The organism is Halonotius terrestris, assembly GCF_006861665.1.
Taxonomy (GTDB): domain Archaea; phylum Halobacteriota; class Halobacteria; order Halobacteriales; family Haloferacaceae; genus Halonotius; species Halonotius terrestris.
In genome coordinates, this window is the sequence record NZ_RKLU01000004.1 from 244,864 (window position 1) to 330,199 (window position 85,336).

General features: G+C 63.5%; 80 protein-coding genes, 3 tRNA genes and 6 pseudogenes. 41 read left to right on the top strand and 48 right to left on the bottom strand.

The genetic code is table 11. The features are described 5' to 3' along the window. Positions 1–7 precede the first annotated feature (7 nt). The 11 genes and pseudogenes from EGH24_RS10810 to EGH24_RS10860 form a co-directional block, all read right to left on the bottom strand. Positions 8–406, bottom strand: a pseudogene (locus EGH24_RS10810) (30S ribosomal protein S9). Continuing rightward, a complete protein-coding gene (locus tag EGH24_RS10815; RefSeq protein ID WP_142980151.1) occupies positions 400–837 on the bottom strand; it encodes a 50S ribosomal protein L13 in 438 nt (145 codons plus the stop codon). Before EGH24_RS10815 ends, EGH24_RS10810 begins: the two are co-directional and overlap by 7 nt. Further along, positions 834–1,187 (bottom strand): 50S ribosomal protein L18e, encoded by a 354-nt coding sequence (locus tag EGH24_RS10820; RefSeq protein WP_142980152.1) that lies wholly within the window; start codon positions 1,185–1,187, stop codon positions 834–836. Before EGH24_RS10820 ends, EGH24_RS10815 begins: the two co-directional genes overlap by 4 nt. A gap of 26 nt (positions 1,188–1,213) precedes the next feature. Further along, positions 1,214–1,298, bottom strand: a tRNA-Leu gene (locus EGH24_RS10825). A 161-nt stretch (positions 1,299–1,459) separates the two neighbouring features. Next, a complete protein-coding gene (locus tag EGH24_RS10830; RefSeq protein WP_142980153.1) occupies positions 1,460–2,209 on the bottom strand; it encodes a DNA-directed RNA polymerase subunit D in 750 nt (249 codons plus the stop codon). A 1-nt stretch (position 2,210) separates the two neighbouring features. Next, on the bottom strand, positions 2,211–2,600 hold the full coding sequence (locus EGH24_RS10835) for a 30S ribosomal protein S11 (protein WP_142980154.1): 390 nt from the start codon (positions 2,598–2,600) through the stop codon (positions 2,211–2,213). Between the two features lie 3 nt (positions 2,601–2,603). Continuing rightward, a complete protein-coding gene (locus EGH24_RS10840; protein WP_142980155.1) occupies positions 2,604–3,131 on the bottom strand; it encodes a 30S ribosomal protein S4 in 528 nt (175 codons plus the stop codon). Then, on the bottom strand, positions 3,128–3,679 hold the full coding sequence (locus tag EGH24_RS10845) for a 30S ribosomal protein S13 (protein ID WP_142980156.1): 552 nt from the start codon (positions 3,677–3,679) through the stop codon (positions 3,128–3,130). The genes EGH24_RS10840 and EGH24_RS10845 overlap by 4 nt, the downstream gene beginning before the upstream one ends. Positions 3,680–3,700: 21 nt before the next feature. Then, a tRNA-Ser gene (locus EGH24_RS10850) sits at positions 3,701–3,786 on the bottom strand. Positions 3,787–3,968: 182 nt separating this feature from the next. Next, positions 3,969–4,388: a type II toxin-antitoxin system VapC family toxin gene (locus tag EGH24_RS10855; protein ID WP_142980157.1), complete on the bottom strand. Its 420-nt coding sequence runs from the start codon at positions 4,386–4,388 to the stop codon at positions 3,969–3,971. Positions 4,389–4,390: 2 nt separating this feature from the next. Next, positions 4,391–4,612 carry a DUF7557 family protein gene (locus EGH24_RS10860; protein WP_142980158.1) on the bottom strand — a complete coding sequence of 74 codons (222 nt, stop codon included), beginning with the start codon at positions 4,610–4,612 and terminating at the stop codon, positions 4,391–4,393. Positions 4,613–4,716: 104 nt separating this feature from the next. Here EGH24_RS10860 and EGH24_RS15785 point away from each other — a divergent pair, with 104 nt between their 5' ends. Together EGH24_RS15785 and EGH24_RS10865 are read left to right on the top strand one after the other, a co-directional pair. Further along, the gene (locus tag EGH24_RS15785; RefSeq protein WP_281284938.1) at positions 4,717–4,848 is read left to right on the top strand and encodes a hypothetical protein; all 132 of its coding nucleotides are present in this window, start codon (positions 4,717–4,719) and stop codon (positions 4,846–4,848) included. 73 nt (positions 4,849–4,921) lie between these two features. Continuing rightward, complete coding sequence (locus EGH24_RS10865; protein ID WP_142980159.1) at positions 4,922–5,128, top strand: hypothetical protein; 207 nt, start codon at positions 4,922–4,924, stop codon at positions 5,126–5,128. 19 nt (positions 5,129–5,147) lie between these two features. On the opposite strand, the gene EGH24_RS10870 is transcribed toward EGH24_RS10865, so the two are convergent. From EGH24_RS10870 to EGH24_RS10895, 6 genes are all read right to left on the bottom strand, one after another. Further along, the gene (locus EGH24_RS10870; protein ID WP_142980160.1) at positions 5,148–6,302 is read right to left on the bottom strand and encodes an ABC transporter ATP-binding protein; all 1,155 of its coding nucleotides are present in this window, start codon (positions 6,300–6,302) and stop codon (positions 5,148–5,150) included. A gap of 33 nt (positions 6,303–6,335) precedes the next feature. Then, entirely contained in the window at positions 6,336–7,259 is a 924-nt protein-coding gene (locus EGH24_RS10875; protein WP_142980161.1) for a carbohydrate ABC transporter permease, read from the bottom strand. Then, positions 7,256–8,251 (bottom strand): carbohydrate ABC transporter permease, encoded by a 996-nt coding sequence (locus EGH24_RS10880; RefSeq protein ID WP_142980162.1) that lies wholly within the window; start codon positions 8,249–8,251, stop codon positions 7,256–7,258. The genes EGH24_RS10875 and EGH24_RS10880 overlap by 4 nt, the downstream gene beginning before the upstream one ends. Before the next feature lie 24 nt (positions 8,252–8,275). Continuing rightward, on the bottom strand, positions 8,276–9,577 hold the full coding sequence (locus EGH24_RS10885) for an ABC transporter substrate-binding protein (RefSeq protein WP_142980163.1): 1,302 nt from the start codon (positions 9,575–9,577) through the stop codon (positions 8,276–8,278). A gap of 420 nt (positions 9,578–9,997) precedes the next feature. Beyond that, positions 9,998–11,533, bottom strand: a complete 1,536-nt coding sequence (locus EGH24_RS10890) for a sodium:solute symporter family transporter (RefSeq protein WP_142980164.1) — start codon at positions 11,531–11,533, stop codon at positions 9,998–10,000. A 175-nt stretch (positions 11,534–11,708) separates the two neighbouring features. Continuing rightward, positions 11,709–12,464 (bottom strand): MBL fold metallo-hydrolase, encoded by a 756-nt coding sequence (locus EGH24_RS10895; protein WP_142980165.1) that lies wholly within the window; start codon positions 12,462–12,464, stop codon positions 11,709–11,711. A 291-nt stretch (positions 12,465–12,755) separates the two neighbouring features. Here EGH24_RS10895 and EGH24_RS10900 point away from each other — a divergent pair. The 4 genes and pseudogenes from EGH24_RS10900 to EGH24_RS10915 all read left to right on the top strand — a co-directional run bounded on the left by EGH24_RS10900 (position 12,756) and on the right by EGH24_RS10915 (position 18,555). Beyond that, a pseudogene (locus EGH24_RS10900) lies at positions 12,756–15,527 on the top strand (ATP-dependent helicase). A gap of 203 nt (positions 15,528–15,730) precedes the next feature. Next, entirely contained in the window at positions 15,731–16,384 is a 654-nt protein-coding gene (locus tag EGH24_RS10905; protein WP_142980166.1) for a VOC family protein, read from the top strand. 117 nt (positions 16,385–16,501) lie between these two features. Continuing rightward, on the top strand, positions 16,502–17,650 hold the full coding sequence (locus EGH24_RS10910) for a hypothetical protein (RefSeq protein ID WP_142980167.1): 1,149 nt from the start codon (positions 16,502–16,504) through the stop codon (positions 17,648–17,650). Next, positions 17,647–18,555, top strand: a complete 909-nt coding sequence (locus tag EGH24_RS10915; protein ID WP_142980168.1) for a hypothetical protein — start codon at positions 17,647–17,649, stop codon at positions 18,553–18,555. The genes EGH24_RS10910 and EGH24_RS10915 overlap by 4 nt, the downstream gene beginning before the upstream one ends. Positions 18,556–18,627: 72 nt before the next feature. Here EGH24_RS10915 and EGH24_RS10920 read toward each other — a convergent pair whose 3' ends face one another. From EGH24_RS10920 to EGH24_RS10930, 3 genes are all read right to left on the bottom strand, one after another. Continuing rightward, positions 18,628–19,842 (bottom strand): HEAT repeat domain-containing protein, encoded by a 1,215-nt coding sequence (locus tag EGH24_RS10920; protein WP_142980169.1) that lies wholly within the window; start codon positions 19,840–19,842, stop codon positions 18,628–18,630. A gap of 174 nt (positions 19,843–20,016) precedes the next feature. Next, entirely contained in the window at positions 20,017–22,740 is a 2,724-nt protein-coding gene (locus EGH24_RS10925; RefSeq protein ID WP_142980170.1) for an AAA domain-containing protein, read from the bottom strand. Positions 22,741–22,806: 66 nt separating this feature from the next. Continuing rightward, the gene (locus EGH24_RS10930; protein ID WP_142980171.1) at positions 22,807–23,502 is read right to left on the bottom strand and encodes an SOS response-associated peptidase; all 696 of its coding nucleotides are present in this window, start codon (positions 23,500–23,502) and stop codon (positions 22,807–22,809) included. An 86-nt stretch (positions 23,503–23,588) separates the two neighbouring features. Between EGH24_RS10930 and EGH24_RS10935 the strand changes: the two genes are divergently transcribed. Next, on the top strand, positions 23,589–24,347 hold the full coding sequence (locus EGH24_RS10935) for a ribonuclease H-like domain-containing protein (RefSeq protein WP_142980172.1): 759 nt from the start codon (positions 23,589–23,591) through the stop codon (positions 24,345–24,347). A gap of 8 nt (positions 24,348–24,355) precedes the next feature. Here the strand turns inward: EGH24_RS10935 and EGH24_RS10940 are convergent, their stop codons facing one another. After that, on the bottom strand, positions 24,356–25,582 hold the full coding sequence (locus tag EGH24_RS10940) for a polymer-forming cytoskeletal protein (RefSeq protein WP_449271760.1): 1,227 nt from the start codon (positions 25,580–25,582) through the stop codon (positions 24,356–24,358). Between the two features lie 321 nt (positions 25,583–25,903). Between EGH24_RS10940 and EGH24_RS10945 the strand changes: the two genes are divergently transcribed. Further along, the gene (locus EGH24_RS10945; protein ID WP_142980174.1) at positions 25,904–26,104 is read left to right on the top strand and encodes a DUF5800 family protein; all 201 of its coding nucleotides are present in this window, start codon (positions 25,904–25,906) and stop codon (positions 26,102–26,104) included. Positions 26,105–26,181: 77 nt separating this feature from the next. Further along, on the top strand, positions 26,182–27,363 hold the full coding sequence (locus tag EGH24_RS10950; RefSeq protein WP_142980175.1) for a redox-regulated ATPase YchF: 1,182 nt from the start codon (positions 26,182–26,184) through the stop codon (positions 27,361–27,363). 38 nt (positions 27,364–27,401) lie between these two features. Here the strand turns inward: EGH24_RS10950 and EGH24_RS10955 are convergent, their stop codons facing one another. Genes EGH24_RS10955 through EGH24_RS10970 form a run of 4 tightly spaced genes read right to left on the bottom strand, consistent with a single transcriptional unit; the run spans position 27,402 to position 29,173 of the window. After that, on the bottom strand, positions 27,402–27,875 hold the full coding sequence (locus EGH24_RS10955) for an FKBP-type peptidyl-prolyl cis-trans isomerase (RefSeq protein WP_142980176.1): 474 nt from the start codon (positions 27,873–27,875) through the stop codon (positions 27,402–27,404). A gap of 60 nt (positions 27,876–27,935) precedes the next feature. Beyond that, a complete protein-coding gene (locus tag EGH24_RS10960; protein WP_142980177.1) occupies positions 27,936–28,181 on the bottom strand; it encodes a type II toxin-antitoxin system HicA family toxin in 246 nt (81 codons plus the stop codon). Further along, entirely contained in the window at positions 28,178–28,477 is a 300-nt protein-coding gene (locus EGH24_RS10965) for a type II toxin-antitoxin system HicB family antitoxin (protein WP_142980178.1), read from the bottom strand. Before EGH24_RS10965 ends, EGH24_RS10960 begins: the two co-directional genes overlap by 4 nt. A 60-nt stretch (positions 28,478–28,537) precedes the next feature. Further along, positions 28,538–29,173 (bottom strand): DsbA family oxidoreductase, encoded by a 636-nt coding sequence (locus EGH24_RS10970; RefSeq protein WP_142980179.1) that lies wholly within the window; start codon positions 29,171–29,173, stop codon positions 28,538–28,540. A gap of 111 nt (positions 29,174–29,284) precedes the next feature. Between EGH24_RS10970 and EGH24_RS10975 the strand changes: the two genes are divergently transcribed. Further along, positions 29,285–30,061, top strand: a complete 777-nt coding sequence (locus tag EGH24_RS10975; RefSeq protein ID WP_142980180.1) for a methyltransferase domain-containing protein — start codon at positions 29,285–29,287, stop codon at positions 30,059–30,061. A 13-nt stretch (positions 30,062–30,074) separates the two neighbouring features. On the opposite strand, the gene EGH24_RS10980 is transcribed toward EGH24_RS10975, so the two are convergent. Next, entirely contained in the window at positions 30,075–30,833 is a 759-nt protein-coding gene (locus EGH24_RS10980) for a DUF429 domain-containing protein (protein ID WP_142980181.1), read from the bottom strand. A 98-nt stretch (positions 30,834–30,931) separates the two neighbouring features. Here EGH24_RS10980 and EGH24_RS10985 point away from each other — a divergent pair, with 98 nt between their 5' ends. From EGH24_RS10985 to EGH24_RS11005, 5 genes are all read left to right on the top strand, one after another. Continuing rightward, on the top strand, positions 30,932–31,252 hold the full coding sequence (locus EGH24_RS10985) for a cupin domain-containing protein (RefSeq protein ID WP_142980182.1): 321 nt from the start codon (positions 30,932–30,934) through the stop codon (positions 31,250–31,252). 2 nt (positions 31,253–31,254) lie between these two features. Continuing rightward, positions 31,255–31,845, top strand: coding sequence for a flavin reductase family protein (locus tag EGH24_RS10990; RefSeq protein WP_142980183.1), 591 nt, complete (start codon positions 31,255–31,257; stop codon positions 31,843–31,845). Between the two features lie 87 nt (positions 31,846–31,932). Next, positions 31,933–32,919, top strand: a complete 987-nt coding sequence (locus tag EGH24_RS10995) for an ABC transporter ATP-binding protein (RefSeq protein ID WP_142980184.1) — start codon at positions 31,933–31,935, stop codon at positions 32,917–32,919. Further along, positions 32,916–34,859, top strand: coding sequence for an ABC transporter permease subunit (locus tag EGH24_RS11000; RefSeq protein WP_246057966.1), 1,944 nt, complete (start codon positions 32,916–32,918; stop codon positions 34,857–34,859). Before EGH24_RS10995 ends, EGH24_RS11000 begins: the two co-directional genes overlap by 4 nt. Then, complete coding sequence (locus EGH24_RS11005; RefSeq protein WP_142980185.1) at positions 34,852–35,952, top strand: ABC transporter permease; 1,101 nt, start codon at positions 34,852–34,854, stop codon at positions 35,950–35,952. The genes EGH24_RS11000 and EGH24_RS11005 overlap by 8 nt, the downstream gene beginning before the upstream one ends. Positions 35,953–35,989: 37 nt before the next feature. On the opposite strand, the gene EGH24_RS11010 is transcribed toward EGH24_RS11005, so the two are convergent. Both EGH24_RS11010 and EGH24_RS11015 read right to left on the bottom strand, forming a co-directional pair. Then, positions 35,990–36,880, bottom strand: a complete 891-nt coding sequence (locus EGH24_RS11010) for a mechanosensitive ion channel family protein (protein ID WP_142980186.1) — start codon at positions 36,878–36,880, stop codon at positions 35,990–35,992. Continuing rightward, on the bottom strand, positions 36,880–37,125 hold the full coding sequence (locus tag EGH24_RS11015) for a YhbY family RNA-binding protein (protein ID WP_142980187.1): 246 nt from the start codon (positions 37,123–37,125) through the stop codon (positions 36,880–36,882). The genes EGH24_RS11010 and EGH24_RS11015 overlap by 1 nt, the downstream gene beginning before the upstream one ends. A 204-nt stretch (positions 37,126–37,329) precedes the next feature. Here EGH24_RS11015 and EGH24_RS11020 point away from each other — a divergent pair, with 204 nt between their 5' ends. The 5 genes from EGH24_RS11020 (at position 37,330) to aroC (ending at position 43,486) form a co-directional block, all read left to right on the top strand. After that, positions 37,330–38,502: a tubulin/FtsZ family protein gene (locus tag EGH24_RS11020; RefSeq protein WP_142980188.1), complete on the top strand. Its 1,173-nt coding sequence runs from the start codon at positions 37,330–37,332 to the stop codon at positions 38,500–38,502. Between the two features lie 54 nt (positions 38,503–38,556). Beyond that, positions 38,557–40,089: a tubulin/FtsZ family protein gene (locus tag EGH24_RS11025; RefSeq protein ID WP_142980189.1), complete on the top strand. Its 1,533-nt coding sequence runs from the start codon at positions 38,557–38,559 to the stop codon at positions 40,087–40,089. Positions 40,090–40,182: 93 nt separating this feature from the next. Next, on the top strand, positions 40,183–41,514 hold the full coding sequence (gene aroA, locus EGH24_RS11030) for a 3-phosphoshikimate 1-carboxyvinyltransferase (protein ID WP_142980190.1): 1,332 nt from the start codon (positions 40,183–40,185) through the stop codon (positions 41,512–41,514). Positions 41,515–41,574: 60 nt separating this feature from the next. Beyond that, positions 41,575–42,234, top strand: a complete 660-nt coding sequence (locus tag EGH24_RS11035; RefSeq protein ID WP_142980191.1) for a hypothetical protein — start codon at positions 41,575–41,577, stop codon at positions 42,232–42,234. 61 nt (positions 42,235–42,295) lie between these two features. Beyond that, positions 42,296–43,486 carry a chorismate synthase gene (aroC, locus tag EGH24_RS11040; RefSeq protein WP_142980192.1) on the top strand — a complete coding sequence of 397 codons (1,191 nt, stop codon included), beginning with the start codon at positions 42,296–42,298 and terminating at the stop codon, positions 43,484–43,486. A gap of 42 nt (positions 43,487–43,528) precedes the next feature. Here the strand turns inward: aroC and EGH24_RS11045 are convergent, their stop codons facing one another. Then, positions 43,529–43,933 carry a DUF5788 family protein gene (locus EGH24_RS11045; RefSeq protein ID WP_142980193.1) on the bottom strand — a complete coding sequence of 135 codons (405 nt, stop codon included), beginning with the start codon at positions 43,931–43,933 and terminating at the stop codon, positions 43,529–43,531. 285 nt (positions 43,934–44,218) lie between these two features. On the opposite strand from EGH24_RS11045, the gene EGH24_RS11050 reads away from it, so the two are divergent. The 5 genes and pseudogenes from EGH24_RS11050 to EGH24_RS11070 all read left to right on the top strand — a co-directional run bounded on the left by EGH24_RS11050 (position 44,219) and on the right by EGH24_RS11070 (position 48,643). Continuing rightward, the gene (locus EGH24_RS11050; protein WP_142980194.1) at positions 44,219–46,117 is read left to right on the top strand and encodes a 2-oxoacid:acceptor oxidoreductase subunit alpha; all 1,899 of its coding nucleotides are present in this window, start codon (positions 44,219–44,221) and stop codon (positions 46,115–46,117) included. A 2-nt stretch (positions 46,118–46,119) separates the two neighbouring features. Next, a pseudogene (locus EGH24_RS11055) lies at positions 46,120–47,058 on the top strand (thiamine pyrophosphate-dependent enzyme). 92 nt (positions 47,059–47,150) lie between these two features. Beyond that, entirely contained in the window at positions 47,151–47,579 is a 429-nt protein-coding gene (gene lrpA1 / locus EGH24_RS11060; protein WP_142980195.1) for an HTH-type transcriptional regulator LrpA1, read from the top strand. A gap of 330 nt (positions 47,580–47,909) precedes the next feature. Then, positions 47,910–48,278: a hypothetical protein gene (locus tag EGH24_RS11065; protein WP_142980196.1), complete on the top strand. Its 369-nt coding sequence runs from the start codon at positions 47,910–47,912 to the stop codon at positions 48,276–48,278. Beyond that, entirely contained in the window at positions 48,275–48,643 is a 369-nt protein-coding gene (locus EGH24_RS11070) for a hypothetical protein (protein ID WP_142980197.1), read from the top strand. Before EGH24_RS11065 ends, EGH24_RS11070 begins: the two co-directional genes overlap by 4 nt. Positions 48,644–48,720: 77 nt before the next feature. Here the strand turns inward: EGH24_RS11070 and EGH24_RS11075 are convergent, their stop codons facing one another. After that, complete coding sequence (locus EGH24_RS11075) at positions 48,721–51,009, bottom strand: hypothetical protein (RefSeq protein ID WP_142980198.1); 2,289 nt, start codon at positions 51,007–51,009, stop codon at positions 48,721–48,723. A 212-nt stretch (positions 51,010–51,221) separates the two neighbouring features. Here EGH24_RS11075 and EGH24_RS11080 point away from each other — a divergent pair, with 212 nt between their 5' ends. The 3 genes from EGH24_RS11080 to EGH24_RS11090 all read left to right on the top strand — a co-directional run bounded on the left by EGH24_RS11080 (position 51,222) and on the right by EGH24_RS11090 (position 55,405). Then, positions 51,222–51,881: a pentapeptide repeat-containing protein gene (locus EGH24_RS11080; RefSeq protein WP_185903304.1), complete on the top strand. Its 660-nt coding sequence runs from the start codon at positions 51,222–51,224 to the stop codon at positions 51,879–51,881. A gap of 140 nt (positions 51,882–52,021) precedes the next feature. Next, positions 52,022–53,425: a DNA polymerase IV gene (gene dinB, locus EGH24_RS11085; protein ID WP_246057968.1), complete on the top strand. Its 1,404-nt coding sequence runs from the start codon at positions 52,022–52,024 to the stop codon at positions 53,423–53,425. A 78-nt stretch (positions 53,426–53,503) separates the two neighbouring features. Further along, positions 53,504–55,405 carry a helicase HerA domain-containing protein gene (locus EGH24_RS11090; RefSeq protein ID WP_142980200.1) on the top strand — a complete coding sequence of 634 codons (1,902 nt, stop codon included), beginning with the start codon at positions 53,504–53,506 and terminating at the stop codon, positions 55,403–55,405. Positions 55,406–55,417: 12 nt separating this feature from the next. On the opposite strand, the gene tpiA is transcribed toward EGH24_RS11090, so the two are convergent. Beyond that, entirely contained in the window at positions 55,418–56,062 is a 645-nt protein-coding gene (gene tpiA / locus EGH24_RS11095) for a triose-phosphate isomerase (RefSeq protein WP_142980201.1), read from the bottom strand. A 132-nt stretch (positions 56,063–56,194) separates the two neighbouring features. On the opposite strand from tpiA, the gene EGH24_RS11100 reads away from it, so the two are divergent. Beyond that, a complete protein-coding gene (locus tag EGH24_RS11100; RefSeq protein WP_142980202.1) occupies positions 56,195–57,007 on the top strand; it encodes a DICT sensory domain-containing protein in 813 nt (270 codons plus the stop codon). A gap of 39 nt (positions 57,008–57,046) precedes the next feature. On the opposite strand, the gene EGH24_RS11105 is transcribed toward EGH24_RS11100, so the two are convergent. The 8 genes from EGH24_RS11105 to EGH24_RS11140 all read right to left on the bottom strand — a co-directional run bounded on the left by EGH24_RS11105 (position 57,047) and on the right by EGH24_RS11140 (position 62,329). Next, entirely contained in the window at positions 57,047–57,595 is a 549-nt protein-coding gene (locus tag EGH24_RS11105; protein WP_142980203.1) for a multiprotein bridging factor aMBF1, read from the bottom strand. A 73-nt stretch (positions 57,596–57,668) separates the two neighbouring features. Then, positions 57,669–58,271: a CDP-alcohol phosphatidyltransferase family protein gene (locus EGH24_RS11110; protein WP_142980204.1), complete on the bottom strand. Its 603-nt coding sequence runs from the start codon at positions 58,269–58,271 to the stop codon at positions 57,669–57,671. Beyond that, positions 58,268–58,822 (bottom strand): adenylate kinase family protein, encoded by a 555-nt coding sequence (locus tag EGH24_RS11115; RefSeq protein ID WP_142980205.1) that lies wholly within the window; start codon positions 58,820–58,822, stop codon positions 58,268–58,270. The genes EGH24_RS11110 and EGH24_RS11115 overlap by 4 nt, the downstream gene beginning before the upstream one ends. Next, complete coding sequence (hisC, locus tag EGH24_RS11120; protein ID WP_142980206.1) at positions 58,819–59,907, bottom strand: histidinol-phosphate transaminase; 1,089 nt, start codon at positions 59,905–59,907, stop codon at positions 58,819–58,821. The genes EGH24_RS11115 and hisC overlap by 4 nt, the downstream gene beginning before the upstream one ends. Before the next feature lie 65 nt (positions 59,908–59,972). After that, positions 59,973–60,230 (bottom strand): type II toxin-antitoxin system HicA family toxin, encoded by a 258-nt coding sequence (locus EGH24_RS11125; protein ID WP_142980207.1) that lies wholly within the window; start codon positions 60,228–60,230, stop codon positions 59,973–59,975. 2 nt (positions 60,231–60,232) lie between these two features. Next, positions 60,233–60,508, bottom strand: coding sequence for a type II toxin-antitoxin system HicB family antitoxin (locus EGH24_RS11130; protein WP_142980208.1), 276 nt, complete (start codon positions 60,506–60,508; stop codon positions 60,233–60,235). Between the two features lie 57 nt (positions 60,509–60,565). Continuing rightward, on the bottom strand, positions 60,566–61,306 hold the full coding sequence (locus EGH24_RS11135; RefSeq protein ID WP_142980209.1) for a fumarylacetoacetate hydrolase family protein: 741 nt from the start codon (positions 61,304–61,306) through the stop codon (positions 60,566–60,568). Between the two features lie 66 nt (positions 61,307–61,372). Then, positions 61,373–62,329, bottom strand: a complete 957-nt coding sequence (locus EGH24_RS11140) for an AAA family ATPase (protein WP_142980210.1) — start codon at positions 62,327–62,329, stop codon at positions 61,373–61,375. Positions 62,330–62,417: 88 nt separating this feature from the next. Here EGH24_RS11140 and EGH24_RS11145 point away from each other — a divergent pair. Next, positions 62,418–62,488 (top strand) — tRNA-Gly (locus EGH24_RS11145). A gap of 268 nt (positions 62,489–62,756) precedes the next feature. Here the strand turns inward: EGH24_RS11145 and EGH24_RS11150 are convergent. Further along, positions 62,757–64,172 (bottom strand): sensor histidine kinase, encoded by a 1,416-nt coding sequence (locus EGH24_RS11150; protein WP_142980211.1) that lies wholly within the window; start codon positions 64,170–64,172, stop codon positions 62,757–62,759. A 150-nt stretch (positions 64,173–64,322) separates the two neighbouring features. Here EGH24_RS11150 and EGH24_RS11155 point away from each other — a divergent pair, with 150 nt between their 5' ends. Further along, on the top strand, positions 64,323–64,619 hold the full coding sequence (locus EGH24_RS11155; protein ID WP_142980212.1) for a hypothetical protein: 297 nt from the start codon (positions 64,323–64,325) through the stop codon (positions 64,617–64,619). 17 nt (positions 64,620–64,636) lie between these two features. Here EGH24_RS11155 and EGH24_RS11160 read toward each other — a convergent pair whose 3' ends face one another. Then, complete coding sequence (locus EGH24_RS11160; RefSeq protein WP_142980213.1) at positions 64,637–65,410, bottom strand: creatininase family protein; 774 nt, start codon at positions 65,408–65,410, stop codon at positions 64,637–64,639. Positions 65,411–65,494: 84 nt separating this feature from the next. Between EGH24_RS11160 and EGH24_RS11165 the strand changes: the two genes are divergently transcribed. The 5 genes from EGH24_RS11165 (at position 65,495) to EGH24_RS11185 (ending at position 70,853) form a co-directional block, all read left to right on the top strand. Then, a complete protein-coding gene (locus EGH24_RS11165) occupies positions 65,495–66,904 on the top strand; it encodes a carotenoid oxygenase family protein (protein WP_246057969.1) in 1,410 nt (469 codons plus the stop codon). Between the two features lie 129 nt (positions 66,905–67,033). Next, complete coding sequence (locus EGH24_RS11170; RefSeq protein ID WP_142980215.1) at positions 67,034–68,401, top strand: ATP-binding protein; 1,368 nt, start codon at positions 67,034–67,036, stop codon at positions 68,399–68,401. Between the two features lie 125 nt (positions 68,402–68,526). Then, positions 68,527–69,786: a HEAT repeat domain-containing protein gene (locus EGH24_RS11175; protein ID WP_185903305.1), complete on the top strand. Its 1,260-nt coding sequence runs from the start codon at positions 68,527–68,529 to the stop codon at positions 69,784–69,786. A 109-nt stretch (positions 69,787–69,895) separates the two neighbouring features. Then, positions 69,896–70,555 carry an HAD family hydrolase gene (locus tag EGH24_RS11180; protein ID WP_142980217.1) on the top strand — a complete coding sequence of 220 codons (660 nt, stop codon included), beginning with the start codon at positions 69,896–69,898 and terminating at the stop codon, positions 70,553–70,555. Between the two features lie 103 nt (positions 70,556–70,658). Then, entirely contained in the window at positions 70,659–70,853 is a 195-nt protein-coding gene (locus EGH24_RS11185) for a cold-shock protein (RefSeq protein ID WP_142980218.1), read from the top strand. Between the two features lie 140 nt (positions 70,854–70,993). Here the strand turns inward: EGH24_RS11185 and EGH24_RS11190 are convergent, their stop codons facing one another. The 3 genes from EGH24_RS11190 to nasA (EGH24_RS11200) form a co-directional block, all read right to left on the bottom strand. Further along, positions 70,994–71,371, bottom strand: coding sequence for a 6-pyruvoyl trahydropterin synthase family protein (locus tag EGH24_RS11190; protein ID WP_142980219.1), 378 nt, complete (start codon positions 71,369–71,371; stop codon positions 70,994–70,996). A gap of 40 nt (positions 71,372–71,411) precedes the next feature. Further along, the gene (gene nasA, locus EGH24_RS11195; RefSeq protein WP_142980220.1) at positions 71,412–73,511 is read right to left on the bottom strand and encodes an assimilatory nitrate reductase NasA; all 2,100 of its coding nucleotides are present in this window, start codon (positions 73,509–73,511) and stop codon (positions 71,412–71,414) included. 170 nt (positions 73,512–73,681) lie between these two features. Next, positions 73,682–75,790: an assimilatory nitrate reductase NasA gene (gene nasA / locus EGH24_RS11200; RefSeq protein WP_142980221.1), complete on the bottom strand. Its 2,109-nt coding sequence runs from the start codon at positions 75,788–75,790 to the stop codon at positions 73,682–73,684. Between the two features lie 633 nt (positions 75,791–76,423). Between nasA (EGH24_RS11200) and EGH24_RS11205 the strand changes: the two genes are divergently transcribed. After that, positions 76,424–78,187, top strand: coding sequence for a nitrite/sulfite reductase (locus EGH24_RS11205; protein WP_142980222.1), 1,764 nt, complete (start codon positions 76,424–76,426; stop codon positions 78,185–78,187). Between the two features lie 300 nt (positions 78,188–78,487). Further along, positions 78,488–79,516 carry a GTP 3',8-cyclase MoaA gene (moaA, locus tag EGH24_RS11210; RefSeq protein ID WP_142980223.1) on the top strand — a complete coding sequence of 343 codons (1,029 nt, stop codon included), beginning with the start codon at positions 78,488–78,490 and terminating at the stop codon, positions 79,514–79,516. An 8-nt stretch (positions 79,517–79,524) separates the two neighbouring features. Here the strand turns inward: moaA and EGH24_RS11215 are convergent, their stop codons facing one another. Together EGH24_RS11215 and EGH24_RS11220 are read right to left on the bottom strand one after the other, a co-directional pair. Beyond that, positions 79,525–80,589: a glycosyltransferase family 4 protein gene (locus tag EGH24_RS11215; protein ID WP_142980224.1), complete on the bottom strand. Its 1,065-nt coding sequence runs from the start codon at positions 80,587–80,589 to the stop codon at positions 79,525–79,527. 13 nt (positions 80,590–80,602) lie between these two features. Then, entirely contained in the window at positions 80,603–81,475 is an 873-nt protein-coding gene (locus EGH24_RS11220; RefSeq protein ID WP_142980240.1) for a hypothetical protein, read from the bottom strand. 119 nt (positions 81,476–81,594) lie between these two features. Between EGH24_RS11220 and EGH24_RS15950 the strand changes: the two are divergent. After that, positions 81,595–82,707: pseudogene (locus EGH24_RS15950) on the top strand (Gfo/Idh/MocA family protein); the annotation flags it as partial. Here the strand turns inward: EGH24_RS15950 and EGH24_RS15615 are convergent. Both EGH24_RS15615 and EGH24_RS11230 read right to left on the bottom strand, forming a co-directional pair. After that, positions 82,633–83,373, bottom strand: a pseudogene (locus EGH24_RS15615) (zinc-dependent alcohol dehydrogenase); the annotation flags it as partial. The pseudogenes EGH24_RS15950 and EGH24_RS15615 sit on opposite strands and share 75 nt — an antisense overlap. 12 nt (positions 83,374–83,385) lie before the next feature. Continuing rightward, complete coding sequence (locus EGH24_RS11230; protein WP_142980226.1) at positions 83,386–84,162, bottom strand: GTP cyclohydrolase III; 777 nt, start codon at positions 84,160–84,162, stop codon at positions 83,386–83,388. A 115-nt stretch (positions 84,163–84,277) separates the two neighbouring features. Between EGH24_RS11230 and EGH24_RS11235 the strand changes: the two genes are divergently transcribed. Together EGH24_RS11235 and EGH24_RS11240 are read left to right on the top strand one after the other, a co-directional pair. After that, the gene (locus tag EGH24_RS11235; protein ID WP_142980227.1) at positions 84,278–85,081 is read left to right on the top strand and encodes an HAD-IIA family hydrolase; all 804 of its coding nucleotides are present in this window, start codon (positions 84,278–84,280) and stop codon (positions 85,079–85,081) included. A 90-nt stretch (positions 85,082–85,171) separates the two neighbouring features. Beyond that, a pseudogene (locus EGH24_RS11240) lies at positions 85,172–85,336 on the top strand (IS6 family transposase); the annotation flags it as partial.

An 85,336-nucleotide genomic window follows, 5' to 3' on the forward strand; every position in this document is an offset into this window, starting at 1 on the left:
GANCACCTCAGCGGTAGGATTTCTGGTAGCGGGCCCGTGCGCCGGGGCCGCCCCACTTCTTCGGTTCGGACTGGCGCACGTCGTTGACCAGCAGCGAGCGGTCGAACNCNNNGNANGCNTCGCGNAGNTCGGCNTCGTTGNNGTGNTGGACGAGCCCNCGGGCAACNGCNGTNCGGACNGCGTCNGCNTGGCCGNNGNAGCCGCCGCCGTNGACGGNCACGTCGATGTCGACGCNGTCNCNGAGNTCNTCGNCGGCGATGCGGAACGGTTCNAGCATCTTNAGNTNCGCCNGNTCNGGNTCGACCAGCTCGACCGGCTGGGAGTTGATACGGACACGGCCCTCGCCGTCGCGCACGGTTGCGCGGGCGATTGCCGTCTTCTTTTTACCTGATGTGTTGGTTACCATGTAACGTTTGCCCCCAGTTTCTCGGAGATCTCGCCAAGCGAGATGAACTTGATATTCGAGAGCCGATCCAGCGAGGTGCCCTCAAGCACCTCGCCGTCCTCGTCGTACGGGTTGCCGACGTAGACGCGAACGTTCTCGAAGGCTTCCCGCCCGTGGGTTTCCTTGTACGGCAGCATGCCGCGGATCGACCGCTTGAACATGCGGTCCGGTCGTTTCGGGTAGTACGGCCCGCTGTCGGAGCCGAGGTTCGCGCGTTTGCGGTAGGTCTCCATCGTCGACTCCGGATTGCCGGTGATGACGGCGTTCTCGGCGTTGACGACGGCGACGCGCTGGCCGTCGAGGGCCTTCTGGGCGACCTCGCTGGCGACGCGACCGAGGATGCAGTCTCTGGCGTCGACAACGACGTCGACTTCGAACTCTGCAGCGCTCATCGAATCACCCGGACGTTACTGCCCTCGGGATTGTTTTCGAGGGCTTCTTCGAGTGTCACGGCGTCGCCGACCTGCCCGATCTTCGTGCGGGCGGTCGACGAGAAGTCGACGGCGGCGACGGTGACGTCTGTTTCGAGCACACCACTACCCAGAACCTTCCCGGGCACAACAACGGTCTCGTCCTCGCGGGCGTACCGTTCGATGCGTCCCAGATTAACCTCTGCGTGGGTGCGCCGTGGCTTTGCGAGACGGTCGGCGATGTCGCGCCAGACACCGGCGTCTGACTCGCCAGCGACCGTCTGTAGCTCGGCGATGAGACTCTGAAGTCTCGGATTCGTCTTACTGCTCATAAGTTTGCTCCTGGTAGAAAACGGAGTGCAGGGAGCAGGATTTGAACCTGCGGACCCCTATGGGACAGCGCCCTGAACGCTGCGCCGTTGGCCAGACTTGGCTATCCCTGCACGCACTCCGAGGTACCGCACACCACGGCTTACCTGTTTCGATCCAACCGCGCTCAGTCATCGAGCAGCGGCGACGCTCAACGGCCGGCGTCGCGAGTGCTGTGCCGGTCGGGCGAGCGGTCATGTGGATCGAGGTGGTCGTCATGTGCGGTCGTGCAGTGTTATGCGGTTACGGCGTCGTGTAGTTCGTCCGCGCGGGCACCGAGCGATTCGGCGGCGCGAAGCACCAGTTCCTCGACATCGAAGGAGCCGTCCGTCTCGACATGGAACACGTAGGCTCCGGGCACGTCCTCGACGGTCAGCTCCTTGCCGGGATACTTGTTCGTGAGGTCGTGATCGAACTCCTTGGTGAGGACAACGTCGCCGTCCTCGGTTTCGATCGCCCCACGCAGGATCTCCGGCTCCTGCTCGTCGAACTCGCCGATGTCGTCGCCGACGGTGACCGACTGCAGGTGGCGGAAGCCGACAGCCACGCCACCTTGCTGTTTGGCGTGTTCCTTGCCGGTCTCAAGCACGGCATCAGCCTCGAATTCGAGGCGATGGCCCTCTTTGAGTTCGATGATCGGGATGTTCTCGTCGGCCGGCTGGACCAGCTCGTCGCTGGACTCGATATCGCCCGAGTAGGCGGTTGCCGGCCCTTCGACGTCGAGGGCGACGGTGACGGTGTCGCCGATCTCGAAGTCGTCCAGCGGCGTTGTCAACGGGACCAGCCCCAATCGCAGGGCGATCACCTCGTCGAACATGACCGACGTGTTCTCGACGAAGCGCACGGAGTCGATGGAGAACGTCGGCACGTCAGCGATCATCGCCCGGCGGATGCCGTTGGCTAACGCTGGCGTAAGCCCCCGAACGACGAATCGGGCGGCACGGTCGTCGCGTTCGATGAACTGGACGTCGAATTGGCCTGTCATACTAGAGTCGCTTGTTTTTCGGCGCGCGTGTCCCGTCGTGTGGGATCGGNGTCACGTCNTCGATNCGNCCGATCTCGANNCCGGCNCGNGCGAGCGCGCGGATCGTCGCCTGNGCGCCGGGGCCGGGGGATTTGTTGAGGTTCCCGCCGGGACCGCGNACGCGGACGTGCANNCCCNNGATGCCNGCNGCCTTNNNCTNCTCGGCGACGNCTTCGGCCATCTGCATGGCNGCGTACGGNGANGCNTCGTCNCNGTTCTGNTTNACNACNGTCCCACCGGAGGACTTGGCGAGGGTTTCCGCGCCAGTCTGGTCGGTGATCGTGATCAGCGTGTTGTTGAACGAGGAGAACACGTGGGCGATGCCCCACTTGTCGTCTTGTGATTCGCTCATTGGTTACTCCTGGGCCTCCGCCCGTGCTGGATGCAGGTCATCGGCTAGCGGACTGGTCTCGTCGTAGCTGATCGCCGACTCCTCGGCGACCTCGACGGTGCGTGAGGGCGTCGTCGCCCGCGCGCCGTTGACGGTGATGTGACCGTGAGAGATGAACTGCCGGGCCTGCTGTGGCGTGCTGGCCAGTCCATCACGGTAGACAACCGTCTGGAGTCGCCGTTCGAGGATGTCGGTCACTTCGAGCGACAACACGTCGGTGATGGTGTCGTTGTCGCCGAGGATCCCGTAGCGGCGGAGTTTGGCGAGGAACTCGCTGCCGGCGTCGGCAGCGGCCTCGGTGTCACCCTGTGCCTCACCGATGAGGCGTCGGGCCTCCCGTCGGATCGATCGGAGTTCCGACTGGGCGCGCCAGAGTTCCTCTTTGTTCTTCAGGCCGTAGCGTCCGAGCAGCCCGCTCTCTTCGGCGATCCGTTCACCCTGGTAGGGGTGGTTCGGCGTCTCGTAGCCGGTGGTGTTTTGGCCGGTCGTCATTCGTCGTCATCCCCGGCAGCCGCGTCTTCCTCTTCGGCTGCCGCTTCTTCGGCTTGCTCCTCTTTGATGCGTTCGACGTTGACACCGATCGTCCCCTCGGNNCGGCCGGTGGACTTNGTNCGCTGNCCGCGGACCTTCTGNCCNCGCTTGTGTCGAATGCCCTTGTAGGAGTCGATCATCTGCATGCGGTTGATATCCTGTCGACGCTGCTCTTGGACCTCGTTGCCCACGATGTGGCTGGATTCACCGGTGAAGAAGTCGTGTCGCCGGTTGACCATCCACTCCGGAATGTGGTCATCGAGGTTCTCGACGACATCGACGATAGAGTCGATCTCGTCGTCCTCAAGCAGGCCGAAGGTCGCTGTACGGTCGATATCGGCTGCGTCGGTCACGATGCGTGCCGTGCGCTGGCCGATACCCTTCAGGTCTGTGAGACTGCGCTCGACGCTCTTCGTCCCGTCGAGATCGGTTTGGCCGATCCGGACGAAGTAGCGGAGGTCCTCTTGTTCCTCCTCCGTCAAGCCGTCTTCTGTGTCTTCTGCACTCATAGCTAGTATCTGTGCTGCGAGCGTTGCGGCGGGGATTCGAACCCCGGAGGCAGTGACGCCACAGAGTTAGCAACCCTGCGCCTTGGGCCATGCTTGGCTACCGCAACCCGCGGATTTTCGGTCATATTGTCGCCCGTCACGGACTCGGGGCCCGACGCCCCTGCAGTACTACGACTGAGCCAAACGCTGTTGGTTACTTAAGGGTCACGAATACGGGGAGGGATGTGTCGGTGTCGCATGCGGCGTTCATTAGGCCTAACTGGTGGGAATGGGCCGAACAAAATACCGGTCACTCATCGGGCTGAACGGGTTCGATAATATCAATATCGAGCAGTTGACGAACCGGAGCGTTGTCGAAATCAGCCACGTCACACGTCACAAACGTTGCGTTGTTTTCGCGGGCGGTAGCAGCATGGAGGAGATCAGCGAGATCGAGGGTGACTTCTTGAGTAGCAAGCGCGTGTTCCAAATGAATAGCCTCAACCGCGACAGTCCCATTCAGCGGTAGGACACGCTGTATCCGCTGTGTGAGCGCGTGGTGTTGCTGTTGGACAGCCGATTGTGAAGAGTAGTACCGAAGATACTCGAACAGCACGGTGGCTGGAATCGTCCACGGCTGAGAGGCGTTCCGCTGCAGATACGAGACAACGTTTTCATCCGGGTCCGGCCGTGCGAACTTCGCCACGACGCTGTTGTCAAAACATAACATCGTCAGCGGCGGCTGTTCGCGTCAAGCGACTCGGAGAGATCGGTGTGCGTCTCATCCATATGCTCTTCAATTCCTTCGTCAGCAAAGCCAGCCATCGCCACAACATCGTCCGGTGTTCGCGTCACCGCAAGCCGGTCTAATAATTCATCAAACGTTTCGTCGTCTCGTTTCACCGCCTCAAGCTTCCGTTTCGTTTCTTCAGTGATACGGATTGACGTGCTCATAGGAATACATTGTATGCAGAGCATGGTAGCTGTTTCGGCTGACTATCCGAGGCTCCCGGCGTATTCCACAACCACTCAAGCCCCCAGCGGTGGTACAACACCCTATGACATTCAACACGCCCGACGAAAGCGACACTGAGCGGTGGTGGTGTCATCACTGTGAGATCGCCGTCAAGCCTGTCGATACCGAGGACACCCCCGAGTGTCCGTCCTGCGGCCAGACGATATCGAGCTGAACGCTCACGCTGGGGATGCAAACGGAGCTGCCGAAACCGGATCGATTTTACTGTCAGCCGTCAACATCGGGGTATGACTGACACGAGCGACGATCCGGAAATCCCGATCATCTGCGAGGCGTGTGGCACCGAAACGACGGTGCCACTGTCGGATCTCGAAACACAGCTCAATCGGCACAACGAGACGCGACACGACGGCGAGGAACACGCCACCGTTGACCCCGCGCTCAAATCGCAACTACAGGATCTCGTCGCCGAGGATCTCGGGCTGTTAGAATAGGTTGGCAGCAACGGACCGGTCAGGGAACCGGCTCGGTGATTTCCTCCGGATCGAACGACCGATTGTGGAGTGCAACCCCGGAGTCGACATCGAAGAGGTGGATCGACTCCGGCGGGAAGACCGCCGTGACTTCGTCGCCGGCCTCGACCTGTCGCAGGCCGCTGACGGTCGCGGTGAACGTGATCGGGTCGGCCACGTCGCGGTCGAACGTGAGGTGAACCGTGTTCTCGTCGCCGCGGGGTTCGACCACGTCGACGACGACCTGATACTCGTATCGGCGGTCGATGTCGGTCGGCTCGTCGACCTCGATATCCTCCGGCCGGATGCCGAAGACGACGCTGGACTCGCCGGCGACGGCCTCCCGCTGGGCCGGTTTGAGCGGGTACTCGAAGCGATCAGCCGTCAGCGACTTTTCATCGACGTTCATCTCGAAGAAGTTCATCGACGGNTCGCCGATGAAGCCGGCGACGAANNGNTTGTTCGGCGTGTGGTAACACTCCAGCGGCGTGCCGACCTGCTGGAGTACCCCACCGTTGAGCACCGCGATGCGATCACCCATCGTCATCGCCTCGGTCTGGTCGTGGGTGACGTAGACAGTGGTGACGCCGAGCTCGTTTTGGAGCCGCTGGAGCTCGGTTCGCATCGTCGCCCGGAGCTTCGCGTCGAGGTTCGACAGCGGCTCGTCCATCAGGAACGCCTCGGGNNCNCGNACGATGGCNCGGCCNAGNGCGACGCGCTGCTGNTGACCGCCGGAGAGATCGCTTGGCTTGCGGTCCAGCAGTTCTTCGATCTCCATGAGTTCGGCCGTGTCCTCGACCGTCTCCTCGATGTCGTCGTCGCTCATGTCGGTCGATTCTTCGAGGCCGAAGCTCATGTTCTGCCGGACGGTCATATGCGGGTACAGCGCGTAGGACTGAAACACCATAGCGATGTCCCGCTCTGCGGGTGGCTTCTCGTTGATGCGCTGGCCGGCCAGGCGGATCTCGCCGCTGGTGATCGTCTCTAAGCCGGCGATCATCCGCAGGGTCGTCGATTTCCCGCAGCCGGAGGGGCCGACCAACACGAGGAACTCGCCGTCCTCGATGTCGACCGAGACCTCGTCAACCGCGGTGATCTCGTTGCCGTCGTCTTCGGTGAATACCTTCGTTACGTCGTCGAGTGTTAGGTCTGCCATTGGTGAGTTCCTCCTGTCGAATCGATCAACATGCTATGCAGCGACCCCCTTGGCGAACTTGTCGCCGAAGAAGACGTACACCAGCAGCGTCGGCAACGCCGCCAGCAGCGCGGCAGCCATCCGCAGCGGNAAGTTCGTCCCNGACTGNGAGACGCCGATGCCGACNAGNTCCTGNGTGACGACCGNCGCNTCNCCGAACTGNATGATGGTCAACGCGAACAGCAGGTCGTTCCACACCTGTGTGAACTGATAGATGAAGACGACGGCGAACATCGGCACCGAAAGCGGGAGCACGATGCGCCGGTAGATCGTCGACACCGACGCGCCGTCGAGCCGCGCTGCCTCGATCATCTCGCCGGGGAGCTTCTTNTANTGNGCGCGGAACAGNAGCGTNCAGATCGGNANCCCNTAGGCCGTGTGGGTGATGATCAATGCGAGCAGCTTCCAGTGATACGCCTCCACCAGCGGCAACGCCGCCAGCGGCTCGAACAGTTCCCGCAGCGGGACNACGTTGTACCAGAACTGCGTCAGCGGCACGAGNACNGCCTGNTACGGGATNAANATCCCCGCGANGAANAGNNNGTAGANNCCGACNTGGCCGCGCCAGTCGANNNTNGTCAGCCCGAAGGCAGCCATGCTACCGCCGAGCCCCGAGAGGATCGTCGCTGGCACGACGAGGATGATACTGTTGACCAACCCTTGGCCGAGGCCGTCGAAGGCACCCTGCCACGGCTCCAGCGAGAACTGCCCGGTGCCCTGAATCAGCGGCTCCAGCGGCGGGAGGTACGGGAAGTTCCCGGTGTAGGTCTCGGGACTGATGATCGAGGTCATCAACCCAGTCTCGATGGGGATGAGGTAGAACGCGCCCATCCCGACGAGAATCGTGTAGAGGACGATCCGTCGCCACGAGTGGCCGAACAGCGACCGCTCGCCGGCGCGGCCCGTGTCGGTGCTCATAGTTCACCCCGTTTGTACTGCGTGTAGATGTACGGTGTGACGATGGCGAGTGCCATGATGAACAGTAACACCGCGATCGCCGAGCCGNACGCCCAGTTNNNGTTGNNGTANGCNTCNCNCACCATNCGCGTGGCGAGGATGTCGGCCGACGGTCCCGGCTGATAGCCGCCGTACATCGAGAAGAGGAAGTCGAANGCCTTCAGCGNGAANACNGTNANNACGACGAGCGCGCTCACNGTGGCNGTCCNGAGNTGNGGGATGATGANCCGCCAGTACATCCGNAGCGTNNNNGCGCCGTCGACGCGNGCNGCCTCGAAGTGNCTNGNCGGGATNNCGCGCANCNCGGCNAGATANACGATCATCGCGTAGCCGCTGAACTGCCANANNANCGCGAANGCGACNNCNGCNAACTTCAGATCCGGGTTCTGGACGATCTCGACGGGGCCCACGCCAACGGCCCCGAGCAGGATGTTGACGAGNCCNGTNTCNNNGTTGTACATGNANAGCCAGAACTTCGCCGTGACGACGAAAGAGAGGCTCATCGGCAGCAGGTAGATGGTTCGGAACGTGTTCTCGAANCGNANCTCCNGGTCGACGAGNATNGCCANNANNAGTCCNAGGGCGAGACAGACCACCGAGAACGACACCATCAGGACGACGGTGTTCCACGCCGCGTTCCAGATGGGGTCGACGGTCAACGACGACCACGAGGGCGTCCCACCGAAGAACGCGATGACGTAGTTCTCGAAGTCGAGCGCGCTGTAGTTCGGACTTCCCAGCCCCTGAAAATCCGTCAGCGAGAGGACGATGTTCCAGAGGATCGCCCCGTAGATGAACAGGCCGACGAGCAGGAACGGCGGGAGCCAAAACGGGGCCGACCGCACCGAGTCGCGGTCGAGGATCGAGCCGGCCTGTGAGGCGGTGCCGCCGTCGGTACGGACCTCACGGTGCTCGGAGAGGCGTCGTCTGAGTACAGTAAATGGGTTTCGCATAATGCGGGAATGGGGAAATCCCGATCAGTTGAACGCGTTGATCAGCGATTCGGCGGTGCCGGAGACGTTGTAGCTTTCGAGGAAGGCACTGAACGCGCTGCTGATGTTAGTGGAGACGCCGGGCGAGACAGCCAGCCCGTGTTGGATCGATGGCGGCTGATTGTCGGCGTCGTTGAAGTCCTCGAACTGGTCCTGCTGGAAGTCGTTGAGTGCGGAGACATCGGCGTCGCTCCGCGGCGGGATCGACCCCTTCTCGGCGTTGAACAGGACTTGGCCTTCCGCGCTGCCACAGTAGCTAAGGAACTTCCGGGTCGCTTCCGGCGAGGGATTGTTCGCCATGTAGGGGAAGGAGTCCATGTTGAGCAGGTAGTTCCCGCTCGTGCCGGGGTAGGTGACCTGCCCCCAATCCTCACCGTAGTTGAAGTCGTCCGCGTTGCTGTAGGCACCTGCGGCCCAGTCACCCTGATGGATGAACGCGGCATCGCCGTCCATCACCATGGTGTTGGCTTCGGTGAAACTGATCGATGAGGAGTCACTCGGATAGTACTCACGGAGGTCCGCAACGGACTGGAGCGCGCTTTCGACCTGTGCAACGTCGCCGTCGCCGTTGATGAACGCCTCGTAGCCGTCGATGCCGGCCTGTCCGAGCAGGATCGTCTCCCAGAGCTGGACGGTCGACCACGCGCCGCTGGTCTGCTGGGCGAAGGGGACGGCGTCAGTGTTCTCGGCGATGGTCGCGCAGGCGTCGACGACATCGCTTGCCGACGAGAGGCTGGCGGGGTCGACGCCGGCCTCGTCGAGGACGGCCGTGTTGTAAAACAGGTTGTTGATCCGGTGGATGTTGAGCGGGACAGTTACGTAATTGCCGTTGTACTGGGCCTGCTCCTGTGGGCCGGCGAGGTAGTTCTCCTTGAGGTCCTCGTCCCACACGTCGCCCTCGATGTCCTCGTAGGCACCGTCGAACTTTTCGAGGGTTTTGCCCGGCCACGTCTGGAACGTACTCGGCGGGTCGTTTGCCTGCAGTTTGTTCAGGACGACCTGATCGAGATTGCTGCGGGCCGCGCCGTTCACGGGTTCCTCGGCGAACTCGACATCGGGGTTTTCCTCCTGGAACCCCTCGATCAGGGCCGCGATCGCCGCGTTGCCGTCGCCGGACGACCACGCGTGGAGCAGTTCGAGTTCGTTACCGCCGCTACCACCGTCACCGCCATCGTCGCCACCGCTGCCACCGCCGCCACCGCTACAGCCAGCAAGCCCAGCGACTGCGGCAGCACTGGTCGTCGTCAGTACAGTACGGCGCGAGAGGTTGGGTTCGTGTTCAGACATTGGTTGTAGTACCACGGGGACCGTGCGGCCGGTGGCTGCCCGGAACCCACCAGCCTGTAACCACGTCACACGGATCCGCTGTGCTCCAATGAAACACTAAAGCACATTAACAATTATGTAGTAAATAATTTATATACCGTTTCGAAACCGGATACAATACGGATTTTGTTAACTAGTTCCAATTTCGAATTGTGCAGTTTTTGCTACAAAATGGCGGTGGTATAACACCGTCATCCACCAAATCCTCGAAAATTTCGTGGGTGAAACAGCTGAATATCAATCAGTTCCGACGAACAACAGGGAGGAAGACCGCTTGCTACCGGCGAACGCTCACGAGCAGCCAGCCGATGTAGCCGAAGGCAACCAAAACGGCGGCGACCGAGCCCCAGACGATGCCGGCGAACGCCAAACTGCCGGCCATCAGTCCGACACCTCCGAGGCCGCTGCGGCGTCGTCAGTCGATGCCTCAGTTGCGGGAGCATCGAACGAGCGGATCTCCGTCGTCAGCGACTCGAAGGCGAAGGCGTCGCCGCCGACCGCGGCGGCACCAGCGGTCACGGCCGCCGAGACGGCGGTCGCGCCGAGGAACGCCGGCAGGAAGGCCGGTTCAGGGAGCACGCCAGCGATACCGGGGATCGTCGCCACCAACCCACGGAGCATCGGGAAGTAGGCGATGCCGACGACGAGGCCGGCGAAACTCGCCGCCAGCGCGCCGCTCTGTGTGAGCTGTCGGGAGTACAACCCCCAGATCAGCGGGACGAACACCGCCGCCGCGAAGAGGTCCGCCGTCAGGAACAACTGCAGCACGCTGTACCCCTGGGCACCGATGATCACCGCGCCGACGGCGACCGCGGCGGTGAGTCCGCGACCTGTGAGGCGGAGCGACCGGTCGTCATCGACATTGACGAGCCGGGCGAGATCAACGGTCACGAGGCTCGAAATCGCGTTCAGCATCGTATCCGCCGAACTCATCACCAGCAACACGGCCAGCAGGACGACGGCGAAGGCAATCGCGTCCGGCAGTGCCTCGGTGACGACGAGGAAAAACGAGATGCCGGCGGTGTCCGCGGAACTGAGCCCGAGGCCGGCAGCGGCGATGCCGAACAGCCCCGACAGCAACACCATCGGAATCACGGTGAGGCTGGCGACGCCGAAGGCCCGGCCCAGTGTCGCCTCGCTGTCGGCCGCATACACCCGCTGCCACATCCCCTGATTCAGGAAGTTGGCTCCGAGAATAGCGAAGACGACATAGAGGCCGAATTTGAGGCCGGGCAAGTAGCCCGGATCGAGCAGCGACGGATCGGTCGCCATCGCCGTGCGGTAGAGTTCGCCCGTGCCGCCGAGGGAGACGACCGCCGCGGCGAAGCCGACCGCCAAAAGCGGGAGGATCACCAGCGTCTGGATCGTGTCGGTGAAGATGCTGGCGACCAGGCCGCCGTAGGCCGTGTAGAACAGGACGAAGCCGCCGATGACGGTCGCCGTCTGCCACGGCGGGATGCCGGCGATCAGTTCCAGCCCGCCGGTGATCGCGGTCATCTCGGCAGCGAGGAAGATGAACATGTAGAAGACGGAGACGATGAGGACGAAGACATACATCGCGGGGCCGAACCGGACGAGAACGAACTCCGTCAACGAATGGCCCGTCGGCATCAACTCCCGGATTCGCTTGCCGACCGGAATAAAGAGCAACAGCGGGATGGCACTCCCGATAGCGTACCCCATGACCGCCGTAATTCCACCGAAAGCCGCGCCCGCTTCCGCGGGGCTAAACAGGATCCACGCGCCCATCGTCGAGGCGATCAGCGTCGCGGTCGTCATTCCCGTGCCCGTGGAGTTTCGTGCGGTCAGCAGGTCCTCGACGCTGCCGACGCGCCCGCGGGAGTACAATAACCCTGCGACGGTGAAGACCGCCAGCGTCGCCACCGTCAGCCCGAGGCCGAGACTGGTCGAAACCATGCTATGCGCCCTCCAGAGAGTCGAGTCGAGCGTCGTGTCGTCGAGACATTCGGTTCAGAAGAGGAGAGCCGACCGGGACCTATATAATTGACGAATACAACCCTATAATAACCCAGTTATACAACGGTTTAGCGGCTTTTAGACGAAAACTGATGCAGACGGTCGTGCCGCAAAATCAGGAAATCGTAACGCGAAGCCCGTCGCGGGCGACGTGGACCTCGCCATCGAAAGACTCGCCGACGGTCGCACACATCTCCTCGTGGTTGCCCTCGGTGTGCGGATAGAGATGCGTCAGGTAGAGATGTTCGACGTCGCTGTCGGCGAAGGCTGCGCCGAGTTCGCTCGGCGTCGGGTGGCCGTCGACATCGACCGAGTCGGGGAACGAACAGTCGTGAGCGACGACGCGGCAGCCCGCGACGAACCGCGCCATGCCCTCGAATGCCTCGGTGTCACCCGAAAACGCGAACGTCGCGTCGCTGTCGGCGTCGACAGCGAACCTGTAGGCCAGCCCATCGATCGAGTGCCGTGTCTCGCGGCTCTCGACACCGAATCCGGCAACGGTGAGATCCTCGCCGGCGACGATCTCTCGGACTTGGAGGTCGACACGGCCGTCGAGGTAGCCATGCACCGCGATCAATCCGTCGAGCAGTGCTTTGGTGCCAACGGGGCCAACGACTTCCAAGTGTTCCTCGCCGGCGAGCCACCGCGCTTTGAGCAGCGGCAGTAGGTCAGCGACGTGATCAAGATGGAGATGCGTCAGCAGAACGGTACTCACGCCCTCGTAGCCGGCGTCAGTCGACGCAAGCCGGTGGAGGACGCCGCTGCCGCAGTCGACCAACAGCCGGCGGTCCTCGTGAGTCAGGAGGAGTCCGGTCTGCATGCGGTCGCCAGTCGGCATCGCGCTGCCCGTCCCGAGGAACGTGACCTCCATACTCGGCGTGTACGGGTCGGCGTGGAAAGCGGTTGCGACACCTGACGCGGTGGTGCGCAAATACGAACAGGCAAGCAGGTGAGTCGCAGGCCAACCCACCGAATTCCTGGCGGACTGAAAGGGCGAGGCACGCTCGGCGAATCCGGACGACGCAAGCACCGCAACGAGCCCCGGGAGCCGAGCGTGCCGAGGGCTTTCTACCTGCTGTTCGCTGCTTCGACTACTCGTTTCAATCTCACTCAGTATCACCCCACAACCGACTTACGGGCGCACGAACAAGTCGTAGCATCAATGGCGCGATCCGGACGGGATCGGCTGCTCGAACGCGACGCCGACTACGACTTCGATCCCGAAACGGTCGACATTGCTGACGAGGACGTGCTCTCCTTACTCGAACCCGCAGTCGCCGACTGGTGGATCGACCAGTTCGGCGAGTACGTCGCCGGCAACGGCGGCTTCTTCACACCGCCGCAGCGCGGCGCGATCCCGCATATCCACGACGAGCAAAACGCCCTGATCTGTGCGCCGACCGGCTCCGGCAAGACGCTCGCCTCGTTTGCGGCGATCATCAACGAACTCTTCGCCCGCGAGCAGGCCAACGAGGACGGCCTCGATAACTCGGTGTACTGTCTCTACATCTCGCCGCTGAAGTCGCTCGCTAACGACATCCACCGGAATCTCACCGTCCCGCTTGAGGGCATCGCCGACCGCCTCGCTGACGACGGCGTCGAGACCGACATCCGGCATTCGATCCGCCACGGCGACACCAGCAGTAGCGATCGGCAGGCCATGCTGGAGACGACGCCGCACATCCTCAACACGACGCCGGAGACNCTNGCNATNCTGCTCAACNNCCCNAANTTCANGNNNAANCTCGANACNGTCGAGTACGTCNTCGTCGACGAGATTCACNNCCTCGCGGAGAACAAACGCGGCACCCATCTGTCGGTTTCGCTGGAACGGCTGGAAGCGATGGCCGAAACCTCACCGACACGCATTGGCTGTTCGGCGACGGTGGAACCACTGTCGACGGTGGGCGAATTTCTCGTCGGCCGCGAGGAGCCGGGGGGCGAGCCACGCGAGTACGAACTCGTCGACAGCCGGTTCGTCCGCGAGTTCGACATCCAGTTGGAGTGTCCGACAGACGACCTGATCAACACGCCTAGGGAGATCGTCCAGGGTCGATTTTACGACCGGCTGTCGGAACTCGTCGGCGACAACGACCAGACGCTCGTCTTTACCAACACGCGGTCGGGAGCCGAGCGCGTCCTCCAGACCCTCCGGGAGCGGTTTCCCGACGAATACGACGACACGAACTCGGGGTGTCACCACGGCAGCCTCTCGAAGGATCGGCGCAAAGATATCGAAACCGGGCTGAAAGAGGGCGATCTCGACGTGGTGACGACCTCGACGAGTCTCGAACTCGGGATCGACATGCCNCANNTCGANNTNGTCNTNCAGGTCGGCTCGCCGAANTCNGTCGCCGCGCTGCTCCAGCGGGTCGGCCGNGCNGGCCANCNACTCGGNGANACNGTNNNNGGCCGGGTGNTCGCNCTCGACCGCGACGANCTCGTCGAGTGTGCGGTGATGCTNCGNAANGCCGANNAAGGGTTCGTCGACCGNGTGTTNNTTCCCGACAACGCGGCAGACGTTGCCTCCCAACACGTCTACGGCATGGCGATCAACGCGGTGCGGCCCGAGGCCGAAATAAAGTCGATCCTGCGGCGAGCGTATCCCTACCGAAACTTCGACGACACCGAGTGGGAGCGATTGATGCGGTATCTCACGGCCGACTACGCCGGCCTCGAATCGAAGGACGTGTACGCGAAAATCTGGCGGGACACCAACGATCCGCCGGACGGCGAGTACCACTACGACGAGTTCCCCGTCGGCGAGTCGCTGATCGGCAAGCGCGGCCGCCTAGCGCGGGTGATCTACATGACCAACATCGGGACGATTCCCGACTCGTTCAGCTGCGACGTGCTCACCCGCCAGGGCGACGAGTGGGTCGGCAGCCTCGACGAGAACTATCTCGACACGCTCGAACCGGGCGACGTGTTCGTCCTCGGCGGCTCGAACTACGAGTACAGCTACCGCCGCGGGTCGAAAGTCTACGTTGAACCGACGAGCGCGCGGCCGACCGTCCCCTCCTGGTTCTCCGAGCGGTTGCCGCTGTCCTACGATCTCGGCCGCGAGATCGTCGCGTTTCAGGGCGACCTCTGTGAGCGATTCGAGTCCGGCGGCGTCGCCGGCTGTCGAGAGTGGCTGCGGGAGTTCCCGATTGACGAAAACGCCGTCCGCGCGATCAGTCGGCTGTTCGCCGAACAGATCCAGTATCTCGGGGGCGACGCCGTCAGCACGCCCGACCGGATCGTGATCGAGGAGGAGTTGGATCGGGCTGAGTACCAGCGGCGGTTCTACGTCCACTCCAACTACGGCCGGCAGTTCAACGACGGCCTCTCGCGGCTGGTGGCCTACCACTGCGCCCAGCAGGCGACCGCCAACGTGCAGGTCGCCGTCGCCGACAACGGGTTTTCGGTGCAGATGCCGCTCAACCGCAAGGTCGACATCGCGGGTATCATCAGCGAGCTTGAGCCAGGCGACGTGACCACCGACCTGCGGGCCGCCCTCGATGGCACCGACCTCTTACAGCGGTATTTCCGCATCAACGCGACCCGGTCGCTGATGATCCTCAAGCGGTACAAAGGCCACGAGAANTCNGCGGCCCAACAGCAGGTCTCNNNCGAGATGCTGCTCTCCTTTGCGCAGGATCTCGACTCCTTCGCCGTGATCGAGGAGACCTATCGGGAGATTATGGAGGACAAACTCAACGTGAGTGGGATTCGGGAGGTGTTAGAGCGAATCAACCGCGACGAGATCGAGATCGTTGCACACGAGGTCGATTCGCCGAGCCCGCGTGCGTTCGGGCTGGCGACGCTGATGGCCAGCGACGTGGTGCTCGCCGAGGACGAAAGCGCGGTCCTCCAGGAGTTCCACGAGCGCGTGCTGGAATCGATTGATGAGGAATCGCCGTCGACCACCGAGCCCGTCGAAACTGACTGAGCAGCCGCCGCCCTGGCGGACTGAAAGGGCGAGACGCACTCGACGAACCCCGGCGACGCAAGCACCGCAACGAGCGGAGCGAGTGAGGAGCGCAGCGAGCCGCGGGAGTCGAGCGCGTCGAGGGCTTTCTAATTCCACATCTGAACATGGCCGAAAGAGGGACAGCAGTACGTACAAGCGGCTGCCGAGCGAACACCGAGTGAATGCGGTTCGAGCGTGTGTCGATCCCGGCGACTGACCCCGATGCACTGAGCGACTGGTACGGCCGCACGCTCGGCGTCGAGACCGGAACCGCCAGCGTCGAACTCGGCGCGACGACGCTCGACTTCCAGCCAGCAGCCGAGGCGGCACCGCAGCATCTCGCCGTGCGCTCGCTCGCTGATATCGACGCCCTGACCGCGTGGCTCGCCGAGCGGGCGACGATCCACCCGGTCGAGGGTGCCCAATCCCGGCGATTCGACTTTCTCGATGCCGACGCCGTCTATTTCGCCGACGGCGCGGGCAACGTGCTCGAATGCCTCTGTTACGATGCCGACGCAGGCGAGGCGACCCCGGGCGCGGCGGCGATAGCCGGGGTGACCGAAGTCGGGCTGCCGGCTCCCGACGTGCTGGCACTCGTCGAGTGGCTCGAATCGGCCGTCGGGCTGTCGGCGTGGGGCTCGCCGAGCGAGTCGTTCGCGTGGGTCGGCGACCGCGAGGCGCGGTTCGTCGTGCTGCCCGCTGGCAGCGAGTGGTATCCGACCGAGAAGGTGGCCGACAGCGAGCCGATTAGTGTGAGCGTTGTCGATAGCGACGCGACACCGGGGACGTATGAGCATCCGGAGTTGCCGTATGAGATTACAGTCGCAGAGCGGTAGCTTGGGTTCTCTTTTTGTGGAAATAACACTCTAACGTCGTTTTCCAGGCAAAGATATACATCACTTGACGATTGAGCTAAATCAAGAGAGGGAGTGGGGCCCTAGCCCAAATCGAACATGAAAATTGAACCAAGTGATATTCAAGGGCTCGAACATCGTGAGATCGTTCTCAAACTGCTTGACGATGTGACAAAGAGTGGCGACGAAATGGATGAAAAAGAGACGAGAGGAGGTAAATCAAGAGATCTGAAGCTGTATATCGTCGATTCCTCGGAAGATATTCAAGGAGAATTTGACGACGTGGGCATGGATGTAATAGACAATGATCAGTCCAAGAAGGCAGCCAAGGACTTCTTCAAGAGTGTCGTCATCGAAGAGGTGGAACTCAGTGAGGACACAACTCTTCTCAGAGTTCAATATCCACGATACGAAAGGACTGATGAAGCAATCGTCATCGATAGAGGAGACGCATACTGGTTCTTGACGACCGAACTGAAAGATTGGCTGGAGGATACCATCGAGAAGGTCATCAAATACCTCCCGCAGCTAGAACGCGTATATTTGTCTTCAACAGATCTTGAGAATTCTATCCGGGATATCGTCGATTCTGAGATTGCCGGCTTCACCGCGGAGTATCACTCAGAACACAAACAACGAGATGCAACCCTCCAGTTCCACGGCGCAGAGAAAAATGATCTAGCTAAGGCCGAGAATACATTTTCCGCCACACCGACTCGAATCGAATTCAATCAATCGAACAGTCCTGCGACCGCGATTCAGGGTTCTGGTTCGAATGATGGACTCCTCAAAGTCGAAAGTGTGCGGCACGGTTCAGAGGGAAAAGCAGCCGATACTCTGTTGGGGACATCCAAGCAGTTCGTAGCCAGAGATACAGAGTGCTTCCAAGTGAATGCAGATACTGAATGGCGGCTTCTGGAGCCAGGATTTGTAGTTGACGAATTCACGAGTATTGAGTTATACGATCCCGAGCGTGATGAGGCCCCAGAGTTAGTTGAGGAGTTACGGGAGGAAGTATTCTCCAAGAATCGCTATCAGATCGGCAGGTGGGGTGAAGATACAGTATTCATATACGACAAGGAACATCAAGAAGTATTCGAGCTGGGTATCGAGGGAACCGAATTGGTTCTCCATGCCCGTGAAACCACGACGGCACTCAGTTTACGAAGCTTCTGTCGCACAATACTGGATGAATTTGATTCCACCTACTCACTGCGGAAGAAGGAAATGCGGGTGAAGCCTGAATGAGTAGCGGGCGTTCATGGGATCGGCAGAAGGGAGAGCTTGACGCATACAATGCCTTCCTCTCCGCCTATCGATCCCGAAGTAGCTATCACGGCTTTTCAGAACGTGGGTATCGGCTAACGAATTATTTTCCTACGATAGATAACCGTTTCACCGAAACGGCGATCAAACCGGATTTCTCGTTATTCGACAATGAAACACTCATATTAGCTGAAGTTAAGCAGGGAGACAATATCAATCCGGGAGACATCGAACAGGCCGAGCGACTGGCCAGTGTATCAATCGACGCTGCTGAGGAGTACATGAAGAAAATAAATGTTCAGGAGCGGTTCGGATTCGATGACGATGTCTATGCCGTTGAGCCACTGATCTACTACGATGGTATCGATAGCGACTACATCAGACAGTGCCGTAACGACTGGCCGGACTGCCGTGACAAACTGGAACAACTGGAAGCGGCGTGTCCGGTCCTGGGACGGGTGGATGGCCGGCGATTACGATTACTTTCCGGTGAGTTCGATTCTGAAGAACTGACCTCTTGGCTGGATTACGGTATTAAAATGGCCGAAACGCCGCAAGTCATGGTTACGATGACTGACGGATTAGAGATCGAATCGGTCGCAGTCAGCATCTGCACCATTTGGGGACAACGAGCCGTCGCCGAGCCAGTCAAGGTCGATATTAGTCAGCTCCGTCGTCACTTCAATTACCGCAGTCTAGAGCCCGGTCGCGTTGAATCTGCATTTGAATTCATCGATGAGGTGGGAGCCGGCGACCGGATTTCTAAACGCGAGCTTGAGTTCCGGCCCGAACACATGTCCGAATTGTTGGATATCGAATCTCATGCTAGGAACCGTGGCGGTGGCGGTAGTGAAAGCGAGCTTAATGATTTCTCTCAAGACGGATGACTAAAATCGAGACAAACAGTAATCATCAAATAGGCCATCCCATCGGTGGCGACACAAAAACTACAGACTAACTCAATCTAACTCCTGCACGTCGTTTGCGACATCCGATTCGACAAACGACACCAACTCCTTCGCTTTCGAGTCGTCATCGACGGCATCCCGAATCGCCGCGATACACTCCGAGACGAGTTCCGGATCGTGATTCGACAGCGTCGCCGCCGCGATAATGGCGAGCAGATCATCGTCGCTATCGACCACCGTCGATGCCAGCGTCTCGGCAGCCACCTCGCTTTCGTCGTCGATCTGGCCCAACAGCCATGCCGCGTTCCGTTTTTCGGCGGTGTTGTTGGAGTCCTCCATCACCGCGGCGAAATCACCCGACACATCGACCGACACGTCTTCGCTGATCGCCTCGATCGCCTGCTCGCGGACCTCATGCGACTGCTCGAAATCGGACGACACAAACGTCGTCAGGATGCCCGTCGCAGCCGTCTTCCGCACCTCCTCGCTCTCGGGGGAATCCAACTCATCGATCACCCGATCGAGCGTTTCGTTCGAGCCGAATTTGGCGATCTGATCGATCGCGGCGTGTTTGAGATGCGGGTCGTTACTCCGCGTCGCCGACACCAACGCCTCGTAGGCACCGTCAGTGCCGATTTTGACCAACGCCTCGGCAGCGGCCGCCTGGACGCGGTTGATTTTGGACGCGATATACTGGTTCGAGGAAAACGCATCCGCACGGAGATACTGCTGAATGGGCGAAACGAAGTGGATGTCACCGACCTCGCCTCCCTCTTCGATCGCCCGCCGGAGCACATCGATATCCGTCTCCTCGTCGATTCGCATCAACAACTTCTCTCTGGAACTGGCGGTGTCCAACCGACCGAAGCCGACAACAGCCAAATGCCGAAGTTCGGCATGCGGTTTCGAACTCCACGTATCGAGTACGAACGGGAACGACGTGTCAGGCGGCGCGAGATCCGGGTTCAACTCCAACCGGGTGACGATATTGTCCAAGACGGCTTCGCCCTCGATATCCAACAGCACGTCGAGCACGCGCGCTCGAACTTTGTCATCCGGCTCGTTCAGCACAGCGTCAATGAGAAGCGATGTCGTCTCAGCCGACGCGTGCTGCAAAAACGACGGCGACTCGGATAACACACCAGCGGCTCCGTACCGGGCGTTCGAACTCGGGTGTTCGAGAAGGCACGACACGATCGGTTCGTACTCCCCTTGATTAGATAGCGTGTAGAGTTTATCACGCAGCTTCGGGGTGTATTCGCTCACTGTGTGAATATATACCAATACTAGAACTAATATATATCGGTCAGATAGATGCCAAATCAGCGGGTCCTACCGGGGTATGGCACCGCTTTTATCAACACACCAACAATATCACAGGATCACAGGGGTTGTCAGCACGGAAAAACTGCGACCCCGAACTTCGTTGCCAACGCGGCCCTACCGATCCGCCCAGTCAAGCAATCGCTCGTAGAAGGGCTCGCTCGACAGCGCGGCCCGATCACCGACCAACACGAGGGCCTTCTTCGCTCGCGTGAGCGCGACGTTGATCCGGCGGTAGTCCTCGAACAGCGGCCCATCCAACCCGCCGGTGGCGACAAAGGAGACGATGATGACCTCCTTACTTGAGCCCTGAAACCGATCGACGGTGTCGACGGTCACGCCGACCCGACGGCTGATCTCGGCGACCTGCGCCCGGAACGGCGCGATGACACCGATATCCTCGGGATCGACACCCGCAACGAGATACGATTCGACGATTTCGGCGACCCGATCGGCTTCCGTCGGGTTCGTGTTGCCAACGCGCTCGCCGCCAGGGTCGATAAAGGACACCGCATCCCGCAACTCGCCCGGCAGCGACGCGGTATCGGCGATATCAGCGAGCGACTGGCCGGCCACCGCACCGGTCGCCGGGCGCAACGCGCCGTCGTAGAACTCCGCCGACGAGAAGGCCTGAATCCGCTGGCACATGCGGTACTGCCGGGTGAGCATCACGCTCGCCTCGGGATAGGCCTCAATCAGCCGCTCGAACAGCGAGGTCGCAAGCGGGCTCTCGGACTCTGGCTTGTCGGCGACGCCACCCTCGCCCGCGCCACTCTCACCACCGGGCTCGGCCGCCTGCACGACCGGCGGCAGCTGCTCGTGGTCGCCGACGAGCACGAACCGCTCGGCGCGATTGAGCGCGGCCAGAGCGTCCGGCTCGGTGAGCTGGCTGGCCTCATCGACGACCGCCACGTCGAACTCCTGTTCGCGCATCACCCGAGAGCCACAGCTCGCGGTCGTCGCCGCCACTACGGGCGCGTTGTGGAGCGCGCCGGCCAGTTCCTCGGGGTCGCCGGACTTCTCAAGACGCACGTCGAGCATGTCCTCGCGGATGCCGGTCGTCGTCCCGACGCGCTGGATATCCTCGAAGCCCTGCTCGCGGAGGGCTTCCAGTGCGTTGTCGACCGCGCGATTCGTAAACGCCGTCAGCAACACCCGATCCCCGCGGGCGACGAGCGCGCGGATCAGCCGGGCGATGGTGTACGTTTTTCCGGTCCCGGGCGGGCCATGGATCAGCGCGCAGTCCTTGGCGTTGACCGCGAGGTTGACCGCCTGATTTTGCCCCTCGTTGTTGTCGATGAACGTCTCCTCGCCGTCGCTAAATTCGGGATCACGGCGACTGAACAAGATGTCCTTGCGGTCGTCGCTGCCCTTCAGCACCGTATCGTGCAGCGCGGTCAACATCCGGTCGACCGAGAGTTCGGAAGGATACACGTCGAGCCGACGCAACTCGACCGGCTCGTCGGCCGTGACGACGATCTCCTCGTCGAGTTGGGTGATTCGACAGAGTTCGGCATGCCCCGAAACTGGGTCGCCGTCGCTGGCGAGAGCGACGTCACTCTCGCGGAGTTTCGATACTGATTCGGGCGGTTTCCGCGCTCGAAGTTCCCAGCGGTTGCCGTCGATCTCCTCGCGGCCCAGCGGTTCGAGATCGATCAGCGCGCGATCGTCGTCGGCTCGCTCTTGGGCATCCTGCTCCCAGAGTTTGCGGTACTCGGCGTGGACGGCCCGGCGTTCGGCCTCGATAGCGTAGTAAAATCGCTCGAAATAGTCCTGTTCCTCCTCGGGCACCGCCGTCCCGATCTGTCCGGCTTTCGACTCCTGATCGAGCCGCCCGGAGACGACCATGCAGGTGTCCTGTTCGAAGCAGTACTCGCATTTCGCGTCGGCCTCGTAGCCGGTCGGCACCTCGCCGCGGGCCTCCATCGCTGCCAACTCGTTGCGGCTGCGGACGACGAAATCGAGCAGCCCCTTCCCGACCGAGAACTCCTTGGCTGGTGAGAGGTCACCGCTCTCCTCGGTCCGCTCAAGCGTCGTATTTTTCGTATAGAGTAGCGTCCCGGTGTCGGCGTCGATCCCGCGTTCCTCCAGCATCAGCGCGTAGCAGGCGGCCTGAATCTTGTCCTGAAATCTGGGTTCGCGGGTCGTGTTTTTCCCGGTCTTGAGTTCGACCGGCATCCCGCGGCGAAGCGCGTCGGCCCGTCCCTTCAGGCCAAAGGTCGGGCTGATGAGCGTGTACTCCGATCGCCAGTTGTCTTCTTCTGTGAGGGTCCCCTGCTGGAGCCACCCCTCGATGGCGGCGGCGTTCTGTTTGACCTCGCCTTCGACCTCAGCCACGTTGCGGCCGAGCACGCCGAGTTCGAGCCCGGCCTCTTCGACGCGGTCAGCGACGGCAGTATCGAGGTCGCGGCCACGGAGCAAGTCGCCGAAGACTTCGTGGACGATGGTCCCTTTGATAACGGGATAGTTCAGCGGAATCGCGGACAGTTTGTTGAGGTAGTACATCCGCGGGCACTGCACCCACGACCGGATCGAGGTCACGTCGACGATGAAATCGGGTTCGAGGACGACGTAGGAGTCGCCGCCGGTGCTGTAGGTCGTCCGTCCCTGATACTCGCTCGTTTCGGGATCGGTGAGGAGCAGATCCATTCCAGTTTCTGCTTCTTCGGCCGTGTCGGCCCACTTGCCCCACAGCGTTACGTCGACGGCGTCGTCGCCATCGGTCGGCGTGTCGTCGGTCGGTCGCACGCGGAGTTCCGCCAGCCGTCGCTCGCCGTGTTGCGTCTCGACGGTCGTCGGCGCGTTGCAGGCGACGAGTTCCCCGCGAAGGCGATCAGTCACTACCCTCACTCTGCGCGGCGGACTGAAAAACGCTGTCGGTGGCCACGCCGCCAGCGACACCCTCTCTCAGGCGTCGACTGGCTCGATCAGTTCGGGGTCATCGTTCGTTGGGCTGTTGACGCGGTCGGAGACCCGGAAATAGTCGAACTCGTCGGCTGGATACGGATCGAGTAGCTCCGCGACAGCGTCCGAATCACCGTGCAACCACTGGGCTTCCTCATCTGGTTCCAGCACGACCGCCATTCGGTGATGAAGCTTCGAAACGAGGTCGTTCGGCTCCGTCGTCAAGACGGTAAACGTCTCCAGCGGCTCTGGGTCGTCGCTGTCGTCGCTGTCACCGAACGAATCGAGACCGAGTTGCTGGGTCGGCGGCTCCCAGCGTTCCCACAGGCCGGCCATCGCAAACGGGCGGTCATCCTCGAAGGCGACCCGGTAGGGTGCTTTGCCATCGCCGAGATCGGTCCACTCGTAGAAGCCGTCGGCCGGCACGAGACAGCGACGCGATTCGTAGGCGTCGGCGAAGCTCCGCTTTTCGCGGACCGTCTCGGCGCGGGCGTTGATGAGGCCCTGTTTCTCATCGGCCCACGAAGGCGTCAGCCCCCAGGTGAAAAACTGCAGTCGGTCGGGTTCGTCGCCCGTGATGACCGGGAGTTCCTGTCCGGGCGAACAGTTGTACCGCAGTTCGAATGACTCGGGAACCGCGACATCGAACCGCTCGGCGAGGCGTTCCGGCGACGTATGCAGGGTGTACCGACCGCACATGGGTCAGCCTGGGGTCGCGGCGGCTTAGCTGCCGTGATCCGCGGCGAGCCGGAGAATTAAATACCGCCCGTCGCCGGGGTGCATGTGTGCGAATCGAGAACAGTTTTATTCCTGTCAGTGGGGTCGGCGAGAAGACCGAGCGGCAGCTCTGGGCAAACGGCGCGACCGACTGGGACTGCTTCGATCCCTCGCTGGTCGGCCCAACGACAGCCGAAAAGATCGAGTCGTTCATCGACACGGCACGAGATCACCTCGCGGCGGAGAACCCCACGTTCTTTGACCAGACTTTCCCCAGCAGCGAGCGGTGGCGGCTCTACGAGAATTTCCGGGATGACGCCTGTTTCTTCGATATCGAGACGACCGGGCTCGATGAACACCGCGACGTGGTCACGACCGTCAGCTTCCATCAGGCCGGCGAAACGACGACGCTCGTCCGCGACGACGATCTGACTGCTGACAGAATACAGGCGATGGTCGACGACGCCAGCCTGCTGGTCAGCTTCAACGGAATCCGATTCGACCAACCGTTCCTCGAGACATCTTTCAGCGTCGATGTCGAGGTTCCCCATCTCGATCTGATGTACCCTTGCAAATCCGTCGGACTCGACGGCGGACTCAAACAGGTCGAACGCGATATCGGCATCGAGCGCGACCGCCCCGACATCTCCGGCCGCGACGCCGTCCGGCTGTGGCGCGAACACGAATCCGGCGTCGATGGCGCGCTCGACACACTCATTTCCTACAACCGCGAGGACGCAGTCAACCTCAAAACGCTGGCCGACGAGGTGACGACGACGCTCCACGAGCAAGTCTTCGAACAGGCGCGGCAGCAGTCAGTCGAGTAAGCCGCGAGTCAGGAATCCGCAGTCGAATCGGGGTCGGTCCCGTCGCCGTCGCTTTCGAGTTCGATATCGTCGCTTTCGGCGTCGGTGATGATGACCGCGCCGTCGTCGGTGTCGTTGTTCTCGTCGGCCGCGTTGTCACCGTTGTCGCTGTCAGCATCGTCAGAATCAGCCTCGGTAGCGTTAGGTTCGGATTCGGCCGTGTCGTCGGCAGCGTCGCCGTTGCCAGCGAGGTAGTGGCTGCCAACCGTTTGCGCCGTCTCGGTGTCGGGTTCGGCTTCCTCGTCGTCAGTTGCAGTTTCCGGATCGGCGTCCGATTCGCTGTCGACATCGTCACCGACGGTGTAGGCGGCACCGACCGGATCACTGGCTTTTGCAGGAGGCTGCTCGTCGGTGTCGGCAGTTTCGTCAGTGAGGGTGTCGTCGGCCGACTCCTCCTCAGCTGCGTCGTCGCCAGTCGTGTACGCCATCTTGGGCCCTGAATCCGCATCGACTTCGGCGGCTGCGTCCGGGTCTTCCGTGTCCGCGTCCGCTGAATCACCGTCGTCAGCAACATCGCCATCGTCGGCCGCATCCGCCTCGGCGTCATCGCTCGCTTCCTCCTCGGTTCGGCGGATCAGTTTCATCTCGCCGCGAGCCCGGAGCGTGCCGTCGACTTCGGCTCCCTCGTTGACGACGAGGTCCTCGCAGGCGACATCACCGCGGATGTGGGAGCCAGCGGCGAGGGTGATCGTCCCGCCGCGGGTCGTTACGTCGCCGATGACGACCGTATTCTCACCGACCTCGATGTCGTCGCGGGCGCGCAGGCTGCCGAAAACGGTCGTGTTCTCGCCGATGACGATGGATTCGGCGCGGATGTTGCCGTGGAGCCGGCAGTTGTCGCCGATCTGGGCCGGCGTCGAGACGCGCCAAGCGTCGTCGGAGATTTCGGCCCCGCGGGGGACGACGAGCGGTGATCGCTCTTCGATCCCCTCGCCGGCGAGTGCGGAGGCGAACTCGTCGGCTTTGTCGGTATCGCCCATCCGGAGGAACTGCGAGAGGATGATGAAGTAGAAGACGAGGACGGGCACGGGGTTCCGGGTGACGATCCAACCGTTNGCCTCGAANCCCTCCTCGATNNNNACGTCGTCGCCGATGTCGAGNTCNCCNGANACNANCAGCTGGCCGCCGATGTGGACGCGCTCGCCGAGATACGCGTCCTCGCCGACGAGCACGTTGCCGGCCACGTCACACCACATNTCGAGCCGNCAGTCGCCGTCGGCCTCGATNTNGCNNCCGAACNCGACGCGTTCGCCGGCAGCGATGGTCCGACCCCGCAGCCCGAAATCCACGGTGCTGTTGCTCCCGATGAGGATGTCGCCGTCGGTGACGACATCGTGTTCCTCGACGGTCGTCTCGTCGGGAATCTGCAGCTCATCGAGCGGGTTCTGCGGGGGGTTCACAGGCCGATACAGCACGCCGCGACTATTAAACGGTCCGCAAGACAGGTGGCTGACGCTCCGCTCCCTGTCGCCGACAGCCTCGTGTCGTTTTTATCATTCGGGAGCAAGTGTCCGGGTATGACCGCGCTTTCTTTCGATGAAACCGGCGTCGATGTCGTCTACAACGGGACCGAGTTCCGCCTTGAGAAGGATCTCATCGAGGACGCGATCCAGAAGCCTTACCCCGACATTACGGACCACGAAGTGCTGCAGATCGTCGAGGAGACACCCGATCTCTCCGGTGAGCCCCAGCAGATCAGCGACATCATCTACGAGTAGCTGGCAGTCCGGCACTCCACGGCCGCAACCACGGCGTAGACCGAAAGACAGTTTCCAGCCGTCGAGGAAGGAAGGGTATGCTCTCTCTCGCGCTCGCGGGGAAACCCAACGCGGGCAAATCGACGTTCTACACGGCGGCGACGCGCGCGGATGTCGATGTCGCCAACTACCCGTTCACGACCATCGACGCCAACCGCGGCGTCGCCACGGTTCGCACCGACTGCCCCTGTCTCGAACTTGAGGAGCGATGCGAGAACGACCGCTGTCACGACGGGGTTCGCTACGTCCCCATCGAACTCTACGACGTGGCGGGCCTTGTCCCCGGAGCGCACGAGGGCCGCGGCCTCGGCAACCAATTCCTCGATGAGTTGACGAACGCGGATGCGATCCTCAACGTGCTGGATGCCTCCGGCAGCACCGACGAGGAGGGCGAACCCGTCGAGCCCGGGAGCCACGACCCGGTCGAGGACGTGGAGTTCATCGAACAGGAGATGAACCAGTGGCTGACCGGCATCCTCGACCGCAACTGGGAGTCAGTCGAGCGCAAATCCCGTTCGCCCGATTTCGACATCAACGACGCCCTCACCGACCTCTTGACCGGCTTCGGCGCGACGACCGCTGACGTGGCCGCTTGCCTGCGAGATATCGAGTATCCCGAGGACCCGATCCAGTGGGAGGATTCGGACAAAGAGGCCCTCGCCGCGGCGGTTCGCGCCCAGACGAAACCGATCATTCTCGTCGCCAACAAGGTCGATATCGCCGATGACGAAACGCTCGAACGACTCCAGGAGGCCGCCGAGATCGTCATTCCCGCGACGGCCGACGGCGAACTCGCGCTCCGCCGCGGCGTCGAGGCTGGCGTCGTCGACTACAACCCCGGTGACGAGGACTTCGAGATCGTCGGCGATATTAGCGACGAGCAGGCCGCCGGGCTTGAACAGATCCGTGACGTGATGGCCGAGTACGGCGGCACCGGCGTCCAGACCGCGCTCAACGCGGCCGTCTTCGACCTGCTGGACCACATCACTGCCTTCCCGGTCCAAAACGAGACGAAGTGGACCGACGCGCAGGGCAACGTGCTCCCCGACGCGTTCCTGCTACCGGAGGGATCGACGCCGACGGATCTCGCGGCCGCCGTCCACACCGACATCGCAGAGGGCTATCTCCACGCCGTCAACGGAAAAACGAAACGGCGGATCTCGGATAGCTACGAACTCGAAGACGGCGACGTTATCAAGATCGTCAGCACGGCATCGTAGTTGGGAGCCTTCCCCACCAACTGCTCGTCAGCGACGCCTTACCAAGCGTCTATAATCTCGATTTCGAACTCCAACTCTTTCCCGGCGAGTTCGTGGTTGAAGTCGACTTCGACGGTGTCCTCACTGACTGCGGTCACGTCGCCGTGGAAGCCGTTTTGCGCGTGGACGTGCATCCCGACTTCGGGTTCCCTGCCGACCATGCCCTCGAACGTGTCGGGGTCGTACTCACGGACGCGTTCGGGGTCGAACTCGCCGTAGCCCTGCTCCGGCGGGATGGTGATCGTTTCGGTGTCGCCGACGTTCAGCCCGATGACACCCTCTTCGAGCCCCTCGATCACTTCACCCTCGCCGACGTTGAACGATAGCGAGGTGTAGTCGTCTTCCTCGCTCTCTTGGGCCTCCGCGAGGCCGTGTTCCGTGGCGACCTCGTAGCGTGAGGTGTCGAAAACGCTGCCATCCGGGAACCTGCCGATGTACTCGATAACGACGGTGTCGCCCGATTCGATAGCCATACCGGCGGTCGGGCCAGCGGACAAATAAATCCGGTCTTTGGCGTGGCCACCGAGTCTTGGTTAGCTGTTGCGGTCGATCCACGCACAGAACGCGTCGAAATCGAGCGCGCCGCACTGATCGGCAATATTCCGAAGCGTTCCAGTCGCAAGCTCGTCGTGCATCGGGACAGTCACAGTTCGAAGCTCACCCGTCTCCGGGTGTTCATACCGTAACTGGAGATGGCTGCCCGTACGATCAACAGGATAGTAGCCGTTATCGATCAGCACCGCGGCGACGGTCTCGCCGGAAAACTGCCGCCGTGTCATTCCTCGTTGCCGTCGAACCACGGCACATCGGGGACACCCGCTTCGTCGGGCACTGTGTCAGGATCGATCCCTAAGTCGCGGAGGTCGTCGTCGGTGACGGGTTCTCCGATCTCACCCTTGTGGAGACTCACAGCCTCGTCGATCATTTCGAGGGCGTGCTCGCGGGTTTCACCCTGCGTGGTGACGCCCGTCTCCTCGTCGGTGACGATCCACATCTCACCGTCGTCGGACCGCTTCAGTGTGATGTGTGTCGGCGGGGACGGTTGCTCACCTTCTTCGCCCGTCTCCGTGCTCATACAGGATCGTAGCGCGTTATTCGCTAAAAGGGTTCGCCACGGACCATTCGGCGGTACGGCCTACGCCTCGCCTTCGACGAGCCGTTGCAGGTGCTCCGGCGGGACCGCACCGCGGGCGGCGTAGCCGTCGTAGGCGAACGTCGGCACGCCCGTCACGCCGGCCTGCTGGGCGGCGACGAACTCGTCGGTCAGTTCGTCACGAACTGTCTCGTCGTCGAGTGCGGCCGCGATCTCGTCGGCGTCGATCCCAACGTCGTTTGCGAGGTCAACGAGGACCTCCTCGCGCCCAATATCTCGTCCTTCGGTCCACAGCGCAGCGAAGATCGCCTCGTCGAAGGCCAGCCACGTCTCGTAGTCGTAGTGTGCTTTGACGTAGTAGCTGGCGACCTGTGCGTTCAGCGAGTCGACCCCGGTAGCGAGATCCATCGCCATCTCGACATTGTATTTTTCCTGCAGGCGGCGCACCGACTCCTTGGCCTGCTCGAAGTACTCGTCGTCCTTGCCGTCGTCGACCGAGTGGTCGATGCTGCCGTCGGCGTTGCGTTTCCCGCTGCGGAGGTCGAACGGCTGCCAGTCGATTTCGAGGTCGCCATCGCGGTCGGCTTGGTACCGCGAGAGGGATTCCCGACCGAGATAGCAGAACGGACAGACGTAATCGGAGTAGACCGTGATCGTTTCGGCCTGTTGAGTGCTCATATCTTTCCTAGGGGCGTTGGCTACAAAAACAAGCGGGTGGGCTGTCCCGGCGACGCACACCCGGCTGCATCAACACGAAATATAAGCGACTCGGTGACAGCAATAAGACAGATGCCTGACTCGGACCCAACGACCAACGAGTGGGACGGCAGCGACTACGACGCGACCTGTGATTTCGTTCACAACGCCGCCAGCGATCTCGTCGACGTACTCGACCCACAGCCCAGCGAGCGCGTGCTCGACCTCGGCTGCGGCACCGGCCACCTGACCGAAGCGATCCGCGAGCGCGGCGCGACCGCCGTCGGCATCGACAACGCCGAATCGATGATCGCCGAAGCCCGCGAGCAGTATCCAGAGTGTGAGTTCGTCCACGCCGATGCCCGCAGCTATGAGCCCGACGGGTCCTTCGACGCGGTCTTCTCGAACGCCGCGCTCCACTGGATTCCCGACGCCGATCAGGACGCACTGCTCGACACCGTCGCCGACGCGCTGGAGCCGGGCGGCCGGTTCGTCGCCGAATGCGGCGGGATCGGCAACGTCGCGGCGATCAGAGCGGCCGTCGCCGACGCCCTCGCCGAGCGTGGCTACGACAGCGACAACCCATGGTATTTCCCGAGTATCGGCGAGTACGCCAGCCGACTCGAAGCCCACGGCTTCGAGGTCAGAATGGCGGAGCTGTTCGACCGACCGACGACGCTGGAGGGTGGTGACGGCGGGCTTCGCGAGTGGCTCGACATGTTCGGCGACCCTGTCTTTGGCCCGCTCTCGGAAGCCGAACAGAAAGCGGTCGTCAGCGATGTCGAAGACGCGCTCCGTGAGGACCTGTTCCGCGATGGCTCGTGGATCGCCGACTATCGGCGGCTGCGGTTCGTCGCGGTCAAACCCTGATACGAGTCCGTCGCTACCGCTCGGCGAGGGCGACGAACTGCTCCCACGGCGGCTCGATATCGGGGACGACGATCTGTTTTGGTAATCCGGACGCGTCGTGCGGCGGCTCAGCCGGCAACGACGTGAGTGGGTACTGTCCGGCAGCGACCAACACCAGCGCGTCGATGATGTCGTCGCGGGCGACGTGTTTTCGGTAGTAGTCGTCGAGAGCAGCCTCGTAGCAGTCCCGCCAGCCATTGAGTTCGCTATCAAGAACCCCGAATCGTGCGGCTCGACCCTTCGTTGTCGATTTCGGCTGCGCAATCGGATATCCGTCGTTGAGCGCGGCGAAACAGCACTCAGGGTGGCTTTCGACGAATTCGACATCCGGTGAGTTCGCAGTGAAGAACTCATTTACTTCGGCGATTTTTGGTGTGATGTTCCACGCCTGCTTGGAGAGGCCTGAACCAAGCTGCTCGTCTTGGAGTGCGTTCGCACGGTCGTAGCTGGCATCGTCCTCACGGGCGTGCTCAACAACCTTCTGACAAGGTGCGGGGAATACCGACCGTCCACGCGCGCCAAGATATTTGCGTGCTTCAATATCGCACTCACGTGGGTCAGTTTCGGAGAGTCCAATCGGTATATCAACCAATATTCGGTTGGCGGCCGCGTGATCATCAACAAGGTCTTCAAAGCTGTCGTAGCGGTCGCTATTGAGCGTACCTGCATCGGTCGTCCGGACCGCGAACCAACCACCGGTACAACCGTCTACACCGACCACAGACTCACTCATAGTTGTACTTGTTATCCCGACAACAAGATCGTACCGACCGAGGATGAATACAGGAACCGTCGAAGAGTACTTTCCACTCGCCGCCGAATGTCGGATCGATGTCCTACACGAGAGTCGATTACGAGGACGTAGAGCCGGTCGGCGGCGGCCTCCGGTTCCTGCGGGAGCCGCTGGGCTGTGAGCAACTCGGTATCTCAGTGCTGGACTGCGAGCCGGGGTGGAGCGGCAAACTCCACGATCACAGCGACCAACAGCAGGAGGAAGTGTACGTCCTCGTCGAGGGCGCGGCGACGATCACCATTGACGACGAGGCCGTGCCGCTGGAAGCCGGCGAGGCGATCCGCGTCGATCCCGACAGCGAGCGGCAGATCCACAACGGCGACGCGCCGAGCCAGTTCGTCCTCGTCGGCGCGCCGTAGCGATGGCGACGCTCGACGGCGCGCCCGACGACTTCGGCTCGGCCTACCGCCTGCTGTCGACGGCGATCACACCCCGGCCAATCGGCTGGATCTCGACGACGAGTACGGAGGGCATCGACAACCTCGCACCGTACAGTTTCTGTAACGTCGTCGCTATCGAGCCGCCGGTCGTGATGTTCGCGCCGGTCGGCAGCGACGACCTGAAGAATACACCACAGAACGTCGCCGACACCGAGGAGTTCGTCCTCAACACCGTCACCCACGACCTCGTCGAGTCGATGAACGCCACGAGCGCGACGCTGCCGGCCACCGAAAGCGAGTTCGACCACGTCGACATCGACCGCGCCGAGTCGGTCGTCATCGACCCGCCACGCGTCGCGGCCGCGAGAGTTGCCTTAGAATGCGAACTCTACGACTGGATCGAAGTCGGCGGGAGCGTGCTGATCCTCGGTGAGGTCGTCCACGCCCACGTCGACGAGCGCGTTCTCACCGACGACAAAATCGATATCGCGGATCTCGATACGGTCGGTCGGCTCGCCGGTAGCTACTACGCCTCGACACGGGATCGGTTCTCGCTGGACCGGCCATCGTAGCCGATGCAGGAGACGCCGACGAGGCCCCGATATTATCGCTGATAGTTGCAGCCGTGTGTTTTAGTGCGCCGCGGTGGCACACCAAGTATGATCGAAGTGTCGGGGCTGCGGAAGACCTACGGCGATTTCGCCGCCGTCGTCGGCAGCGAGTTCGAGATCGACCGCGGGGAGATCTTCGGCGTCGTCGGCCCGAACGGTGCGGGGAAGACAACGACGCTGAAGATGTTGGCCGGGCTCATTGAACCGACCGCGGGCACTGCGACCGTTGCGGGCTACGACGCCGGCGACCCCGAAATGCGACACCAACTCGGCTTTTTGCCCGAAGAATCGCCGCTCTATGAAGACATGACGGCCCGCTCGTATCTCCGGTTTTTCGCGGACCTCTACGACGTGCCGCGCGACGTGGCGAGCGACCGGATCGAATCGACGCTCGACCGGCTTGAACTCGAATACCGCGACCGCCGGCTCGGCGACGTCTCGAAGGGCATGAAACGCAAGGTCGCCATCGCCCGCTCGCTGGTCAACGATCCCGACGTGCTCATTTACGACGAACCCGCCAGCGGGCTCGATCCGCTGACGACAAACTCGGTACTGGAGTTCACCGAGGAACTCCGCGAGGAGGACAAAACCGTCGTCTTCAGCGCGCACAACCTCTATCACGTCGAGAGCGTCTGTGACCGCGTCGTCATCATGAACGAGGGGCGGATCATCGCCCGCGGCTCCGTCGCCGAAATCCGCGAGGAACACGGCGATACGACCTACCACGTCTACAGCGATATCGACCTCCCTGAAACCGAGCTGACCGCCGACGGCCGGCACCGCGCTGTCGTCGAGACGATGGCCGACGTCGAGGAACTGCAGGACGCCGCGAAAGCCGCAGGCGGCAGCGTTACTGACATCCGGACCGACGAGCCGAGCCTCGAATCCATCTTCCTCGAACTCACGGGCCAACAGATGCCGAGCCCGCGGACGGCGACGGGGACTGACGCAGCGAGTGAGGCAGGCGGTGACGACGCTGAACCGATGCCCGACGCGAGCGAGGAGCCGCCGAGCCAGCCGGAGGGGCCGCAGTGACGCGCCGCGACCGGTTTCGGGCGATCCTTTCGACGGCCGCCCGCCGGCTGCGGCGGATTCGCCGGATCGCCCGCTGGGAGATCGCCCAGAGCACCGCCAGCTACAACCGCCGGACGCTGCTGATCGCAATCGTCCTCGTCGGCGTCGTCGGCGGAGTCGCCGCGGCCGCGCTCTCGCTGGGCGTCGCCTCGCCGTCGCCGAACACCGACATCTACCGGATCGGCATCGACGACGACAGCCCCTACAACCAAGTGATCGAGGACACCCCCGCACTGGTCGCCCGACCGCCCGACGCAAGTGCCCTCGACCGCGGCGAGATCGACCTGCTTGTCGGATTCGTTCAACAGCCGCAAGCCCCAGCGGGTGAGCCACAGCCACCGCCGACGCTTCTCGTCGAGCGCGCGCCGAGCGACAAGGGCAACGCCGCGCTGACGGCGTTTCGGTCGGCCGTCCAGTCCTACAACGACCGCCTGATGACGCAGGAACCTAACGCCACCGCCGCCTATCCCGTCGTCGTCGAACTCCGGTACACGCCGCAGGCGGGCGACGGCGCGGGAAGTTTAGTCGGCAACGATGACGAGCCCGTCGCCGAACTCGGCAACGATACCGATGGAACGGGCGACGGCGATAGCGGTGACGACGGTAGTGGCGATGGCGACGGAAGCGATTCGGATGGTGGCAGCGACGGCGGTGATGGCGATGATGGCGGGAGTGACACGCCAGAGCAGTCGGCTCCAGATATCGATTCCGACGACGGCTCGCTGCTCGACCGCGCGCTGTTCGGCGGCAGCACCAGCGGCTCGCCCGCCGAGATCAGCCCGCCGTTCCCCTTCGCCTCGTTGCTGTTGGCGTTCCTCTTCCTCGTGCCGATGAACTTCATTATTCAAGCCTATGGCAGCAGCATCCTCAACGAGCGGATCAGCCGCCGCGGGGAGCTGTTGTTGGTCGCGCCGGTCGAACGACTGGATATCGTCGCCGGCAAAACGCTGCCGTATATCGCCGTTGCGGTCGCGGTGACCGCCGGGATCGCCGTCGCCATCGGCGGCAGCCTGCTGTCGGTGCTGGCGGTCGTCCCCATCGCGCTGACGTTCCTCGCGGCAACCTTCCTCGGCGCGATGTTCGCCCGGTCGTTCAAGGAGTTGACCTTCGTGACGGTGACGATCACCACGTTCCTGACGACCTACGTGTTCGTCCCCTCGATCTTTACGAACGTCACGCCGATCGCACTCATCTCGCCGCTGACGCTCGTCGTCATGGAGCTACAGGGTGAGGCCGTCGGCCTCGGGAGCTACGTCTTCTCGACCGCGCCGTTCTACCTCAGCTCGGGCGTGCTGTTCATGCTCGGAACGGGCGTCTACCGCGAGGAGGACATGTTCACGCAAAAGCGAGTACCGCTAAAATTCCTCGACGCCCTCGATGCCCGACTCAGCGGCGTCGCCTCCGTCGGCGTGTTGACCGCGCTGTTCCTCCCCTTCGTGTTCGTTGCCGAGTTGCTGGCGATCGCCGTGCTGTTCATCGCGCCGATCGAGCTCTCGATCCCGCTGATCCTCGTCGTCATCGCCGCCGTCGAGGAGGTCGCCAAGAGCATCCACGTCTTCGCTGGCTTCGAGAGCGACCGCTTCGACCGCTCGGCGACAACCGCCCTGCTGCTCGGTGCGGTGTCGGGCGTCGGCTTCTTCATCGCCGAGAAGTTCACCGTTATCGCACAGGTCGTCGGCCTGCCGGACCTTGCGCTCGGCGAAGCGGCGTTGCAGCCGGCGGGCGTGACGCCGTCGACGACGCTGTTGCTGCTGGCAGGGCCGTTGGTGTTGCACACAGTCACCGCCGGTATCTCCGCGCTCGGCGCGCGGCGTGATTTCCGGTGGTATCTCGTCGCGCTGACGGCGGCGACGGTCGTCCACGCGGCGTACAACTTCGGGGTGGTGACGCTCTATGGATGAGCCAGCATGGCTGCAGGAGAGCCGCCACCGACTCGCCGACGCGATCAGCGACCAGCGAGCCACGATTGCGAAACGCGAGTTGTGGGTGCTCGGCCGCGAGAAGACGATCATCCTCGCGCTCGTCATCCAACTCTTCATCGCCGGGTTCTCGGGCTTCCTCGTTGTCGGGCTCGTCTCGCTGTACGATCCCGGCAGCGTTGAAGGCTACCAGATCGACGCGGCGGTGACCGGCGACGCGAGCGACGAGATGTTGGCGGCGATGGACCAGCGAGCCGCCGTCAGCGGCAGCGAATACTCGACGACAGCCGACGCGTTCGAGGACTTTCAGGCTGGCACGGTCGATGCGGTGTTTGAGGCGAATCAGCGGGAGGGCCGGATCGAGGTGGTGATGACCGCCCCCGAGGGCAGCATCGAGACGACGCTGATCGTCTCGGAGAGCCAAGAGACCTTACGCACGCTCGAACGGCAGGTCCGCACCCAGCGGGCCGATGATCTCGTGAACCCGCCGCTCGCGTTGCCGCCCGACACCGGTGGCAACCCGTACTACGATTTCACGTACACGATCCTGCTGCCGCTGTTGGTCTTCCTGCCGGTGTTCATCAGCGGCTCGATCACCGTGGACTCGCTGACCGAGGAGGCCGAACAGGGCACCCTTGAGTTGCTCCGGGTCGCGCCGGTCACGATGGTCGATATCGTCGACGGCAAGGCGGCGGCGATGATTGCCATCGCGCCGCTGCAGGCGATGCTCTGGTTGGCGTTGCTCGCGGTCAACGGCGTCGCCGTCGCCAACGCGGGCTGGCTGTTCGCGCTCGTCACCGCGGTGACGACGATCGTGGTCGCGCTGTCGGTGGCGACAGCCTTGCTCGCGCCGGATCGCCGCTCGGCGCAACTGCTGTTCTCGGTCGGCATTCTGCTGTTCTTCGGCGGGGCGACGCTGCTGCCCGGCGGCCCAGCGAACACGGCCGCGCGGCTGGCGATCGATAGCGCGACAGGGTCGACCCGGCTGGCAGTCGCCGTCTACGGCATCGTCGCCGTCGCCGCCGCGGTCGCCGTCCGGCGGCTGGCGATGCGGATCGATCCGAACACGTTGTAACGGCGCAATCCGTTCAGCGGCCGCCGTCGGTACTGGGTCAATCGGCGTCGGCGATCTCGGGCGGCGCGGCCATTTCGACGCCGCCGGAGAGTTCCCGCTGCGGGAACGGGATGGTGATCCCTTCCTCGTCGAACCGCTGTTTGACCCGTTTCACGTACTCACTGCGCGTCCGGACGAAGTCGGACCGCTTCGGCTGGGCGATCCAGACGCGTGCCCGGAGCCCGACGGCGGAGTCGCCTAATTCGGTGAGCCGTACCGACGGCTCGGGGTCGTCGAGGATGTCAGGGTGGGATTCGGCTTCCTCGACGATGATCTCGCTGGCCCTGTCGATGTCGTCGTCGTAGCCGATCCCGAACAGAAAATTCAGTCGGAGGGTGTCGCCGTCGACCGGGTTCTTGACGACGCCGTCGGTCAACGCCGAGTTCGGGACGGTCAACAGCTCGTTGTCGAAGGTACGGATGCGAGTGACCCGGAAGCTGATGTCCTCGACGATGCCGGAATGCTCGTCCCACTCGATCCAGTCGTCGATCCGGAACGGTCGGTCGGTGAAAATGAAGACGCCCGCAACGAAGTTCTTGATCACGTCCTGTAGCGCGAAGCCGATCGCAAGGGTCGCCGCCGCGGCGATCGTCGCCAGCGACGTGAGGAAGCTGCCGAACCCGGCCGCGCCGAAGGCGACCGCGACAGCGACAAAGACGATGAAGACGCCGACTAGCTTCTTCAGCGGGCGGGCGGCATGTCTTTCGAGACCGCGGCTGGTAAACACACGATCGACCAACGGGACGACAATGAGTCGCCCGGCAAGCAGGACGGCGAGGAAGACGCCGACGAACGTGAGCCCCGAGCCGATGAGATCCGCCGCCGGGACCCCGAACTCCGCGAGGATGTTGCCGATGACGGTATCGGCCGCCTCCGGTGGGGGCAGCATTATCTGAGGACGGCGGTGTTGCCGCGGGTTTCGATCAACTCGGCGTCGACGTTCTCGGCGAGGTCGGCGGCGAGCGTGTCGGTGTCGTCGGTCCCGCGGGCCGCTCGAAGGAACTTGACTTTGACCAGTTCGTTGTCGCCGAGTTGGTCGGCCAACTCGTCGGTGACGGAATCGATGCCGTTCTTACCGACCCAGACGGTCACGTCGAGATTGTGGGCTTGCTTTCGGAGGTCGTCGGAAACCATTATGCGCTGTCTACCGGCCGCCCGGGTTTCAAGCTTTAGATCAGCGGAACGTAGCCGACGATAGCGACCCTGCGTTCCCGGAGGGAGGGATCATATTTTGCCGCTTGTATCGGTTAACCTAACATAGGTTAATAAACCCTGAGTCCCTGAGTGTCAGTAACGTATGGTCTCACTACTACGTGGTAGACTTCAGAGGAGTCACCAATGAAACTCGCAACGATCGGCGTTGGCAACGCAGGCAGCAAAGTCATCGACCGGATGGTGGAGTTCGAGCAGGCGACCGGGCGCGATCTCTGCCGCCACACGCTCGTCATCAACACCGCGCGAACTGACCTCGCCAAGCCGGAACACGTCCCCGAGGACCGGCGACTGCTGATCGGCGAGACACACAAAAAGGCCAAAGGGCACGGCGTCGGCGGCGACGCCGCGATCGGTGCGGAAGTGGCACAGACGGAGATCGACGACATCCGTCGTATCTTCGACGACGTTGAGATCCACGAGGTCGACGCGATCCTCGTCTCAGCCGGGCTCGGCGGCGGTACGGGCAGTGGTGCCGCGCCGGTCGTCATCGAAGAGCTCCAGAAGATGTACGATGAACCGGTCTACGGCCTGGGCCTCCTACCGGGCAAATACGAGGGCGGCCGGCCCGCACTCAACGCCGCACGGTCGCTGCAGTCGTTCGTCAACAAGGTCGACAACTTCGTCGCCTTCGACAATGACGCCTGGCGGTCCCGCGGGCAGACCATCGAAGAAGGCTACGAGGACATGAACCGCGAGCTGGCGACGCGGATCGTCACGCTGCTGGCCGCGGGTGAGGTCGACGACAGCGAGATCGGCGAGAACGCGATGGACTCCAGCGACATCATGCGGACGCTGGAGGTCGGCGGCGTCTCCTCCATCGGCTACGCCTCGACCGGCGTCAACACGCCTGACGACGGCCTACTGTCGCGGTTCAGCGACGAGGAAGTCTCCGAGTTGGAGTCGACCGACGCGGCGAAGATCAAAGGTCTCGTTCGGCGGGCAGTCAACTCCCGGCTGACCGTCCCGTGTGACGTATCGAGTGCCGAGCGCGCGCTGATCGTCTTCGCCGGGCCGCCGTCGGAAATCTCCCGAAAAGGCGTCGAATCCGCCCGCGACTGGCTCGAACAGGAGACCGAAACGGTCGACGTGCTGGCCGGCGACGACCCGCGGCCGAACTCCGATACGCTGGCGGCGGTCGTCCTGCTGTCGAACGTGACCGACACGCCGCGGATCAAGGAGATTCAGGACCAAGCGGTCGACGCACAGAACACGATCCAACAGCAGGAAGCTGTCCGCGAGGAGGAGATCGAGTCGCTGATCACCGACGATGACAATGATCTCGACCCCATCGTCTGATCACGCCGGCCGACGGCGAGCGGCGACCGGCACGCGCTCGTCGGAGGGCAGTGAATGAAGCTGTCGCTGTTCGGGGTCGGCAACGCGGGCACACGGCTGGTCGACCAGCTGTTGCAGGCGGAGGCTGAGACGGGTCGAAACTTCACCGACGGCAACGTGCTGGCGTTCAACACCGCCGCCGAAGCCTTCGGCGAGACCGAGGCCCTCCCCGAGGAGCGACAGATCCTGATCGGCGACACCCATTCGGCGGTCAACCAATACGTCGAGCCGAGCCAAGACGGTCCCGACACCGACGCCGCCAGCGCGACCCAACGGGATTCGGCCGGCGTCGACGGCGACCCCGAACTCGGTGCGACCGTTGCCGACGACGAACTGCCGGAGATCCGCCGCGCGCTCGACCTCGTCGACGACACCGAGGTCGACGCCGCGATGGTCGTCGCCGGCTTCGGCGGCGGCACCGGCTGTGGCGTCAGCAGCGTCCTGCTGGAAGAACTCAAAAGCGTCTACGAAATCCCGGTCTACGTCCTCGGCGCACTGCCGTCGACGCGGGAATCCGATGAGCGCGCGCTCACCGCTGCCCGAGCCGTGCGGACGTTCGTGCCGCTGGCCGACGCCGTCCTGCCCGTCGACAACGACACGTGGGCACGGAGTACGACACCGCTCGACGAGCAGTACGAGGAGATAAACGAGGCGATCGCCACCCGCGTCCTGTCGGTGTTTGCAGCCGGCGAATCCGATCCCGGCGTTGTCTCGGAAATGCGGATCGATCCCGCCGACGTAATGCGAACGCTGGATGTCGGCGGCCTCGCCTCGATCGGTTATTCGACAATCGAGGTCGACAACAGCGATGAGGGGCTGGTCGCTCGGCTGATGCAGCTGTTGGGGCTGGCCGACGAGACGCCGGACAATCAGACCGACGCGGCGACAGTCAAACGACTCGTCCGCAGCGCGTTGGAGTCGAAACTAACCATCCCGTGTGATATCGAATCGACTGACCGCGTCCTCCTCATTCTCTCAGGCCCGCCGAAAGACATCTCCCGGAAAGGGTTCGAAACCGGGCGGTACCTCCTCGAAGAGAAGACCGGCACGGTCGAAGTGCTGGCCGGCGACGAGCCGATGCCGAACGCCTCGGAGATCACGGCGACAGTGCTGTTCTCGAACGTGACCGACGTGCCCCGGATCGACGAACTGCAGGAGCGAGCGGTCACCTACAAACAGGAACAGGACGCCGAGACGGAAGCGATCGACACCACGACCGCTGTCGAGGGAGCCACGGCCCTCGATTCCGATACGTCGGAGTCGGAAGCTGACGACGACGACGAGGAGCAGCCGTTCGAGTTCCACGGCGACGGCGACGAACGGAGCGAGAACGGTGACGCCAGCGGCGGCGACACCGGCACTGAAACGGAGGCGACCGAAGACGAATCCGAGAGCGTCGATCCTGATTCGGCCGAAGACGAGGCTGACACCACCGCAGCCGACACTGATTCTGACGACGACACGACCACTGCGGACGACGACACGACCACTGCGGACGACGACGAAACCGAAAAAGAAGCGGCTGCGACTCCCGACGAGCGCGAGTAGCCGGAGTCACAGCGGCGACAGTTTTTGTGAGCGTTCATCGGCGACGCCGACGCGCTCCGGTATCCTGATAGCCCCCCGCCCGAATGCCGGCGTATGGACGTTCACATCTCTCCCTCCGCACTCGGGGGAACGGCGCGCGCACCACCATCGAAAAGCTACACCCACCGCGCAATTCTCGCGGCCGGCTACAGCGACGGCGCGACGGTCTACGACCCACTCGACAGTGCCGACCCGCGAGCGACTCAGCGGGCGGTCGAGGCCTTCGGTGGCACCGTCGAAGCCGCTGGCGACGACGCCCTCGAAATCACCGGGTTCGACGGCGTGCCCGAGGTGCCGGATAACGTGATCGACTGCGCCAACAGCGGGACGACGATGCGACTCGTCACCGCGACGGCCGCGCTCGCTGACGGTGGAACCGTCCTCACCGGCGACGATTCGTTGCGCTCGCGGCCACAGGGGCCGCTGCTCGACGCGCTCACTGACCTCGGCGTGCGCGCCGAAAGCACCCGCGGCAACGGGCAGGCCCCGCTGGTCATCGAGGGGCCGCTGGCTGGCGGCACGGTCGCCATCCCCGGCGACGTGTCCTCGCAGTACATTTCCGCACTACTCATGGCCGGCGCGGTCACCGAGGAGGGGATCGAACTCGAACTGACGACCGATCTCAAATCCGCGCCCTACGTCGATATCACGCTGGAAGTCCTCGAAGACTTCGGCGTCACCGCCGAACCCGTCGGCGCGACTGGCACGGGCGGCGTTCGCTCGGCCGGCGCGGACGGCTTCGTCGTCGAGGGCAACCAGACCTACGCCCCGGAAGACGGCGAGTACCACGTTCCCGGCGACTTCTCGTCGATGTCCTATCTCTTGGCCGCAGGTGCGGTCGCCGCCGGCGACGGCGAGGAAGTCGTCGTCGAGGGCGCACAGCCGAGCGCGCAGGGCGACAGCGCGATCGTCGAAATCCTCGATTCGATGGGAGCCGATATCGCGTGGGACAAAGACGCCGGCGAGATCACCGTCTCGGGGTCGTCGCTGTCGGGGACGACCGTCGGCGTCGGCGACACGCCGGACCTCCTGCCGACGATTGCGACGCTCGGAGCCGTTGCGGAGGGCGACACCGTCATCGAGAACTGCGAGCACGTCCGGTTCAAGGAGACCGACCGCGTGAGCGCGATGGCGACCGAACTCGAAAAGTTGGGCGCGTCAGTCACCGAAGAGCAGGCGACGCTGACGATCCACGGCAGCGACTCGTCGCTGTCGGGGGCGACCGTCGAGGGCTACCACGATCACCGCGTCATCATGTCGCTGGCGGTCGCCGGCCTCGTCGCCGACGGGACGACGACCGTGACCGGAGCCGATCACGTCGACGTGTCGTTCCCGAACTTCTTCGAGGTGCTGTCGTCGCTCGGTGCGGAACTTAGCCGCGAGTAGTCGGCGACAGCGAGGTGAGATCGACAATACGTTTTTTACTACAACCGCTGTGGTACGGGTATGGTGGGTCACGCGCTGGCGACGGGAGCAGTAACTGCCAGCATCGCGTCGATCCCGGGCAGCGGTATCGACATCGGCACCGTGCCCGGCAGCGGGATCGACCTGCTCTCGGTCGGTGCGGTCGTCTTCGGCATCGTCGCGCTGTTGGGCTACGGGATGCTCACGCTGGTAGTCGGCTGGCTCCTGATCTCGAAGGCCAAGTCGGCAGTACGCGCGATCGACAAACAAGTCCAACGGAAGCCGGTGCGGTCAGCCGGCTTCGGCATCGCCGGGGTGATCGCCGCAGCGGGTGGGTTCCTGCTGACCGGCGTCGTCGTCGGGACGCTCGTCGATATCGGCGCGCCACTACAGGTCAACGGACTGCTGTTGGTGGCGATCCTCGCTGGGTTCCTGCTTGTGGTCGTGACGACTGCCCTCGGCAACATCATCGCCGGCAGTTTCCTCATCCGACAGTTCACCGACGGCCTGCCGAAGCTGTGGCTCGCACTCGTTGGCGGCGCAGTTGTCGTCGGAATCTTGTCGCTGCTTCCGGTGGTGAAGCTCGTCGGGCCGGCGGTGACCATTCTCGCACTCGGCGGCGGGGTCGGGTGGCTGTGGGAGCGATGGGGCAGCGGCTGGTGGACCAACCTCGATATCGACCTCTTCGAGCCCGGCAACTGAGGCAGATCGTTCTCGCGACGTACTGCAAGGTTCAAATGGACCGGGGGTCCATAGGCTGATAATGAACGGCAATCGGTTCGGTCGGCTCTTTCAAGTGACGACCTACGGCGAGAGCCACGGGGAAGCGATGGGCGTGACGATCAGCGGCTGTCCAGCCGGCGTCGATCTCGACACCGAGGCAGTGCAGGCGGAACTCGACCGCCGCAAACCCGGCCAGTCGATGATNACNACNTCCCGCGGCGAACCNGACGANGTNACNATCAACTCCGGNANNCAGGACGGCTACACGACCGGCACTCCGATCGGGATGGTCATCCAGAACAAGGACGCCCGGTCGGGCAAGTACGAGCCGTTCGTGACGGCGCCGCGACCGAGCCACGGCGACTACACCTACTCGGCGAAGTTCGGGACGCGGAACTGGGGCGGTGGCGGTCGCTCCTCNGCNCGNGAGACGGTGAACTGGGTCGCNGCNGGCGCNGTCGCNAANNNGGTNCTCGAACAGAGTGAGTACGACGTACAGGTCAAAGCGCACGTCAGCCAAGTCGGCGATATCAAAGCCCCCGAAGTCAGCTTCGAGGAGATGCTTGAACACACCGAGGACAACGAGGTTCGGTGTGCGCATCCCGAAACCGCCGAGGAGATGCGCGAGGCTATCGACGAGTACCAGCAAGCCGGCGACTCCATCGGCGGCTCGGTGTACTTCGAGTGCCGGGGCGTCCCCCGCGGACTCGGCGCGCCGCGGTTCGACTCCTTCCCCGCCCGACTCGGCCAAGCGATGTTTTCGATTCCAGCGACGAGTGCCTTCCAGTTCGGCGCGGGCCGAGACACCCGAACCATGCGCGGCAGCGAGCGCAACGAGGATTGGGAATTCGATGACGGCGACTCCCACCCCGAAACCGTCAGCGAGGAGGGCGACCCGGTCCCCGTCGGCAACGACCACGGCGGCCTGCAAGGCGGGATCACGACCGGTGAACCGATCTACGGCGAAGCGACGTGGCACGCGCCAACCAGTATTCCGAAAGAACAGACGACCGCCGACTGGGAGACCGGCGAGCGGAAGGACATTCAGGTCGTCGGCCGCCACGACCCGGTGTTGATGCCGCGGGCCGTGCCGGTCGTCGAAGCGATGCTCAACCTGACGATTCTGGACTTCATGCTGCTGGCGGGCCGGATCAACCCCGACCGCCTCGATGCGAATCCCGGTGAGTACGATACCGACTACCATCCGCGCAGTCCGGACAACATGGAGTAAGCGTCGCTGGCGGAAGATTGCTGGCGGAGACGACGAGCAGTTCTATTTCAGCTGGTCAACGAACCCGAGCCAGCGTTTGTAGTCGTCGATGGTTGCCGACTTCGATTGCTCGCCGTAGTCGGGATGGCGGATGGTTTCGAGCGCGTTGAGCGCGCGGTCGATCCCGTTGATCTCGTCAGCCAACGCCTCGGCGGCCGCCTGATCGAGCGGCGCGGTTTCGAGGCGTTCCATTCGGGTGGCGCGCTCGCTTCGGAAGGTGCGTTTTGCTTGCTCCAGAATTTCCTCGGCGTCCGGCGGGAGTTCGTCGATTTCGCGGGTCTCGATGATGAACTCCGCCAACTCGATTGCCTCGTCGTCGATGGTGATCGTCTCGGGAATCGACGCACCGACGGTCGATCCCTGTTTGTTGACACGTCCGATGAGGGCCTCACGCTCGGCGTCGTCCATACGAGCGTGTTGTGCGACCGGCCGCAAAACGTGTTCGACGCCGCCCGCGAGAAGCCGTGTTTGGACTCCGTTTGAGAGGCATGTGGTATCGGTCCCCATAATCTAACTGTCGATAGCGTACCTGGATTATTATTGGTGACATCGCACTACGAGTCGTCGAATACTGGATATCTATCCACAAATCAGAGTCTATCATTATCTTTCCTTGCTAATCCATAGCAAACTCTTTTACCCGCGGCTAGCAACCCTCCTATACTAGTGGCCCAGAGGGGCCGATGCCAACCTATGACTGACAACGAACTCATCTGGCGAATCGCGGGCGGATCCGGCGACGGGATCGCCTCGACGAGCCAGAACTTTGCCAAGGCGCTGATGCGTTCCGGACTGGACGTATTCACACACCGACACTATCCCTCGCGGATCCGCGGCGGCCATACCTACACCGAGATCCGTGCCTCAGCCGACCCCGTGAAATCTCGGGGCGACGGCTACAACTTCCTGCTGGCACTGGGTGACTCCTTCGCTCGCAACCCACAGGAAGACGCCGTCTACGGCAACGAGGAGATCAAACCGCTCGCCGAGAACCTCGACGAACTCCGCGAAGGCGGCGTCATCATCTACGACTCGGGGCTGCTCGATGCGAGCGAGATCGACGACTTCGACGCCCGCGTCGAGGAGAACAACTGGCACGTCTACGATCTCGATCTGCGGACGATGGCCCGCGAACAGGGCCGTGAGGTCATGCGCAACACCGCCGGCGTCGGCGCGACCTGCGCGCTCGCCGGTATCGACCTCGACTGGATCGAGGACCTCATGACCGAAGCGATGCCTGAAAAGATCCTCGAGCCCAACCTCGAAATCCTCCACAATGCCTACGACATGGTACAGGACGAGTACGATGTCGACGCCCACGACGTGAAGGTGCCCGAAGGCAGCCACGACGAGGAGCAGGTCCTCATGTCGGGGTCGGACGCCATCGCATACGGTGCCCTCGACGAGGGCTGCCGATTCATCGCGGGCTACCCGATGACCCCGTGGACCGAGGTCTTCACGATCATGTGTCAGAACCTGCCGAAGGTCGGCGGGATCTCCGAGCAGGTCGAAGACGAGATCGCTGCCGCCGCGCTGGCANTNGGNGCNAGNCACGCNGGCGCGAAGGCNATGTCNGGNTCCTCNGGCGGCGGCTTCGCGCTGATGNNCGANCCGCTCGGNCTCGCGGAGATGACNGANACNCCGNTCGTNCTCNTCGANNCNATGCGAGCCGGNNNCTNNACCGGGATGCCGACGAAACCCGAACAGGCCGACCTCGAACACGTCCTCTATACCTCGCAGGGCGACTCCCAGCGCGTCGTCTTCGCGCCCGGGACCGTCGAGGAGGCGTACACCCAGACCCGCAGTGCCTTCCGGATCGCCTACGAGTACCAGATCCCGACGATCGTCCTGTACGATCAGAAGCTCGGCGGCGAACTCGTCAGTCTTCCCGCCTCACACTTCGATGAGGAGCCGAACCCATCGCTCGGCTCGACGCTCACCGAGGCGGAACTCGAAGAGGCACCCCACGACGAGAGTGGGAAGTACAGCCGGTTCCAGCACGACGTCGAAGACGGCGTCAGCCCGCGGTCGATCCCCGGCCAGAAGGGCGGTCGCTTCCTCGCTACGGGTAACGAACACACGCCCGAAGGCCACATCGAGGAGTCCCCGAAAAACCGCGTTGCCCAGATGAACCGCCGCACCCAGAAGCTTGAGGCCATCGCAGCCGATCTGGCCGCCCAAGACGACGGTCACCAGACCCACTACGGGCCCGACGAAGCCACCTACGGGCTGATGACCTTCGGCAGCCAGCAGGGCACCGTCGAAGAGGCAACGGACGTGCTCAACGACCAGGGCTACTCGGTCAAAGCACTCGGTGTCTCCGATATGGCACCGTACCCGGTCGATGAGGTCAGTGAGTTCATCGAGAGCGTCGACAAGGTGCTCATCGTCGAGATGAACGCAAGCGGGCAGTTCCGCGGCCTCACNCAGAAGGANCTCGGCNNGTACGGNNNGANGCTGTCGAGCCTNCTNAAGTACAACGGCAACCCCTTCGANCCAGCCGAGATCGTCGAGGGCTTCAAAGCCAAGATCGTCGAGGACGGAGAGCTCTCCGGAATTGAAACGAAATTCGTCCCAGCAGCAGGTGATTAAACATGAGTGCATTCTCAGCAATCGGTGACGGACAGCCAACTGATCAGGACGACTACACGCCGGAACTCGAACCGCAGGCCACGTGGTGTCCCGGTTGTGGTGACTTCGGCGTCCTCAAAGCACTGAAAGGTGCCGCCGAGGAACTCGGGAAGTCCCCCGAAGAGATGCTGTTGTGTACCGGGATCGGTTGTTCCGGCAAGCTCAACAGCTACTTCGACAGCTACGGCTTCCACACCATCCACGGTCGNNCGCTNCCGGTCGCNCGNGCNGCNAANCTCGNCAACCCCGNNNTNNNCGTCATCGCNGCGGGCGGTGACGGTGACGGCTACGGGATCGGCGGGAACCACTTCATGCACAGCGCCCGTGAGAACCACGACATGACCTACATCGTCTTCAACAACGAGATCTTCGGGCTCACGAAGGGGCAAACCTCNCCGACGAGNCCGAAAGGTCACAAGTCGAANACNCAGCCNNNGGGNNNCGCGAAGGANCCGCTCCGACCGCTCAGCCTCTCGCTGAACGCCGGGGCCTCGTACGTCGCCCGGACGGCCGCCGTCAACCCGAATCAGGCGAAANANATNNTCGTCGANGCGATNNAACACGACGGCTTCNCNCACGTCGACTTCCTCACGCAGTGTCCCACCTGGAACAAGGACGCGAAGCAGTACGTCCCCTACATCGACNTCNANNAGNNCGACGANTACGACTNCGACANNACCGACCGNCGNGAGGCCGCCGACATGATGGCCGAAACCGAGCAGGCCCTCCACGAAGGGAAGGTCCTCACCGGCCGGTACTACGTCGATTCGGATCGGATGTCCTACACCGAGGAGAAACAGACGATCGGCGAGATGCCGGAGGAACCGCTGGCCGAGCGGTACTTCGACGACTCCTACGAGTGGGAGCGGTCGGCTGACCTGTTCCTCGACAAACACAAATAATCGCCAGCTTCCCCCTCTGGGTGGCGTTTACGTAGCGGAAACCCGTTTTTCGGTTCGCAAGGTATTTTTTCGTCGGACGGAAAGGGTACACTATGAGTACGACATCGACGGAGGACCGTATTCTCTCTGTGTTGGAGGACGACGCCCAAGCCTCCTACTCCGAGATCGCAAACCGGGCCGAGGTCTCGAAGCCGACGGTGCGGAAATACATCCAACAGCTCGAAGAGGAAGGCGTAATCGTGGGTTACTCGGCGGACGTTGACCCGAAGAAACTCTCCTCACAGAGTATTGCGATGGTCGGGGTGGACGTCGCCAGCGAGCAGTACGTGGAGGCGACACGTGATCTCAAAGCGTTGGACGCGATCGAGAAGCTGTATAGCTCTTCCGGCGATCACATGCTGATGGCAGAGGTCCGGGCTCCCGACGGCGACTCGCTGGGCGATGTCATCAGCGAGGATATCCTCGATATCGATGGCGTCACCGCAGCCCATCCGTCCTTCCTGCAGGAACGGCTAAAATAGAATCCACTCGTTATCTCTTCGGATCCCGTCGGTTCATTACTCTATATCACGGGTCCAAATCTCGTTCAGCGTCAGCGGATCAATGTTCGGTGCAGCAACCCGTTTCGTCTCCTCAGTGAGACATCCGCGGAGTGCACGGAACGAATCGTTTGGGTATCTATCCTGAGTCATATGATCGACTACGGTGTAAGACGAGAAAACGTTTCGGCAGCCTGTAGCTCCAATGGATTGGAAGTACCCTCTCGAACGAGGTAACACGAACAGCGTGCCGGCAGCGCATGACGTTCGTCTGACTGAACGTTATAAGCAGGTGGTGAATACTGGTGCAACATGCGCACCAGCGTGTCGCTGAACAATGAACTCGCTTCATACGTCGATGAAGTCACCTCATCAGCCGGTGACAACAACGCCGAAGCGATTCGGGACGCGCTTCGACACGGCCGCGAGCAGGCCGAACGCGCCGACTCACTGGAGAGCGAGGCCGAACGGCTCCGCGAGCGGATCGAAGAGTTGGAGGAAGAACGCGACCGGCTCAAAACCGAGAAACGACGCGTGTTGGAACAGCACGAGGAGACCACGGAACTGCTGCAGTACGTCGAACAGGAACGCGCAGCCGAACAGCAGTGGCGGGAAGCCGGGCTGTTGACCCGCGCGAAATGGCGCGTCGTCGGCATGCCGACACCTGAATCGAACACATGAGCTCTTCACGACGGTCTACCGGCGACACGGCCCTCGTCACGCGACAATCCACCGCTGACGACACGGCAGCCAGCGAGCTGGCAGTCGACGATGACACGACGACCAGCGACGCGACTGTCGAGGATCCAGACGGTGGGTTCGAGTTCGGAAGCGAGCCGAAACACCACGATCCCGTCGTTCGGATCGCCGACGCCTTCGAGCGCGACGAGATCTCGGCAACGGTTTTAGAAAACGCCGACACCGACGCGCTGAAAACGTTCGTCGTCCGCGCCGAAGCCGGCGAGTTCGACGTGCGATCGGAGCCTGCACTCGAAGCCGCGGTCCGGATCGCCCGTCGACTCATCTACGAGGAACACCGCGAATAGGGACGAACCGGGCGAGCAGCCACGTGGTACCGAACCAACAAAACCGTATTGTTCAGGAAATCGAGAACCGGAGCGGCTTACTCTAAGTCGTCGCCCGCGCCGCCCATCAGCGTCGACTGCAGCTTCTCGCGCCACGCCGAGAGGTCCTCAAGATCTTCCTCCAGCGATTCGATGCGCTCGCCGACATCGCCGTCCGCGGAGAGTCGGTCTTCGAGCGTCGACACGCTGTCACCGATCTCGTCGATCTGCGAGGAGAGATCGGATAGCTCGTCTGCGTGGTCGTCGAGTTGGTCGGCCAGCGAGTCGCGGTCGTCGGCCGCCGTCCCGAAGCGGTCGTCGACATCGTCACTGAGTTCGGACAGTTCGTCGGCAACGGAGTCAACGTCGTCGGCGACCTCTGCGATGTCGGCCTCGTTGGTCTCGGCCGTCTCGGAGAGTTCGTCGATCTCCTCGCCGTGGGCAGTCGTCGTCGCGTGGAGGTCGTCGATCTCCGCACCCTGACTGTCGGTCGTCTCCGCGAGGTCGTCCAGTTCCTCGCCGTGGGCGTCTGTCGTCTCGGCTAATTCGTCGATCGACTCGTCGTGGGCATCGAGTTGGGACTGGAGATTCTCCTCGACGGCGCTGATCTCCTCATCGAGGGTGTCAACACGGTCCTGGACCGCGTCGATACCGTCCCGTTGGCTATCGAGGGCGGACTCGATGCTGCTGATGGTTTTGTTGTTGCTCCAGAGATCGTCTTCGAGTTCGTCGATCGAGCCCTCGATGTCATCGAGCGTCGATGCGTGGGCCTCGGTGTCGGCTTGGAGCTCCTTCACGTCGGCCTGCATCGCGCTGATGTCCTCTCGGGCGGCCTCGATGATCTCGGTGCCAGTGCCGTTGTCGCTGAGGAACTCTTCGAGGGCGGAGGTGTAGGCCTGCAGCTTGCTCAACTCGGTTTCCAGCCGGCGGATGCGGGCCTCGTACTGGCCGCCGCCGCTGGCACGCTCCATCGTCTCTTTGATCCCGTTGATGCTGTCGAGGAGTTCCTTGCCGATGTCGCCCTCGGGTGCTGATTCGACGAGTTCGGGCTCCGTGTCGGCGTCCTGTTTGCGACGTTTCCGCCGCTCTTTCTTCTCGCTGGCGGCACTCGCTTCGGCCTCGTCGGCTGCCTCGTCCGCTTCGGCAGCGGCGTCGGCCTCGGCGGTAGTTTCGGCGTCGTCAGCGACGTCTTCGTCGGCGTCGGCTGGCTCTGGCTCCTGTGCGTCCTCGTCGGTTGTCTCGGCTGAGTCCTCAGTCATAGTTTTGGTAAGTGTGTCTTCGATGGTCGATAGCTCTTCTGCAACGTCGCTCATATCGGGGTCCTCGCCCGCCACGGTCGGTTCGGCGTCCGCGTCGGGGTCGGCCGCGGCGGCATCCGCCTCGGCTTCAGGCTCCGGTTCGGATTCGGGTTCCGACTCGTCGTCTGATTCGGATTCTGTATCCGGCTCCGACTCCGGTTCAGGTTCCGATTCGGGCTCGGGCTCGGATTCGGGTTCCGTTTCCGACTCGTCGGCAGCGTCGTCCGGGGCCTGTTCGTCGTCGACGGCTTCGGTTATGAGTTCGCCGTCCTCGACGTAGCGGTTCCGGGTATCCCTGACGAACGCGACCCGCGCACCCATTGCGGCTGCGATCTCCGCGTTCGAGCGGGTCGGGTCCTGGAGCGCGAGTCGAAGGATCTCCGCCTCCGTCTCGGTGAACCGTTCGTCGTCCGGATCTATCGGCGTCGATTCCGCGGCTGGCGCGTCCGACGCCTCGGTATCGGCATCAGCTGCGGCGATCGGATCGTCGGCAGCATCGACAGGCTCCGAATCGGTGTCGGGCTCGTCCGCGACAGCGTCACCAACGTCGTCAGCGGCCGGTTCGGCGGCGGCAGCGTCGTCGACTGCGACCGCGCTGTCATCGGGTTCGTCGGCTGACTCGGTGGTCAGGTCTGCCTCGGCGTCGTCAGCATCCGTCGCTTCGGCGTCGGCGGTCGCTTCGGAGTCAGATTCGGGCTCCGACGGCTCAGCGTCGGCCGGGCGATCCAAGATTTCGATCTCCGGTTCGCCCATCCACTCACTCAGGTTGTTTTTCAACCCATCCGGATAGGTGTAGGCTGTTCTGACCCCATCGGTGTCGATCCGGTGTCTGAAGACCAGTTGGTCGTCCTCGATTGCCCACGCCAACTCGTCGTCGGAGCGCGATTCGACGCGCTCGATGTCGGCGAAGTCCGGGACCGACTCGCGGATGACGACGGTCTTCGGCTCGGCCGACCACAGCCGGATGTAGTACTCGATCCCGGGGTCACCGTCCGGGAAGTCCTTGTAGGACTTCGTTACCGTAATGTCGTCCTTATTTATCGGTTCCATCGCTCATTAGTAGCCGATATCGAACGAGCGTACTTAGTAGTATAGCCTACTGTCTGCTGGGTGGTGATCAACAGCGATCGCGTGTGTGCAGTCTGTCGAATACTGTCGGCTAGACTCATAAGCGCGAAAGCCGATCGAGACACAGCACAAAACCGAACCATCGCCGGCGGCAATAGCAGGATTTTATGCATGCGGCCGCCTGTGGCGGGTATATGGGGGAGTCGCCGACGGGGGTGTGCGGCTACGAATGGCCGTGGGACTGTGACCGCGTGACGATCAGAACCAACAAACCGATCCACCAGTCGTGTTGTTTTCGTCCCACGATGACCCCCGAGGCCGACCGCTGTATCTTCCACGCCGACGCCACGGAAACAGCAAAGCCAGTAGCGGCGTTGGCCGACGCCTGCGAACCGTCGGACGACGAGGCCAGCCACATCAATCGGCTGCTCGACGGGGCCAACCTCGCCGGCTGTGCGCTCGGTCGAACCGTGCCGCTGGCCGATACCGCACTCAGCGGCGCGGACCTCTCGAACGCCGACCTCAGCGGCGCGGATCTGACCAACGCCGAACTGGGCTCGGCGACCCTCGCAGGGGCGGACCTGCGCGGAGCCGTCCTCCACAACGCGGGGCTCAGCGAAGCCGACCTCAGCGGCGCGGATCTCAGCGGCGCGAACCTTACTGACTCCCTCCTCTGGAAAACAGATCTCACAGGTGCCGATCTCAGCGGCGCGGACCTCACTGACGCCTTTCTCTGGGGAGCCGATCTCACTGACGCCGATCTCACCGACGCGGTGCTGGTCGATGCCAGCGTCGAGGACGCCGACCTCACACGGACGAACCTGAACCAAGCGACGCTGTGGGCGAGTCAGTAGCGGGGCGACGGAAACGAGTGCGGCGCGGCGACAGGAGCGAGTGCGGCGCGGCCGGCGGTACCGTCTTGAGGACGCCGCTCAAACGGACACCACAGCCGTATAGACGCGATGACAACACATCCGCATGGAGGCGATTCGGCGTGACGTTCGACGCGTTCACCGAGAGCGACGACGACGCGGCGCGGATCATCCTCCACGTCGATATGGACTGTTTTTATGCGTCGTGTGAACGCCTCCGTGAGCCCGCCCTGCACGGCGAGCCCGTCGTCGTCGGCATGGGCTACGAGGGTGGCGACTCCCACGGCGCGGTCGCCACCGCGAGCTACGAGGCCCGCGAGCACGGGATCGAGAGTGCCCAAGCCATCAGTCAGGCCCTCGATCGCCTGCCACGGGCCGCGGAGACCGATACGGAGCCAGCAGGCCACTACCGTCCCGTCGATCTCGATTTCTACGAGGAGGTCGCCAGCGACGTAAAGGAAATCCTGCAGGAGTGCGCCGATGTCGTCCGTGAGGTAAGCATCGACGAAGCCTACCTCGACGTGACCGAGCGGACGAGTTGGGCAGTCGTCGGCGACGGGCAGGCGGGAAGCGAGCGAACGATCGCGGAGGGCTACGCTCGCCACGTCAAACAGCGGATCAGCCGCGAGGTCGGCGTGCCCGCAAGCGTCGGCGTCGCGCCGAATATGGCGACCGCGAAGGTCGCCAGCGACTTCGACAAACCCGACGGGCTGACGGTCGTCCGCCCCGACGATGTAACGGAGTTCCTCGCGCCGCTGCCGGTCGCGGCGATCCACGGCGTCGGCCCGGTAACGGAACGCGAACTCGCCGACATGGGCATCGAAACCGCCGGCGATCTCGCGGCCGCCGATCCGGCCGCACTCGTCGATCGCTTCGGCGAACGCGGCCGCGACCTCTACGACCGCGCCCGCGGCGATGACGACCGCGAGGTGACGCCGACCGGCCGCCCGAAGAGCCTCTCTCGGGAGTCAGCCTTTACTGAGGCAACCGAGGATACCGAGGCCAAACGCGAACGCGTCTCGGCGTTGGCCGCCGATGTCGCCGCCCGCGCCCGGAGCCGCGATGCGATGTATCAGACCGTCGGGATCAAGGTCGTCACCCCGCCGTTCGAGGTCAACACGCGAGCGTCGTCGCTGTCGGGTCCCGTCGACGACCCCGATCTGGTCGAATCGATCGCGCTCGATCTGTTGGGCGAGTTCGACGACGACCCGGTCCGTAAACTCGGCGTCCGTGTGTCAAAACTCAGCTTCGGCGCGCAGGACCAAGCCCGCCTCGACGGGTTCGAGGGCGAGCCAACGGCCGAAGGCAAGCCAGCGACCGACGGCGAGTCCGACGCTGACCAGGGCGACGACTGGGCGAGCACAGCTGATATCGCTCGCACCGCCGTCGACGACGATGCTCGGCTTACGGACTGGGTCGGCAACGACGGCGGCGATCTCGCGGTCGACGAAGGAGATGATGACGGCCACGATTCAGACGACAATCACGACCCTGAGGGGCAGTCATCGCTCGGCGCGTTCGACTAACGTCCGACGGCTGACTGACGGAGCGACCTGCCCGACAGCAGGAACTATGTGTGCGCACACAGACGTTGGAGTAAGTGAATGAGTAGCGAGGAAACCATCACGGTCGCGGACGTGAGCGCGGGCCCTGGCGGTACCAACGAGATCGACGCCGGCACGTCCATCGATCTCCCGGTCGTCGATCTCCTCACCGGCCGCGGCTTCATCACGGGTAAGAGTGGCAGCGGCAAGTCGAACACAGCCTCAGTAATCCTCGAAAACCTCTTAGATAACAACTTCCCCGTCCTCATCGTCGACAGCGACGGNGAGTANTACGGGCTGAANGAGGNNTACGAGATCCTCCACGTCGGCGCGGACGAGGAGTGCGACNTNCAGGTNNCNGNCGANCACGCCGAGAANNTCGCNTCNCTCGCNCTCGAANAGNNCNTCCCGATCATCCTCGACGTGTCGGGCTATCTCGATGACGACGACGCCGACGAGTTGGTCCTCGAAACGGCGCGACACCTCTTTGCGAAGGAGAAGAAACTCAAAAAGCCGTTCCTGCTCGTCATCGAGGAGTGCCACGAGTACATCCCCGAACAGAGCGGAATGGGCGAAGCGGGCAAAATGCTGATCAAGNTNGGCAANCGCGGNCGGAAACACGGCCTCGGCATCGTCGGCATCNNCCAGCGACCNGCCGACGTGAAGAAGGANTTCATCACNCAGTGNGACTGGCTNNTCTGGCACCGGCTNACGTGGCGCAACGACACCAAAGTCGTCGGCCGCATCCTCGGCTCGGAGTACGCCGATGCCGTCGAAGAACTGGCCGATGGCGAGGGGTTCCTCGTCGCCGACTGGTCGGACAACATCCGGCGCGTCCAGTTCCACCGCAAGGAGACCTTCGACGCGGGGGCGACCCCTGGCCTCGAAGACATCGAACAGCCGGAACTCAAATCCGTCAGCGACGATCTCGTCTCCGAACTCACGGACATTTCCGACGAGAAAGCAAGGCGGGAAAGCGAGTTGGCTGATCTCCGGCAGGAACTCGACAAGAAGGAAGCCCGAATCACGGAACTGGAACGCGAACTCGAAGAGGCCCGTGACCTCAGCCGGATGGCCGACCAGTTCGCCCAAGCGATGCTCCAGCGGTCGGAGGCCCCCTACCGCGGCGGCGACGGCCAGTCGGCCGCACAGGCGAAGCGGGCAGCCGACGAGTCGGCAGCGCGAGAGCAAGCGGCCGAAGCGGCGTCCGACAACACGGGGACGAGAGCGGCCGACCCCACGAGTGCGAACGGACGAACGGCCAGCGGTGGCAGCGAGAGCGACGACGGCGACCGCGAGTTCGATGTCGATCCCGAAGCCGTCGCCGAGGCCGCCATCGAGCAGAGCGACGAACTGGACCTCTCGGGACTCGCAGCCGCCGGTGGCGGCGACAACGGGGACGAGAACGGCGACGGCGACAGCCCCTATGATTCCGCGCCTATCGATCCCGACCCGGTCGATCCCACCGAGGTCACCGGTCCCGAGGCCGACGGCAACGCGAGCGCGACAGGCGGCAGCGATGACGAAGACGAGATCGAAAAGCGGTACGGGACGGTGACGCGCAGCGAAATCGCCGAAGAGGCCATGGAGTTCGCCGAGGCAGTCGAACTCGACACCCGGGACGCCGTCGTCGCCGAACTCAAAAGCCGAATCAAGGACCTGCCGCTGCGGTCGGTCGAGATGTTGGAACACTACCGAGAGGTCGGCAAGAGCGATCCGGTGTCGGCGCATATCGCGGCCGGCGGCGACGACGACCACCAACTCGCCTACAGCCGAAACCGACCCCTCCGGCAGTCGGGGCTGATCCGCCACGTCGGCGAAGGCAAGTACGCGTATGCGATCCCGGATCTGATCCGCGAGGCCTACGCCTACCAGCTCACCGACTCGGCGGTCGACGCGATGGTCCAGTCCGTCGAGGCGAGCTTCCTTGACTCCGTTTCCGATCCGGGCAGCGAAAAATAGCGACGGCTGTGTTTACAGGCCGGCGACGAGGTCTTCGAGTGCGGCCCGCGGATCGTCGGCTTTGGCGACGCCGCTGGCCAGCAGGATGCCCGTCGCGCCGAGGTCTTGGGCGGTAACCACGTCATCACCCGTCGAGATGCCGGCCCCACAGTACACATCGACGCTCTCGTCGACCGCGCCGGCGGCGTCGACGGCGTCGGTGACGATGTCCGGGTCGGCAGTGGCGACCGACACGTCGCCGCCGATGAGTTCCGGCGGCTCGACGGCGACCGAGTCGGGTTTGAGGGCGGCGGCGGCACCGATCTGATCGGGGTTGTTCGCACAGACACAGGTTTCCAGCCCGGCGCGTTCAGCGGCCTTGACCGCGGTGTCGATATCGGCGAGTTTCAGGCGGTTCTCGGAGTGGTTGAGCAGCGTCCCTTCCGCGCCGGCGTCGGCGACGGCTTCGGCGAGCGTGCTGCCCGTGAAGCTGCCGTGGCCGTTCGGCGAGACGTGTTGAGCCCACGTTTCGACGCCGGTGTCGGCGACGGACTCGATCTGAGCCGCCTGCGGGGAGACTGCGATTCTGACGCCGGACTCCTCAGCCACGTCGCGGGCCGCGGTGGCGACTTCGATCGGATCACACGGGTACGCCTTGAGGTTCACCAAGATGAACATAGCTGTGCGTTGACCGCTGGCACCAAATAGCTTCATCTTTCGGCCGGCGGCCGCGTCCTGTTGCTGCGGGCAAACCTATCAAATAGGTTCACAAACCATCATATACCCGGGCCACAGAATCCCGACAAGCGCGTGACGCTCAGAGAACTGATCGCCGATATCGAGGCGCGCGAGATGACGCTGACGGCCATCAACACGCCGGAGCACGTCGTCGAGGATCTCAAAGAGCAGTACAGCGACCGGAACGTCTCGATCACCCAGCGGGAGGTCGACGACGAGCCGACCCGGTTTGCGATCCTGAGCCGGCAGGACAACTTCGTGACCGCGGTGCCGATCACCGACATCTACGCGGGGTCGATCGAGCCACCGGAGGAGGAGCTGACGACGGATGCGGCCAGCGACGCGAGCGACGACGCCGACGACGAGGCGAAGCCGCCGGCGGCCTACCGCGAGCCGATCCTCGATCACCTCGAAGAGACGCTGTTTACCTCGTATTCGATCAAGCAGATGTTCATGGCCTCCCGAGAGATCGAGGATCGAGCCTGGCGCGTCGGCAGCGGCGAACTCCACGCCGGTTTTCAAACGTTGGACGTCCTCGCCGGACAGGCCGACGCCTACAATCAGTTGGGTACTCAAACCGATCTCTCAGTGCACGCCTACGCCGCGCCGGTCAGCGAGACGCCGGTCGTCCCCGACACCGAGGGGTTCACCCTCCACATCGAGCGCGACGACGAGATCAAGAAGACCTGGTTCGTCGTCTACGACGGCGGCGGCGTCGACGAGAACAAGTGCGCACTGCTGGCCGAAGAGCGTGGCAGCCGGGAGTTCTACGGCTTTTGGACCTACGATCCTGAGACGGTCGACTACCTGATCTGCTATCTCAAGAGCACCTACGCCCACGTCGAATCCGGCGACAACGTAGATGGCGATTCCCAGCCGGTCTGAAGCGTTCTCTAACCGGATAAAAACGAGAACCGCGTCGCCTCAGCCGTCTTTTCGTTCGACCACGTCGCCGAGCGTCATCGACCCGCTGGAACTGCCCGACCACTCGGTGTCTTCCACGTCGGCTCCCTCAGTGAGCGAGATGCCGAACTTGGATTCGAGTTTCTTCCGGACTTTATCGCTCGGGAGCACGTCGCCGCGTTCGAGTTTGCGGATGAGACTCGCCTTCTCGTTGAGGTCGTTGGCGAGTTCCTCCTGTGTGAGCCCCTCGCCCTCGCGGGCCTCGCGGATGCGGTCGTCGTAATCGGTGGCGATCTCGTCCATGTCGTCGAACATGTCCTTGCGGCGTTGGGTCGAGGAGCCACCCGAACTCCCTGTCGACCCGCTCGACGTCGAGCCGCCGCTGCTGCCCCCGGAGGAGCCGGAGCTGCTGGACGAGGTTGAATACTTGCTCGACCCCGAGGACGAGGACTCCGTCTGGACTTCCGTGCCGAACTCCGTGCACTCGTCACAGAGGTCCAGTTCTGCCCCCTCGACTTTCGTGGTGGTCAGCGACGACTGCTGGGCACCACACATCTCACATTGGGCCATACCACTCGGTAACGTGTGACCCGGTATAAAGCATGCGCCGCGGCGGAGTCTGCCGATAAAACCCGCCGCCGGCTCAGAGATCGCCCCACGCGCCCCAGAAGCGTTGGAACGCCGTGATGTGGCCGATCACCGCAAAGAACACCAAGAGGAGTTCGATGACGCCGAAGCCGGCGACGAGCGGCGCGCTGTAGCCCGCGGCGACGAAGCCGGCCAGCCCCATCAGTACCAGTCGGTCGGCACGGCCGACGAGGCCGCCGTAGGCCCGCCCGAGGCCGACTGCTTGGATCTGCGTGCCGAGATACGAGGTCATCAGGACGCCGGTCACGGCGAGAAAGCCGAGCGCGAAGCTTTCGACGCCCGCGGCCAGCCCGCCGATGATCGTCAGATCGGCGTAGCGGTCGATCACGTGATCGAGCAGGTCGCCGGCGTCGGAGGCAACGTCCTGCCGGCGAGCGAGCGCGCCGTCGATCAGATCCAGCCAGCCGTTGGCAAACACGAGGACGCCGCCGACAACGTAGAACAGCGGGTCGGCGACGACGAAAGCGGCCGCAGCGGCCACCGCCACGCCAAGCGAGATGACGCTCACGCTGTTCGGCGTCAGCCCGACTTTGTCAGCGGCTGTGACGAACGGGGTGAGCCCTTTTTCGGCGACGGGACGAAGCTTATCGAGGGTCATCCGACGAGGTACTCCGTGAAGTCGACCGCGCCGGCACTGGGTTCGCGGTCACCGTTGCGAACGGCGGCGATCTCGCCCGCGACGGCGTCGGGATCACGGTCGGTCGTATCGATTTCGTAGACTGTCTCCGGGCCGTGCTGCTCGACAGCCTCCGAAAGCACGACATCGAGAGCTTCACTCTCGGCGTTCTCGCGGGCTTTCTCGGCGGAGTCGCCGCGGTCACGCAAGCGTTGTTCCAGCACGCTTGGTTCACACCGGAGGACGACGACGCGGTCGGCGTCGAAGTGATGGGCGAGATGGGATTCGAGGATGCCCGTCCACGCGCCGAGATGCTCCCGAGCGGCGTCGAGATCGGTTACCAGCGAGTCGCGGTCGGCATCGCGCTCGCTGTAGAGGTCGTGCTCGCGGATTTCGTCGTTGAGATGGATGACCGCCGCGTCGGCGTCGCCGTCGGTGCCATCAGCGTCGTCGGCGAGGTGCTCGGTCGCAGTCGTTTTGCCGGTGCCGGGCGTCCCGGTGACGGCCAGTTTCGGTGCCACGCCGTCGGTCACGCCGGCGTCACCTCAGCCAGAATCCCGTTCAGCGTCTCGACGGCGGTTTTCGTCTGCTCGCGGGTGCCACAGGAGATGCGGACACAGCCCGGGAGGCCGAAACTGCTGCAGTCGCGGATGATGACACCGGCTCGCTGGCTCTCCTCGGCGACGCGGCTGGCATCGCCAACGTCGGCCAGCACGAAGTTGGCCGCGCTCTCGAAGGTCGGCGCGTCGAGTTCCTGCTGCATGTACTCGCGGGCCCACTGCGCGGACTCGACGGACTGCTCGATGTGGGCGTCGTCGTCGAGGGCGGCCAGCGCGGCCCGGCAGGCGACCTCGTTGGCCGCGAACGGCGTGTTCACGCGGGCGTAGGCGTCGGCCCACGACTCGGGGATGGCGGCGTAGCCGATCCGCAGGCCGGCCAGCCCGTAGGCCTTCGAGAACGTCCGCATGACGGCGAGGTTGTCGAACTCGTCGAGGAGGCCGATGCTGCTCGGTCGCTCGGAGTACTCGCCGTAGGCCTCGTCAACGACGACGAGCGTCTGGTCATCGACCGCCTCAAGGAGCGTGCGGATTTCTGAGCGTGCCCACTCGGTGCCGGCCGGGTTGTGCGGCGAGGTGACATGGATGATTCGCTCGCCGTCGTAGGCGTCGAGTGCCATCTCGGCCGTCTGCTCGAAGCCGTCAGCCTTCGAGAGGTCGTACTCGCTGACCTCGCCGTGGTGGTGCCGTGCGCTCATCGAGTAGTAGGAGAAGCCGGGCGAGGGGACGAGCACCGACTGGCCGGGCTCAAGCATGGCGCGGGAGAGGTAGTCGATCGCGCCGTCGGCACCGGGCGTGACCCAGATCTGCTCGTCGGCGACGCCCCACTTCGCGGCGAGCTTCTCAGTCAGATCGGTGTGGGCGGCTTTCGGGTAGACATGGAGTCCGTCGTCGGCCTGCTGGTGGACCGCGTCGACGGCCTTCGGGCTGGAGCCGTGGGGGTTCTCGTTGGAGGAGAGTTTGATTAACGCCGCCGGATCGAGACCGAGGTCACGGGCGACTTCCTCGATCCCCCGGCCCGGCACGTACGGGCTGGTCGCAGAGAGGTCCCGTGGTTGCATACCCGAGGAGAGCGGCCCGCGACCCTTAAGCGTGCTTACACGGCGCGGTTTCCCCAGCGCGGCCGTTACCGATGGTCGTCAATCCACTCACAGAACGCCTCGAAATCGTCCGCGCCAGCGTCGTCAGCAATGTCGTGAAGCGTGCCGATACTGATCGAATCGTGGGCCGGAACACTCACCACGCGGGCATCAGTCCGCTCGTGATCTGCCGGCGGCTCCCACCGCAGTATCAGATGGTCGCCTGTCGTGCGGACGTGCCGAAAGCTACCGACGTTGACCAGCACCTTGTACACGTCTTCACCGGAGAAATCCCGCGTTACCATCGTTACTGCAGGACATCGGGGAGGTCGTCGTCCTGAGAGCGAGCGACTTCAGGATCAACACCTAACTCCCGGATTTCCTCGTCAGTTGGGGAGTGCCCACCGTCGCCTTCGACCGCATCGACAACTGCGTCGAGATTGTCGAGTGCGACAGCCCGACTCTCTCCCTGTGCAGTCACGCCGACGCGGAGATCACGAGCCGTCCACTGTCCGTCCGGGTTCTTCACCAGACGGATTTCGCGGGCCGGCGCATCCGCGTCGCCAGAATCGGCTCGTGCCATACGAGTTCATAGCCCGGCATGACTCAAAACGCTTCGGGGGAACCACAACAACAGCGATCAGCCGGCATCAGGAATCTCAACGTCGTGTTCCAGCGTTCCGATTCCCTCGATTTCGACTTCGACATGGTCGCCGTCAGCAAGCGCGCCGACGCCGGCCGGCGTTCCCGTCGAGATCACGTCGCCCGGCTCTAAGGTCATGTACTCGGTGATTTCCGCGATCAACGCCGAGACGGAAAAGTAAAATTGGTCGATCGTCGCGGCCTGTTTCGTCTCGCCGTTGACCCGGAGTTCGATCGCGGCGTCGTCGGGGACTTCGTCGGGCGTCGCCACCACGGGACCGAGCGGCGCGGCGTTGTCGAAGGCCTTCCCGCGCACCCAGTTCTGCTCGCGGTCCTGATCGTCGCGGTTCGAGAGGTCGTTGAGGCAGGTGTAGCCGCGGACGACATCGAGGGCGTCGGCTTCGGCGACGTGGCGGCACTGCTCGTCGATGACGACCGCGAACTCGGCTTCCCAGTCGATCCGCTCTTTGCCCGCCGGCAGCGTGACCGTCGACTCCGGGGCGGCGACGGCGTTCGGCGGTTTGAGGAACAACAGCGGGCGGTCCGGTACGTCCGCGTCGCGCTCGGCGGCGTGGTCGGCGTAGTTGCGCCCGACACAGACGATTTTCGTCGGTTCGCAGGGTGGCAACACGTCGACTGCGTCGCGGTCGTACTGCTGGCCGCCGAATGCGACCGTGTCGTCGTCGAGGGTGCCCTGTCGAACAGTGCCCGAGGGATCGCGGAAACGGATGTGGTGCATACTCGCATTCTGTCGAGTACGGAGAAAACGTTTGTCGGTGGGGATCGACTGCGACGGTAATCAGGACTACAGGTCTTCCATCGCCGGGACTGGAATCGCCTCAAGTGCGTCGTCGACGACGGCGGCTTTCGGCGTGTCACGGACCGACGCTTCGGTCGTCAACACGAGCCGGTGTTCGAACGTCTCGTGGACGCTCGCGGTGATGTCGTCGGGAACGACATACTCCCGGCCGGCCAGCACGGCGCGGGCGCGGCTGATCTCGAACAGTCGCTGGATCCCCCGCGGTGAGATGCCGACCGCGACGCGGTCGTCCTCGCGGGTCGCTCGGGCGAGATCGACGATGTAGGCGCGCAACTCGGGATGGACCGAGACGCCCTCGGGCACTGTCAGGAGTTCGCGGACGGTCGAGAGGTCGGTGACGGGGGTTGCCGCTGGCTCGCTGGTCGCGCGGTTGCCACGGCGGGCCAGTAGTTCGAGTTCACCCTCGCGGTCGGGGTAGCCCATCGCGGTTTTCGTCATGAAGCGGTCGCGTTGGGCCTCCGGCAGTTCGAAGGTGCCCTCCTGTTCGACGGGGTTCTGCGTTGCCATGACGACGAACGGATCGGGCAGTTGGCGTGTCTCCTCGCCGACCGAGACCTGCCCTTCGCCCATCGCTTCCAGCAGCGCTGCCTGCGTTTTCGGCGGCGCGCGGTTGATCTCGTCGGCCAGTACGATGTTGGCGAACAGCGGCCCCTCGCGGAAGCGGAACTCGCCGGTCTCCTGATTGAAGACGTGGGTGCCGGTGATGTCCGCGGGCAGCAGATCCGGCGTGAACTGGATGCGATTGAAATCGAGGTTGAGCGCGGTCGCCAGACTCTGGGCGGTGAGCGTCTTACCCGTGCCCGGCACGTCCTCCAAGAGCACGTGGCCGTCGGCGAGGATCGTCGTCAGCAACGTTGTCAGCAGGTCGTCGTCGGCAATGACCGTCGCCGACACCGTCGAGAGCACCGACTGGCAGGTCTCGGCGGCCGAAGCTGGCTTCATACGCTTCCCGATGGGTGGCTCGGAGTTAAATATCCTGCAGGCAGGCGAACGAAGGGTTTTATCAGCAGCGGCGAATACGACCGGGTGCGCGCCGTTGGTCCAGTGGTAGGACAGAGCCTTCCCAAGGCTCTAGCCCGGGTTCAATTCCCGGACGGCGCACTCCTTCGTCGTGCCCCGTCCGTTGTCCCACTCGCGTTGCTCGCGGGACTCCCGGACGGCGCATTTTCTGTCGTGAGCAAAGCGAACGACGAAATCGCCACGGAATTGAACCCCGTGAGTCGCAGCCCGCACAGCCGAGCGAAGCGAGGGTGATCGTCTGGCTTCGGTTCAATTCCCGGACGGCGCACTCCTTCGTCGTGCCCCGTCCGATGTCCCGCTCGCAGTGCTCGCGGGACTCCCGGACGGCGCGCTCCTTTGTCATCCAGTCTCACACGTCCGGATCGGACAACGGCAGTTCGACGACGAAGACCGCGCCGGTCGGCTCGTTGTCCTCGATCCAGATCTCGCCGTGGTACTGATCGACCAGCTTGTGCGCCAGATAGAGCCCGATCCCGGTGCCGGGGCTCTCGGGGCCTTTGCTCCCTTTGCCGAAGATCTCCTCTTTCTGGCCGTCCGGGACGCCCGGACCGTTGTCGGCGATCCGCAGCGTGAGCGTTGTCTCCGATCGCTCGGTCGTGATCTCGATTGCTGGGGTGTCCGAATCGTTGTGCCGAACGGCGTTGCTGAGGAGATTCCCGACGACGGAAGCCAAGAGTTCGTTGGCACGGACCTCGATGTCGTCTTCGCGGTCGACGGTGACGGAGACAGCGTCGTGATCCGAGCGGAGTTTCTCCACCTCGGTGTCGATGATCGTGGCGAGATCGACGGCATCGAGCTCGACATCGGCATCGCCCTCCAGTGATTCCACGAAATCCTTCGTGATCTCGGTGAGTTCGGCGATATGCGTACTCGTCTCCTCGATGTGGGAAAGCATATCCAGATACTCATCGTCGACACGGTCTTTGAGCACCTCGGCCCACCCCGAGAGGATGTTCACGTCGTTTTTGATGTCGTGGCTGACGATGCGGTTGATGATCGCAAGCTCCTCCTTTTTCCGTTTCAGCTCCTCTTCGTTGTGTTTCTGGAGGGTGATCTCCCGAGTGACGATCTGCACCGACGACTCCTCACCGCCGGTCGCCAGCGGGACGACAATATTATGGAAGTGCCGGAGGCCGATGCTGTCCTGAAACGTCACGACGCTGCCGGCGGTGGTCGCGCGTTGGCCCTGTTTGAGGCGGTTGGCGGCGACGTCCTCCGGCAGAAACGCCGACAGCTGGCTGCCGACCATCTTCGATTCCGAGGTGTTGAACGCCTTGGCCATCTTGTCGTTGGCGGCGAGGATCGTTCCGTCAAGGCGGACCTGACTGATCTCGTCGGGGGAGTTGTCGACGAGCTGTTCGTATTTCCGCTGGGTGCGGCGGCGATCGACGATGTTGTCGATGCGGTTGGCGAGCAGGCCCAGCGACTCCTCCTCGAAGATGTCCTGTTTCAGGATGTACTCGTCGACACCCATTCTGATCGCACGGCTGGCGACCTCCTCGTCGCCCTCGCTGGTCACCAGAATAAAGGGGAGATCAGTCTCGTCGGCGATCGCTTGGTAGAACTCCAAGCCGTCGAGATCCGGCATCTGGTAGTCGCTGACGATGCAGTCGACCGTCTCGAACTCAACGTCGGAAAGCGCGGCGCGGGCGTCGGTAATGGCGGTCGTCACCATGTCGTGGTCCGACTCAAGTGTGTCAGCGACGAGATTCCCGAAGAATTCGCTGTCGTCGACGACGAGAATGGAGAGCGATTCGGTTCGCATGCTGGCTGTCTTCCGTACACTGTGACCCCCGTTGACTTAGTTCTGCGTCTATCGCGCCAGCGGTGCAACGGCGCACGCTGTGCGGTCGCCACCGCGCAGAATCGACATCAAGGAGAAAGATTCAATTCGGATCGACGGCGACACTCCCTCATGACGGCTCCGGATGTGGATCCCGAGGCCTTCGAGTTCGACCCCGACCTCGTGGATCCGGCCGAGGAGTTGGCGGAAGCCTTCATCCTCGAAGAGTTCGACGCAGCCCTCCTCGAAGAACTCGACAAACAGTATCTCGAAGTGCTGGCGAACCAACCGCCGGAGAAGATCCACATCAACGTTGACGACGCGGTGTTGGATGCAGCGATGCAGGTCGCCGAACTGGTCGTCGAACGGTTGGAAGCCGCCGAGAACCGAACGACCGGCCGGCCGTCGCGGATTCCCTCGTTCCGGTAATCACTGCGTACGGAACTCTAGCGGTGGTCCTTCGGCATGAGATCCTCGGCAGGCTGTGCATCGAGCCACTCACAGAGCTCGACGAGTTGCTCGGCGGCGGCCTCAAACAGCTGTTCGCCTTTTTCCGCCGTCGCGTCCGTCTGATCACCGAGGACGCCGTTGTCGGTGTTGTCGACGGCGTCGTAGAACGTGCGGGCTCCGTGAACGCGGACACCGTCTTCGTTCTCCCAGTCCAGCAGGCCCCCGTCCCGTGCATCGGTAAGCCGATCGTCGTGGACGAGGTCGCCGTCGAGATACTGGATCAGCGAGGTTTCCTTCGGGCCACCGTGCGGGCCGGGTTGCTCGAAGACTTCCTCGATAAGCTCAGGAATGCTCTCGTCCCACATCCACTCGATAGCGTACAGCACCTCGTCGTCGCGGAGCCGGCGGCCGACTTCCCGGAGCGGGTCGACGTTGCCGCCGTGGGCGTTGACGTAGATGACGCGGTCGATGCCGTGGTACGCGAGGTTGCGAGTGAGCGATTCGATATACGAGCGGAACGTCTCGGCGTCGACCCACATCGTCCCGTAGAACTGTTTGTGGTGTGGGCTGACGCCGATATTGACCGTCGGCGTGCAGAGGTAGCCCGTGCGATCGGCAGCCTCGCGGGCGAAGGCTTCCGCGATCAGGTGGTCGGTCGCCAGCGGGAGATGCGGGCCGTGTTGTTCGGTCGAGCCGAGCGGCACCAGCGCGAGCGACTCGTCGTCGAAGTAGTCTTCGAGATCCCACCACGTCTCGTCGCCGAGGTACATAGCTCCGCTATGGGAAACAGCGGCTTCAATCCTCGCCATCGAGGTCGCCAAGCATTGATAGTCGTGCCACCCGAACTCGCCGCCGTGACAGGCTCCGAGACCGTCGGCTTTCAGTCGCTCACGACGGAGCGAACCGAGTACAGCCCGCCAGTCGAGGGCTCGATCCCGACGTGGCTGTCGGGGACGCTCATCCGCAACGGGCCGGGGCTGTTCGAGGCCGGCGACCGCCGCGTTAACCACTGGTTCGACGGGTTGGCAATGCTCCGCCGCTACGCGTTCGATGACGGCGACCTCCGATACTCGAATCGATTCCTCCGCAGCGACGCCTACGCGGATGCGATGGCCGGCCAAATCACTGGCCAGTTCGGCACCGACACCCGCGGCTGGCGGCGTGTCCTCGATACAGTCCGCAATCTCGGGCTCCCGGATCCGACCGACAACGCCAACGTCCACGTCGCTCGAATCGACGGCGAGTACGTCGCGCTCACCGAAGCCCCGCGTCGAATTGCCTTCGATCCAGACACGCTGGAGACACACGGCGAGTTCACTTTCGACGACGACCTCCCCGAACACGTCACCGCCGCTCATCTCGTCGACGATCCCCACGCCGAGGAACTGATCGGATTCACGACGCAGTTCGGCCTGACGCCCCAGTATCACGTCTACCGCGTTCCAGCGGGCAGCCGAACCCGAGAACGAATCACGTCGATCGACGCTCGCGGGCCGGCGTACATCCACGACTGCAGCGTCACCGACTCCCACGCTATCCTCGTCGAATCGCCGCTCGTGTTGTCGGTACTGCGCGTGCTCAATCCGTTTTCGGAGGGCGCGATGGACATGCTACAGTGGAAGCCCTCAGAACCAACCCGGCTGCTCGTTGTCGACCGCGCCAGCGGCGACCTCGTCGCCGACCCGACGTTCGAGGCAACCTTCTGTTTCCACCACGTCAACGCCTACTGTGACGACGGCGAGATCGTCTTGGATCTCGTCGAGTTCCCCGACAGCGAGATCGTCGACTCGTTGTCGCTGGCGGCACTCGACGGCGAGGGCTTCCCGGACGTGCCAGCCGGCCGGCTCATGCGGTACCGGATCGACCCCGACGCCAACAGCGTCGAGCGCGGCCAACTGTACCCCGGCGGGATGGAACTACCGCGCGTTCCGCGCCGCTGTACCGGTCGGGAGTATCGCTACGCCTACGGGCAGGCGACCGACCGCGAGGGAGCCAACGGGCTCGTGAAAGTCGATTGCGAGACCGGGCAGGCTCAGGAGTGGTGGGAACAGGGCGTGTACGTCGAGGAGCCGATTCCGGTGCAGCGACCGGACGGAACAGCCGAAGACGATGGGGTTGTGCTGGCGACCGCGCTCGATGTCGAGGCCGAACGAACGTCGCTGCTCGTCTTCGATGCGGCGACGCTGACCGTCGAGGCGCGGGTGACGCTGCCGCACGCTGAACCGTTCGGCTTTCACGGCCGATTTTTCCAGTCGACGGACTGAAATCCGCAGTCGCACGCGGCGGCTGCGAGAACCGCCGGCGACGTGGCCAACAGCGGAAATTATATCCCTTCGATCACAAGTGCGGGCTGAGACGCAGCACGCGGCCGGTCACAGCGTCGATCACCGACCATGAGCCAGACGGATTCACCCGACGACGGGAGCCTCCAGCGGCGGACAGCCGCCCGCACCCGCAACGGGCTCCATGCGGTCAAACTCGGCCTCACGGAGCTGTGGCTGATCGCGTTTGGACTCTTTAGCGCGGTCGGCTACGGCGTCCGCGACGGCTTCGACCGTCGGCCCGCCGTCGGCGTGATCTACACTGCCATCGTCACCCTCGGCTCGTTCGGCATCGTTGCCGGCAGCGGATTCCTACTCGGCATCGACCTCCTGACGCCCGTCGGCGTCGCCATCGCTGCCGGCTTCGTCCTCGCGTCGACGGCCGGCTCGGTCGTGTTGACTGACACCGCCGACCGGGATTACCGCCGTCACGTCGCCCGCCGGATCTCGCTCGTCGATGCCGACGGATCGACGCGCCACTCCGCCGACGAGGGGGCCGAGACGACAGCCGAGGCTGGCGAAGCAACCGAGGCCACCGAGACAGCGGCCGACGCCGAGCAACCACCGGAATCGTCAAGGGGCGAGGATACCGACAGCGACGGCGGCGACGCCGGGGGCAGCGATATCGACCGCGACCGCGGCACCGATAGCGGCGAGAGCGGCGACGACGGCCCGAGCCGGCGGTATGTTACCGAACCACCCGACATCGATTTCGACGACGTGGCGGGGTTCGACGAGCTCAAAACCGAGCTCTACGAGCGCGTGATCGATCCGCTTGAGGAGCCAGAAAAATACGAGAAATACGGCCTCTCGGTCGAAAACGGGTTTCTGCTGTACGGGCCGCCGGGCACCGGCAAGACGTACATCTCGAAAGCACTCGCCGGCGAGTTGGGGATCCACTACATCGGCGTCAAAGGCTCCGATATCATCTCGAAGTGGCTCGGCGAGGGCACCCAGAACGTCGCCCAACTGTTCGAGGAGGCCCGCCGGAACCAGCCGTGTCTGATCTTCATCGACGAGATCGACGCGCTCACGCCGGAGCGCACCAGCGCGAACCAACACCAAGACCAGACGCAGATGGTCAACCAGTTCCTCGAAGAGATCAGCGACATCAACGAAAGCGACGCCAAGATCGTCATCGTCGGCGCGACCAACCGCCGCGATCAGATCGACAAAGCGATGTTGCGCTCGGGGCGGCTCTCGGTCCAAATCGAAGTCGCAAAACCGGGCGCGAAAACCCGGGTAGCGATCTTCGATGTCCATCTCGACGCGCCCCGTGACCCCGAGCTCGATGCGACGGCGATCGCCAAGCAGTCCGGCGGGCTGACCGCCGCCGACATGGAACAGGTGGCGACCGAGGCGGCGCGGGCGGCGATGCGTCGGGAGGGCAAGGTCACCACCGAGGACGTGACCGCCGCCATCGAAGAAGTGCGGAACTGACCACTAACGGGGGGCGAAACCGCCCGAAATGACAATCGAATCGGATGTTACGGTGAACTTATTAGCGCAGCCGGCTTACTGAAATGATAGAACGAGGGGCAGCGGTACGTCATCATTCCGGGCCAATGGGCACTCAGCACGAGCGCGTCGATACCGATTTCCTGTTCACGCTGGCGTTTAACGAGCAGTTCGACCAACTCGCCAGACACCTCCTCCAGAACAGCGAGCAGGCCGTCCGGATGCAGGCCGCGGAGTTGCTCGCGGAGTACAGCGAGACGATGGACGACGAGGAGCGCGAGCCGATCAGAGCGGCCCTCATCGCCGCCGTCCAACAGGAACCGAGCGACGCCGTCCGGGCCCGAACCATCGAAGCCCTCAGCGAGTTCGGCGAGTCGGCTATCGACGACCTCGTCGACTCGTTGGGTGACCCCGAGCGACCAACACCCGCCGAGGAACCGTATCCGAACTACCTGCTCCGGTGGTTCGACAGTGACTACTCGGAGTTCCGGCTGGTCGCCGTCGCCGCCATCGCCCGACTCGACAGCCACGATGGCGTCCCGAAACTGGCCGCGGCCTGTTCGGATCTCGATCCACGCGTCCGACTCCGGGCAGTCACAGAGTGCGGCCGCGTCGGCGACGACCGCTGTGTCCGGGCGGTCGCAACACATCTCACCGGCAACGAGGACGAACTCCGCCATGCGGCCGCCGACTCCCTCCAGCGGATCGGCAGCCGAAAGGCGATCCGAGCCCTGTTGCCGGCGGCGAAAAGCGACGACACGGACCTGCGCAGGACCGCGATCGGGAGCCTCGGCGAGGTCGGCTCGTTGAACCTGCTGGGAACGCTCCTTCGTGGGCTCGATGACGACGATCCGACGATCAGAGCGGCCGCCGCGGAATCGATCATTGAGTTGGTCGCTGCGGCTCCCAGTGAGGAGAGCCATACCGTCCGTGAAACGGTCGCCAAACAGCTCAACACGTTTCCGGATCGGGACATCGTCCCGGTGTTTCTGTCCCTGTTCGAGGAGTCCGATCGGCCGAAAATCCGCCGGAACACGGCGTGGCTGCTCGGTCGAATCGCCGACGAGGAGCCCCGAACGGATGTCGTCCATGCGCTCATCAAGGCGATCGCTGACGACGACGCGGAGACGACCCGCGTCGCCACCGCAAGCCTCGTGCGGATCGACGATCCGGCGATCATCGACGAGCTAGAGCGGTTCATCAAGGCCACCGACCTCGACTCGAAGGCCCTCAATCGAGCGGATTTCATCCGATCGCGGCTCACTGATAGCGAGGCCGAAGCGCGGCTGAAAGATGCCGTGGAGTACACGGAAGTCTCGGATCCGGCCGACTACACGCGGAAGCAAGCGGAGAAGGACTCGCGGTGAGTGGTGGCGACGATCTCCGGTGAGTGGTGGCAACGGCGCGGCGTGAGCAGGTGAGAAAGGGGACACACAGACTGAAACGCTTATCCACCAGGCCCCCCAACAGATTCCTATGCGTTACGATACCGTCGTGTTCGACAACGACGGTGTCCTTGTCGGTCGGACCCGGTTTGACGTGCTGCAGACGGCAACAGAGGAGACGTTCGAGAAGTTCGATGTTTCCGATCCGGACCCCGAATACGTCGAGGACATGACGATTGGTGCAACGCCCGAACGAGTCGCAACCGTGTGCAACGAGTACGGTCTCGATCCGGACCGCTTCTGGCGGGTCCGCGACCGGACGATGTCCGGTGCCCAGCAGGCCGAAGCCCGCGCCGGCCGGAAGACGCCGTACGGCGATCTCGATGTGCTCAGCGATATCGATGCCAACTTCGGCATCGTCAGTTCGAACCAACAGGAGACGGTCGATTTCCTGCTCGATCACTTCGGCATCCGCGACCTCTTCGAGACGGCCTACGGCCGGGAGCGAACAGTCGAAAGCCTCGACCTGCGGAAACCGAACCCCCACTACATCGAAGCCGCCCTCTCGGATCTCGACGGCGAGAACGCGCTGTTCGTCGGCGACAACGAGTCGGATATCAAAGCCGCCGAGAACGCCGGCATCGACTCGGCGTTCATCCGCCGGCCCCATCGCCAAAACTGGGATCTCAACGTCTGGCCGACGTGGGATATCGACTCGCTGGATGACCTCCGCCGAGTCTGCCGCGCCTGAGACGGCCCCGATTGCTGCGGTTTCTGCGGCCTGAGTCGCCCGTTTGGGCCCAGCAACCCACTTCACAACCCTTATCCGCACGCCGGGACTCCCTCAGATTGCAATGGCAAACGGTACGGTCGACTTCTTCAACGACACTGGCGGCTACGGATTCATTGATACTGACGATGCTGACGACGACGTCTTCTTCCACATGGAAGACGTTGGCGGCCCGGACCTCGAAGAGGGTCAGGACGTCGAGTTCGACATCGAGCAGTCCCCGAAAGGTCCGCGGGCGTCCAACGTCACCCGCCTGTAAGTTACGCCCCCGTAACTCACAGTTCCACACATAACTACACCTTCTGCAATTTTCAGCCCGCGAGAGTCATCAGTCGGTTCACCAGACCGACAGCCAGCGTCTCGCCGTCGTGGGTCAGCGTTCTGTCTCGCCGTAGTAGTTCAGAGTTCCCGGGTGTGGCTAACGGTCGCCACGTCGTCTTCTTGGAGGGCGATCTCCAGTTCGGTCGCGGGCTCCGGATCGAGCCGGTCGCTGAGGCGATCGCCGAAGATCCGGGCAAAGTGCTCCGCGCTCGGATTCAGTCCCTCGAAGGCCGGGAGGTCGTTCAGCGTCTCATCGCGGAACGAGTCGACCGTGGCCTCGACCGCCTCGATGACAGCGTCGATGTCGACGAGGTAGCCGTACTCGCCGAGAGCAGGCCCGCGGAAGGTCACCTCGGCAGTGAACTGGTGTGAGTGTAGTTCGCCCTCGGGGCCGGGGTTCGGAACCGTCAGATAGTGTTGGGCGACGAACGCCCGCGAGACCGACACCGCGTACATACCTCACTATCAGCTAGCTGTCGGTTAAAATATGTGGCAGTCAGTCGTCGGTTGGCAGCCGAGTATCGGTAGCGTTGCCGTCGCTCTCGGGCTGCGGCCGATTCGGTGCAGTCAATCGGACCGCACACTGTTTGAAATTCGGTTGCGCCGAGTCGGGATCGACCGCCGACAGCGTCAACTCGTTGATCGCCGGGTGGTGGATCGGCAGCCAGATCAGTCCCGGCGGAATGCTGTTGTCGACATCGGTGTCGACGGTGATCGCGCCGCGGCGCGATTTGATGACCGTTGTCCCGCGGTCGAAGGCGGGCAGGTACGTCCCGATCGTCTCGGCGTTGATGCGGGCAGTCGGCCGGGGGTCGTCGCCCGCACTTCGCGTTCCGGTGTTGTAGTGGTCGGCGGCCCGCCCCGTCGTCAGCGTGAGCGGGTAGTCGTCGTCGACGGGTTCGGGGAGGCTGCCATGGGTCGCCGTCGAGAACGCTGCCCGGCCCGTCGCCGTCGGGAACGACCACTCGCCGTCGTCGTAGTATCGGTAGCCGCCCGCGCTGTCGGCATCGGGAGCCGGCCAGCGAACCGCCAACTCGTCGGCCAGTCGGTCGTAGGAGAGCCCCGAGAGGTCGGCCGTCGAGTCAGCAGTCAGCTCGGTTAGTTCCGCGAAAATGGCTTCAGGGTCGAGCGGCGGGTCCTCGAAGAGCTCCGGTGCGATCCGCTTGCCGAGCGTGGCGATGATATCGAGGTCCTGTTTCGCCAACTCGGGCGGCTCGGAAACCGCCCTAACGCGGGAGACGCGCCGGTCCATGTTGATCGTCGTTCCCTCGGTTTCACCCCATGTCGCCGCCGGCAACACCACGTCGGCGAGTTCGGTCGTCTCGGAACGATACGCGTCCTGTGAGACGAGGAACGCATCGTCGAGGGCGTCGGTGACGTGGCGGTTGTCGGGCATCCCCGCAGCGGGGTTCGTCGCGATCGTCCAACAGACATCAAGGTCACCCTGTGCGAGTTTGTCGACGATGCGGACCGCACCCGGGCCAGCGGTTTCGGGGAGTCGGCTGAGCGGCACGTCCCACGCGTCGGCGACCCGCTTGCGCGCCGCGGCGTCGGTGAACGGGCGGTGGCCGGGCCACGTCGTGTTCGCTCCACAGATCCGCGATCCCATCGAGTTCGCTTGCCCCGTCAACGAGAAGGGACCGCTGCCGGGACCGAGATTCCCGGTCGCCAGACAGAGATCGATCAGCGAGCGGGCCGTTGCGGTCCCCTGGACGCTCTGATTGACGCCCATGCCCCAGTAGACGAGCGTCGACGCGTCGAGTGCCTCGGCGAGCGTCTCGATAGTCTCGACGGAGACACCGGCCGTCTCGGCGGCCGAGTCGATCGTCGGTAGCGACTCCACCATCGTCTCGAAGCCGGTCGTGTGGGACTCGACGAAATCGGTATCGACGCCGCCGGAGTCGATAACGTGGGTCAACGCGCCGCGGGCGACTGCGAGGTCGGTGCCCGGGTCCGGCTGAATGTGGGTGTCGGCCTCGCCGCTGGTCTCGCTTTCGACGGGGTCGACGACGACGAGCCGGCTGCCGTCTGCGGCCGCGCTGTCGGCGATCCAGCGGTACAACACCGGATGGGCGANCGCCGGGTTNGCTCCCCAGANNACGTGGNNNTCCGCNTCGGGNATNTCGTCGTAGGTCGGTGGGGGCGCGTCGCTGCCGAACGCGTCGTAGTAGGCGGTGACCGCGCTGGCCATACACAGCGTNGTGTTGGCNTCGTAGTNGNGNGTNCCGAANCCGCCGCGGGCGAGTTTGCCCAAGGCGTAAGCGGCCTCCGTCGTCTGTTGGCCGCTGCCGAGGACAGCGATGTTGCCCTCGCCGTTGCTGAGTGCCTCGATGAATCGGGTGGTGACGATGCCGAGGGCCGTATCCCAGTCGGTCGGTTGGAGGACGCCGCCGCGACGGACGAGCGGTTCGGTGAGCCGGTCGCCGCCCGGATCGACAGTCTCCCGAATCCCGCGCTGGCAGTCCCGGCCCTCGCTGGTCGGATGCGCCGGGTTGCCACGGGCGTCGGCAACGCCGTACCCATCCTCGCTGCCCTGTTGCAGATAGCCACAGCCGACCGCACAGCGCATGCAGGTGGTTGGCTGCCAGTCACTCATGGAGCGATCCCCAGCAGTAAGCCACAGCGGCAACAGTCTGTTTTCCCGTCTATGTTGCACATTGTGTCTCGGATAGTTGTGCTACTTTCCCGATGTGAGAGATATAATTGCTTTGCTTGTGCCCAGATAACTGTAAAGTCAGAACTATTCTGGCGGAAGTCGTGAAGTAATCAATCGCCCTCGACCGGGTCGGCGTCGGGCGTCAGCCCCTGTTCGGTAAGCGGGTTCGACGGCGACGGCGGCCGGACAGTCACCGCACACTGTTTGAAGTTCGGCTCGTCGGACTCGGGATCGACGACCGGCAGCGTCAACGCGTTGACCGCCGGGTGGTGGATCGGCAACCAGATCATCCCCTTCGGCACGCCGTCGTCGGGTTGCATCGTCGCCGTCACCGAGGCGCGACGGGAGACGATCACCGTCTTGCCGCGGTCTAACGCCTCGATATGGTCGATGATCGTCTCGGGATGGACGCGGGCGACCGGGCAGGTCTCGGGGTTGGGCTCGCGGCTGCGAACCCCCGTGTTGTAGGCGTCGGGCTCCCGGCCCGTAGTGAGGGTTAGCGGATAGTTCTCATCGGTCGGCTCCGCGAGGCCGCCGTGAGTGCCGGTCGAAAAGCGCGCCCGGCCCGAAGGTGTCGGGAACGACCAGCCATCGTCGGTGACGTAGCGGTAGCCGCCCTGACTGTCGGGTTCCGGCGCGGGCCACCGGACCGCTAACTCGGCGTCGAGGCGTTCGTACGAAATACCCGAGAGGTCGGCGACGGTGCCGTCAGTGAGCGCGACGAACTCGTCGAAGACGGTCTCGGGATCGATCGGCGGGTGCTCGAAGAGATCGCCGTACATCTGTTCGCCGATGGCGGCGATGATATCGATATCCTGGCGGACCTTCGAGGGGGTGTCGCTGGCGGCCCGCACCCGGGAGACGTTCCGCTCCATGTTGGTGACCGTTCCCTCGGATTCGCCCCACGTCGCCGCCGGCAACACCACGTCGGCAACGTCGGCGGTCTCGGTGCGGAAGGCGTCTTGGACGACGAGGAACGTATCCTCCAGCGTTTCCCGGACATGGTCGGCGTCGGGCATGCCGGCGACCGGGTTCGTGGCGACCGTCCAGCAGGCTTCGGGCTCGCCGTCGGCCAGTTGGTCGATGATGCCGACGGGGCCGGGACCGGGATCGTCAGGCAGGCGATCGACCGGGATATCCCACGCGTCGGCGACCGTCCGGCGTTCGTCGGGATCCTCGTAGTCGCGGTGGCCGGGCCACGTCCCTTTCGACGAACAGACGCGGGTGCCCATCGAGTTCGCTTGCCCCGTCAGCGAGAANGGNCCGCTGCCGGGTTCGAGGTTGCCCGTGGCGAGACAGAGGTCGATCAGGGCGCGAGCGGTCGCGGTGCCCTCGACGTTCTGGTTGACGCCCATCCCCCAGTAGATGAGCGTTTGGTCGGCGAAGGCGTCGGCGACGGTCTCGACGGTGTCCATCGAGACGCCGGCAGTGTCGGCTGCGTCCGCCGCGGCGGGCAGTTCCTCGCGGAGGGCGTCGAAGCCGACGGTGGCCTCCTCGATGAACTCGCGGTCGACGGCGTCGGTCTCGATCAGATGCGAGAGGACGGCCCGGGCGAACGCGAGGTCGGTGCCGGGATCGAGTTGGACGTGGGTGTCGGCGTCCTCGGCAGTCTCGCTTTCGACGGGGTCGACGACGATGAGTTGGCTGTCGTCCTCGTCGGCACTCTGGGCGATCCACCGATACATCACCGGGTGGGCGGCCGTCGGGTTCGCGCCCCAGACGACGTGGCTCTCGGCGTCGGGGATGTCGTCGTAGGTCGGCGGCGGCGCGTCGCTGCCGAAGGCTTGGTAGTACGCTGTGACCGCACTCGCCATACAGAGCGTCGTGTTAGCGTCGTAGTAGCGCGTGCCGAACCCGCCGCGGGCCAGCTTGCCCAGCGCGTAGGCGGCTTCGTTGGTCTGTTGGCCGCTGCCGAGAACGGCGACGCCGTTGGGCGTGTCTTCGAGGGCGGCTTGGAACCGGTTGACGACGACGCCGAGGGCGATATCCCAGCTGGTGGCGACGAGCTCGCCGTCCTTGCGGATGAGCGGGCGGGTCAGCCACTCGCCGTCCGGATCGGCCGTCTCGTCGATGCCGCGCTGGCAGGCCAGCCCACGGTTGACCGGGTGGTTGGCGTCGCCACGAACCGTATCGAGCCCGTAGCCGTTGTCGACACCCTTCTGGAGGTGGCCACAGCCGACGGCACATCGCACGCAGGTCGTCGGCGTCCACCCGGTCATCGGTCCCTCCCGACGCGACCGAGGGCGGCCGACCCCGCGGATTCCTGTGCGCGTCCGACATCAGTGCTGCAGCGAATATATATCGTCATTTGTGAGTTGTTGCTGCCTAATAGTGAAACAATGAGAGGTATAACGCTTTTGCTTTTGTACAATGTAGCGTATTTTGGACTATTTTCGGTTAGATGTGCGCCCGTGCATACGCGTGGGCTGACTCTGTGAACCCACACAGCGGTAGCTCGGCCCTGTGTATCCACACAGCAGTAGATCGGTCGGACTGCGGCTCGCGCTCACCCAACGGGAACAGATGGAAACAGCGCGATCTCACCGACGACGAATCCGACCGATCAGTCCCAACACGGCCAAAACCATACGAATCGCCGAATATCGAAAGAGAATCTGATAATATCTAATTCACACCCAGTTTCGAACCCGAATTAAAATTCATCTCGTTGACGCCGAAAGATACCCGGGTATTTACGTGGGGTGTCGAACTGTTTGATTTAACCGTCTGTTTCCATATTTTTTAAATGAGCAAGTTTTTATGCTGATATCCGAAGTAATATCCATGCTGGCTAAGCACACGCCCACTGTAACGCACAAACGGTTGCAGTTCCACGTAGGAGGTTCAACGTAATGGCACACAAGAAAGAGGACTACAAAGACGGATTATACGGTGATGAGGTCCGTGAGAAGCTGTTAGAGTTCGCCGACAAGGGCTTCGACTCGATTCCCGAAGACGAGATCGATAAGTGGTTCTGCCGATTCAAATTCTGGGGCGTCTTCCACCACCGCTCGGGGCAAGAAGGCTACTGCATGATGCGGTTGACCAACTGCAACGGGCAGCTGGAACCCGGCCAGCTGCGCGCCATCGGCAAGGCCGCCGAGGAGTACGCCAAAGGCCCCGAAGACAATCCGGAGTACGGTAACGGCTGGATCGACTTTACGACGCGGCAGTCGATCCAGCTCCACTGGGTCAAGTTCGAAGACGTACCGAAGGTCTGGGACATCATCGAACCGGCCGGCGTCACCACTCGGTCGGCCGGCGGCGACACGATGCGAAACATCGTCGGCTGTCCGGTCGCCGGCAAGGCCCCCGACGAGATTATCGACACGCAGCCGATTCTTGATCGGTTCCAAGAGGAGATCCGCGACGACGACGCCCTCTGCAACATGCCGCGGAAATTCAATATCTCGATTACTGGCACCCCAGAGGGCGGCGCACAGGACTCGATCAACGATATCGGGCTCGAACCCGCAAAGAAGGAAATCGACGGCGAGGAAGAACTCGGCTTCAACGTCCGCGTTGGCGGCGGCCTCGGCGGCCACGAGCCCCGCGTTGCTCGCGCGCTCAACGTCTGGGTCGAACCCGATCGGGCAGTCGACATCGTCCGCAACTTCGTCGAACTCTACCACGAGGAGGGCAACCGCCAAAACCGGAACAAGAACCGCGCGCGGTTCTTCGTCGACGAACACGGCACCGAGTGGATTCGAGAGAAGCTCCAGGACGACTACGTCGATTGGGAACTCAAAAGCGACGGCAAGGACATGCGGGAAAACTACACCTACAACGCCGGCCGACCCCAAGAGGACGGTAATTTCGACTACATCGGCGTCCACGATCAAAACGACGGCAAAAAGTGGGTCGGTCTGAGCGTCGCCTGCGGGCGACTCGAATCCCAAGAAGTGCTCCGACTTGCCGACCTCGCCGAAAAGTACGGCTCGGGTTCGATCCGACTGACCCGCCGGCAGAACCCCCTCATCATGGATGTCGATCCCGACCGGGTGGACGAGTTGCTCCGCAAACCCTTGCTCCACAAACACAAACCCGAGCCGAACCCATTCGTTCGCGGGGCGACTGCCTGTACCGGCACCGAGTTCTGCGGGCTCGCACTCACCGAGACGAAAACCCGGATGGCCCGCATGCTGCGCTGGCTGCGCGATAACGTCGATCTCCCGGACGACATCAACCAACTCAAGATTCACTACTCCGGGTGTACGGCCGACTGCGGCCAGGCCAACACCGCCGACATCGGCCTGATCGGCATGCGCGCCCGGAAGGACGGCGAGATGGTCGAAGCGATGGATATCGGCGTCGGCGGCGGCATCGGCGAGGAACCCTCCTTCGTCAACTGGATCCGCCAGCGCGTCCCGGCCGACGAAGTACCCGGGGCGATCAAGAACATCCTCGAAGCCTACGCCGCCCACCGCTTTGAGGGCCAGACGTTCCGCGAGTGGGTCGANGCGACGGGCNACGAGNCGCTNNTCGAGCTNNNNGANCCCGANGAGANCGANNGCTACGANGANCCGTGTCTCTACGACGCCAAACAGTCGTGGTACCCGTTCGCCGACGAGGAAAGCGAGGAGGCAAAGGGGGTGCCGGCTGCGGCCGATGACTGACGAAACGCCCCCAGAGCCGACCGTTGGGAACAGCGACCGCGAGCACGCCGGGCAGGACGGGACGACCGAACACGTCTCCGCGGACGTGGCACCCGAACTGTTCGGCTGATCGCCGCCGCGGCGACGGTCCCGGTTTCAGCTTTTCGCGGATTTGGTTATGAACCACCAACAGTGAGCGTCGATTCGAGCCGAGTTGTGTAACGCAACACCCAAACGATGTCAGCGGATGAAATGAATTCCCCTTACGACGACGACGGAGAACCCCACGGATTTAATCCCTTCACCGACCCAGCGACAGGTATGGACGGGCCGTTGGAAGACGAGTTCGGTCGGGAAGTCACCGGCGTNCGCGTCTCGCTNACCGANCGGTGTAACTTCGACTGNGTCTACTGCCACAACGAGGGGNTGGGNGACACNCGNGGGCCGATGGANCCNGCCGACGACGAGATGAGCGCCGACGACGTGGTNCGCTTTCTGGAGGTCGNNNNGGAGTTCGNCGTCGANNNNGTGAAGTTCACCGGCGGCGAGCCNATGNTGCGACAAGACCTCGAAGAGATTATCCGCCGCACACCGGAGTCGATGGAAGCCTCGATGACGACCAACGGGACCTTCCTGCCGGGGCGTGCCGAGGATCTCAAGGACGCCGGCCTCCAGCGGGTCAACGTCTCACAGGACGCCATCGACCCCGACGCATTCGCCGAGATCACGAAATCCGGCGCGTACGAACAGGTGCTGGAGGGCGTCGAAGCCGCCGTCGACGCCGGGCTCGCGCCGGTGAAACTCAACATGGTCGTGTTCAAACACACCGCCGGCTACGTCGAGGGGATGGTCGAACACGCCGCCAACAACGACGGTCTCCGGCTCCAGTTGATCGAGTACATGCCCGAGTTGACCGGGCATCCGGAGTGGAACATTGACATTCAGCGCGTTCACGACTGGCTAGCCGACATCTCCGCGCGCGTCGAACACCGCGAGATGCACAACCGTACGCGCTACTGGATCGCCAGCGACGACGCCGACGAATCTGAGGAAATCGACGAATCAAACGGCGGGATGGTCGAAATCGTCGATCCCGTCGAGAACCCGAACTTCTGTGCGAACTGTCACCGCGTGCGCGTCACGCACGAAGGCTACCTGAAGGGCTGTCTCAACCGCAACGACGACCTCCGGTCGATGGGCGAGATGAGCCGCGACGAGATCCGCGAGACCTTCCGCGAGACCGTTGCCAACCGCGTTCCCTACTACGGCGAGTACATGGTCCGCAACGAGGACGACGAGTGGGTCGTCAACGAGGAGTACCTCCCTGATCAGCCGCAAGCCGCCGACTGATCGAGCGACTACGATTCTTTGGCTGCTGCAACAACATCGGTGAGTAGCTGCCGCACCCGCGACGCTGTCTCCGTCCAGTCGGGTTGGGCGTCGTACCGCTGGCGTGCGGCCTGTCCCATCGCTGCCAACCGTTCTCGGTCGGCGGCCAGCGTCGTGATCGCGTCGGCGACCGCGGCTGAATCGTCGGGCTCGACGAGAAAGCCGTTGTCGCCATCGGTGACGAGGTCAGTCGCGCCGCCGGCGCGTGCAGCGATAGCCGGCAGCCCGAAGCTCATGCCTTCGAGATAGACGAGGCCGTAGCCCTCGTACTGAGAGGGCACGGCCAAGACGTGGTGATCGCGGAATTCGGCGGCGAGGGCGTCGTCGCTAATCGCGCCGGTGAACTCGACGCGGTCGGCCAGCCCGCGGTCGACAACACGGTCGCGGCACCGCGCGACGTAGGCCTCGTCGACCGGCTGGCCGACGACAGTGAGTTCGGCGTTGCTATCGGCGGCTGCCAGCCCGTCGATCAGCGTGGCGAGTCCTTTGCGCGGCGTGATGTTGCCAACGAACAGCAGACGGAGCGGATTGTCGCGTGCGCGCTCGGCAATCTGATCGTCCGTAATGGCTGGATCGAACCGGTCACCAGCCGGCGGCGCGATCACCGTTCGCTCGGCGTCGATAGCGAGGTCGGTAACGACATCCCGGGTGACGGAGCTGTTGCAGACGACGCCGTCGACGCCGCGAAGATAGCGACGTTCGACGGCGCGGTAGAGTGGTTGCAGACGTCGGTGTTCGCTGGCTCGGAGGTGATGGACGATGCTCACGATCGGCGTCGAGAGCCGGCGGTTCGTCCACGCCAGCGATGGGTGGGCGAGTTCGTCCTGTAGCAACACGTCATAGTCGCCAGCGAGTCGTCGGGCGAAACCGGGTGTGACGTTGTCGACGAGCCCCCGCGGGTAGGATCGCCACGGGAGTTCGATCACGTCGACCGTCTCACCGGCCGCTCGGAGTTCCGAGACGAGCCGGCGATCGTACTGAAAGCCGCCCGATTGCTCGTCGAGCGAGCCGTAGATGACGAGGCCGATCTTCATGCCCAACCCTCGTTCATGCACGATACCCCAGCGCGTCCAGCCGGTCCGAAGCCGTGTCGTCCCCGTAGACCCGGCTCACCGGCAGCGATTCCGGTGGCTCCAGCGTCGGGGTTCGCGTCCCCGAATCGCTGGCGGTCGTTTCCGCCCACGGAACGGTGATCAGGGCGGGCACGGGCGTCTCCATCGGATGGCCGTACAGGCCCCACTCGCCGAAGAGATTGCCGTGGTCGGCTGTGATCGCAACGCGGCCGTCGACGTTGGCACACAGCGACTCGACTTCGTCGAGGACGTAATCGAGATTGGCTCGGTAGGCCGCTCGAACACGGTCGACGCTGACCTCGTTTTGCCGAAGCGCGACCCACGGGTTCCCAGTGTTGCTGTGGCTGCCGGCCCGGACCAGCCCGTCGTCGCCGTCGAGCGGATCGGGGACGAATGGGTGGTGCGGTTGCATGTAGTGGACGACGAGGCGATCGGGTGCTGTTTCGCGCGCATGCGCAATGGCGCGGTCCGTGACGGCTTCGGGCGGGATCGTGTTGTGCGCGTCGTCCCACGCGTATTTCCAGACTTCGTCGAGGGCGGCAAAGGCGTCGGCATCGAGATACCGGTCAGTCCACGTGTTGGCCGTCACCATGACCGTCCGTTCGGTTTCGGGGTTGTCGCGGAACGTGTTTTCGAGCCACTCCGAGGAAGAACTGCCGACCGAGCGGATCGAGCTCACATCAGTGAGAAAGTCGTAGTCGTCGGCGACCGAAGCGAGCAGATCGGCCCGACAGCCGTCGAGAACGACCAGCACGTCCCACGACCGATCGTAGACGTTCGTCCCGTACGGCAGCCGCCGGCCGGCCAGCTGAATCGCCCGCAGGTAAGCCGTCCCGAGCCGACTCATTCCCGGTTCTACCACGGTCTGTGTTCGGCCGAGACTGTCAAAACCCCATCGGCGGCCCGAGCCGGGCACACCACTGCCAGCAGCGGGGGAATTTTACCGCTCGCCCGCGCGGTGAGAGTGTGCACTGTCTGTTCGTCGGGGCGGGGTCGATCGCGGCGTCGTATGCCGCCGGCCTCGCCGACGCGGACTGCTCGCTGGCCGGCGTCTGCGATCTCGATGCCGACCGCGCCGCAGCCCTCGCCGCCGACCACGACTGTCCCGCCTTCGATGATCTGGATGCAACCCTCGACGCCCTCAACGCGCCGCTGGTCGTCAACCTAACGAGCCACGCGGCCCACGCCGAGATCACCCGAACCGCACTCGCAGCCGACCGCCACGTCTACACGGAGAAACCGCTCGCACTCGACGCTGAGACGGCCGGCGAGTTGGTCGAGATGGCCCGCAAGCGGGATCTCGCGCTTGGCTGCGCACCGGCCTCGATCGCAGGACCGACCCAACAGCGCGCACGCCGGCTGCTCGGCGAGGGGCGACTCGGGGCCGTCCAACTGGCGTACGCGCACGCCCACGTAGGCCGTGTCACCGACTGGCACGACCGCCCGGAGTCGTTTCTGTCTATCGGCCCGCTCTACGACGGCGGCGTCTATCCGCTGTCGCTGCTGGTCGCGTGGTTCGGTCCTGTCGATCGCGTTCGAGTCGCCGATAGCCTCGATTGTTGGCCCGAACAGGAGACAAAACAGCCCGACGCCGCCAGCCACGTCGAGGCGATGCTGGCGTTTCGAGACGGCCCGACAGTACGACTCACGGCGAGTTTCTACGCGCCCCACCGAAGTCGGGAGTTCTACGGGCTGGAACTCCACGGCGACGATGGCTCACTGTATCTCGACAACACTGGCCGGATGGAACCCGATAGCGAGGCCGTCCAGTACGGCGGACTCGGCCGGTCGTATACGACTGTTCCACCGCAGTCGCCGACTGACGCTCGCGCCTACATCGATGCCGTCGATGATCTCGCAGCGAGCATCGAGGCGGTCGAGCCACTCGACGGCGGTGTCGAACCGCCGCTGTCGGTCCCAGCGGCCGCGGCGAGCGGGGTCGATCGTGCTCACCTGACTGGAGACGAGGTCGATCCGGTCGCGGTGGAAGCTCCCGCCGAGGTCGATTGGCGCGCGCTTCTCGCCGTACCACGAGCCGACGACGACCCGGGCGTCGTAGCCGACCGCGTCGATAGCGTCGTTGAGCACGGCGGGCTCCCCGGAGAGTTCGAGAGCGAGATCGTAGTCGCCGAGTTCGGCTGCAGCGGCCTCGGGCGACAGGACTCGATCCGCGCCCATCGCGGTCGCCGCCTCCCGGCGGGCGGGGATCGGCTCGACGACAACGAGTTCATCGAGCGGGAACGCCGACAGGAGCCGGGTCGTACAGAGGCCGACCACACCCGCGCCGAAAACCGCGACCGACTCGCCGAGCCGCGGCTCGCTGTCGAGGACAAGGTTCGTCGCGGTTTCGACCGTCGGCAACAGGCTGCCGTGGGCGGGCGAAACACCCTCCGGCAGGACCACGAGATCATCGGGATCAGCCGCAAAGCGGGTCTGATGGGGGCGGAACGCGAAGACCGTTCGATCCAGCCAGTCGTCGGCCACGTCGCTGCCGGTCTCGACGACGGTGCCGGCGGCGGCGTAGCCGTACCGAAGCGGATACTCGAAGGTGTCGTCGAAGGCCTCGATGGTCTCGTCGACCGGCAGCTCGGTTGGTGCCTCGTCGCGGTAGACGAGTAGTTCCGAGCCAGCACTGATCGCCGAGGCGTCGGTTTCGACGACGACTTCGTCGACTGCGGCGTCGACGCTGACTGAACGGTGATCGACGGTCCGTGGGGCGGTGAAGTAGAGGGCTGAGTCGGCCATCGCTGGAGGGGCCTAATCGTCTCCCGTCGTCGCTGGCGGTTGGTCGAACTCGACGCTCGTTCCCTCGTACCGGCAGTCTTCGAGGGCGTGTTTGGCGGCGTAGCCCGCGTCGTGGGCTGTCTCGCCGCGACCGACGCCGACTTTCAGTGCGACGCCGGCGTCGCTCTCAACGTGATCGATGGCGGCCTGATAGTCGTCGGGCGACAGCGACGGGCAGACACTGATGATGTTGTCGCCACCGACGAAGAAGGACAGCGCGCCGTGGGCCTCGCGCATATACTCCATCAGCGAGGCGTAGCTGCGCTCGATGTGGATGAAGGAGTCGAACTCGTTGAGTTGATCGGTGTATTTGCCCGTCGCGTCGTTGACGTCGAAGTGGGCGATATGCACCGTTGAGTCGTCGTCGCTATCGAGGGGGTCACCAGCTAACACTTCGGTCCGGCCCTCGTCTTGGGCACTGCCGGCCGCTTGGATCTTCTCGGTCGCCTCGTCAAGCGCGACCGCCGGCGTGTCGGCCGTCCCGATCCCGAGGCTGACAGTGACCGGGTATCGGTTGCGGATCGTCTCTTGGAGGGCGGTGTGGCCGGCGCGGCCGATGCCGTTGGTGACGGCGATCATGTTGTCGAACCGGCTGAAGAAGACGTAGCCGCCGCGGCTACCGAGGAACTGGGCGATATCCGCAAACAGCCGCGACTGCATGGTTTGGAGGTCCATCTCACGACGTGGCTCCGGGGTCACCGTCCACGGGCCGTAGTTGTCGATCTGGATCAGTGTTAGCTGGGTCGTCACAGGAAGCCGTAGGGGATACCCAAGTTAGTGTCTTTCCGTTCTCCTGACGACTCACACGCAGCCGAACCCTCGCGGGAACCGGACGTTTCAATCCACGGCGGGCCGACACAGCGATATGGCGTATCAGGGAATTATCTTTGACGTCGACGGCACGGTCGTCCGCGATCACACCCCGATTCCGGGGGCCGCAGCGGGACTGGACGCGGTCGCGGAATCGGGCCTCGATCGCGTTTTCCTCTCGAACAATCCGGCGGCCGTCCCGGAAGCTTACGAGGATCGCTTCGCCGATGCCGGCTTCGCGGTCGACGCCGAGGAAGTGTTCACCGCCGGCACCGTGACGACGGACTACCTCGCCGACGAACACGCCGACGACGACCTGTTCGTCATCGGCGAAGCGAGGCTGAAAGCCCAGTTCGAGACGGCGGACCTCTCGCTGACGACCGAGCCGGATGCGGCCGACGTGTTAGTCGCCTCGATCGATTCCGAGTTCAGCTACGAAACGATGTGCGATGCGGTCGTCGCCGGCGAGGAAGCGAGCGACTTCGTCGGCACCGACCCGGATATGGTCTACCCGCAGGACGGCCCCGACCTTCCGGGATCGGGCTCGATCATCCACGCCGTCGAGGGCGTCACCGAACGCGGGGTCGACGTGATCTGTGGGAAACCCTCCGAACTCGCCCGGCGAACGGCACTCGACTACCTCGGCGTGTCGGCCGAGGACTGCCTCGTCGTCGGCGACCGACTGAACACGGATATTCGACTCGGCACCGACGCCGGGATGACGACCGTCCTCACGATGACCGGGATCACCGACGAGGCAACGCTCGCCGAATCAGCGGTCGAGCCCGATTATGTCGTCGACTCGCTGGGGGAGTTAGCGGGCGTTATCGACGGCACGGCAGAACGATACGACGAGTGAACGAAAACAGGCACCCCGTTATCATGTGTGGTATTGTGGTCGTGTTTAGTTAAGAGTGAAAACTGAGGCGGAGTGAATTTCGGCTGGTCTATGGCGGAAATCACTCGCCTCAGCGGTTGTAACGACTGGCTTGAATTAGATTTTGTGGAGCGAGAGCGGACACCGAGCGAGTTGATGAAGCTCGGTATTCGGTTACATCTGGCTGGATTATCACTTTCGAATACCGTCTCAGAACTTGAGACGGTATTCGAAAGT

Coding starts and splice junctions, on each gene's coding strand:
- EGH24_RS11080 (WP_185903304.1), top strand. CDS start 51,222: ATGGGGGAGTCGCCGACGGGGGTGTGCGGCTACGAATGGCCGTGGGAC.
- lrpA1 (WP_142980195.1), top strand. CDS start 47,151: ATGAGTACGACATCGACGGAGGACCGTATTCTCTCTGTGTTGGAGGAC.
- EGH24_RS10995 (WP_142980184.1), top strand. CDS start 31,933: ATGATCGAAGTGTCGGGGCTGCGGAAGACCTACGGCGATTTCGCCGCC.
- aroA (WP_142980190.1), top strand. CDS start 40,183: ATGGACGTTCACATCTCTCCCTCCGCACTCGGGGGAACGGCGCGCGCA.
- EGH24_RS10855 (WP_142980157.1), bottom strand. CDS start 4,388: ATGTTATGTTTTGACAACAGCGTCGTGGCGAAGTTCGCACGGCCGGAC.
- EGH24_RS11215 (WP_142980224.1), bottom strand. CDS start 80,589: ATGAAGATCGGCCTCGTCATCTACGGCTCGCTCGACGAGCAATCGGGC.
- EGH24_RS11180 (WP_142980217.1), top strand. CDS start 69,896: ATGCGTTACGATACCGTCGTGTTCGACAACGACGGTGTCCTTGTCGGT.
- EGH24_RS11190 (WP_142980219.1), bottom strand. CDS start 71,371: ATGTACGCGGTGTCGGTCTCGCGGGCGTTCGTCGCCCAACACTATCTG.
- EGH24_RS11015 (WP_142980187.1), bottom strand. CDS start 37,125: ATGGTTTCCGACGACCTCCGAAAGCAAGCCCACAATCTCGACGTGACC.
- EGH24_RS11155 (WP_142980212.1), top strand. CDS start 64,323: ATGACGGCTCCGGATGTGGATCCCGAGGCCTTCGAGTTCGACCCCGAC.
- EGH24_RS11175 (WP_185903305.1), top strand. CDS start 68,527: ATGGGCACTCAGCACGAGCGCGTCGATACCGATTTCCTGTTCACGCTG.
- EGH24_RS11135 (WP_142980209.1), bottom strand. CDS start 61,306: ATGCACCACATCCGTTTCCGCGATCCCTCGGGCACTGTTCGACAGGGC.
- EGH24_RS11130 (WP_142980208.1), bottom strand. CDS start 60,508: ATGGCACGAGCCGATTCTGGCGACGCGGATGCGCCGGCCCGCGAAATC.
- EGH24_RS10915 (WP_142980168.1), top strand. CDS start 17,647: ATGAGTAGCGGGCGTTCATGGGATCGGCAGAAGGGAGAGCTTGACGCA.
- EGH24_RS11140 (WP_142980210.1), bottom strand. CDS start 62,329: ATGAAGCCAGCTTCGGCCGCCGAGACCTGCCAGTCGGTGCTCTCGACG.
- EGH24_RS11005 (WP_142980185.1), top strand. CDS start 34,852: ATGGATGAGCCAGCATGGCTGCAGGAGAGCCGCCACCGACTCGCCGAC.
- EGH24_RS10975 (WP_142980180.1), top strand. CDS start 29,285: ATGCCTGACTCGGACCCAACGACCAACGAGTGGGACGGCAGCGACTAC.
- EGH24_RS10910 (WP_142980167.1), top strand. CDS start 16,502: ATGAAAATTGAACCAAGTGATATTCAAGGGCTCGAACATCGTGAGATC.
- EGH24_RS10960 (WP_142980177.1), bottom strand. CDS start 28,181: ATGACACGGCGGCAGTTTTCCGGCGAGACCGTCGCCGCGGTGCTGATC.
- EGH24_RS11065 (WP_142980196.1), top strand. CDS start 47,910: ATGCGCACCAGCGTGTCGCTGAACAATGAACTCGCTTCATACGTCGAT.
- EGH24_RS10885 (WP_142980163.1), bottom strand. CDS start 9,577: ATGTCTGAACACGAACCCAACCTCTCGCGCCGTACTGTACTGACGACG.
- EGH24_RS11125 (WP_142980207.1), bottom strand. CDS start 60,230: ATGGTAACGCGGGATTTCTCCGGTGAAGACGTGTACAAGGTGCTGGTC.
- EGH24_RS10840 (WP_142980155.1), bottom strand. CDS start 3,131: ATGACGACCGGCCAAAACACCACCGGCTACGAGACGCCGAACCACCCC.
- EGH24_RS11150 (WP_142980211.1), bottom strand. CDS start 64,172: ATGCGAACCGAATCGCTCTCCATTCTCGTCGTCGACGACAGCGAATTC.
- EGH24_RS10895 (WP_142980165.1), bottom strand. CDS start 12,464: ATGGAGGTCACGTTCCTCGGGACGGGCAGCGCGATGCCGACTGGCGAC.
- EGH24_RS10890 (WP_142980164.1), bottom strand. CDS start 11,533: ATGGTTTCGACCAGTCTCGGCCTCGGGCTGACGGTGGCGACGCTGGCG.
- EGH24_RS11235 (WP_142980227.1), top strand. CDS start 84,278: ATGGCGTATCAGGGAATTATCTTTGACGTCGACGGCACGGTCGTCCGC.
- EGH24_RS11110 (WP_142980204.1), bottom strand. CDS start 58,271: ATGACCCTCGATAAGCTTCGTCCCGTCGCCGAAAAAGGGCTCACCCCG.
- EGH24_RS11035 (WP_142980191.1), top strand. CDS start 41,575: ATGGTGGGTCACGCGCTGGCGACGGGAGCAGTAACTGCCAGCATCGCG.
- EGH24_RS15785 (WP_281284938.1), top strand. CDS start 4,717: ATGACATTCAACACGCCCGACGAAAGCGACACTGAGCGGTGGTGGTGT.
- EGH24_RS11105 (WP_142980203.1), bottom strand. CDS start 57,595: ATGGCCCAATGTGAGATGTGTGGTGCCCAGCAGTCGTCGCTGACCACC.
- EGH24_RS10860 (WP_142980158.1), bottom strand. CDS start 4,612: ATGAGCACGTCAATCCGTATCACTGAAGAAACGAAACGGAAGCTTGAG.
- EGH24_RS10985 (WP_142980182.1), top strand. CDS start 30,932: ATGTCCTACACGAGAGTCGATTACGAGGACGTAGAGCCGGTCGGCGGC.
- EGH24_RS11025 (WP_142980189.1), top strand. CDS start 38,557: ATGAAGCTGTCGCTGTTCGGGGTCGGCAACGCGGGCACACGGCTGGTC.
- EGH24_RS11160 (WP_142980213.1), bottom strand. CDS start 65,410: ATGTACCTCGGCGACGAGACGTGGTGGGATCTCGAAGACTACTTCGAC.
- EGH24_RS10955 (WP_142980176.1), bottom strand. CDS start 27,875: ATGGCTATCGAATCGGGCGACACCGTCGTTATCGAGTACATCGGCAGG.
- EGH24_RS10820 (WP_142980152.1), bottom strand. CDS start 1,187: ATGAGCAGTAAGACGAATCCGAGACTTCAGAGTCTCATCGCCGAGCTA.
- EGH24_RS10905 (WP_142980166.1), top strand. CDS start 15,731: ATGCGGTTCGAGCGTGTGTCGATCCCGGCGACTGACCCCGATGCACTG.
- EGH24_RS10945 (WP_142980174.1), top strand. CDS start 25,904: ATGACCGCGCTTTCTTTCGATGAAACCGGCGTCGATGTCGTCTACAAC.
- EGH24_RS11020 (WP_142980188.1), top strand. CDS start 37,330: ATGAAACTCGCAACGATCGGCGTTGGCAACGCAGGCAGCAAAGTCATC.
- EGH24_RS11170 (WP_142980215.1), top strand. CDS start 67,034: ATGAGCCAGACGGATTCACCCGACGACGGGAGCCTCCAGCGGCGGACA.
- EGH24_RS11075 (WP_142980198.1), bottom strand. CDS start 51,009: ATGGAACCGATAAATAAGGACGACATTACGGTAACGAAGTCCTACAAG.
- EGH24_RS10865 (WP_142980159.1), top strand. CDS start 4,922: ATGACTGACACGAGCGACGATCCGGAAATCCCGATCATCTGCGAGGCG.
- EGH24_RS11045 (WP_142980193.1), bottom strand. CDS start 43,933: ATGGACGACGCCGAGCGTGAGGCCCTCATCGGACGTGTCAACAAACAG.
- EGH24_RS10830 (WP_142980153.1), bottom strand. CDS start 2,209: ATGACAGGCCAATTCGACGTCCAGTTCATCGAACGCGACGACCGTGCC.
- EGH24_RS10930 (WP_142980171.1), bottom strand. CDS start 23,502: ATGTGCGGTCGGTACACCCTGCATACGTCGCCGGAACGCCTCGCCGAG.
- hisC (WP_142980206.1), bottom strand. CDS start 59,907: ATGCAACCACGGGACCTCTCTGCGACCAGCCCGTACGTGCCGGGCCGG.
- EGH24_RS10815 (WP_142980151.1), bottom strand. CDS start 837: ATGAGCGCTGCAGAGTTCGAAGTCGACGTCGTTGTCGACGCCAGAGAC.
- EGH24_RS10965 (WP_142980178.1), bottom strand. CDS start 28,477: ATGAGCACGGAGACGGGCGAAGAAGGTGAGCAACCGTCCCCGCCGACA.
- tpiA (WP_142980201.1), bottom strand. CDS start 56,062: ATGTTCATCTTGGTGAACCTCAAGGCGTACCCGTGTGATCCGATCGAA.
- EGH24_RS10970 (WP_142980179.1), bottom strand. CDS start 29,173: ATGAGCACTCAACAGGCCGAAACGATCACGGTCTACTCCGATTACGTC.
- EGH24_RS11010 (WP_142980186.1), bottom strand. CDS start 36,880: ATGCTGCCCCCACCGGAGGCGGCCGATACCGTCATCGGCAACATCCTC.
- EGH24_RS11220 (WP_142980240.1), bottom strand. CDS start 81,475: ATGAGTCGGCTCGGGACGGCTTACCTGCGGGCGATTCAGCTGGCCGGC.
- EGH24_RS11185 (WP_142980218.1), top strand. CDS start 70,659: ATGGCAAACGGTACGGTCGACTTCTTCAACGACACTGGCGGCTACGGA.
- EGH24_RS10990 (WP_142980183.1), top strand. CDS start 31,255: ATGGCGACGCTCGACGGCGCGCCCGACGACTTCGGCTCGGCCTACCGC.
- EGH24_RS10980 (WP_142980181.1), bottom strand. CDS start 30,833: ATGAGTGAGTCTGTGGTCGGTGTAGACGGTTGTACCGGTGGTTGGTTC.
- EGH24_RS11070 (WP_142980197.1), top strand. CDS start 48,275: ATGAGCTCTTCACGACGGTCTACCGGCGACACGGCCCTCGTCACGCGA.
- EGH24_RS10950 (WP_142980175.1), top strand. CDS start 26,182: ATGCTCTCTCTCGCGCTCGCGGGGAAACCCAACGCGGGCAAATCGACG.